Origin of the sequence: Citrobacter sp. RHBSTW-00570 (genome assembly GCF_013739755.1) — a bacterium.
GTDB classification, from domain to species: domain Bacteria; phylum Pseudomonadota; class Gammaproteobacteria; order Enterobacterales; family Enterobacteriaceae; genus Citrobacter; species Citrobacter braakii.
On record NZ_CP056399.1, the window covers coordinates 3,049,200 to 3,163,166 of the forward strand.

Annotated in this window: 116 protein-coding genes, 4 tRNA genes and 2 pseudogenes (2 of these 122 running past the window's edge); 47 read left to right on the forward strand and 75 right to left on the reverse strand. The window is 51.1% G+C overall.

Going from position 1 to position 113,967, the window contains the following annotated elements; genetic code table 11:
- From HV237_RS14515 to cspG, 6 genes are all read right to left on the reverse strand, one after another.
- Nucleotides 1–114 carry the 5' portion of a glucoamylase family protein gene (locus tag HV237_RS14515; RefSeq protein ID WP_181541565.1) on the reverse strand. The gene continues 8,469 nt to the left of window position 1, outside the view, so only the first 114 of its 8,583 coding nucleotides appear in the window; its start codon is at nt 112–114; its stop codon lies off the left edge, out of view.
- 156 nt (nt 115–270) lie between these two features.
- The gene (locus tag HV237_RS26055) at nt 271–435 is read right to left on the reverse strand and encodes a YnfU family zinc-binding protein (protein WP_175299807.1); all 165 of its coding nucleotides are present in this window, start codon (nt 433–435) and stop codon (nt 271–273) included.
- 696 nt (nt 436–1,131) lie between these two features.
- Complete coding sequence (locus HV237_RS14520; RefSeq protein ID WP_016152691.1) at nt 1,132–1,305, reverse strand: addiction module toxin, GnsA/GnsB family; 174 nt, start codon at nt 1,303–1,305, stop codon at nt 1,132–1,134.
- 206 nt (nt 1,306–1,511) lie between these two features.
- Nucleotides 1,512–1,742, reverse strand: a complete 231-nt coding sequence (locus HV237_RS14525; protein ID WP_019076503.1) for a hypothetical protein — start codon at nt 1,740–1,742, stop codon at nt 1,512–1,514.
- A 73-nt stretch (nt 1,743–1,815) separates the two neighbouring features.
- A complete protein-coding gene (locus tag HV237_RS14530) occupies nt 1,816–2,004 on the reverse strand; it encodes a cold-shock protein (protein WP_100250067.1) in 189 nt (62 codons plus the stop codon).
- 10 nt (nt 2,005–2,014) lie between these two features.
- Nucleotides 2,015–2,227, reverse strand: a complete 213-nt coding sequence (gene cspG / locus HV237_RS14535; RefSeq protein ID WP_047359315.1) for a cold shock protein CspG — start codon at nt 2,225–2,227, stop codon at nt 2,015–2,017.
- Between the two features lie 1,340 nt (nt 2,228–3,567).
- Between cspG and HV237_RS14540 the strand changes: the two genes are divergently transcribed.
- Nucleotides 3,568–4,653, forward strand: coding sequence for an FUSC family protein (locus tag HV237_RS14540; protein ID WP_047359316.1), 1,086 nt, complete (start codon nt 3,568–3,570; stop codon nt 4,651–4,653).
- Nucleotides 4,654–4,856: 203 nt separating this feature from the next.
- Here the strand turns inward: HV237_RS14540 and HV237_RS14545 are convergent, their stop codons facing one another.
- From HV237_RS14545 to HV237_RS14555, 3 genes are all read right to left on the reverse strand, one after another.
- Nucleotides 4,857–5,027, reverse strand: coding sequence for a hypothetical protein (locus HV237_RS14545; RefSeq protein WP_230852500.1), 171 nt, complete (start codon nt 5,025–5,027; stop codon nt 4,857–4,859).
- Nucleotides 5,028–5,369: 342 nt separating this feature from the next.
- A complete protein-coding gene (locus HV237_RS14550) occupies nt 5,370–5,558 on the reverse strand; it encodes a cold-shock protein (RefSeq protein WP_071600303.1) in 189 nt (62 codons plus the stop codon).
- A gap of 428 nt (nt 5,559–5,986) precedes the next feature.
- Nucleotides 5,987–6,199: a cold-shock protein gene (locus HV237_RS14555; RefSeq protein ID WP_005127641.1), complete on the reverse strand. Its 213-nt coding sequence runs from the start codon at nt 6,197–6,199 to the stop codon at nt 5,987–5,989.
- 552 nt (nt 6,200–6,751) lie between these two features.
- Between HV237_RS14555 and HV237_RS14560 the strand changes: the two genes are divergently transcribed.
- Nucleotides 6,752–6,964 (forward strand): KTSC domain-containing protein, encoded by a 213-nt coding sequence (locus HV237_RS14560; RefSeq protein WP_016152687.1) that lies wholly within the window; start codon nt 6,752–6,754, stop codon nt 6,962–6,964.
- A gap of 139 nt (nt 6,965–7,103) precedes the next feature.
- Here HV237_RS14560 and HV237_RS14565 read toward each other — a convergent pair.
- Nucleotides 7,104–7,211, reverse strand: a pseudogene (locus HV237_RS14565) (antitermination protein); the annotation flags it as partial.
- 239 nt (nt 7,212–7,450) lie between these two features.
- Here HV237_RS14565 and potC point away from each other — a divergent pair.
- Both potC and potD read left to right on the forward strand, forming a co-directional pair.
- Entirely contained in the window at nt 7,451–8,230 is a 780-nt protein-coding gene (gene potC / locus HV237_RS14570; RefSeq protein ID WP_003030794.1) for a spermidine/putrescine ABC transporter permease PotC, read from the forward strand.
- Nucleotides 8,231–8,257: 27 nt separating this feature from the next.
- On the forward strand, nt 8,258–9,304 hold the full coding sequence (potD, locus tag HV237_RS14575; RefSeq protein WP_046274797.1) for a spermidine/putrescine ABC transporter substrate-binding protein PotD: 1,047 nt from the start codon (nt 8,258–8,260) through the stop codon (nt 9,302–9,304).
- A 51-nt stretch (nt 9,305–9,355) separates the two neighbouring features.
- On the opposite strand, the gene cobB is transcribed toward potD, so the two are convergent.
- The 5 genes from cobB to lolC all read right to left on the reverse strand — a co-directional run bounded on the left by cobB (nt 9,356) and on the right by lolC (nt 14,383).
- On the reverse strand, nt 9,356–10,177 hold the full coding sequence (gene cobB, locus HV237_RS14580; RefSeq protein WP_047359319.1) for a Sir2 family NAD+-dependent deacetylase: 822 nt from the start codon (nt 10,175–10,177) through the stop codon (nt 9,356–9,358).
- Between the two features lie 15 nt (nt 10,178–10,192).
- Nucleotides 10,193–11,104 (reverse strand): N-acetylglucosamine kinase, encoded by a 912-nt coding sequence (gene nagK / locus HV237_RS14585; RefSeq protein WP_016152684.1) that lies wholly within the window; start codon nt 11,102–11,104, stop codon nt 10,193–10,195.
- A gap of 141 nt (nt 11,105–11,245) precedes the next feature.
- Nucleotides 11,246–12,490 (reverse strand): lipoprotein-releasing ABC transporter permease subunit LolE, encoded by a 1,245-nt coding sequence (lolE, locus tag HV237_RS14590; protein WP_016152683.1) that lies wholly within the window; start codon nt 12,488–12,490, stop codon nt 11,246–11,248.
- The gene (gene lolD, locus HV237_RS14595; RefSeq protein WP_003832278.1) at nt 12,490–13,191 is read right to left on the reverse strand and encodes a lipoprotein-releasing ABC transporter ATP-binding protein LolD; all 702 of its coding nucleotides are present in this window, start codon (nt 13,189–13,191) and stop codon (nt 12,490–12,492) included. Before lolD ends, lolE begins: the two co-directional genes overlap by 1 nt.
- Nucleotides 13,184–14,383 (reverse strand): lipoprotein-releasing ABC transporter permease subunit LolC, encoded by a 1,200-nt coding sequence (gene lolC / locus HV237_RS14600; RefSeq protein WP_003030806.1) that lies wholly within the window; start codon nt 14,381–14,383, stop codon nt 13,184–13,186. Before lolC ends, lolD begins: the two co-directional genes overlap by 8 nt.
- Nucleotides 14,384–14,644: 261 nt before the next feature.
- Here lolC and HV237_RS14605 point away from each other — a divergent pair, with 261 nt between their 5' ends.
- The 3 genes from HV237_RS14605 (at nt 14,645) to HV237_RS14615 (ending at nt 20,388) form a co-directional block, all read left to right on the forward strand.
- Nucleotides 14,645–15,709 carry an acyltransferase family protein gene (locus HV237_RS14605; RefSeq protein ID WP_047359320.1) on the forward strand — a complete coding sequence of 355 codons (1,065 nt, stop codon included), beginning with the start codon at nt 14,645–14,647 and terminating at the stop codon, nt 15,707–15,709.
- Nucleotides 15,710–15,827: 118 nt separating this feature from the next.
- A complete protein-coding gene (gene mfd / locus HV237_RS14610) occupies nt 15,828–19,274 on the forward strand; it encodes a transcription-repair coupling factor (protein WP_047359321.1) in 3,447 nt (1,148 codons plus the stop codon).
- 148 nt (nt 19,275–19,422) lie between these two features.
- On the forward strand, nt 19,423–20,388 hold the full coding sequence (locus HV237_RS14615) for a L,D-transpeptidase family protein (protein ID WP_047359322.1): 966 nt from the start codon (nt 19,423–19,425) through the stop codon (nt 20,386–20,388).
- 84 nt (nt 20,389–20,472) lie between these two features.
- On the opposite strand, the gene bhsA is transcribed toward HV237_RS14615, so the two are convergent.
- Nucleotides 20,473–20,730, reverse strand: a complete 258-nt coding sequence (gene bhsA, locus HV237_RS14620) for a multiple stress resistance protein BhsA (protein WP_029139491.1) — start codon at nt 20,728–20,730, stop codon at nt 20,473–20,475.
- A gap of 243 nt (nt 20,731–20,973) precedes the next feature.
- On the opposite strand from bhsA, the gene comR reads away from it, so the two are divergent.
- Together comR and HV237_RS14630 are read left to right on the forward strand one after the other, a co-directional pair.
- Nucleotides 20,974–21,609 (forward strand): TetR family copper-responsive transcriptional repressor ComR, encoded by a 636-nt coding sequence (gene comR / locus HV237_RS14625; RefSeq protein ID WP_016156207.1) that lies wholly within the window; start codon nt 20,974–20,976, stop codon nt 21,607–21,609.
- 254 nt (nt 21,610–21,863) lie between these two features.
- Nucleotides 21,864–24,043 (forward strand): annotated as a pseudogene (locus HV237_RS14630) (TonB-dependent siderophore receptor).
- 57 nt (nt 24,044–24,100) lie between these two features.
- On the opposite strand, the gene HV237_RS14635 reads toward HV237_RS14630, so the two are convergent.
- The 8 genes from HV237_RS14635 to hinT all read right to left on the reverse strand — a co-directional run bounded on the left by HV237_RS14635 (nt 24,101) and on the right by hinT (nt 30,145).
- On the reverse strand, nt 24,101–24,640 hold the full coding sequence (locus tag HV237_RS14635; protein WP_003030814.1) for a glycine zipper 2TM domain-containing protein: 540 nt from the start codon (nt 24,638–24,640) through the stop codon (nt 24,101–24,103).
- A gap of 167 nt (nt 24,641–24,807) precedes the next feature.
- A complete protein-coding gene (gene ndh / locus HV237_RS14640; protein ID WP_046274786.1) occupies nt 24,808–26,112 on the reverse strand; it encodes an NADH-quinone dehydrogenase in 1,305 nt (434 codons plus the stop codon).
- Between the two features lie 236 nt (nt 26,113–26,348).
- Complete coding sequence (gene ycfP / locus HV237_RS14645; protein WP_003030817.1) at nt 26,349–26,891, reverse strand: alpha/beta hydrolase YcfP; 543 nt, start codon at nt 26,889–26,891, stop codon at nt 26,349–26,351.
- A gap of 21 nt (nt 26,892–26,912) precedes the next feature.
- Entirely contained in the window at nt 26,913–27,938 is a 1,026-nt protein-coding gene (gene nagZ / locus HV237_RS14650; protein WP_047359323.1) for a beta-N-acetylhexosaminidase, read from the reverse strand.
- Between the two features lie 10 nt (nt 27,939–27,948).
- The gene (gene thiK, locus HV237_RS14655; RefSeq protein ID WP_047359324.1) at nt 27,949–28,773 is read right to left on the reverse strand and encodes a thiamine kinase; all 825 of its coding nucleotides are present in this window, start codon (nt 28,771–28,773) and stop codon (nt 27,949–27,951) included.
- Entirely contained in the window at nt 28,754–29,395 is a 642-nt protein-coding gene (lpoB, locus tag HV237_RS14660; RefSeq protein WP_016152673.1) for a penicillin-binding protein activator LpoB, read from the reverse strand. The genes thiK and lpoB overlap by 20 nt, the downstream gene beginning before the upstream one ends.
- Nucleotides 29,396–29,408: 13 nt before the next feature.
- On the reverse strand, nt 29,409–29,783 hold the full coding sequence (locus HV237_RS14665; RefSeq protein WP_019076489.1) for a YcfL family protein: 375 nt from the start codon (nt 29,781–29,783) through the stop codon (nt 29,409–29,411).
- A 2-nt stretch (nt 29,784–29,785) separates the two neighbouring features.
- The gene (hinT, locus tag HV237_RS14670; protein ID WP_016156204.1) at nt 29,786–30,145 is read right to left on the reverse strand and encodes a purine nucleoside phosphoramidase; all 360 of its coding nucleotides are present in this window, start codon (nt 30,143–30,145) and stop codon (nt 29,786–29,788) included.
- Between the two features lie 347 nt (nt 30,146–30,492).
- Here hinT and fhuE point away from each other — a divergent pair, with 347 nt between their 5' ends.
- Entirely contained in the window at nt 30,493–32,679 is a 2,187-nt protein-coding gene (fhuE, locus tag HV237_RS14675; protein ID WP_047359325.1) for a ferric-rhodotorulic acid/ferric-coprogen receptor FhuE, read from the forward strand.
- Nucleotides 32,680–32,777: 98 nt separating this feature from the next.
- Here fhuE and HV237_RS14680 read toward each other — a convergent pair.
- Nucleotides 32,778–32,853 (reverse strand) — tRNA-Asn (locus HV237_RS14680).
- A 160-nt stretch (nt 32,854–33,013) separates the two neighbouring features.
- Between HV237_RS14680 and HV237_RS14685 the strand changes: the two genes are divergently transcribed.
- Nucleotides 33,014–34,501, forward strand: a complete 1,488-nt coding sequence (locus HV237_RS14685) for an EmmdR/YeeO family multidrug/toxin efflux MATE transporter (RefSeq protein WP_049040618.1) — start codon at nt 33,014–33,016, stop codon at nt 34,499–34,501.
- Between the two features lie 99 nt (nt 34,502–34,600).
- Nucleotides 34,601–34,676, forward strand: a tRNA-Asn gene (locus tag HV237_RS14690).
- Nucleotides 34,677–34,718: 42 nt separating this feature from the next.
- On the opposite strand, the gene cbl is transcribed toward HV237_RS14690, so the two are convergent.
- Both cbl and nac read right to left on the reverse strand, forming a co-directional pair.
- Entirely contained in the window at nt 34,719–35,669 is a 951-nt protein-coding gene (cbl, locus tag HV237_RS14695) for an HTH-type transcriptional regulator Cbl (RefSeq protein ID WP_016152661.1), read from the reverse strand.
- Between the two features lie 101 nt (nt 35,670–35,770).
- Complete coding sequence (gene nac, locus HV237_RS14700; RefSeq protein ID WP_016156200.1) at nt 35,771–36,688, reverse strand: nitrogen assimilation transcriptional regulator NAC; 918 nt, start codon at nt 36,686–36,688, stop codon at nt 35,771–35,773.
- 60 nt (nt 36,689–36,748) lie between these two features.
- On the opposite strand from nac, the gene HV237_RS14705 reads away from it, so the two are divergent.
- The 5 genes from HV237_RS14705 (at nt 36,749) to HV237_RS14725 (ending at nt 41,982) form a co-directional block, all read left to right on the forward strand.
- Nucleotides 36,749–36,901 carry a hypothetical protein gene (locus tag HV237_RS14705; protein WP_165500029.1) on the forward strand — a complete coding sequence of 51 codons (153 nt, stop codon included), beginning with the start codon at nt 36,749–36,751 and terminating at the stop codon, nt 36,899–36,901.
- A gap of 113 nt (nt 36,902–37,014) precedes the next feature.
- Nucleotides 37,015–37,090: transfer RNA gene (locus HV237_RS14710), tRNA-Asn, on the forward strand.
- Between the two features lie 208 nt (nt 37,091–37,298).
- On the forward strand, nt 37,299–38,615 hold the full coding sequence (shiA, locus tag HV237_RS14715; protein WP_047359326.1) for a shikimate transporter: 1,317 nt from the start codon (nt 37,299–37,301) through the stop codon (nt 38,613–38,615).
- 118 nt (nt 38,616–38,733) lie between these two features.
- Nucleotides 38,734–40,188 (forward strand): AMP nucleosidase, encoded by a 1,455-nt coding sequence (locus tag HV237_RS14720; protein ID WP_016152657.1) that lies wholly within the window; start codon nt 38,734–38,736, stop codon nt 40,186–40,188.
- A 15-nt stretch (nt 40,189–40,203) separates the two neighbouring features.
- Entirely contained in the window at nt 40,204–41,982 is a 1,779-nt protein-coding gene (locus HV237_RS14725; protein WP_016156197.1) for an aminopeptidase P family protein, read from the forward strand.
- Between the two features lie 55 nt (nt 41,983–42,037).
- On the opposite strand, the gene ptsG is transcribed toward HV237_RS14725, so the two are convergent.
- The 6 genes from ptsG to pabC all read right to left on the reverse strand — a co-directional run bounded on the left by ptsG (nt 42,038) and on the right by pabC (nt 48,038).
- The gene (gene ptsG / locus HV237_RS14730; protein ID WP_016152655.1) at nt 42,038–43,471 is read right to left on the reverse strand and encodes a PTS glucose transporter subunit IIBC; all 1,434 of its coding nucleotides are present in this window, start codon (nt 43,469–43,471) and stop codon (nt 42,038–42,040) included.
- A 293-nt stretch (nt 43,472–43,764) separates the two neighbouring features.
- Nucleotides 43,765–44,562 (reverse strand): metal-dependent hydrolase, encoded by a 798-nt coding sequence (locus HV237_RS14735; protein ID WP_016156196.1) that lies wholly within the window; start codon nt 44,560–44,562, stop codon nt 43,765–43,767.
- A 10-nt stretch (nt 44,563–44,572) separates the two neighbouring features.
- Complete coding sequence (holB, locus tag HV237_RS14740) at nt 44,573–45,577, reverse strand: DNA polymerase III subunit delta' (RefSeq protein WP_047359327.1); 1,005 nt, start codon at nt 45,575–45,577, stop codon at nt 44,573–44,575.
- The gene (gene tmk / locus HV237_RS14745; RefSeq protein WP_016156195.1) at nt 45,574–46,215 is read right to left on the reverse strand and encodes a dTMP kinase; all 642 of its coding nucleotides are present in this window, start codon (nt 46,213–46,215) and stop codon (nt 45,574–45,576) included. Before tmk ends, holB begins: the two co-directional genes overlap by 4 nt.
- Complete coding sequence (gene yceG, locus HV237_RS14750) at nt 46,205–47,227, reverse strand: cell division protein YceG (RefSeq protein WP_046274793.1); 1,023 nt, start codon at nt 47,225–47,227, stop codon at nt 46,205–46,207. The genes tmk and yceG overlap by 11 nt, the downstream gene beginning before the upstream one ends.
- Before the next feature lies 1 nt (nt 47,228).
- Nucleotides 47,229–48,038 carry an aminodeoxychorismate lyase gene (gene pabC / locus HV237_RS14755; RefSeq protein ID WP_046274794.1) on the reverse strand — a complete coding sequence of 270 codons (810 nt, stop codon included), beginning with the start codon at nt 48,036–48,038 and terminating at the stop codon, nt 47,229–47,231.
- Nucleotides 48,039–48,382: 344 nt separating this feature from the next.
- Between pabC and HV237_RS14760 the strand changes: the two genes are divergently transcribed.
- From HV237_RS14760 to HV237_RS14785, 6 genes are all read left to right on the forward strand, one after another.
- Nucleotides 48,383–48,925, forward strand: coding sequence for a fimbrial protein (locus tag HV237_RS14760; protein ID WP_047359328.1), 543 nt, complete (start codon nt 48,383–48,385; stop codon nt 48,923–48,925).
- 77 nt (nt 48,926–49,002) lie between these two features.
- Nucleotides 49,003–49,674 carry a fimbria/pilus periplasmic chaperone gene (locus HV237_RS14765; RefSeq protein WP_046274796.1) on the forward strand — a complete coding sequence of 224 codons (672 nt, stop codon included), beginning with the start codon at nt 49,003–49,005 and terminating at the stop codon, nt 49,672–49,674.
- A gap of 40 nt (nt 49,675–49,714) precedes the next feature.
- Entirely contained in the window at nt 49,715–52,288 is a 2,574-nt protein-coding gene (locus HV237_RS14770; RefSeq protein ID WP_047359329.1) for a fimbria/pilus outer membrane usher protein, read from the forward strand.
- Between the two features lie 13 nt (nt 52,289–52,301).
- On the forward strand, nt 52,302–53,309 hold the full coding sequence (locus tag HV237_RS14775; RefSeq protein ID WP_047359330.1) for a fimbrial protein: 1,008 nt from the start codon (nt 52,302–52,304) through the stop codon (nt 53,307–53,309).
- A gap of 11 nt (nt 53,310–53,320) precedes the next feature.
- Nucleotides 53,321–53,851, forward strand: coding sequence for a fimbrial protein (locus HV237_RS14780; protein WP_047359331.1), 531 nt, complete (start codon nt 53,321–53,323; stop codon nt 53,849–53,851).
- Nucleotides 53,852–53,865: 14 nt separating this feature from the next.
- Entirely contained in the window at nt 53,866–54,387 is a 522-nt protein-coding gene (locus HV237_RS14785) for a fimbrial protein (protein WP_047359332.1), read from the forward strand.
- Nucleotides 54,388–54,443: 56 nt separating this feature from the next.
- Here the strand turns inward: HV237_RS14785 and fabF are convergent, their stop codons facing one another.
- From fabF to yceD, 8 genes are all read right to left on the reverse strand, one after another.
- Nucleotides 54,444–55,685, reverse strand: coding sequence for a beta-ketoacyl-ACP synthase II (gene fabF, locus HV237_RS14790; protein ID WP_016152642.1), 1,242 nt, complete (start codon nt 55,683–55,685; stop codon nt 54,444–54,446).
- An 85-nt stretch (nt 55,686–55,770) separates the two neighbouring features.
- Nucleotides 55,771–56,007, reverse strand: a complete 237-nt coding sequence (gene acpP / locus HV237_RS14795; RefSeq protein WP_000103754.1) for an acyl carrier protein — start codon at nt 56,005–56,007, stop codon at nt 55,771–55,773.
- 155 nt (nt 56,008–56,162) lie between these two features.
- Nucleotides 56,163–56,897 (reverse strand): 3-oxoacyl-ACP reductase FabG, encoded by a 735-nt coding sequence (gene fabG, locus HV237_RS14800; protein WP_016152641.1) that lies wholly within the window; start codon nt 56,895–56,897, stop codon nt 56,163–56,165.
- Between the two features lie 12 nt (nt 56,898–56,909).
- Nucleotides 56,910–57,839, reverse strand: a complete 930-nt coding sequence (gene fabD, locus HV237_RS14805; protein ID WP_046274754.1) for an ACP S-malonyltransferase — start codon at nt 57,837–57,839, stop codon at nt 56,910–56,912.
- A gap of 15 nt (nt 57,840–57,854) precedes the next feature.
- A complete protein-coding gene (gene fabH, locus HV237_RS14810) occupies nt 57,855–58,808 on the reverse strand; it encodes a beta-ketoacyl-ACP synthase III (RefSeq protein WP_016152639.1) in 954 nt (317 codons plus the stop codon).
- A 77-nt stretch (nt 58,809–58,885) separates the two neighbouring features.
- A complete protein-coding gene (plsX, locus tag HV237_RS14815; RefSeq protein WP_071601761.1) occupies nt 58,886–59,965 on the reverse strand; it encodes a phosphate acyltransferase PlsX in 1,080 nt (359 codons plus the stop codon).
- A gap of 122 nt (nt 59,966–60,087) precedes the next feature.
- Entirely contained in the window at nt 60,088–60,261 is a 174-nt protein-coding gene (gene rpmF / locus HV237_RS14820; protein WP_003036242.1) for a 50S ribosomal protein L32, read from the reverse strand.
- Between the two features lie 16 nt (nt 60,262–60,277).
- Entirely contained in the window at nt 60,278–60,799 is a 522-nt protein-coding gene (yceD, locus tag HV237_RS14825; RefSeq protein ID WP_003036239.1) for a 23S rRNA accumulation protein YceD, read from the reverse strand.
- Nucleotides 60,800–60,996: 197 nt separating this feature from the next.
- On the opposite strand from yceD, the gene HV237_RS14830 reads away from it, so the two are divergent.
- Complete coding sequence (locus tag HV237_RS14830; RefSeq protein WP_047359333.1) at nt 60,997–61,581, forward strand: nucleoside triphosphate pyrophosphatase; 585 nt, start codon at nt 60,997–60,999, stop codon at nt 61,579–61,581.
- Nucleotides 61,582–61,672: 91 nt separating this feature from the next.
- Here the strand turns inward: HV237_RS14830 and rluC are convergent, their stop codons facing one another.
- The gene (gene rluC, locus HV237_RS14835; RefSeq protein ID WP_049259723.1) at nt 61,673–62,626 is read right to left on the reverse strand and encodes a 23S rRNA pseudouridine(955/2504/2580) synthase RluC; all 954 of its coding nucleotides are present in this window, start codon (nt 62,624–62,626) and stop codon (nt 61,673–61,675) included.
- Between the two features lie 698 nt (nt 62,627–63,324).
- Here rluC and rne point away from each other — a divergent pair.
- Nucleotides 63,325–66,573: a ribonuclease E gene (gene rne, locus HV237_RS14840; protein WP_181541566.1), complete on the forward strand. Its 3,249-nt coding sequence runs from the start codon at nt 63,325–63,327 to the stop codon at nt 66,571–66,573.
- Between the two features lie 242 nt (nt 66,574–66,815).
- Here rne and flgL read toward each other — a convergent pair whose 3' ends face one another.
- The 11 genes from flgL to flgB form a co-directional block, all read right to left on the reverse strand.
- On the reverse strand, nt 66,816–67,769 hold the full coding sequence (gene flgL / locus HV237_RS14845; RefSeq protein ID WP_016152634.1) for a flagellar hook-associated protein FlgL: 954 nt from the start codon (nt 67,767–67,769) through the stop codon (nt 66,816–66,818).
- Between the two features lie 14 nt (nt 67,770–67,783).
- Complete coding sequence (gene flgK, locus HV237_RS14850) at nt 67,784–69,442, reverse strand: flagellar hook-associated protein FlgK (RefSeq protein ID WP_181541567.1); 1,659 nt, start codon at nt 69,440–69,442, stop codon at nt 67,784–67,786.
- Nucleotides 69,443–69,506: 64 nt separating this feature from the next.
- Nucleotides 69,507–70,457, reverse strand: coding sequence for a flagellar assembly peptidoglycan hydrolase FlgJ (flgJ, locus tag HV237_RS14855; RefSeq protein WP_016152632.1), 951 nt, complete (start codon nt 70,455–70,457; stop codon nt 69,507–69,509).
- Entirely contained in the window at nt 70,457–71,533 is a 1,077-nt protein-coding gene (locus tag HV237_RS14860; protein ID WP_019076467.1) for a flagellar basal body P-ring protein FlgI, read from the reverse strand. Before HV237_RS14860 ends, flgJ begins: the two co-directional genes overlap by 1 nt.
- A 33-nt stretch (nt 71,534–71,566) precedes the next feature.
- A complete protein-coding gene (locus tag HV237_RS14865; protein WP_046274759.1) occupies nt 71,567–72,265 on the reverse strand; it encodes a flagellar basal body L-ring protein FlgH in 699 nt (232 codons plus the stop codon).
- A gap of 57 nt (nt 72,266–72,322) precedes the next feature.
- Nucleotides 72,323–73,105 (reverse strand): flagellar basal-body rod protein FlgG, encoded by a 783-nt coding sequence (flgG, locus tag HV237_RS14870; RefSeq protein WP_003036202.1) that lies wholly within the window; start codon nt 73,103–73,105, stop codon nt 72,323–72,325.
- Nucleotides 73,106–73,118: 13 nt separating this feature from the next.
- Nucleotides 73,119–73,874: a flagellar basal body rod protein FlgF gene (locus HV237_RS14875; RefSeq protein WP_016156188.1), complete on the reverse strand. Its 756-nt coding sequence runs from the start codon at nt 73,872–73,874 to the stop codon at nt 73,119–73,121.
- A gap of 20 nt (nt 73,875–73,894) precedes the next feature.
- Nucleotides 73,895–75,187, reverse strand: a complete 1,293-nt coding sequence (gene flgE / locus HV237_RS14880) for a flagellar hook protein FlgE (protein WP_046274760.1) — start codon at nt 75,185–75,187, stop codon at nt 73,895–73,897.
- Nucleotides 75,188–75,213: 26 nt separating this feature from the next.
- Nucleotides 75,214–75,912: a flagellar hook assembly protein FlgD gene (gene flgD, locus HV237_RS14885; RefSeq protein WP_016152627.1), complete on the reverse strand. Its 699-nt coding sequence runs from the start codon at nt 75,910–75,912 to the stop codon at nt 75,214–75,216.
- A gap of 12 nt (nt 75,913–75,924) precedes the next feature.
- Entirely contained in the window at nt 75,925–76,329 is a 405-nt protein-coding gene (flgC, locus tag HV237_RS14890) for a flagellar basal body rod protein FlgC (RefSeq protein ID WP_006685091.1), read from the reverse strand.
- Between the two features lie 3 nt (nt 76,330–76,332).
- On the reverse strand, nt 76,333–76,749 hold the full coding sequence (flgB, locus tag HV237_RS14895; RefSeq protein ID WP_016152626.1) for a flagellar basal body rod protein FlgB: 417 nt from the start codon (nt 76,747–76,749) through the stop codon (nt 76,333–76,335).
- 157 nt (nt 76,750–76,906) lie between these two features.
- On the opposite strand from flgB, the gene flgA reads away from it, so the two are divergent.
- The 3 genes from flgA to flgN all read left to right on the forward strand — a co-directional run bounded on the left by flgA (nt 76,907) and on the right by flgN (nt 78,379).
- Nucleotides 76,907–77,566 carry a flagellar basal body P-ring formation chaperone FlgA gene (gene flgA / locus HV237_RS14900; protein ID WP_047359507.1) on the forward strand — a complete coding sequence of 220 codons (660 nt, stop codon included), beginning with the start codon at nt 76,907–76,909 and terminating at the stop codon, nt 77,564–77,566.
- Between the two features lie 93 nt (nt 77,567–77,659).
- Nucleotides 77,660–77,953, forward strand: a complete 294-nt coding sequence (gene flgM / locus HV237_RS14905; RefSeq protein ID WP_016152624.1) for a flagellar biosynthesis anti-sigma factor FlgM — start codon at nt 77,660–77,662, stop codon at nt 77,951–77,953.
- Nucleotides 77,954–77,956: 3 nt separating this feature from the next.
- Nucleotides 77,957–78,379 carry a flagella biosynthesis chaperone FlgN gene (gene flgN, locus HV237_RS14910; RefSeq protein WP_016152623.1) on the forward strand — a complete coding sequence of 141 codons (423 nt, stop codon included), beginning with the start codon at nt 77,957–77,959 and terminating at the stop codon, nt 78,377–78,379.
- An 85-nt stretch (nt 78,380–78,464) separates the two neighbouring features.
- Here the strand turns inward: flgN and murJ are convergent, their stop codons facing one another.
- The 4 genes from murJ to rimJ form a co-directional block, all read right to left on the reverse strand.
- A complete protein-coding gene (murJ, locus tag HV237_RS14915) occupies nt 78,465–80,000 on the reverse strand; it encodes a murein biosynthesis integral membrane protein MurJ (RefSeq protein ID WP_016152622.1) in 1,536 nt (511 codons plus the stop codon).
- A 223-nt stretch (nt 80,001–80,223) separates the two neighbouring features.
- On the reverse strand, nt 80,224–81,147 hold the full coding sequence (locus HV237_RS14920; RefSeq protein ID WP_047359335.1) for a Gfo/Idh/MocA family oxidoreductase: 924 nt from the start codon (nt 81,145–81,147) through the stop codon (nt 80,224–80,226).
- Nucleotide 81,148: 1 nt separating this feature from the next.
- A complete protein-coding gene (locus HV237_RS14925; protein WP_047359336.1) occupies nt 81,149–81,796 on the reverse strand; it encodes a YceH family protein in 648 nt (215 codons plus the stop codon).
- Nucleotides 81,797–81,830: 34 nt separating this feature from the next.
- A complete protein-coding gene (gene rimJ, locus HV237_RS14930) occupies nt 81,831–82,415 on the reverse strand; it encodes a ribosomal protein S5-alanine N-acetyltransferase (protein ID WP_006685101.1) in 585 nt (194 codons plus the stop codon).
- Between the two features lie 259 nt (nt 82,416–82,674).
- Here rimJ and mdtH point away from each other — a divergent pair, with 259 nt between their 5' ends.
- From mdtH to HV237_RS14975, 9 genes are all read left to right on the forward strand, one after another.
- Entirely contained in the window at nt 82,675–83,883 is a 1,209-nt protein-coding gene (gene mdtH / locus HV237_RS14935) for a multidrug efflux MFS transporter MdtH (protein ID WP_047359337.1), read from the forward strand.
- Between the two features lie 114 nt (nt 83,884–83,997).
- Nucleotides 83,998–84,558: a lipoprotein gene (locus tag HV237_RS14940; RefSeq protein ID WP_016152618.1), complete on the forward strand. Its 561-nt coding sequence runs from the start codon at nt 83,998–84,000 to the stop codon at nt 84,556–84,558.
- Nucleotides 84,559–84,663: 105 nt separating this feature from the next.
- Nucleotides 84,664–85,710 (forward strand): dihydroorotase, encoded by a 1,047-nt coding sequence (pyrC, locus tag HV237_RS14945; protein ID WP_047359338.1) that lies wholly within the window; start codon nt 84,664–84,666, stop codon nt 85,708–85,710.
- A gap of 65 nt (nt 85,711–85,775) precedes the next feature.
- Nucleotides 85,776–86,021, forward strand: coding sequence for a DNA damage-inducible protein I (gene dinI / locus HV237_RS14950; RefSeq protein ID WP_003036157.1), 246 nt, complete (start codon nt 85,776–85,778; stop codon nt 86,019–86,021).
- A gap of 339 nt (nt 86,022–86,360) precedes the next feature.
- Nucleotides 86,361–86,615: a biofilm formation regulator BssS gene (gene bssS, locus HV237_RS14955; RefSeq protein WP_003036154.1), complete on the forward strand. Its 255-nt coding sequence runs from the start codon at nt 86,361–86,363 to the stop codon at nt 86,613–86,615.
- A 114-nt stretch (nt 86,616–86,729) separates the two neighbouring features.
- Complete coding sequence (gene solA, locus HV237_RS14960) at nt 86,730–87,848, forward strand: N-methyl-L-tryptophan oxidase (RefSeq protein ID WP_047359339.1); 1,119 nt, start codon at nt 86,730–86,732, stop codon at nt 87,846–87,848.
- 52 nt (nt 87,849–87,900) lie between these two features.
- Nucleotides 87,901–88,014 carry a YceO family protein gene (locus HV237_RS14965; RefSeq protein ID WP_003036148.1) on the forward strand — a complete coding sequence of 38 codons (114 nt, stop codon included), beginning with the start codon at nt 87,901–87,903 and terminating at the stop codon, nt 88,012–88,014.
- A 261-nt stretch (nt 88,015–88,275) separates the two neighbouring features.
- Nucleotides 88,276–88,842, forward strand: coding sequence for a cytochrome b (locus HV237_RS14970; protein WP_016152615.1), 567 nt, complete (start codon nt 88,276–88,278; stop codon nt 88,840–88,842).
- A gap of 1 nt (nt 88,843) precedes the next feature.
- Nucleotides 88,844–89,419 carry a YceI family protein gene (locus HV237_RS14975; RefSeq protein WP_047359340.1) on the forward strand — a complete coding sequence of 192 codons (576 nt, stop codon included), beginning with the start codon at nt 88,844–88,846 and terminating at the stop codon, nt 89,417–89,419.
- A 46-nt stretch (nt 89,420–89,465) separates the two neighbouring features.
- Here the strand turns inward: HV237_RS14975 and HV237_RS14980 are convergent, their stop codons facing one another.
- Nucleotides 89,466–90,518 carry a rhodanese-related sulfurtransferase gene (locus tag HV237_RS14980; protein WP_016152613.1) on the reverse strand — a complete coding sequence of 351 codons (1,053 nt, stop codon included), beginning with the start codon at nt 90,516–90,518 and terminating at the stop codon, nt 89,466–89,468.
- Between the two features lie 220 nt (nt 90,519–90,738).
- On the opposite strand from HV237_RS14980, the gene HV237_RS14985 reads away from it, so the two are divergent.
- The 3 genes from HV237_RS14985 (at nt 90,739) to HV237_RS14995 (ending at nt 93,494) form a co-directional block, all read left to right on the forward strand.
- Nucleotides 90,739–91,659: a Kdo(2)-lipid IV(A) acyltransferase gene (locus tag HV237_RS14985; RefSeq protein WP_047359341.1), complete on the forward strand. Its 921-nt coding sequence runs from the start codon at nt 90,739–90,741 to the stop codon at nt 91,657–91,659.
- Nucleotides 91,660–91,814: 155 nt separating this feature from the next.
- Entirely contained in the window at nt 91,815–93,035 is a 1,221-nt protein-coding gene (mdtG, locus tag HV237_RS14990) for a multidrug efflux MFS transporter MdtG (protein WP_046274768.1), read from the forward strand.
- 81 nt (nt 93,036–93,116) lie between these two features.
- Nucleotides 93,117–93,494 carry a MysB family protein gene (locus HV237_RS14995; protein WP_016152610.1) on the forward strand — a complete coding sequence of 126 codons (378 nt, stop codon included), beginning with the start codon at nt 93,117–93,119 and terminating at the stop codon, nt 93,492–93,494.
- A 1-nt stretch (nt 93,495) separates the two neighbouring features.
- Here HV237_RS14995 and HV237_RS15000 read toward each other — a convergent pair whose 3' ends face one another.
- From HV237_RS15000 to mdoG, 3 genes are all read right to left on the reverse strand, one after another.
- Nucleotides 93,496–93,723, reverse strand: coding sequence for a YceK/YidQ family lipoprotein (locus HV237_RS15000; RefSeq protein WP_046274775.1), 228 nt, complete (start codon nt 93,721–93,723; stop codon nt 93,496–93,498).
- 75 nt (nt 93,724–93,798) lie between these two features.
- Nucleotides 93,799–96,327 (reverse strand): glucans biosynthesis glucosyltransferase MdoH, encoded by a 2,529-nt coding sequence (mdoH, locus tag HV237_RS15005; protein WP_019076449.1) that lies wholly within the window; start codon nt 96,325–96,327, stop codon nt 93,799–93,801.
- Nucleotides 96,320–97,855 carry a glucans biosynthesis protein MdoG gene (gene mdoG / locus HV237_RS15010; protein ID WP_085951042.1) on the reverse strand — a complete coding sequence of 512 codons (1,536 nt, stop codon included), beginning with the start codon at nt 97,853–97,855 and terminating at the stop codon, nt 96,320–96,322. The genes mdoH and mdoG overlap by 8 nt, the downstream gene beginning before the upstream one ends.
- A gap of 271 nt (nt 97,856–98,126) precedes the next feature.
- On the opposite strand from mdoG, the gene mdoC reads away from it, so the two are divergent.
- Nucleotides 98,127–99,287 carry a glucans biosynthesis protein MdoC gene (mdoC, locus tag HV237_RS15015; RefSeq protein WP_016152606.1) on the forward strand — a complete coding sequence of 387 codons (1,161 nt, stop codon included), beginning with the start codon at nt 98,127–98,129 and terminating at the stop codon, nt 99,285–99,287.
- A 24-nt stretch (nt 99,288–99,311) separates the two neighbouring features.
- Here the strand turns inward: mdoC and HV237_RS15020 are convergent, their stop codons facing one another.
- From HV237_RS15020 to csgB, 6 genes are all read right to left on the reverse strand, one after another.
- Nucleotides 99,312–100,751: a phospholipase D family protein gene (locus HV237_RS15020; RefSeq protein ID WP_276203200.1), complete on the reverse strand. Its 1,440-nt coding sequence runs from the start codon at nt 100,749–100,751 to the stop codon at nt 99,312–99,314.
- Complete coding sequence (gene ymdB, locus HV237_RS15025) at nt 100,735–101,277, reverse strand: O-acetyl-ADP-ribose deacetylase (protein WP_047359344.1); 543 nt, start codon at nt 101,275–101,277, stop codon at nt 100,735–100,737. The genes HV237_RS15020 and ymdB overlap by 17 nt, the downstream gene beginning before the upstream one ends.
- A 100-nt stretch (nt 101,278–101,377) precedes the next feature.
- Nucleotides 101,378–101,698 (reverse strand): type 1 fimbrial protein, encoded by a 321-nt coding sequence (locus HV237_RS15030; RefSeq protein ID WP_047359345.1) that lies wholly within the window; start codon nt 101,696–101,698, stop codon nt 101,378–101,380.
- A 151-nt stretch (nt 101,699–101,849) separates the two neighbouring features.
- On the reverse strand, nt 101,850–102,182 hold the full coding sequence (gene csgC / locus HV237_RS15035; protein ID WP_046274771.1) for a curli assembly chaperone CsgC: 333 nt from the start codon (nt 102,180–102,182) through the stop codon (nt 101,850–101,852).
- Between the two features lie 61 nt (nt 102,183–102,243).
- Nucleotides 102,244–102,693 carry a curli major subunit CsgA gene (gene csgA, locus HV237_RS15040; protein WP_006685125.1) on the reverse strand — a complete coding sequence of 150 codons (450 nt, stop codon included), beginning with the start codon at nt 102,691–102,693 and terminating at the stop codon, nt 102,244–102,246.
- Between the two features lie 40 nt (nt 102,694–102,733).
- Nucleotides 102,734–103,189, reverse strand: a complete 456-nt coding sequence (gene csgB, locus HV237_RS15045; RefSeq protein WP_019076446.1) for a curli minor subunit CsgB — start codon at nt 103,187–103,189, stop codon at nt 102,734–102,736.
- A 759-nt stretch (nt 103,190–103,948) separates the two neighbouring features.
- On the opposite strand from csgB, the gene csgD reads away from it, so the two are divergent.
- From csgD to csgG, 4 genes are read left to right on the forward strand one after another with little or no spacing between them, the layout of a single operon-like run.
- Nucleotides 103,949–104,599 carry a biofilm master transcriptional regulator CsgD gene (gene csgD / locus HV237_RS15050; RefSeq protein WP_003036091.1) on the forward strand — a complete coding sequence of 217 codons (651 nt, stop codon included), beginning with the start codon at nt 103,949–103,951 and terminating at the stop codon, nt 104,597–104,599.
- 4 nt (nt 104,600–104,603) lie between these two features.
- Nucleotides 104,604–104,996, forward strand: coding sequence for a curli production assembly/transport protein CsgE (csgE, locus tag HV237_RS15055; RefSeq protein WP_016152600.1), 393 nt, complete (start codon nt 104,604–104,606; stop codon nt 104,994–104,996).
- A 25-nt stretch (nt 104,997–105,021) separates the two neighbouring features.
- Nucleotides 105,022–105,435 carry a curli production assembly/transport protein CsgF gene (csgF, locus tag HV237_RS15060; RefSeq protein ID WP_016152599.1) on the forward strand — a complete coding sequence of 138 codons (414 nt, stop codon included), beginning with the start codon at nt 105,022–105,024 and terminating at the stop codon, nt 105,433–105,435.
- Between the two features lie 25 nt (nt 105,436–105,460).
- Entirely contained in the window at nt 105,461–106,294 is an 834-nt protein-coding gene (gene csgG / locus HV237_RS15065) for a curli production assembly/transport protein CsgG (protein WP_016152598.1), read from the forward strand.
- 47 nt (nt 106,295–106,341) lie between these two features.
- Here csgG and HV237_RS15070 read toward each other — a convergent pair whose 3' ends face one another.
- The 4 genes from HV237_RS15070 to ghrA form a co-directional block, all read right to left on the reverse strand.
- On the reverse strand, nt 106,342–106,824 hold the full coding sequence (locus HV237_RS15070) for a DUF1097 domain-containing protein (protein WP_019076445.1): 483 nt from the start codon (nt 106,822–106,824) through the stop codon (nt 106,342–106,344).
- 101 nt (nt 106,825–106,925) lie between these two features.
- The gene (locus tag HV237_RS15075; protein WP_016152596.1) at nt 106,926–107,480 is read right to left on the reverse strand and encodes a molecular chaperone; all 555 of its coding nucleotides are present in this window, start codon (nt 107,478–107,480) and stop codon (nt 106,926–106,928) included.
- Nucleotides 107,481–107,503: 23 nt separating this feature from the next.
- Nucleotides 107,504–108,241, reverse strand: a complete 738-nt coding sequence (locus tag HV237_RS15080) for a phosphatase (protein ID WP_016156173.1) — start codon at nt 108,239–108,241, stop codon at nt 107,504–107,506.
- Nucleotides 108,242–108,327: 86 nt separating this feature from the next.
- On the reverse strand, nt 108,328–109,266 hold the full coding sequence (ghrA, locus tag HV237_RS15085; RefSeq protein WP_047359346.1) for a glyoxylate/hydroxypyruvate reductase GhrA: 939 nt from the start codon (nt 109,264–109,266) through the stop codon (nt 108,328–108,330).
- A 235-nt stretch (nt 109,267–109,501) separates the two neighbouring features.
- On the opposite strand from ghrA, the gene HV237_RS15090 reads away from it, so the two are divergent.
- A tRNA-Ser gene (locus tag HV237_RS15090) sits at nt 109,502–109,589 on the forward strand.
- Between the two features lie 441 nt (nt 109,590–110,030).
- Nucleotides 110,031–110,399, forward strand: a complete 369-nt coding sequence (locus HV237_RS15095; protein WP_016152593.1) for a hypothetical protein — start codon at nt 110,031–110,033, stop codon at nt 110,397–110,399.
- 57 nt (nt 110,400–110,456) lie between these two features.
- Here HV237_RS15095 and phoH read toward each other — a convergent pair whose 3' ends face one another.
- The 4 genes from phoH to efeO form a co-directional block, all read right to left on the reverse strand.
- Nucleotides 110,457–111,245, reverse strand: a complete 789-nt coding sequence (gene phoH, locus HV237_RS15100) for a phosphate starvation-inducible protein PhoH (protein WP_016152592.1) — start codon at nt 111,243–111,245, stop codon at nt 110,457–110,459.
- Nucleotides 111,224–111,520: a hypothetical protein gene (locus HV237_RS15105; RefSeq protein WP_181541568.1), complete on the reverse strand. Its 297-nt coding sequence runs from the start codon at nt 111,518–111,520 to the stop codon at nt 111,224–111,226. Before HV237_RS15105 ends, phoH begins: the two co-directional genes overlap by 22 nt.
- A gap of 246 nt (nt 111,521–111,766) precedes the next feature.
- Complete coding sequence (gene efeB, locus HV237_RS15110; RefSeq protein WP_047359347.1) at nt 111,767–113,050, reverse strand: iron uptake transporter deferrochelatase/peroxidase subunit; 1,284 nt, start codon at nt 113,048–113,050, stop codon at nt 111,767–111,769.
- 5 nt (nt 113,051–113,055) lie between these two features.
- On the reverse strand, nt 113,056–113,967 hold the 3' portion of the coding sequence (efeO, locus tag HV237_RS15115; RefSeq protein ID WP_016152589.1) for an iron uptake system protein EfeO. Its footprint extends 216 nt past the window's final position; 912 of the gene's 1,128 nt are visible here — the last part of the coding sequence; its start codon lies beyond the right edge, outside the window; the stop codon is at nt 113,056–113,058.

Genomic DNA, 113,967 nt, shown 5'->3' on the forward strand with positions numbered 1-113,967 from the left:
TTCCGACTGCAGCGTGTTTTCACCGGCAGGATCGTTCGCCGAAAACGTTACGCTTTCGGTAGCATTCATCGGAATATGGGAGCGGTTAAACCACGCCCTGGGGTTCATTTTCATAGCATTGCTCTGATGCAGAGTTAGCATGCAGGAGCAGTTGCGAAATCAGTTCAGAAACGTTCTCTCAGGATGGGCGTAAGGCATCAGGGATTTAACAGCTGCCGAGATTTGACTTAAGTATAGAACACAGGGTTTAGGTGCAACTAAGTGTCAGGGTTATCGTGGTGAAACAAACAGTGTTTTACAGCCAGGGCACAGCATTGTCTGCTTAAGGCGAATTTTAGAAATAGATTGGGATGAACGTAAGCCGCAGGCCGGGCAGATGACAGTAGTCGTCGATACGCCGCCGAGGTACTTCATTGCGTAATCGATGAGAGACATGATGATTACCCTTTCGATGAATGAGATTCACTGTACCACGTCTGGATAAAATTTAACCATTTAATTTATCTTCCTATTTTTTATCCAAAAGGGGGATATCACAGGGTAGATGACGACGTTTGCCAAGATAGATATTTGCAGCCACAGGGGCCGTTGAGACCGTTGCTCCGCCACTCTTCGATACGGCTCTCTGCAGTCCGCTCTGGTATACAATGACCCGCTTCGATATTTCTTCCGGGAAATACTATGATATTTACCCTGAACTTTTCCTTTATGCCTTAGTCTAATAATCAAATCCATCTGAAATGAAGAAAATTTATGATTACCAGCCTTTCATTGGTATTTACCGTCATTACCGCTCTGTGCATTATGTTGTTTGCTGCGGTAAAAGTAGGAGTTGGGTTATCTAACAATCCCGACCGAAATGATAATTAACCCATTCGCAGGCTACTACGTCATCCCACTCCCCTCAATGTGATACCCACTGACCACGAAATTTCCGACAAGTGCATTCCCTGCCCTGAGCCAGCAGTAGCCCGATAGCGCGGGCTGGCATCGGACAGGCCCCATTAAAAAGTCAGGACTTGTCTCTATGATTAAAAATGAAGGTTTTGACAACATCCAAATTTTTTGACAGCAATAAAAAAGCATTACCTTTTAAGATAATGCTTTTCATTCAAGCTGGGTTTTTAACGATTAGATCAATGTAATTTTAATATCATAGCTTTCAAGCCCAGTCATTTTTTCACGAGCAGTAAACTGGATGTCGGAAACTTCTTTTCCTGTCTTTTTTTTGAGTTCAACAATTTTTTTTGTAATGAATTCAGAAATATCCGCTTCAGTTTTTGTTTTTAACTCTTCGACGTTCATTATTTACCTCTCTTGATCTCTAACGTATCAACGCCAAGTATGTAACATTCCCCGTGGAGCACTTATAACAGCGCTGACATGTTTAAAAGATAGAATGGAAAGACTCAATAATCAAGAGGTTGCAGTCCAATCTTCATACAAGAAAAGCGCAAAAAATCTGCAAACCACTGGACTACTATCTCGGTCGGTAAAGAAACAATCAGATGTCACTTCAAAAGCTTCGATGCTGCCTCGAGAATCTCTTCGGAACTGACATCGCGATCAGAGGCAACATAAACTATTTTATGGTCTCCTGTCAGAGATGGAAATCCTGCTGACATCACGGACAGGTGTGCTTTTTCCCCATTGGGAAACTCACGCATTATCGAAGTAATTCCCTTCATTACGGATACAACAACTGCCGGTTCTGAGTTAAAAAAAACGATTACTTTTTTCATAATGATACCGTGATGGTTCGTACAAAGATGAACGGTTTAGCATACAAAAAAGGCTCCATAAGGAACCTGAACTTTATTTTCTAAAATCTAACGAAGTCTGACCAGAACGAATGTATAGCGCAACATTGTCAAATGTAATCATTATCGATTTGCAAAAAATACATTTTGCTCCGAAAGGATTTTTTTCAGTAACATCAAAGCTCGACGTTCTGTACTGAGATCCGTGGCAACACGGGCATCTGAAGTGAATATGATGTGTAATAACAGTTACCTTATACAACCACGACATTAACTGCTGAGGGGCCTTTAGGTCCCTGTTCAACACTAAACTCAACTTCCTGATTCTCATTCAGCGTCTTGAAATCATTACTCTGGATAGCAGAAAAGTGTACAAACACATCTTTACTGCCATCTTCAGGGGTGATAAACCCAAAACCTTTTTCAGGATTGAACCATTTAACTAAGCCAGTCATTTTATTAGACATAATTATTACCTTTCTTGAGTAAGCCCTTGGGCAGAATGGTCCGAAAAAATCATCAGAGAGAAAAGCCAGCAAGGAAGTCTCAACAGGAACAAGAAATAAAATTATTACAGCACTTGCTTTAGATAAATTCGTTACAAACCAAGAATTCATTAACGCATGATTAACCAAACATAGCAAGATTTAGTTTTATAGGGAAATCACACATGATTCTTATCATAAAAATGAATTTAAATAGCTTAAATCGAAAATTATGTCATGCTGCTTAAGACCTTTATCTATCACCCTAAGTTTTCAGGGATTTTGACTCACGGAAGAGTCGTATTTCCTCCATCTCAGCATAATATTTAGCTTCTACTACGAAATTTCCGAGCATGTCAGAGAGGATTACAACGTCAGCTCCGGCTGTTTTGCTTTTGGCAGGAACGGCAAGATTTCCGGTGTGCTTTGCGGCATTCAGGCGGCGGGCAAGATTTGTGGTATCGGTGTGCGGCTGGCAAAGAGTAACAGACAGGATAGAAAAAGCCGCATATGGCTGCCTGGGTTATATTTATCAGTAGATTGATCGCGTCTTAATGCCCGGCTGACACTAAGCTCACCATAACAATGCAAAAATCCTATTGTTGGTGCAAACGCACCGTCATAGCGCATCACTGAAACAATATGAAACAATCAAACAATCAATGCCCATGCTTTTTTGTTTGTTGTTGACATTTAAATCTGCCATTAATTAGGAACCGAATCTGTGGAGGATATTTATGCTCAAACTTTTCCATTACCATTCTCAATACTGGATATTTCTCGCACTTGCACTTTCTGTTTACGTAGTTGCTTTTCGATAACACATGAATAGGTTGTGTACTGCTTCCATCTAATGTAGCCAGAACTTATATCTCATGAGCTTTGGTCCGGGCCTTAGCTCATCAAAGTGCATATGTTATAAATATAATGATACCGTTGCTGATATAAAGCCGTGCACAGAAACCATCTGATCTGTTTTGATTAGACTTATAACAACCTGTAAAAGAAAACGTTTTAAACATGCTAACCAGTATTTTGGAAGTCCACAACTTTTTAATATCTGTCAAAGTCAACATGTTGAATTTAAGTCAGGGGCCACTCAAGATGTGTAGAACCGCTTACCACCATAATGGCAAATCCAAAGATAATGTGGGTATTAAAAATTACTTCTTCTTTCGCTACTGCATTAGCAATTGATTAACAATAACCTATATCAGGCATCGCCCTCCTTTTTTATAAGTTAAAAAAGTAAGACGAGTTTATTTTTTCAGTGTATATCTGAACATTCTTTATAATTCTGTCTATGTTAAAGATTTTAACCAATGAAAAACAATATTTTTTCCATTGAACGGAATAAACCGATAAGTCCTTTAGAACTTAAGATTTACCGCAACTATCGCGTAGTTCATGGGATCCGTATTGCTTTAGCATTTGTTATAACTTTCTTACTGATAAGAATGTTGAATTTACCAGACCACTCCTGGCCCCTGATTACACTGGTTGTGGTCATGGGACCAATTAGTTACATGGGCAATGTGATACCCAGGGCACTTGAACGTATGGCGGGAACTGTAGGGGGTGCGATTTTGGGGATCATCGCATTACACATTGAAATGTACTCTCTCACTATGATGATGCTGTGGTGTGGATGCGCAGCTTTCCTTTGTGGTTTTCTGGCCATGAGTAAACGTCCCTATGCCGCATTATTGATTGGTATCACGCTGGCGGTTGTCAGCAGCGCTCCTGCAGGAGACTTACAAACAGCATTGTGGCGAAGCACCAACATTATTATAGGATGCATTCTGGCGATGTTGTTTACCAGCATTTTTCCCCAAAGAGCATTCATTAACTGGCGTATACAACTTGCTGACTTTCTTTCTGATTATCTAAAAATAACAACTGCGGGAGTCTCCCGAAACGTTCTTGCGCCTCCGAGAATGGCCAAACTTCAAACGCGAGCGCTGAATAATGTAGTAAAAATGCGCAGCCTTATTACACCAGTAAATAAAGAAACAAAGATTGCGAAGAGTCTACTTGAAGATATTCAATCGATAACCCGCGATATGATAGCGGCGCAAAAATTTCAGATAAATGCCCACTGGGCATCCCGTGGCAGTCGATTTCTCATTTTGAATACTCACACGCTGTCAGATATGGAACAAATGACCCGTAGCACCCTCAACACCCTCGCACATGCCTTGCATGAAGGAAACCCAACGCCGATAGCATCAAATAGCGAGCATCTTCTCGAAATTACTAAAGAGTTGCATTGTCTTTTACTCGCCAATGAGGGCGAGGAAATCATTGAAAGCGCCGTTCACGGATATGTCTGGTTGAGCATTCAACTTGCTATCCAACTTGAAGCACTATCAACCCTAATCACAAAAGCGCTTACAGAAAATAATTAATTTCAATGTCAATCGACAAATATGTAATCATTATTGCCTCACACCGTCCAGATATCACAACCTAGCTTTTAGTAATGAAAAAGGCCCATTCTATTGTGTGGGCCAGAAAAGAAGAGTTTTGCACTACCAGGCTGGATGCCTCTCAGTAGGTCTTTGATTGAGAAACCATAATCCGTGAGCACCGTAGGTGATTTATAACTCGTTTACAGAACAGATTTTTTCCTGATAAATATCAATATTTCTCTTATCTCATCGGCCTTTTGACCGTGCAAGGCATGACTTTTCCGTTCGAGCAAATCAATGATATTCCCTGTCGTAACCCTTTTGCCATTTTCAAGTAGCTGGATAACTGTTTCACCAATTTCCTGGGCCATAATATGGTTTTGTATGATTCTCAATGCGTTGCCCTTTATATGGTTATTAGTAATACCGTTACACATCAGACATGATGTTAATAGCAAAACAAAAAATACAATTCTTTGCCCAACTTACTTGTATGTTGCACAGATAACCCTGAAATGACAAAACCCCGTTAGAACGAGGTTTTTATTCATAGTGTAACCATAGAGGATCAAACCCTCGTCTCCTGCAAATTCAAAAGTCGCCCGCTCAATTCGATGAGGTAGTAGCAGACTGACGGCCCTTGTTGGACTTAAACCAGTGCCTGGCAATGATAATGAATCTTGCCGCCTTAACTGGAAGGTCAGAGCCAAATGTTACTTTCGCAACACCTGTTCATTTGATTTACTGGAAGTATATGGCGCATAGTTATCAGGTGTGATCATTGATGATTTACAAAAAATACACTTTGCACCAAAGGGATTTTTCTCAGTCACATCAAAATGGGAAGTTCTGTACTGTGACCCATGACAACAAGGGCACTTAAAATAAATATGGTCGGTCATGATGTTAGCCTTTATTTGCTACAACACTCACTACCGCAGTGATATCCAAAAGATCTATTTAACTATTAATTTCTCTTGGTTTTCAGTATCAGGTTACAACTCACTATTAAAAGCAATAAAAAATAAATATTTCTTATCAGTTCACATGAGGAATCTAAAATAATATAATTTTCTTTATATTATAGCACCAGCGATTTTTGGGATGTTGTTAGCTTTTACGAATGCACTTAAGCGTGCAAGAAAAACTACAGAGGTAAAACAACAAATGACATTTATAAAATAATCATTTCAACTGTTCTACCCAATAATTAGACTCAGACATCTGTTCAGCTTTATGTTGACAGATGTTGAGTTTCTGAAAAACCAATATATCTACTCAGGCATTCACCGTCTTCGCTATCGTATATTGGTTTACATCAGGAAAAATATCAGGCAGCTACAACGTTTTCAGCTGACGGCCCTTTTGCACCAGCAGTAATGCTGAACTCAACTTTTTGGCCTTCATTCAGCGTTTTGAAGCCACCACTCTGAATAGCAGAGAAGTGTACAAACACATCTTTACTACCATTGTCAGGGGTAATAAAACCAAAACCTTTAGACTCGTTAAACCATTTTACTAAACCAGTCATTTTATTAGACACAGGTAATTCCTTAAATTCTATGTAGCCTTACGGCGAAAAGGGCTTCGCACACAATCTAATTAGTAACGATAAGAAGGCTCAAAAGAAAGGATTATCTGTGGATAACGCTTGAGATGAGAACTGCTTTACTAAACCGCTTTAATGGGTCTGTGTACCTAACCAACCCCTCATTAATCACACACCCCACAAACAATAGCAAGTTATTTTTTCATTTAATTTTTCGCAAAATCTTAGAAATGGAAACTGAGACAGCATAATCAATGAGTTCTGTTCACCAGCAATAACATACAGCCGGTCGTCCCCTGGATAACGAAAAATAAAATAGAATATATTTATCAGTTACTTAAAGGAAAGCCCGTTTCAATCCCTAAAAATCCAGCAACGAATTTTCGTGCTATTTTTCGCAGTTCAGGAAATTAAAGCAACAAAGAAAATCATTTCATCCAACCAGTAAATTCTGAAACAGCCATAACATTTACAAAACTATGCTCCTTTTGTTTCATATCAGTGTATTATCAGAGAAGGAAAATTAAAAAAATTGAAGGAGAAAAAATGCAACGACAGGCAATGATTTCATCAAAAATAAAATTTATTGGTTACTACCCATTAGAAAAGATTCTGGAGATAGGGTTCGTAAATTCTTCAACTTTCCAGTATGTGGGCGTTCCAGAAAGCATCTATAACTCTTTTCTCACAGTGCAATCTAAAGGCCGTTTCTTTGACGGTGTCATTAAAGGTAAATTCTTGTGTCGTAAAACAGGGTGATTCAAGAAATTTACGCTGTAGATAGCGTAAAACACCGTTCTGGTGTTTTCTGTTTTTTGTTACCACCGGTCCAGGAAATTGATATCCCAAAAACCACTATTCCCGTCAATTTCGTTACCCTTCATTAAGCATGCTCCCAGCAGCGTTCACAGGTTTCAAACACTGGGACGCCATGCTCTTTCGTGGCTTTGCAGTCAAGTACCTCCTCTTTACCACCACAGCGGCAGCGTGCGCTAATTGTTCCCTGAACCGATTGCTATACCGCCACTCGCAGTCAGGAATGGGTAAAGCGGGTCATTTAAATGGCCTTTTTTTCCCGATCATCCTAAAAATTGTTGTAAAATTCGCGGCCTTAGTGATAGCTGCTTCTTTTTTGGCTATCTGTTTTGGCGGGAAGTTTTGGAGAGATTTTGGAGAAGAGAAAAAGTTGATTATTTTCAATACTCTGAAAACATCGCGCCTTCTGAACAAGAAGGTGAAACGCGAATGATCGGTCGGCTGCTCAGAGGCGGTTTTATGACCGCCATCTACGCGTATCTGTATATTCCAATCATTATTTTGATTGTGAACTCCTTTAACAGCTCGCGCTTTGGCATCAACTGGCAAGGTTTTACCACCAAATGGTACGGCCTGCTGATGAACAACGATAGCCTGCTACAGGCAGCGCAACACTCGCTGACGATGGCAGTGCTATCCGCCACGTTTGCCACGCTGATCGGCTCACTCACAGCGGTTGCACTGTACCGCTACCGTTTTCGCGGTAAACCGTTTGTCAGCGGCATGCTGTTCGTGGTGATGATGTCGCCGGATATCGTAATGGCGATTTCTTTGCTGGTGCTGTTTATGCTGATCGGCATTCAACTGGGTTTCTGGTCACTGCTGTTCTCGCATATCACTTTTTGTCTACCTTTTGTGGTGGTGACGGTTTACTCACGTCTGAAAGGTTTTGATGTACGAATGCTTGAAGCCGCCAAAGATCTTGGCGCCAGTGAAGTGACTATTCTGCGCAAGATTATACTGCCTCTGGCAATGCCTGCAGTGGCTGCCGGCTGGTTGCTGAGCTTTACGTTGTCGATGGATGATGTCGTCGTGTCGTCCTTCGTCACCGGGCCTGGTTATGAAATTTTGCCGTTAAAAATCTACTCAATGGTAAAAGTCGGCGTATCACCAGAGGTGAACGCGCTGGCGACCATTTTGTTGGTTCTGTCGCTGGTTATGGTGATTGCCAGCCAGCTTATTGCACGTGATAAAACCAAGGGCCGCTAAGGCCCTTAATTCAGGGGACGTTAAATGATGAAAAAATGGTCACGCCACCTGCTCGCGGCGGGTGCTCTGGCACTGGGCATGAGCGCCGCTCACGCTAATGACAACAACACGCTCTATTTCTATAACTGGACCGAATATGTCCCGCCTGGACTGCTGGAGCAGTTCACCAAAGAGACTGGCATTAAGGTTATCTATTCGACCTACGAGTCGAACGAAACCATGTACGCCAAGCTCAAAACCTATAAAGACGGCGCATACGATCTGGTGGTTCCGTCCACCTATTACGTCGATAAAATGCGCAAAGAAGGCATGATCCAGAAGATCGACAAGTCGACGTTGACCAACTTCCACAACCTCGATCCGGAAATGCTCAACAAGCCATTCGACCCCAACAATGACTACTCTATCCCGTATATCTGGGGTGCGACGGCCATTGGCATCAATAGCGATGCCATCGACCCGAAAACAGTAACCAGCTGGGCCGATCTGTGGAAACCGGAGTACAAAGGTAGCCTGCTGTTAACGGATGATGCGCGTGAAGTGTTCCAGATGGCGCTGCGCAAGCTGGGATACTCCGGCAATACCACCGATCCTAAAGAGATTGAAGCCGCCTATAACGAGTTGAAGAAGCTGATGCCTAACGTCGCGGCATTTAACTCTGACAACCCGGCCAACCCGTATATGGAAGGCGAAGTCAATCTGGGGATGGTGTGGAACGGCTCCGCGTATGTTGCGCGTCAGGCAGGTACTCCGCTGGAAGTGGTATGGCCGAAAGAAGGTGGGATTTTCTGGATGGACAGCCTGTCTATTCCAGCGAACGCAAAAAATAAAGAAGCTGCGCTGAAGCTGATTAACTTCCTGCTACGCCCGGACGTGGCGAAAGAAGTCGCGGAAACCATCGGTTATCCGACGCCAAACCTGGCAGCACGTAAGCTGTTAAGCCCTGAAGTCGCGAACGATAAAACCCTCTACCCTGATGCAGAAACCATCAACAAAGGGGAATGGCAGAACGATGTCGGTTCCGCCAGCGCTATCTATGAAGAGTATTATCAGAAGCTGAAAGCAGGACGTTAATTCAGCGTTGTAAGGAATGCCCGATAGCGCTGCGCGTATCGGGCAAAAAAATCACTGTCCTTTCAATAACTTCTCAACAAACTCAGGCACCACCTGGCTTGCCGGACCGTAATACTTCTCTTCAAACTCGCTTCCTACCTGGCTCGGTTCGAGATTTAGCTCTACCGTATGCGCCCCATGTAGTCGAGCTTCATGCACAAACCCCGCTGCCGGGTATACATGGCCCGATGTACCAATCGCAATGAACACATCGGCCATTGCCAGTGCCATATAAATTTCATCCATGCCCAGCGGCATTTCACCAAACCACACCACGTGCGGGCGCAGCGGCGCCGGAAACTGGCAACAATGGCATTTATCTTCCGCAGTCACATCGCCAGTCCACTCCAGAATCTGCCCGCTTTGCGAACAGCGAACCTTGAGCAGTTCGCCGTGCATATGGATTACGTTCTGGCTGCCCGCACGTTCATGCAGGTTATCAATGTTCTGCGTCACCAGTAAAAAACGGTCGCCCAGCTCGGCTTCGAGTTTTGCCAGCGCGATATGCGCCGCGTTAGGCTGGATTTCTGATTGTTGCAACTGATGACGACGGGCGTTATAAAACGACTGGACCAGTTGCGGATTACGACTAAATCCTTCCGGAGTCGCAACGTCCTCTACCCGATGTTCTTCCCAGAGACCATCCGCCGCGCGAAAGGTTCGAATTCCTGACTCAGCGGAGATTCCCGCTCCCGTCAGTACCAGCACTCTTGGTTTTTCCATCAATTCAGGCACCACTCTGTCTCTGAAAAAGATTCGTTGACGCAGGCGATCGCGCATATGGCGTTTATTTTTACGAAAGCGGCTTAACCGATGACCCCGGCGCGACAGCATAACAACCTCTTTGTATTAATCGGTAAGATGTAGGAAAGCGGCTCCGCGCATCCCGCCCGCATCACCGTGTCGCGCCTGCTCAATACGCGGCACCCGGGCAACCGGCAGCAGATGACGTGGCAGTCGGTCCGCCAGTTGCGTCGTAATAGCGGTAAAATTCGACAAGCCTCCGCCAATCACCACCAAATCAGGATCGACGATAGTCAGGATATTCCCAAGGCACACCGCCAGCAAATCCAGATAGCGTTCAACATGGGCACGTGCTTGTTCATCACCCTGCTCCCACAGCGCGATAATTTCACGGGCATCCAGCGATTGATGGTAGTAATGCTGATACAACCACGCAAATCCACCGCCGGAAAGATAGCTTTCGATGCATCCCAGTTGACCGCACCCGCAGCGGCGCAATGGGAAATCAAAGCCCATCAACGTCAGCGCATCGACTGGCAAACGAATATGACCAAACTCGCCGGTGATATAGCTGCGCCCGGTGATAGATTTCCCGTTAAGCACCAGACCGCCGCCAACACCGGTGCCGAGGATCAACCCCATAACGAGTGGGTATTGGGTGAACTCGTCATCCCAGGCTTCGGAGAGGGCAAAACAGTTAGCATCGTTATCCAGACGCACATCGCGGTCAAGGCGAGCGCTGAGATCGGCGCGGAGCGGCTTACCACTGGCAGCAGGAACGTTGGCCGCATACAGCGTGCCGTCTTCCGTTTCCGGCATGCCAGGAATGCCGATGCCTACCGAACCTTTAACGCCGAACCGCTGGTCCGCTTCCGTCACCAGATTGCAGACCGCATCAAGGAAAGCGTCATAGCTGTCGCGAGGCGTAGGGACGCGTGTTTCCCATTGCAAACGACGTTGCTTATCAAACACGCCAAGCGCAATTTTGGTCCCGCCGATGTCAAATCCGTAATACATCACCGCTCCTTGATACACGTCATCCTTCAAGATGCCTTGGGGTCGGCTGCGCCCTCACCCTCCAGTCACATCGTTATCTATGCTCGTGGAGATTTCGGTTTGCCGCCTTACCGCCGCATGAATGCTTTCGTGTATATATTGTTATTGGCCGCTAAGTACTCTCGCAGGATCAATATTGCTGGCGCGACGCGCCGGATACCAACTTGCCAAAAGACTCAGCACGAGTGCTGTCACCAGCACGTAAATCACATCCAGCCAGTGTAATTCCGATGGCAGGAAGTCAATGAAATAGATATCGCCGGACAGGAACTGATGGCCGATAAGAGCTTCAATCCCGTTAATGATCGGCGTCAGTTGCAGCGAGACAACCACCCCAATGACGACGCCTATCAGGCTACCGAACAGACCCGCCAGCAGGCCGTACCAGACAAAAATGGCACGTATAAGGCCATCTTTAGCCCCCAGGGTTCTTAATACCGCAATATCGCCGCTTTTGTCTTTTACCGCCATCACTAACGTGGAAACGATATTAAAACAGGCCACGCCAATCACCAGCACCATCGCCAGATACATAATGGCGCGGATCATCTGGATATCGCGATACATATAACCGTAAGTACCGATCCAGCTCTTAATGTACACATAGTTATTGGTGACTTCACCCGCGTCTCGCACCAGCTTATTAGCGTTAAACACGTCGTTCACTTTCAGCGCGATCCCGGAAACGCTGGATCCCATATCCAGGTATTGCTGCGCATCTTCCATTGGGATCATGGCAAAGCTGTGATCGAGCTGACCGCTCAGTTGCAGTATCCCCGTGACGTGCAAACGCACGCGTTTAGGCTGCTGTAACTTATGATCCGCACTGGCGTTAGGGATCATAATCGATACCCAGTCGCCCTGCTTCACCTTCAGCGCATCGGCAATTCCCTTACCAATAATGATTTGTTGCTCACCCGCTTTGAAATTATCCCATGCGTGGTTTTGCACAAACGAGGGTAGCGCGCTTAAACGCTGCTCCTGCTGCGGATCAACGCCCTTCACCTGCACTGCGCGTAGGTTCGCCCCACTCTCCACCAGCCCGGTAAAGTTAATATAAGGCGCCGCAGCAGCAATGCCTGGTACCTTCTGTACCTTGTCGAGCGCTTCCTGCCAGTTATTCCACGGCTGATTCACGGCTTCAATCTCACCGTGCGGCACCACGGCCAGAATACGGTTGTTAAGCTCACGCTCAAATCCGTTCATGGCGCTTAAGCCGACGATCAACACCGCGACGCCCAACGCAATGCCAACGGTGGAAATCACGGAAATCAGCGAGACCATGCCGCCGCGCCGCCGACCACGGCTAAAACGCAAACCAATCAATAACGATAAAGGCGAAGCCATTACTCAGCTCCCATCAGGCTCAGTTCAGCCGTCAGGCGACCATCGCGCATTTCAAGCTGGCGGCTCATGCGCTTCGCCAGTTGCAGATCGTGTGTCACCACCAAAAATGCCGTGCCCTGAGAGCGGTTCAGCTCACCCAGAAGCTCGAAAATGCTGTCCGCGTTACGCGCATCAAGGTTACCCGTTGGCTCATCCGCCAGTACCAGGCGCGGGTTATTCACCAGCGCACGAGCGATGGCCACGCGCTGGCGTTCACCGCCTGACAGTTCAGACGGACGATGGCTGGCACGATGGTCCAGCCCTACTGCTTTCAGCATATCCCGTGCGCGCTCGGTGATTTCAGCCGGTTTTTTCTTGCCGATCAGCAACGGCATCGCCACGTTTTCCAGCGCGGTAAAGTCCGGCAGCAGATGGTGGAACTGATAAATGAAGCCCAGCTTCTGATTGCGCAGTTCCGCTTTCGCCGCCGACGAGAGTTTGCTCATCGGCTGACCGCTAAAAATGACATCGCCGGAAGTTGGCGTATCCAGCCCGCCTAACAGATGCAGCAACGTACTCTTACCGGAACCGGAGCTGCCGACAATCGCCATCATCTCACCTTCACCGACGCAAAAACTGACATCGTGCAGTACATCGGTCTGCACTGTGCCTTCCTGATAGCGTTTGCACAGGTTGTCGCATTGCAGCAGGATCTTATTCATAACGTAAAGCCTCAGCGGGTTGAGTGGCGGCAGCGCGCCAGGAAGGATAAAGCGTAGACAGCAGCGCGATGGCCATCGCCACCAGCGCAATGACGATAACCTGCAGCGGCTCAATGGCGACCGGCAGCGCAGCCCCATCCAGAAGCACACCGATAATTGGCATCAGGTTGTTCAGTTGACTGGCGAGTAATGCGCCCAGCACCGCACCCAGCAGCGCGCCGATAATCCCGGCACTGGCCCCCTGCACCATAAACACCATCATTATCTGCCGCGGCGTCAGCCCCTGCGTTTGTAGAATCGCCACTTCCCCTTGCTTCTCCATTACCATCAGACCCAGCGAGGTAATAATATTAAATGCCGCCACCGCCACGATCAGGCTAAGCAGCAGCCCCATCATGTTTTTCTCCATACGCACGGCCTGGAACAATTCCCCTTTGCGCTCGCGCCAGTCCTGCCATTTGGTGCCTTGCGGCAGCGTTTGCTGGCTCAGCGTATCAACCTTTAACGGTTCGTTGAGCCACAGACGCCAGCCGGTAATATTGCCCACCGGGTAACGCATCAGACGTGACGCATCCTGGATGTTGGTCAGCATCTGGTAGCCGTCGACTTCGCTGTTGGCGGCGAAGGTGCCAATTACCGTAAACAGACGCTGGCTCGGCAGACGCCCCATGGGGGTAAACTGGCTGGCTGAGGGCACCATCACGCGAATTTGATCGCCACGATTAACACCCAGTTGCCCGGCAAGCTGCTCTCCGAGGATGACATTATACTTACCCGGCTGCAGATCTGTTTGCTTCACATTGACCAGATATGGCGTTAATGGATCTTTTTGCGCCGGGTCAATACCCAGCATCACGCCGACTGCCACGCTACGCGCACTTTGCAGTACCACATCCCCCGTGGTTATCGGTGCGACGCGGTTGACACCGTTCAACACCACCGCTTTTTCCGGTAGCTGTTGCGGGTTTAGAGAACCCTGTTCAGACGAGAGGACGGCCTGAGGCATCAGGCCAAGAATATTGTTTTGCAGCTCGCGCTCGAAACCGTTCATCACCGACAACACCGTAACCAGCGCCATTACCCCGAGAGTAATGCCAATGGTGGAGAGCCAGGAAACGAAGCGACCGAAGCGATCTGCTGCACGCCCACGCATATAACGCAGGCCGATGAATAGTGCGACAGGTTGGTACATGAAATCCGTCTGGTTGCTGTTAGCAAAGTCACGAGTATATAAGCGAAAGCGGAATGGGTAAATGACTGAACCGTAAGTGTTCGTCAGCACTATTCTTAAAAGTATAAATAAATCAAACCGCTAAAGTTGTCCCTCTCCCCTGCAACCCTAATCCCTGACCTTTATCCTAAAAAAACAAAATGCAGACAGTTACGCATTACAGCGCACGGCGGGTTGCGCAGGATGGCAGGCTATTGCAATCAATATGGATGCGCCGTCTCAATGAATAAAAAAGAACTATGGATTAATCAAATCAAGGGGTTATGCATTTGCCTGGTAGTGATTTACCACTCGGTGATCACATTTTACCCGCACCTCACCACTTTTCAGCATCCACTGTCAGAGGTGTTGAGCAAATGCTGGATTTACCTCAATTTGTACCTGGCACCGTTTCGCATGCCGGTGTTTTTCTTTATTTCGGGGTATCTGATTCGCCGCTACATCGATAACGTCCCGTGGACAACCTGCGTGGATAAACGGATCTGGAGTATCGCCTGGGTGCTGGTGCTTTGGGGAGTGGTGCAATGGTTGGCGTTGGTGACGCTCAATAACTGGCTCGCCCCGCAGCGCGATCTGACCCATGCCGCCAACGCCGCTTATGCGGATTCGATTGCGGGTTTTACCCACGGGATGCTGACCGCCAGCACCAGCCTGTGGTATCTGTACGCGCTGATTGTCTATTTTGTTCTGTGTAAAATTTTCAGCCGTTGGGCGATGCCGCTGTTAGCGTTATTTGTGGCGCTGAGCGTGGCGATCAATTTTTTCCCGACCCCGTGGTGGGGAATGAACAGCGTGATTCGCAATTTGCCCTGGTATAGCCTCGGCGCATGGTTTGGCGCAACGCTGATGGCGTGGATCAAGGAGGTGCCCCTGCGCCGTCATGCGGTCATTGTTCTGGGTTGCACAATCGTCGCCATCATCGCGTGGCTGGCAAATGTCTCGCTATTGCTTTCTCTCCTTTCCATTGTGCTGATCATGAAGCTGTTTTATCAGTTTGAGCTCCACTTTGGCATGCGCGCGTCCAGTCCGTTAAGCGTGATTGGCGCCAATACCATCGCCATCTACACCACACACCGTATTCTGGTTGAGCTGTTCAGCTTAACGCTTATCCCCAAAATCAATCATGCCGCCTGGCCTGCATACGCGGAGCTGGCCCTGCTACTGGTGTATCCGTTCGCCTGCCTGCTGCTGTGCACCCTGTTTGGCCTGCTGGTGCGTAAGATTTCACAAAAAACCGTGGCCGATCTGCTCTTTTCCCCGCCCTCTTTATCGCCCGCCTCGCGCTAACCCCTACGCGCTTTTTGCCCCCATTCGGGGGCGAATCAATTTGCTTATGAGAAACGATCACGGATAATAAAGAACATTGCTTATCAGATGTATATCTAAATGAGATCCTGACAACCGAATGCCTGAACAACATCGTTACACGCTCCCAACGGGCGCTTCCGATCAGCGCCAGTTGGGTGAGCTTACGGGTGCCGCCTGCGCAACGCTGGTCGCCGAAATCGCCGAACGTCACGCGGGTCCAGTGGTGCTGATCGCGCCGGACATGCAAAATGCTTTGCGTCTGCATGATGAAATTCGTCAGTTTACTGACCAGATGGTGATGAACCTGCCCGACTGGGAAACGCTTCCCTATGACAGCTTTTCTCCCCATCAGGAGATTATCTCCTCACGGCTCTCCACACTGTATCAACTGCCCGCCATGCAGCGCGGCGTGCTGATCGTTCCGGTAAATACGCTGATGCAGCGTGTCTGTCCGCACAGCTATCTGCACGGTCATGCGCTGGTCATGAAAAAAGGCCAGCGGCTTTCGCGCGACGCCCTGCGCGAACAACTGGACAGTGCTGGCTACCGCCATGTTGATCAGGTCATGGAACACGGCGAATACGCCACGCGTGGCGCATTGTTAGATCTGTTCCCGATGGGCAGCGAATTGCCTTATCGTCTGGATTTCTTTGATGACGAAATCGACAGCCTGCGTCTGTTTGATACTGACACTCAGCGCACGCTGGAAGAAGTCGATGCCATTAATTTGCTGCCCGCACACGAATTCCCGACTGACAAAACGGCCATCGAACTGTTCCGTAGTCAGTGGCGTGATACTTTTGAGGTGAAACGCGACGCCGAGCATATTTATCAACAGGTCAGCAAAGGCACATTACCTACGGGGATTGAATACTGGCAACCGCTGTTTTTCAGCGAGCCGCTGCCGCCGCTGTTCAGCTACTTCCCCGCCAATACGTTGTTGGTAAATACCGGCGATATCGAGACCAGCGCAGCACGCTTCCAGGCCGATACCCTGTCACGCTTTGAGAATCGCGGTGTTGATCCGATGCGCCCGCTTCTGCCACCGGAATCGCTGTGGCTGCGGGTTGATGAGCTGTTTTCTGAACTTAAACGCTGGCCGCGTGTTCAGCTGAAAACCGAGAGTCTGCCGAAGAAAGCGGCGAATACCAACCTCGGGTTCCAGAAGCTGCCGGATATCGCCGTTCAGGCACAGCAAAAAGCACCGTTAGATGCATTACGTAAATTCCTTGAAGGCTTTACCGGTCCGGTAATTTTCTCGGTGGAAAGTGAAGGACGCCGGGAAGCGCTAGGCGAACTACTCGCCCGCATCAAAGTCGCGCCGAAGCGGATATTGCGACTCGACGAAGCCGTAGACAACGGTCGTTATCTGATGATTGGCTCAGCCGAGCACGGCTTCATCGATAGCAAACGCAATCTGGCGCTGATTTGTGAAAGCGATCTGCTCGGTGAACGTGTGGCGCGTCGCCGCCAGGATTCTCGTCGCACCATCAACCCGGACACGTTAATTCGTAACCTCGCGGAGCTGCATCCCGGTCAGCCAGTGGTGCATCTGGAGCACGGCGTGGGTCGCTATGCCGGTATGACCACGCTGGAAGCAGGCGGCATTACCGGTGAATACCTGATGCTCACCTATGCCAACGACGCCAAACTGTATGTGCCGGTGTCGTCGCTGCATCTGATAAGCCGCTACGCCGGCGGCGCGGAAGAGAATGCGCCGCTGCATAAACTGGGCGGTGATGCCTGGTCACGCGCCCGACAGAAAGCCGCTGAGAAAGTCCGCGATGTCGCGGCAGAGCTGCTGGATATTTATGCCCAGCGCGCAGCGAAAGAAGGCTTTGCCTTTAAGCATGACCGTGAACAGTACCAGCTGTTTTGCGACAGCTTCCCGTTTGAAACCACGCCCGACCAGGCGCAGGCGATCAACGCGGTACTCAGCGATATGTGTCAACCACTGGCCATGGACCGCCTGGTGTGTGGCGATGTCGGCTTTGGTAAAACCGAAGTCGCGATGCGTGCCGCCTTTCTCGCCGTAGAGAATCACAAGCAGGTTGCCGTGTTGGTACCGACCACCCTGCTCGCTCAGCAGCACTTCGACAACTTCCGCGACCGCTTTGCCAACTGGCCGGTACGCATTGAGATGCTGTCCCGTTTCCGTAGCGCCAAAGAGCAAGCGCAGATTCTGGAGCAGGTTGCCGAAGGTAAAATCGATATTCTCATCGGCACTCACAAACTGCTGCAAGCGGATGTGAAGCTAAAAGATCTGGGGCTGCTGATTGTCGATGAAGAGCACCGTTTCGGCGTTCGCCACAAAGAGCGTATCAAGGCAATGCGCGCGGATGTAGATATTCTGACTCTGACAGCAACGCCAATTCCACGCACGCTCAACATGGCGATGAGCGGCATGCGCGATCTGTCGATCATCGCCACACCGCCCGCTCGTCGTCTGGCGGTCAAAACCTTCGTGCGCGAATATGACAACCTGGTGGTACGCGAGGCTATCCTGCGTGAAGTTATGCGCGGGGGACAAGTTTATTATCTCTTTAACGACGTCGAAAATATCCAGAAAACCGCTGACCGATTAGCGGAACTGGTGCCGGAAGCGCGCATTGGTATCGGCCACGGGCAAATGCGCGAGCGCGAACTGGAACGCGTGATGAACGATTTCCACCATCAGCGTTTTAACGTGCTGGTATGTACCACCATTATCGAAACCGGGATCGACATTCCCACTGCCAACACCATCATCATTGAACGAGCTGACCACTTCGGTTTAGCGCAATTGCATCAGCTACGGGGTCGTGTGGGACGCTCACACCATCAGGCATACGCCTGGCTGCTAACGCCGCATCCAAAAGCGATGACCACCGACGCACAAAAACGCCTGGAAGCCATCGCCTCGCTGGAAGATTTAGGTGCAGGTTTTGCGCTGGCGACCCACGACCTCGAAATTCGTGGCGCAGGGGAACTGCTGGGCGAAGATCAAAGTGGCTCCATGGAAAGTATCGGTTTCTCACTGTATATGGAGCTGCTGGAAAACGCTGTCGATGCGCTCAAAGAAGGGCGTGAACCGTCGCTGGAAGATCTCACCAGCCAGCAAACCGAAGTCGAACTGCGCATGCCATCGCTTCTGCCGGATAACTATATCCCGGATGTCAACACGCGACTGTCGTTCTACAAGCGCATTGCCAGTGCAAAAGGCGAAATCGAGCTGGAAGAAATTAAGGTCGAGCTGATAGACCGTTTTGGCCTGCTGCCCGACCCGGCCCGGACGTTGCTGGATATTGCCCGTTTACGCCAGCAGGCGCAGAAACTGGGGATCAGAAAGCTCGAAGGCAATGAAAAAGGCGGTACTATTGAGTTTGCCGAGAAAAACCACGTTAACCCGGTCTGGCTAATTGGTTTACTGCAAAAACAACCGCAGCACTTCCGTCTGGATGGTCCAACACGCCTGAAATTCATGCAGGAGTTGGGCGAGCGTAAAGCACGGATCGACTGGGTTCGCCAGTTTATGCGCCAGCTTGAAGAGAACGCCATAGCCTAGCGTCAAGCCGGGTGAGTCCTCCACTCACCCGGCCTGATGAATTTACAAACTCTTTGCACTTCCCTGCACTTCCCGACACTGCAAACCGCCATAATTCTTGTTTACTTTTACATAATAAAAACCACGTAAAAACAATGGATTTATGGTGATGTTAAACAATAAACGACTCTCTCGCTGGTTAACATTTTTTACGCTTGCCGCGACCTTCGCGTTAGCACTTCCGGCCCAGGCAAATACCTGGCCGCTGCCGCCACCGGGAAGCCGCGTGGTGGGTCAGAATGCCGTTCATGTTGTCGAAGACAATGGCGGTTCTCTGGAAGCGATTGCGAAAAAATACAATGTCGGCTTTCTGGCGCTGCTACAGGCCAACCCCGGCGTTGACCCTTACGTACCACGACCGGGCAGCGTGCTGACTATTCCGTTGCAAACCCTGCTGCCGGACGCGCCGCGCGAAGGCATTGTTATCAACCTCGCCGAACTGCGTCTTTATTATTACCAGCCAGGGACAAATTCGGTGACCGTGTATCCTATTGGTATTGGTCAGTTAGGCGGTGACACGCTGACGCCCACAATGGTAACCACCATCTCTGATAAACGTGCCAACCCGACCTGGACGCCTACGGCAAATATCCGCGCGCGATACAAAGCGAACGGGATCGACCTTCCTGCCGTGGTGCCTGCCGGGCCGGATAACCCGATGGGCCATCATGCCATTCGCTTAGCCGCATACGGCGGTGTGTACCTGCTGCACGGAACTAATGCTGACTTTGGCATCGGAATGCGCGTCAGTTCCGGCTGTATTCGTCTACGCGACGGTGATATCGAAACTCTGTTCCGTCAGGTGAAGCCAGGAACCAAGGTCAATATTATCAATACGCCAATCAAAGCATCTGTTGAACCTAACGGCGTGCGCCTGGTTGAAGTACACCAGCCGTTGTCCGAAAAAATCAATGACGACCCGCAATTGCTGCCGATCGTGCTGAACGCATCCATGCAGACGTTTAAGAATGCGGCGCAAACGGACTCTGCCGTCATGGAACATGCGATGGAGATTCGCTCAGGCATGCCGGTCGATGTCACCCGTCATCACGACGTTGCTCAACAACCGCTGTAATTCAGCGCATAAAAAACCCCCGCTGGATTTTATTCCTCGGGGGTTTTTTATTTAACTCGCAGTGGCATTGCGATGGGTTAAATCTTATTTGTAGATAACTGCAGTCCCGTGGAGGGTGTTAGGACCGGTAACAGAAGTAATACGGAAAGACTTCGCCCCCATCTCATCCGCTTTCTGTGCCAGTTGATCTTCCAGAGAACCTAAGTTAGTCCCCGCATTCGCAGAAATAGTACCGACTTTCTGTTGGCCCGCAGGTGTGGCCTGAACTTCAACGGCAGCAAAACTTGCAAATGAGAGTGAGCTAAGAACAGCAGCAACAAACAGAGTTTTTACGTTTTTCATGATAGTGACCTTTAGCAGATGAATGTGTGTCGTAAAGATTAACTTAACGATCGATAGGTAAATCATAGATGTGATCTAGGTCACACGTCAACATTTTTTTATAATGATCGTTATATAAAATACAAAGACCTTATTTTTCATATCAATAGCGTTAAATTATTTTTATCGCTAATCCGCTGGAGTGTGCAGTCGAATATTTTTATAATGGTTATTCAATAAACCCAACAAAGGTACATCGGCGCCATGACAACTGAAATGACAGGTTGTGCTAAAAAAAGCCGTGGCCGACCAAAAGTGTTCGACAGGGAAGCCGCGCTTGATAAGGCCATGACACTCTTCTGGCAGCACGGGTATGAAGCGACATCGCTCGCCGATCTCGTAGAAGCAACCGGCGCAAAAGCGCCCACGCTGTATGCGGAGTTCACCAATAAAGAGGGGTTGTTTCGTGCCGTACTGGACCGCTACATCACCCGCTTCGCAGCGAAGCATGAAGCCCAACTGTTTTGTGAAGAAAAAAGTCTTGAGTGCGCGCTGGAAGACTATTTCACCGCAATAGCGACCTGCTTTACCAGTAAAGACACCCCGGCGGGATGTTTCATGATTAACACATCCGCGACACTGGCGGCCTCTTCCCGGGATATTGCGCACACGGTGAAATCCCGCCATGCAATGCAGGAACAGACGCTTACCCAGTTCCTTCACCAGCGCCAGCAACGAGGCGAAATTCCGGCCCATTGCGACGTGCAAAAACTGGCCGAATACCTGAACTGTATTTTACAGGGTATGTCGATCAGCGCCCGTGAAGGCGCGACGTTTGAAAAACTGATGCAGATCGCACACACGACTCTGCGACTGTGGCCTGAACTTATCAAAGTTTAACCCTTTCCCGCTATTTCCCCGCAGTACTGACACCACCGGGAGCTGATTAAGCCCCCGGTTAGATTCCCGCGGATTACCCCTACATTATTCAGTGTTTTCATCATCTTATCCGATCATTTTTTGTAAAATGTATTGATAACAACAATTATTATCAGCAATATTCGCATTTGTTTTAACGCCTGTTTCACAATGTAACCATCGGTTTCTCTACCGCCATAACAAAAACAGATCGACTCTTTTTAAAAGGAATAGAAATGCATAAGCGTCTCTGGGTGCTCAATCCTCTCTTGTTGTCTTTAACTCTCCCAGCCATCGCGGCTGAGGAAGATAACCTCATCGTCAGTGCCAACCGTAGTCAACGCACCGTGGCAGAAATGGCGCAAACGACCTGGGTTATTGAAGGAAGCGAGATTGAACAGCAGGTTCAGGGGGGAAAGAGTTCAAAGATGTTCTTGCTCAGTTAATCCCAGGAATCGATGTCAGCAGCCAGGGGCGCACAAACTACGGCATGAATATGCGCGGTCGTGCCATCGTAGTACTGATAGACGGTGTTCGTCTGAACTCCTCGCGTACTGACAGTCGTCAACTTGATTCTATTGATCCGTTTAACATCGCACACATTGAAGTCATCTCAGGCGCTACCTCACTGTATGGCGGCGGCAGTACCGGTGGGTTAATCAACATTGTCACCAAAAAAGGCCAGCCGGAGCGTGAAGTAGAACTCGAACTGGGGAGTAAAAGCGGCTTCAATAACAGTAACGATCATGATGAACGCGTTGCCGCGGCGGTGAGCGGAGGAACCGATCGCGCTTCCGGGCGCATGTCCGTCGCGTATCAACGGTTTGGCGGCTGGTATGACGGCAATCACGATGCCCTGCTGCTGGATAACACCCAAACCGGCCTGCAGCACTCCGATCGTCTGGACGTGATGGGCACCGGAACGATTGAGCTTGACGACAACCGTCAGTTACAACTGGTTACGCAGTATTATAAGAGCCAGGGGGATGACGATTACGGACTGGATCTTGGCGAGAACATGTCCGCCGTGACGGGAAACGGTAAGGCTTATACCAGCAGCGGACTGAATTCCGATCGTATTCCCGGCACCGAGCGTCATCTGATCAGCCTGCAGTATTCAGACGCGGATTTCTTCGGCCAGAACCTGGTCAGCCAAATCTATTACCGTGACGAATCGCTAAAATTCTACCCCTTCCCTACGCTAAGCAAAGGCAAGGTCACCAGTTTCTCCGCATCGCAGCAGGACACAGACCAGTTTGGTGCCAAAATCACCCTCAACAGCCAGCTGATGGACAACTGGGAGCTGACGTGGGGTGTCGATGCCGATCACGAAACCTTCGATTCCAATCAGAAATTCTTCGATCTGGCCTGGTCCCTGCCCTCCGGCGGTATGGACAACCGAACCGCTTATACCACCGGGCGTTACCCCGGTTACAGCATCACCAACTTCGCGCCTTTCCTGCAGAACAGCTATGACATTAACGACATCTTTACCCTCAGCGGCGGTGTGCGCTATCAATGGACCGAAAACAGGGTGGATGATTTCGTGGGCTATGCCCAACAACAGGGAATTGCCACCGGTCTGGCAAACTCCGCCGATACCATTCCTGGCGGTAAAACCGATTACGATAATTTCCTGTTTAACGCCGGTATTCTCGCCCACCTGACCGACCGTCAGCAGACATGGTTTAACTTCTCTCAGGGCGTGGAGCTTCCGGACCCGGGGAAATATTACGGTAACGGCACCTATTCCCTGGTTGGCGATCATTACCAGCTCCAGCGCAGCGTCAATGTGGCGGACTCACGCCTGGAGGGGATTAAAGTTAACTCCTACGAACTGGGATGGCGCTACACTGGCGACAGTCTGCGCACGCAGCTGGCCGCTTACTACTCTACTTCGGATAAATCGATCGTTATCAACCGTAGCGATATGACCATTAACGTCCAGCCTGATGATCGCCGTATTTATGGCCTTGAAGGTGCGGTGGATTATTTCATTGCGGATACGGACTGGAGTCTGGGCGGCAACTTCAACGTCATTAAATCGGAAGTGAAGCAAAACGGTAAGTGGCAGAAATGGGATGTCACCCTGACTTCCCCGTCCAAAGCCACCGCGTGGGTCGGCTGGGCACCTGAACCGTGGACATTGCGTGTACAGAGCCAGCAAACATTTGATCTGACGGACGCCAGCGGCAATAAGCTGGACGGCTATAACACGATGGACTTTATCGGCAGCTATCAGCTCCCGTTGGGTAAACTGACCTTTAGCGTGGAAAACCTGCTGAATGAAGAGTACACCACGCTGTGGGGACAACGTGCGCCACTGCTGTACAGCCCCACCTACGGTAGCCCGTCACTGTATGAATACAAGGGCCGGGGCCGCACGTTTGGTCTGAACTACGCCTTAACCTTCTGATAAAAAAAGCCCCCCAGCCTGAGCGAATGGGGGGCTAATGTTCAGGATAATGCTATTTTACGCTTTGTTATTTAGTACCAACTGTCCGTTGTTATCCAACGGAATTTGCGCGCCGGGGTCCTTATCCATACGGATTTTCCCCTGCTGATCGCCAATTTTGTACGTCACGTCGTAGCCCAGCATTTTTTCAGATTTGTCATACACCGTTTTACAACGCTGCTGCGTAGTAGTGTACGTATCATTTTCTTGCATCGAACCCTGGATCTGGTTACCTGCATAACCGCCGCCTAAAGCACCGGCCACGGTAGCAATATCTTTACCGCGTCCGCCGCCAAACTGATGGCCGATAACGCCACCAGCAACCGCACCCAGCACGGAACCCGCGATACGGTTTTCATCTTGTACCGGCTTACGGTGCGTGACCGTCACGTTCCGACACTCCTGGCGCGGTGTTTTTACCGACTCTTTAATCGGTGTTGCAGAGACAACTTGTGCATACTGTGGGCCACGCTCGAAAACGTTAAGACTGGCCACCGCTGCAACACCCAGCGCAGCAGCTACGCCAATCCCTATACCCGCCAACATAGATTTATTCACGGGACTTCCTCCTTTTTTGCTATTAGCAACAACTTTGCAACAGAAGGTAAGGAATGCCAATCAGATTACGGATGAAAATAGCACGAGGAGGAGCGAAGGCAGGATGATTCGGAGAACTCTGAAGGAAGGCGCCGGATAAGTACAAACATCCGACGCCATAAGCCGTATTAATGCAGTTTCAGACGCGGGCGGATCACCCGGTTAATGCTGCCAACCAGCATCATCAGACCGGTTTTAAAGTAACCGTGCAGAGCAATCTGGTGCATGCGGTACAGTGAGATGTACACAAAGCGCGCAATACGCCCTTCTACCATCATCGAACCACGGGTCAAGTTACCCATCAGGCTACCCACGGTAGAGAAGTTAGAAAGTGAAACCAGAGAGCCGTGGTCTTTGTACTGATAGGCTTTCAGCGGCTTGCCGTTCATCTGCGCCAAAATGTTGTTCATTGCGCAGCTTGCCATCTGGTGCGCAGCCTGAGCGCGCGGCGGCACAAAACCACCTTCCGGGCGAGCGCAGGAAGCGCAGTCGCCAATCGCGTACACGTCGGGATCGCACGTGGTCTGCAGAGTCGGCTCAACCACCAGTTGGTTAATACGATTGGTTTCCAGACCGCCAATGTCTTTCATAAAGTCTGGCGCTTTGATCCCCGCAGCCCACACCATCAGATCGGCTTCAATGTACTCGCCATCCTTGGTATGCAGTCCGCCTTCATCAGCGCTGGTTACCATCGTCTGGGTCAGTACGCGTACGCCCAGTTTGGTTAACTCATTATGCGCAGCACTGGAAATACGCGGCGGCAACGCAGGCAGAATACGCTCACCGGCTTCTACCAGCGTAACGTTCAGCGCTTCGTTGGTCAGCCCTTTGTAACCATAGCTGTGCAGCTGTTTTACCGCATTGTGCAGCTCGGCTGAGAGTTCAACCCCCGTCGCACCGCCGCCGACAATGGCGATATTTACTTTGCCGTTAGCGCCCAGATTCGCGGAATACTTCAGGAACAGATTCAGCATCTCCTGGTGGAAACGACGCGCCTGATGCGGGTTATCCAGGAAAATGCAGTTTTCTTTGACGCCCGGCGTATTGAAATCGTTGGAGGTACTACCCAACGCCATCACCAGCGTGTCATACGGGACTTTGCGCTCAGGAACCAGCAGCTCGCCCTTCTCATCGCGCAGCTCGGCAAGAGTAATGGTTTTCGCTTCGCGATCGATATCCACCACCGAACCCAACTGAAACTGGAAACCGTGGTTACGGGCATGCGCCAGATAGCTCAGCGCATCCACGCCTTCGTCCAGGGAACCCGTCGCGACTTCATGCAGTAACGGTTTCCATAAATGGCTGTGGTTTCTGTCCACCAGCGTGATTTTGGCCTTTTTCTTGCGCCCCAGCTTTTTACCCAGCTGCGTCGCCATTTCCAGTCCGCCAGCACCGCCGCCGACAATCACGATTCTTTTTAATGGTGTAGTCAACGTGACCCCCTTAAATTTATTAACCAATTGTTAACTAAAAGTTATAGGCATAGCCTTTAATTAACAACAAGTTACGATAATGAAAATGTTCTTCGAGAGTGAGAATAACACGAACGGTGCATTGGTCATACCAAAATTGATGTGTATCAAGTTTTGATGCTGAAAAGATAGACAACACGAACTTTAAGAACAAAAAAACCAGCCCGAAGGCTGGTTTTTTAAACGTTCATTGAGGATTAACCTAACGTCTTGAACGCTTTGATGCGCTGCAAATGCGGGGAGATATTCTTAAACTTGTGCGTCTGCTCTTCGTCCCAGACTATCTCGTAAAAGTGATGCAGCTCTTCTGACGAACGCTGACTATTGAGCGCTTCATCATGACGTGACAGGATCACCAGGCAGCGATCGCGATTCTTTTCGCGGAAATTGGTCACGCATTTTGTCGCGATATCGGCATACTCTTCAGGCCTGTCGATTTTTCCTTCCATGTTCTCATACGGGAACAGGTTGGGATTAAACACTACCTGACGAATATCACACAGAAAACCAATCCGTTCAGCCCAATATCCCCCGAGCCCCACGCCACAAATCAGCGGACGGTCGTCCACATTAAGCTGCAGCATTTTGTCCACTTCTTTCAGTAGATGCTGCATGTCATGTTTAGGATGCCGTGTACTGTAGCTAATCAGCCTGACATCCGGGTCGATGAACTGCAGCTGCAACACCTTTTCGTGGTTGCCCGGGCTGTTAGAGTCAAAACCGTGTAAATAGATAATCATCGCATCCTCGCCAAACTTGCGTTAATGACCTGCTTTCTCTTCCTGCCAGCGCTCATGAAGCTGGTTGAGCTGGGCGCTTACCGTCTTCCAGCGTGCCGAGTCCATCAGTTCCTGACGTGAAAATGAACCTTTATGATACAAACGTGTAACACGTTCTGCATTGATCGGCGACAGATTATCTAACACACTGACCGCGCCTTTACGATTATTGCAGACCAGGATCATATCGCAACCCGCATCCAGCGATGCCTGACCACGCTCCGCATAACTTCCCATAATCGCCGCCCCTTCCATCGACAAATCATCGGAGAAAATGACGCCATCGAAACCAAGCTCCTGACGCAGCACCGTTTTCAGCCAGTGTGGCGAACCGCTCGCCGGACGCGGGTCCACGTCACTGTAGATGACATGCGCAGGCATAATGGCATCGAGTTTGTTTTCCGTAATCAACGTCTGGAACACGGACATATCTTTTGCACGAATTTCGGCTTCTGAACGTGGATCGGTTGGGGTTTCTTTATGCGAATCCGCCGTCACTGCCCCATGCCCGGGGAAATGTTTACCGGTAGTTTTCATGCCAGCAGCATGCATACCGTCAATGAAGCGGGTCGCCATAGCCAGCGCTTTCCGCGGATCGGCATGGTAAGAACGTTCGCCAATCGCCGCGCTGATATGCCCCACATCCAGCACCGGCGCAAAACTTATATCTATATCCATTGCGATCATTTCGCTGGCCATTAGCCATCCGGCGTCCTGAGCCAGATTGCCGCCTTCTTCCAGACCGTGCAGCGCCGCAAAGGATTGGGCCGCGGGCAGACGCGTAAATCCTTCGCGAAAACGCTGTACCCTGCCGCCTTCCTGATCTACCGCCACCACCAGATGATTGCGTGATGCCGCGCGAATCTGGCGCACTAATTCACGCAACTGTTCCGGGTCATGATAATTTCGGGTAAAGAGGATCAACCCACCTACCAGCGGATGCGCCAGAATCTCGCGCTCTTCAGCGTCCAGCTCATACCCTTCGACATCCAACATTACTGGGCCCACACTGCTCTCCTTATCCTTTCATTATTAGCTGCCGCCAGGTTTCATCGGCCAGCCTGATAAATTGTCGATCGCCGGTTTGTCGCCAGCGATACTCAAACCACCCCGCTTTCAGCATTATGACCCAGGGCCGCCATCGTCTTACCTGCCGCCACAGCGCGTTTTGTTCAATGTGCGCTCGTTGGGCGTAGGCGCTAACCAGCCGTTGGTGCTGAGATTCGTCGTTGACCCAAACCGCCGCCAGCTCCAGAGCGATATCACCGTCTCCGGCATATTCCCAGTCAATCAGCCGCAGCCCTGATGCTGTACGTACGATGTTGTCACCGTGGACATCCATATGCAGAGGCCCCAGACGCAAAGGTCGAGGCTCACCGCTTTTCCTGAGTCGCTTCAACGCTCGCAACCAGCATGGCGTGCGACGCGCCGGATCGCCACACTGCCAGTACTGTTCGAGTAGCGGCAGCAGACTGATTCGCCAGCCCAATTGGGGTTGTTGGTGCAGATGATACAATAAGCCAGCGAGTTCGTCGGCGTCCGGTAATCTGGATTCAACCTTACCGTGAAAAAAGTCGACCGCCATCCACCCACGTATATAAAAGCGGGGGCGCGGCGCAAGGCTTTCAGGCAGGTGCTTTAACGCGTGATAGTGGCGTAAGAAATGCGATTCCGGCGCGTCAGGGTCGTGATGAGAGCGCAACACTAAGCGGTGGGTATCGTGTTCGATGATGCAGCTCCCGCCGCTCAGGCCGCTCTGGTTGGCTACGACGGGATGATACTGCGGGAAATAGCGCGACAACACCTCGTCGCGCGTTAGCCGGTTATTGTTGCTGTACGGCACCTTTACCTGACCAGATTATCTCGCCAGTTTGTACCAGCATTAATTGCATTTGCAGGGCCGGCGAATTGACGTTGCCGGAGGCGCTGGAATAGAGCACATACTGTGCGCCAACGTTACGGGCGATACCAATCGCTTTGCTGCGCGTTCCCAGACTGTCGTTCGGCGACAGACCTAACTGCTGTTTGGCGACAGCCAACTGCTGGGCGGAAACCAGGGTAAACTTGCCGTTATTCGCCAACGCGTTCCTCAAGGTCTCGGTAGCTTCACCGGCATTCAACGAGCCGTTGGTCCGGTTATTCACGCTATCAACAAGCAGAACGCCTCCCGCTTTGACGCCGTCAGCCTGCAGCATTTTGCCGACCATCGGTTGCATAGCTCCGTTCCAGTCATAGTGACGTTGACGTGGCGTCGGCTGCGCCGTTTGGTCCTCGTGCTCAATCGGACCCGGCTGCTGCGGTATGCTTGGCACCGTTGGTACAACCGGCACCGGCTGTTGCGGCTGCGCGGGCTGTTCCGGCACTGGCTTCACTTCCTCTACTGGTGCGGGCTCACGTTGCGCCACACAGCCAGAGAGAAACATCGCCAGCGCGGCAATCAGTGCGTAGCGATTCATTTTGATCATCAAGATTCACCCCTTACAAATAAAGATAAAGTCTAACCTTGTGCGCCCCCAGAAAATTGGCGCTGCCGTACAGCGTCACCGACGAATGAGCCGGGATAGTCACGCTGCGTGGCGCTTCCAGAGGATGCATTTCCAGTCCTCTGGCGTCATACCAGTAAAACCGATAATGAACGGTAACGGGTTCTTGTCTTTCGTTATAAAGTCGCGAGGATGCTGAGGCCTGAATATCAGACGTGGTTAACGTCGGCTGTTCTGCTGTAATGCCCGACGCCAGAATCGTTGATTCCATCACCAGCGACTGTTCATCACTTACCGGAATTTCAGGATGTGCCCGACAGCCAGCCAGTAGCAGCAAGCTCAGTGAAAGTGCAATGCATCCTCTGGTCATGCTTACAGACCTTTATGCGCAAGCATTGGACCAAGCGCCCGCCCGCCCAGCAGGTGCATATGAATGTGATACACCTCCTGACCGCCGTGACGATTGGTATTCATAATTAAACGATACCCATCCGCAGCAATGCCTTCCTGCTCGGCGATTTTCGCCGCTACGGTGATCATGCGACCCAGCGCCTGCTCGTGTTCCGCCGTCACATCGTTGACGGTCGGGATCAGGACGTTAGGAATGATCAGAATGTGCGTAGGTGCCTGAGGGGAAATATCACGAAACGCAGTGACCAGTTCATCCTGGTACACGATATCTGACGGAATTTCACGACGGATAATTTTGCTGAATATAGTTTCTTCTGCCACGACGTTTTCCTTTTTCATTAACAGCCCAAGCGTTATGCCATGCTACGCCGGGTCACTCTGCGAGTATAGAGTATGAGCGAGTTACTCACGCTCTTTCAACTTTAACCCTCGATTTTTTAAGCAAAAAGCCCTGCCACTGCTGTTCTTATAACCATTTCCCGTCGCTATTGCTTAATCATAGTACTGAAACAACATTTCATTTATGCCGTAGCATCTGTTTACACATTGAATGTGAATGCGTATATTTCGCATTTGCATTCAATGCAAACTTAATAATTTACAACCAAAAAGTTCATCGCAACCTCAGTGATTCGAACTTAATATTAATAATTATCAAGGACTTTTCGATGTCTTTCACAACACTCAACGGGGATGACCAGCGCCAATCGGGGCTTGCCCCTTCTGTACTGGCAGCCTGCATCACGTTAGCACTATTGCCTTCCACCAGCCTCGCAGCCCCTGCTGAAGAGACGGTTATCGTTGAGGGCTCTGCTCCAGCCACATCCAGCGAGGAGCAGGATTACAGCGTTAAATCAACGACTGCTGGCACCAAAATGCAGATGACGCAGCGCGATATTCCGCAATCGGTCAGCATTATCAGTCAGCAGCGCATGGAAGATCAGCAACTGCAAACGCTGGGCGATGTGATGGACAACACGTTGGGGATAAGCAGAAGTCAGGCGGATTCAGATCGCAGTAGCTATTACTCTCGCGGATTTCAGATTGATAACTATATGGTCGATGGGATTCCGACCTATTTTGAATCCCGCTGGAATCTCGGTGATGCCCTTTCCGACACGGCCCTTTTTGAGCGTGTCGAAGTGGTCCGTGGCGCAAACGGGCTAATGACCGGGACGGGTAATCCCTCAGCGTCGATTAATATGATCCGTAAGCATGCCACCAGCCGCGAGTTCACCGGTAATGTTTCTGCGGAATATGGCAGTTGGAATAAACAACGATATGTGACCGACCTTCAAAGCCCGCTCACGGCAGACGGCAACGTGCGCGGGCGCATCGTGGCGGGCTACCAGAATAACGACGCCTGGCTTGATCGCTACAATAGCGAAAAAATGTTCTTCTCCGGGATTGTCGATGCCGATCTGGGCGACACCACCAGCCTGTCTGTGGGTTATGAATACCAGCGCATTGATATCAACAGCCCAACATGGGGTGGATTGCCGCGCTGGAATACCGACGGCAGCAAAAACAGCTATGACCGCTCGCGCAGCACTGCGCCGGACTGGGCGTACAACGATAAAGACTTCAACAAAGTGTTTGTCACCATCAAGCAACGTTTTGCCGATACCTGGCAGGCGACCATGAATGCCACCCACTCCGAGGTCAAGTTTGACAGTAAAATGATGTACGTCGATGCCTATGTCAATAAAGCCGATGGCACGCTGATTGGCCCGTATGGCAGCTATGGTCCGGGCTATGACTACGTCGGAGGTACCGGCTGGAACAGCGGCAAGCGTAAGGTGGATGCCGTCGATCTGTTCGCCGACGGCGGTTACGACCTGTTTGGTCGTCAGCATAATCTGATGCTGGGCGGCAGCTACAGTAAACAGAATAACCGTTACGAAAGCGCGTGGGCGAACGTATTCCCCAACGAAATCGGCAGCTTCTATACCTTCGATGGTAACTTCCCGGAAACCAACTGGAACCCGCAGTCATTGGCTCAGGACGATACCACGCACATGAAATCGCTCTACGCCGCAACACGTATTTCGCTGGCCGACCCACTGCATTTGATTGTCGGCGCGCGTTATACCAACTGGCGTATCGACACCCTCTCCTACAGCATGGAACAAAACCACACCACGCCGTATGCGGGCCTGGTGTATGACATTGACGATAACTGGTCTACGTACGCCAGCTATACCTCAATCTTTCAGCCGCAGAACAAGCGCGACAGTTCCGGTAAATACCTTTCCCCAATTACCGGCAATAACTATGAACTTGGCCTGAAGTCCGACTGGATGAACAGCCGTTTAACCACCACCCTCGCGGTGTTCCGCATTGAACAGGATAACGTGGGCCAATCAACCGGCGTACCAATTTCCGGTAGCAATGGCGACACGGCCTATAGAGCTATGGATGGAACGGTCAGCAAAGGGGTCGAATTCGAAGTTAACGGTGCGATCACCGATAACTGGCAGATGACGTTCGGCGCGACACGCTATGTTGCTGAAGACAACGAAGGCAATGCGGTAAACCCGAACCTACCGCGTACCACAGTAAAACTGTTTACCCGTTATCGCCTGCCAGCCATGCCGGAACTGACCGTGGGCGGTGGGGTTAACTGGCAGAATCGTGTTTATAGCGATACGGTCACGCCGTTTGGCACATTCCGTGCGGAACAGGGAAGCTACGCCCTGGTCGATTTATTCACTCGCTATCAGGTGACGAAAAATTTCTCTGTGCAGGGTTACCTCAATAACCTGTTCGATAAAACCTACGACACCAATGTCGACGGATCTATCGTCTATGGCGAGCCGCGCAACGTCAGCGTCACCGCCAGCTATCAGTTCTGATTCGAAACACATCACGCTCCACCTGCTCGTCAGGTGGATGCATTGGACTGAGAACACAAAAAGCCCACTTAAGTTTCCTTAAGCGAGCTTCTTAAATATGGCTCCTCTGACTGGACTCGAACCAGTGACATACGGATTAACAGTCCGCCGTTCTACCGACTGAACTACAGAGGAATCGTTGTGGAGGCTTATCTTAGCGGCGAAAAAATTTTTGTCAAACCCCATTTCCCCGAATAAGTTTCAATTGATGCTTCTCTCGACAGTTTGTTGCATTTCCAGACATTTTAAATGGAAAAAACTTTGCAGCTTTTTGGATTCTCCCTCATCATTTGAAATGAGGTTTCAACTTTCTTCTTTAAGGTCCACTTTGAACGTCTCCGCTGCCTTACGCCAGGTCGCTTCCCGCACGCCCTGGTATGCCAAACGCAAGAGTTATAAGGTTCTCTTTTGGCGCGAAATCACTCCGCTTGCGGTCCCCATTTTTCTGGAAAACACCTGTGTGCTGTTGATGGGCGTACTGAGTACCTTCCTTGTTAGCTGGTTGGGAAAAGAAGCAATGGCTGGCGTTGGTCTCGCCGACAGTTTCAACATGGTCATCATGGCGTTTTTTGCCGCCATCGATCTGGGAACCACGGTGGTGGTAGCATTTAGCCTAGGAAAACGAGATCGTCGACGGGCAAGGGCAGCAGCCAGACAATCGCTGGTGATCATGACGATTTTTGCTACCGTGCTGGCAGCGGTCATTCACTATTTTGGTGAACAGATTATTGACGTTGTCGCCGGTGAAGCCACCCCCGATGTTAAGGCTTTGGCACTCACCTATCTGGAACTAACGGTGCTCAGCTACCCGGCGGCAGCCATTGCTTTGATCGGTAGCGGCGCACTCCGCGGAGCCGGAAATACCAAAATTCCGCTGTTGATTAATGGCGGTATGAATATCCTAAATATCATCATCAGTAGCATCCTGATCTACGGGGTCTTTTCCTGGCAAGGGCTGGGATTTGTGGGGGCAGGACTCGGGCTGACCATTTCACGCTACATCGGTGCGTTCGCCATTATCTGGGTGCTGATGATTGGTTTTAATCCGGCACTGCGTATTCCCTTCAAAAGCTATTTTAAGCCGCTCAATCTCGCCATTATCTGGGAAGTTATGGGGATCGGTATTCCGGCAAGTATTGAGTCAGTGCTATTTAATGGCGGTAAACTGTTAACGCAGATGTTTGTCTCCGGCATGGGAACCAGCGTAATTGCCGGAAACTTCATTGCATTTTCCATCGCCGCGCTCATCAACCTGCCGGGGAATGCTTTAGGCTCCGCGTCGACAATCATTACCGGCAGGCGTCTGGGAAATGGTCAGATTGCCCAAGCGGAAATCCAGTTACGCCATATATTCTGGCTCTCAACAATCGGCTTAACCGCCATCGCCTGGCTAACCGCCCCTTTTGCCGGCGTTATGGCCTCATTTTATACCCACGATCAGGATGTAAAAGAGGTCATAGTCATCCTAATTTGGCTCAACGCAGCGTTTATGCCGATATGGGCAGCATCCTGGGTGCTACCATCAGGGTTTAAGGGCGCACGTGATGTGCGTTTTGCGATGTGGGTATCGATGTTGGGCATGTGGGGCTGTCGTGTTGTGGCGGGTTACACGTTGGGAATCGTATTAGGATGGGGCGTAGTCGGCGTTTGGTTAGGGATGTTCTTCGACTGGGCCGTGCGCGCCGCGTTATTTTACTGGCGTATGGTCACAGGCCGCTGGTTATGGAAATACCCTCGTCCCGAGCGTGAAAAGTGCATAAAACAACCGGTTGCGTCTGAATAAGCGGCGAAATGGGGAATATTTCAGCAAACGATCGCATTTATCTATTCAGGCTTTGACAACGCTGAGAGGCATCGCTAATATTCGCCTCGTTCACACGATTCCTCTGTAGTTCAGTCGGTAGAACGGCGGACTGTTAATCCGTATGTCACTGGTTCGAGTCCAGTCAGAGGAGCCATATTTAAGAAGCCTGCTTAGGAAACTAAGCAGGCTTTTTGCTTTATATCTGATAATCAATCACGGCTTCATCTGGCTCCATCGCCTGGCGCTTGATTTCATCGACGGATAACCCTGCGTTGCATAGCTCAATGAATCGCCAAACGTAGTTGCGCTGCAGTTGCCCGCGTTTCAGGCCCAACCAGACGGTATTTGCATCAAATAAGTGCCGGGTATCCAGACGGGTTAAGCTCCCCTCCTCCTGCTCTCCACTGGATTGTTCTGCCACCAGCCCGATTCCCAGCCCCAGCGACACATAGGTTTTAATCACATCCGAGTCCTGGGCGCTGAGGATAATATCCGGCACTAACCCTTTACGGGCAAATGCCTCATCGATACGGGAACGCCCCGTAATCCCCTGACGATACGTAATTAATGGCCAGTGGGCGATAGATTCCAGTGTGAGAGGAGACGTTTTCACCAAGGGATGATCGTGAGGAACAAGCAGGCTGTGGTGCCAACGGAACCAGGGAAAAGCTACCAACAGCGGATCGCTGCTAAGTCGCTCGCTGGCAATCCCGATGTCTGCCCCACCGTTTTGCAACAGTACGTCAATCTCCTGCGGTGTACCCTGGATCAGTTCCAGACGCACCTCAGGGAAGAGCTCACGAAAGGCTTTAATCACCGCGGGCAGGCTATAGCGTGCCTGTGTATGCGTGGTGGCAATCGTCAGTACACCGGACGTGTCATTGGTAAACAGATCCGCCAGTCTGCGAACGTTGCTGGCCTCATTCAGAATACGCTCGGCAATAACCAGCAAGGCTTTGCCCGGTTCGGTCATGCCCAGCAGGCGTTTACCGCGACGGATAAAAATCTCAATGCCAAGTTCATCTTCAAGTTCACGAATATGTCGGCTGACTCCCGACTGCGAGGTGTACAGTATATTCGCGACTTCCGTCAGGTTGTAATCCTGACGGGCCGCCTCGCGGATTATTTTAAGTTGCTGGAAATTCACTTTTTGCTCCGGGCGCATCAGACATTACGCTATTGTTAAAGTCTGATGCCCGGCATAACAAATAATAAAAACCCGCATCTTATTCCTGAAGGGAATAAGGTTTAGCTAACCAGCTGTAGTTCGCGGTTTTCCAGTGCCGGACGGCTTACCAGCGACAACAGGATCTCCTTCACGGCCTGTGCCTGCGGCGATAAGCTCCCTCTGGCTGAGACGTTCAGCGATAATGGCAGATTCATCGACGGGGTTGTTATCCGCGCCATCCAGCCGTTCGCGGCATTACATAATGAACGTGCCGCCGACTCAGGCAACACTGTGACGCCCATCCCACTGGCGATGGCAGCCGTTAAGGTGGCGATAGATTCAATTTCGCCAATCACTTTGGCCGTCAGGCGACGAAGCGAAAAAGCTTCATCTACACGCAGGCGAACTGCGCTGTAATCCCGTGGCAAAAACAGATTCATCTGCGCCACCGCGGCTAAATCGACGCTTTGCCCCGGGCAATCACGCGTCCCGACCAGGTACAGATCCTCTTTAAGCAACGGTTGACTGCTGATACCCGCCACGGGTGAGCGCTCGTAGAGCACCGCCATGTCTAAATGCCCGCTGAGCAGCTTGTCATTCAGCACCGCCCCACTGTTTTCATGCAAATAGACCAGCACATCGGGCAGCTCTGCTCGTACTGTCTGTAATAACGGCATAGTGATGGCTGACGCCGCCGTCCCCGGCGCCAGGCCAATAGAGACCTGTCCCCCCAGGGTCTGACCTACGTTATTGACCGCAAGTTGCGCCTGCTCGCACTGGCGTAAAATCGTCCGCGCATGGGCATACAACACTTTCCCCGCTTCCGTCGGTGTGACGCCGCGTTTGGTGCGAATCAGCAGTTGCTGATCCAGTTCGCCTTCCAGCGTAGCAACCTGCTGGCTCAGCGCGGGTTGCGCGATATGCAACACTTCCGCTGCCTGGGTCAGGCTACCTATATCGACGATTTTCACGAAATATTTCAGTCGTCTGAAGTTCATTTTGCCTCCTGTCGGAATACCAGAACCCGTGCTGGCAGTCATTAATTTCAGGATTGCAAGATGCTTGCCAGTTTAGTCAGCAGCCGTGTTTTACGGTTAAAACCGCGTAAAGTCAGGCTCAAAGGTGAAGAATGGACTTTTTGCACACCTGAACCTCTCATTCTGGCTGCCCTGGAAGAGGTAGACGCGCACCAGAATGGGGCAAAAGCATAAAAAGACGGAAAGATCGCCGCTTTGCTGATTTTGTCAGCAAACGAACGCACAAATGTATTTCCCCCTTTGACAAGCCTCATCGCCCTCGCTAATATGCGCCTCGTTCAAACGATTCCTCTGTAGTTCAGTCGGTAGAACGGCGGACTGTTAATCCGTATGTCACTGGTTCGAGTCCAGTCAGAGGAGCCAAATTTAGAGAAGCCCGATTTTAAGCGGGCTTTTTGCTTTTCTGTTTTTCATTCATCTTATTTTTCATGTAGCCCTCTGGTGAGGGAGATAATCGTTTTCTCTTCCCGTCTGTCGCGGTAATCTCATAACGGTCATTAATATATCGACTGCAATGTGTGTAGCCCAATTCAAATACTAATAACTAAAAGACAGTACAGACAGGATAACTATGGATTCCACTCTCACCTCCGCGGGTCCCCAAGAGGACGTCTCTTCGCTTCATCGTGCCCGACGCGCTGCGCTTGGTAGCTTCGCTGGCGCCGTGGTCGACTGGTATGATTTTCTGCTTTATGGCATCACCGCCGCACTGGTCTTTAATCGCGAGTTCTTCCCGCAGGTTAGCCCGGCAATGGGAACACTTGCCGCATTTGCCACCTTTGGCGTCGGATTTTTGTTCCGTCCGTTAGGCGGGGTTATCTTCGGCCACTTTGGCGATCGCCTTGGCCGTAAACGCATGCTGATGCTCACCGTCTGGATGATGGGGATTGCCACTGCGCTGATAGGGATTATTCCTTCTTTTGACACTATTGGCTGGTGGGCCCCTGTGCTGCTGGTGACGCTACGCGCCATTCAGGGATTCGCCGTTGGTGGTGAATGGGGCGGCGCGGCGTTGCTCTCGGTCGAAAGCGCGCCGAAAAATAAAAAAGCCTTCTACAGCAGTGGCGTTCAGGTCGGTTACGGCGTCGGACTGCTGCTTTCTACCGGTCTGGTCTCACTGATTAGCTCGCAAACTACCGATGAGCAGTTCCTGAGCTGGGGCTGGCGTATTCCGTTCCTGTTCAGCATCGTACTGGTTTTGGGCGCGTTGTGGATGCGTAACAGAATGGATGAATCAGCCGAATTCGAACAGCAACAGCAGGAACCGCAACCCGAGAAAAAGCGACTACCGGTGGTCGAGGCGTTAATCCGTCATCCGGGCGCATTCTTAAAAATTATCGGCTTGCGCTTATGTGAACTGCTGACGATGTATATCGTCACCGCGTTTGCCCTTAATTACTCTACGCAGAACCTGGGCCTACCCCGCGAGCTGTTTCTGAATATCGGTTTGTTAGTGGGAGGACTGAGCTGTCTGACCATCCCCTGCTTTGCCTGGTTTGCCGACCGCTTTGGTCGACGGCGCGTGTACATTACCGGTGCACTGGTCGGTACACTGAGCGCCTTCCCGTTCTTTATGGCGCTGGAAGCACAGTCTATTTTCTGGATCGTGTTCTTCGCGATTATGTTGGCCAATATTGCGCACGATATGGTGGTCTGCGTACAGCAGCCTATGTTTACCGGTTTGTTTGGCGCGAGTTATCGCTATAGCGGCGCAGGCGTTGGCTATCAGGTGGCAAGCGTGGTTGGCGGTGGTTTTACCCCCTTCATTGCTGCAGCACTGGTAACATTCTCGGGCGGAGACTGGCACAGCGTGGCCATTTATCTGATGGCCGGGTGTCTTATTTCCGCCGCCACTGCATTGCTGATGCGGGATAAGCAGCACAGTTAAGCCCTGATGCGAAGGTCATTCGGCCTTCGCACAATCTTCCTCAACGTCTGACTTTTGTTTCATATTCCTGTGACATACTATCGGGAGAGCAGTACATCTGTGGAACAAGGAGACAGACATGAACAATAAGGGCTCCAGCCTGACCCCAACTCAGGCTCTGGATAAACTGGACGCGCTGTACGAGCAGTCGGTTAAAGCACTGCGTAGCGCCATTGGTAAGTACATTGAAACAGGGACGCTCCCTGACATAATCGCCCGCCATAATGGTCTTTTTGTTTACCCATCGCTTTGTGTCACCTGGGATGGCAGCGCCACCAATCCCCCGAAAACCCGCGCTTATGGCCGTTTTACCCATGCGGGTAGCTATACCACTACGATCACCCGTCCGTCGCTTTTTCGTCCCTATCTTGAAGAACAACTCACGCTGCTGTATCAGGATTATGATGCGCATATCTCCGTCGAACCGTCGCAGCATGAAATCCCTTATCCCTATGTGATTGACGGTTCTGAGCTGACGCTCGACCGCTCAATGAGCGCCGGATTAACGCGCCATTTCCCCACTACCGAGTTGTCACAAATTGGAGATGAAACAGCCGATGGTACCTATCATCCGGCGGAATTCTCCCCGCTGTCGCACTTCGACGCCCGACGAGTAGATTTTTCGCTCGCACGACTGCGTCACTACACGGGAACGCCGGTTGAACATTTCCAGCCATTTGTGCTGTTCACCAACTACACCCGCTATGTCGATGAGTTCGTGCGCTGGGGCTGCAGCCAGATCCTCGATCCGAACAGCCCCTATATCGCGCTGTCATGCGCGGGCGGGATCTGGATCACCGCTGAAACGGAAGCTCCAGAAGAGGCCATCTCCGATCTCGCCTGGAAGAAACATCAGATGCCCGCCTGGCATCTAATCACCGCCGACGGTCAGGGGATCACGCTGGTCAATATCGGCGTTGGCCCGTCTAACGCTAAAACCATTTGTGATCATCTGGCCGTACTGCGCCCTGACGTCTGGCTGATGATTGGACACTGTGGCGGCCTGCGTGAAAGCCAGGCGATTGGCGACTATGTTCTGGCCCACGCTTATCTGCGTGACGACCACGTGCTGGATGCCGTCCTGCCGCCGGATATTCCGATTCCGAGCATTGCGGAAGTACAACGTGCACTGTATGACGCCACCAAAGAAGTCAGCGGCATGCCCGGCGAAGAAGTTAAACAGCGCCTGCGTACCGGTACCGTCGTCACCACCGACGATCGCAACTGGGAGTTACGCTATTCCGCTTCTGCGCTGCGTTTTAACCTCAGTCGCGCGGTGGCCATTGATATGGAAAGCGCCACCATCGCCGCCCAGGGTTACCGCTTCCGTGTCCCTTACGGCACGCTGCTGTGCGTTTCCGATAAACCGCTGCACGGCGAGATCAAACTGCCTGGTCAGGCCAACCGTTTTTATGAAGGTGCCATTTCCGAGCACCTGCAAATAGGTATCCGGGCAATCGATCGTCTGCGTGCTGAAGGCGATCGACTGCACTCCCGTAAATTACGTACGTTCAACGAACCGCCGTTCCGTTAAGGCCTGAAGGTAACTATGCACAACTCAACTCCTCTTTCCGCTCTGCGCAACCTGCTGTTAGCGCAAGGGCTGGATGGCATGATTGTTCCGCGCGCCGACGCTCACCAAAGCGAAGATTGTACACCGCATGACAATAAGCTGGCCTGGCTGACCGGTTTTAGCGGCTCCGCTGGTCTCGCGTTGGTCCTGCGCGACCGCGCATTAATGTTTGTCGATGGACGCTATCAGGTCCAGGTGCGCAATGAAGTCTCGCTGGATGATTTTGAAATTCACCATTTACATGACGAACCGCTGGCCGACTATTTGCAGTCTCACGTTGCTGCGGGCGCGCGTATCGGTTTTGAACCGTTGCTGATGGTCAACAGCCAGTTTGAAGCACTGTCGGCGACCCATTGCGAGCTGGCGCCTCTTGAGCAAGATCCTTTCGACCAGGTATGGCTTGACCGCCCGGCTGCACCCTGCGGCATCATTCGTGAAATGCCCATTGAAATCAGCGGGGAAAGCAGCACACAAAAACGTGCCCGCGTCGTGGATCTGCTCACGCAACAACAGGCCGACGTTCTGGCGATCACGCTACCGGATAACATTGCCTGGCTGCTGAATGTGCGCGGTTCCGATCTGCCCATGGTGCCAGTGCCGTTTTCGTTCGCCCTGCTCCATCGCAGCGGCGAGCTGGAATGGTTTGTGGATAGCAACAAAACCCAGCAGCTCCCTGCTGCACTGCTGAATACGCTCACGCTGGCCCCACAAGAGAGTTTTCTTGCCCGCTGCCAGCAGTTAGCCAAAGGGAAACGCTTTTTGGTCGATAAAGACTACGCCCCGGTCGCGCTGCGTTTTGCCATTGTAGAACACGGTGGCGAGGTCTTATGGGCACCCGATCCCATCACCTTGATGAAAGCGCACAAGAATGACGTTGAACTGGCGGGCTATCGGGAATGCCATGAACAAGATGGCGCGGCCTGGGTTAACTTTCTGGCATGGCTTACGCATGAAGTTCCCTTGCGCGAAGCGGCAGGCAATCCGGTCACTGAGCTGGAAGCGCAGGCCAGGCAACTGGAATTTCGCCAGCAGCAGCCGGGATTTATCGAGCAAAGCTTCAACACGATTTCGGCCTCAGCCAGCAATGCCGCAATGTGCCATTACCATTCCAGCGAAAAAACCAATACGCCCATTACCTCTCAGGCCATGTATCTGAATGATTCCGGCGGCCAGTACCATAATGGTACGACGGATACAACGCGCACCCTCGCGTTTGGTCCACAGGATCCGCAGCGTCGTCTGCATTACACCGCTGTGTTGAAAGGCTTTTTGTCGCTTATCTCGCTGCAATTTCCCAGCGGCACTCAGGGTCATCAACTGGATGCCTTTAGCCGTCGGGCGCTGTGGGATCTGGGTCTGGATTTTGATCACGGTACGGGACACGGCGTAGGCCATCAGCTCCTGATCCATGAGCAGCCCCATCGCATTGCCAAAAAAGTAAACCCCTGGCCTCTGGTCGCGGGCAATATCATTACCATCGAGCCGGGTTATTATCTGGCCGGAGAATATGGGATCCGTATTGAGAATCAGGTGGAGATTATCAACAGTCGTCCTGGCTTCTGTCGCTTCTCAACGCTGACGCTGGTGCCAATTGATTTAAGTCTGGTTGAACTGCATCTGCTAAGTGAGGCTGAAAAGCAGTGGATTGATGATTACCACCAGCAGGTCAGAGAGACGTTATCCCCACGCGTGAACGCAGAGGCTCGTCCGTGGTTGTTCGCCGCCACTGCGCCGATTCGCGTTCAGGCCAATTAATGCATTAAAAAAGGCAGCCCGCAGGCTGCCTTAATTCTCCCCAACTTTTTACTGCTTAGCTGTGACGGATGTACTCATCCATTTCAGTTTTCAGGTTATCGGACTTAGTACCGAAGATAGCCTGAACACCGGAACCCGCCACTACAACGCCCGCCGCACCCAGTTTCTTCAGGCCAGCCTGATCCACTTTGGCAACGTCAGCGACGCTGACACGCAGACGAGTGATGCACGCATCGAGGTTAGTGATGTTTTCTTTACCGCCGAATGCCGCAACCAGGGCCGGAGCCATTTCGCCGGACGCACCCGCTTTGGTATCTTCGGTAGCATCTTCACGACCCGGAGTTTTCAGGTCCAGCGCTTTGATCAGCACACGGAAGATGGTGTAGTAAACAATCGCATAACCGATACCAACAATCGGGAACAGCCACAGTTTGCTGCTGTTACCGGACAGAACGATAAAGTCGATCAGACCGTGGGAGAACGACGTACCGTCACGCATACCCAGCAGGATACAGATCGGGAATGCCAGACCAGCCAGAATTGCGTGGATGATGTACAGGATCGGTGCCACGAACATGAACGAGAACTCGATCGGTTCGGTAATACCGGTCAGGAACGAGGTCAGCGCCGCGGAGATCATGATACCGCCCACTTTCGCGCGGTTTTCTGGTTTAGCAGAGTGCCAGATAGCGATAGCGGCAGCCGGCAGACCGTACATTTTGAACAGGAAGCCACCAGACAGTTTGCCCGCAGTCGGGTCACCCGCCATATAGCGAGGGATATCGCCGTGGAATACCTGGCCCGCAGCATTGGTGTATTCACCGATCTGCATCTGGAATGGAACGTTCCAGATATGGTGCAGACCAAACGGCACCAGGCAGCGTTCAATGAAGCCATAGATACCGAACGCTACGACCGGGTTCTGGTATGCAGCCCACTGGGAAAACGTCTGAATAGCAGTCCCGATCGGCGGCCAAATGAAGGACAGAACCACACCCGTGAAGATAGCGGCCAGACCAGAAATGATAGGAACGAAGCGCTTACCCGCAAAGAAGCCAAGATACTCAGGCAATTTGATACGGTAGAAACGGTTGAACATATACGCTGCAATCGCACCGGAGATAATCCCCCCGAGAACACCCGTATCAGCAAGGTGTTTAGCTGCGATCTCTTCAGCAGGTAAATGCAGAACCAGCGGCGCAACAACAGCCATGGTCTTAACCATAATGCCGTAGGCAACAACGGATGCCAGTGCAGATACGCCGTCGTTATTGGTGAAGCCTAACGCGACACCGATGGCAAAAATCAGCGGCATGTTTGCAAAAACAGAACCGCCTGCTTCTGCCATTACGTGCGATACAACGGCTGGCAGCCAGCTGAAGTTAGCGGAACCGACACCCAGCAGGATACCTGCAATCGGGAGTACGGATACCGGCAGCATCAGCGATTTACCGACCTTTTGCAGGTTAGCAAATGCATTCTTAAACATAATTGAGAGTGCTCCTGAGTATTTGTGCTTTTCTACGTTCTCACGCATTAGCGAGGGGGGAGAACCTCGCCGTGTACAGGGCATCTAAGTACCCTTTATTTATTACACAGAGTAAAATAATTCAGTTTGTTTTTGTTTGACGGCTATCACAATTCAGTCGTGGATGGCCGTAAAATCCGCACATTCCGATAAAATGCGTTTCTGAATGTGTCAAACCGGTTATTCACCGCCCATTTTGAGGCGGTGAACTTTACTCGCTTTGCTTATTAATTACGAGCTTTAAAAAAAGTCAGTTAACGAACGGATTGCAGGCGAGAAGCGTCGATGTGAAACAGGCGGGCAAAGTTATCAGTGGTTGCCTGCGCCAGTTCTTCAACGGCAACACCTTTCACTACGGCCATATACTCCGCAACGTCACGGGTCATGGCGGGCTGGTTCTCTTTTCCACGATGCGGTACAGGCGCAAGGTAGGGAGAATCCGTCTCAACCAGCAACCGATCCAGAGGAACATAGCGGGCGGCATCACGGAGCTGATCTGCGTTACGGAACGTGACGATGCCGGAAAACGAGATATAAAATCCGAGGTCCAGCAATTTGCCCGCCGTTTCTCTGTCTTCTGTAAAACAGTGTAGTACGCCACCACAATCCGTCACTTTTTCTTCGCGCAGAATAGACAGCGTATCGGCCCGCGCATCGCGGGTATGCACGATAACTGGCTTTTGTAACTCACGGCCAATCTGAATATGATGGATAAAAGATTCCTGCTGGCGCACCTTTGTTTCCGGCGTATAGAAATAGTCCAGCCCGGTTTCCCCCATCGCCACAACGCCCTCTTCGGCGGCAAAACGGCGCAGGTCTTCAACATCATAGGCTTCATCCTGATTTAACGGATGCACGCCGCAGGAGAACACCACATTGTCACGTTCACCGACCAGTTCGCGCATACTGCGGTATCCTGGCAGAGTGGTCGCGACGGCAAGACAGAATTTCACATCGCGTGCGGCTGCTTTCGCCAGCACGTCATCCACGTCCTTATGCAGAGATTGATAATCCAGGCCATCAAGATGGCAGTGTGAGTCGACTAAAAACATAATGTCTCTCTCAAAGATGGGGAACAGGCAATACGGTGCCTGGTTGCAGGTAATGCTCAATACGCAGGATAAGATCGGTTAACACCAGCTCACGGTTTACGCCTGTTACGTTCAGCAACTGCTGACGACAATGACAAACGTCACCGAGTATCGCCTGTATCCGGGCGACGGATAACCGTTCTGCGATAGAAGATATCAGGTCCAGCGCGTCAGGATTGGTTAAATGGGAAACCCCATACGGACGCTTCAAGGCATCCGTCAACAACGTTGCCAGCCAGTGTAAACGGGCGGCGGCCTGATCGTGGTTTAACACCGCGAGCAGGATATACCAGTCACCTGCGTTTAATGTGTTTGCCAGTGCCGCACAAAAATCTGTGCGATGCGCCCAGCTTTCAGCCTGTAACAACGAGAGTGCCGCACCAGGCGAACCCGCGCTCAGGCGTAATGCGCTCAACAGCGCTTCTGGAGATGCGGTCACTTCACGGGCGAGCCATGAGATAGCGTACGACTCAGCCGGCGGCGCAAGATGGTGTAACCGGCAGCGGCTGCGCAATGTCGCCAGCAATCGCGCAGGCTCTGTGCTGGCGAGGAAAAACCAGGTTTGTGCCGGCGGTTCTTCCAGCGTTTTTAGCAGAGCATTGGCAGCAGCATCAGTTAACTGGGCAGCATCAGGGATCCACACCACTTTCGCACCGCCAAGGCGTGAATGCTCGTACAGCTTTTCACTCACTTCACGTACCGCATCAACCCCCAGCGTGCTTTTGCCTTTTTCCGGCAGCAGCGAATAGTAATCAGGATGCGTCCCCGCCTGCATCAATTGACAGCCCCGGCAGTGTCCGCAGCTTTTATGCCCTTCCGGCTGCTGGCACATTAAATAGCGACTGAGCGCGTAAATCAGCGCGTCGTCACCCATTCCGGGTAACGCCTGAATCAGTAACGCATGGTGACCACGACCGGCCTGGTAGCTGGCTACCAGTTTTTCAAAATCTGGCCGTAACCATGGGTACCATTTCATGCGCCCTGCTCCTGCACCCACTGGGTGATGGTATTGCGGATATCAGCCATCACAGCTTCCAGCGGCTGCGTAGCGTCGATGGTACGAATGCTGGCATCTTTGGCAGCCAGTTCAAGATAGCGCGCGCGGGTGCGATTAAAGAAATCGAAAGATTCCTGCTCAATACGATCCAGCTCGCCGCGCGCACGGGCACGCTTCAATCCGACTTCTGGAGTCACGTCCAGATAGAGCGTCAGGTCCGGGCGAAAATCACCGAGCACAGCATCGCGCAGGGTTGCCAGCATGTTTTGATCGATGCCGCGTCCGCCCCCCTGATACGCCTGGGTCGACAAATCGTGACGGTCGCCAATTACCCATGCGCCTTTTGCCAGCGCAGGTTTAATAACGGTTTCGACCAGCTGTACGCGCGCGGCGTAAAACATCAGAACTTCAGCTTTGTCAGTGATGACCTCGTCACCCACCGACTTAATGTCCAGCACCAGACTTCTTAGTTTCTCCGCGAGCTGCGTTCCCCCCGGTTCGCGGGTAAAAACCATGTCACGAATACCGAGTTGCTCAAGTGTCTCTACCACCACGTTACGCGCGGTGGTTTTTCCGGCGCCTTCCAGGCCCTCGATGACGATATAGTTACTGCCCATTTTTTTCCTTAAGCACTTTCAGGTAATCCTGCACGGACCGGTTGTGGCTGGCAAGATTGGTGTTAAACGTGTGACCGCCTTTACCGTCAGCCACGAAATAGAGGTACGGCGTTTTTGCCGGATGCGCCGCGGCCTGCAATGAGGCCTCTCCCGGCATGGCAATCGGGCCAGGCGGCAACCCCGTAATGGTATAGGTGTTATAGGCGGTCGGGGTATCTAAATCCACACGCGACAACTTGCCATTATACCGTGACCCCATCCCGTAAATCACCGTCGGATCGGTCTGTAAACGCATGCCAATCCGTAAGCGGTTAATAAAGACGGAAGCCACCTGGTCACGCTCGCTGGCAACCGCAGTCTCTTTTTCGATAATAGAGGCCATGGTTACCAGCTGATTTTTGTCCTGATAAGGCAGGCCTTCAGCGCGCCCTTCCCAGACCGAGTCTACCGCTTTAACCATTTTCTGATGCGCGCGTTTTAGCAACGCCACGTCGGTTGTATTGGCGGTATACATCCAGGTATCTGGCCAGAACCAGCCTTCTACCCATTGCGGGTTCTCCAGCTTCAGCGCCTGAGCAACGGTCTCGTAATTATCATCGCTCAGCGTATGTTTGATGTACGGGGCGTCACGAAGCTGTTTGAGGTAGTCGCTCAAACGCATCCCTTCAACCAGACGTAACGGGAACTGCGCCTCTTTACCGCTTTCCAGCAGTTGCAACATATCCCGGACTGTCATGTCGGGCGTAAAACGGTAGGTTCCGGCTTTAAAATGCGACAGTTCGGGTTCCACACGCAGCAGCCACTGGAACACACGCGGACGATTGATGATTTTTTCGCGATAAAGTTGCTCGCCCAGCACCAGACGCCCGGTGCCTGCCTTCAGGGAAAAAATAGCCTCTTCTTTGATGAGTAGCGTACTGTTCGCCAGTTGGCGAACTTTCCACGCGCCGAACCCGGCAGCGATACCCATCACTACCAGCAACAATAATAAAACGCCTAACAATTTCTTCATGCTAATCAGACAACTCACACAGTGGGGCTAAATATTGGTAAAGTTCGCGCGACGGCCAGCGTTGGCCCTCAAATTTTTGCACCGGAACAATCGGCATCAGTGCATTGCAGATAAAAACTTCGTCCGCATCGACCAGCGTCTCAAGGCGAGCGGCAACTTCAGCCACCCGATATGGCGAAGCGGCGAGCTGCCTGATAATGTGCTGGCGCATAATACCGTTAACGCCCGCCTGATCAAGACACGGGGTAAACACATCCATTCCCCGGCGCCAGAATAAATTCGCGGCACAGCATTCCGTAAGCCACCCTTCGCTGTCAAGGACCAGCGCCTCATCGGCGTTTGTCTGCTCAAGATGAGCGCGGATCAGCACCTGTTCAAGGCGATTCAAATGTTTGAGACCCGCGAGATAAGGATTACGTCCCAGCGGAACCGGGCTAAGCGCAAGGGTTGCGCCCTCGGCTTTCCAGCGGGCGTAATGCGTGGGGTATGAGGAGGTGCTGATTATTCGCGTGGGCTGCACGCAACCTACTGTGCTATAGCCACGCGTACCGACCCCACGAGTAATAATGACTTTAAGCACGCCGTCTTGCTGTGTGCGCGCAACAAGACGCATTTCCTCCGCTAACGTAGCCCAGTCGAGAAATGGGATCGCGAGCCGCGCACAGGCTTTTTCGAGACGAGCTAAATGGGAAAAAAACAACGTAATATTTCCATGAATAATACGTGCCGTTGTAAAACAACCATCCCCAAAGAGCAGTCCACGATCGTTTACCGCCACGCGCTCAATCGGCTCACCATTGATAAGATACATTCACCCTCCGAATTTTATATCTCAGATTGTCAGGTGAAGGCAGGGTTCGCAAGCATTTTATCGGCATCATTTATGTTTTCCGGAACGAACACCAACAGAACAATCTATATCATATCAACGTCATCGAGACGAAATACCCCAATAAAAAAAAGACATACGTAAACAGGTTAAATACAAAAAACAAATACAATACTAAATTTTAATGTATTTAGAAAAAATGAAATCAATCTTAAGATATTATTTGTGTTAATACCTATTACATTACGGCATACTTCCAGCGTATATTTACGTTAAGGTAAATATATATCAATTAATTTTTACATCAATTCAAAGGGATTTTTATAATGAAAGGAAAATTGGCTGCTGTCGCGTTTTTGGGTTTTATGGGTGTCGCATCTTCTGCAATGGCCCAGGATGGTCAAGTAAACTTCACCGGTAAAATTATTGAAGCAGGTTGCCAGATTAACGGCTCCGTTACCAGCACCCAGAACGTTAAACTGGGCGAAGTAGCTAAAACTGCATTTACCAACGCCGGCGATACGGCTGCGACAACTAAATTCTCTATGGTACTGTCCGCCTGTCCGGCAGATCTGCTAGGTAAACCCGTCGCTGTAAAATATGACGGTACTCCTGATATAACCGATAACGATTATCTTCAGTTGACCAACTATGGTAACACAGGCGTAGCGGATGGCGTAGCTATCCAGTTACTGAACACTGATGGCACCCCATTAGCGCTGGGGACTGCTTCTAATGCAGTCACTATCAATGCTGATGCAGCAGCAGAAACTGAACTCGACTTCTTTGCCCGTTATATTTCAACAAAATCAGCTGTCACCGCTGGTGATGCAAACGGTACGGTCAACTTTACTCTGACTTACAACTAATTGCGCTGAAATTAATCCCCATCATTAGTAATTAACTAAGCCGGGTTGCTCCGGCTTTATTCTTCGAGGTAGAACACATGAAGAAATCTATTCCTTTTACTGTCGCGGCGCTGCTACTAGTAATGAGTTCCGCGCAGGCCGGGATTATTGTCGGTGGAACACGAATTATTTACAAAGGCGATAAAAAGGAGACCTCGATTAGCGTTAAAAACCCGGATAAAACCTCTTATTTAATCCAGTCCTGGAGCGACACGGGGGAAAAAAACGGTGATAAAACGCAGTTTATGATTACCCCACCACTTTTTCGCTTAGGCCCGGAGCAGGAAAACACGCTGCGTATTATTCGCGCTGGTGGCAACCTTCCTGAAGATAGAGAATCATTGTACTGGATGAATATCAAATCCATCCCAGCGACCGAAAAAAATGACAGCGCGAACACGCTGCAAATTGCCGTAAAAACACGCATTAAATTGATCTATCGGCCGCAATCGCTGACTGAACAGCCTGAAAAATTCACCGACAAACTGACCTGGCAGCGCAGCGGCAATTCAGTCACCGTTACCAACCCAACACCGTACTACATGAACTTTAGCTCCGTCAAAGTGGGTGGCAGCACGGTGAAAGACGCCAGCTATGTCGCACCAATGAGTCGCGCCACTTTTACCCTTCCAGCAGGTGCCAGTGGTGATATCAGTTGGGTCATTATCAATGACTTCGGTTCCGCAGGAGCGGAACACCGCTCGCGTTAATTCTGGCGCAAGGTGATTACTCCGCCGAAAGGACATCGGAATGAATGCAAATAGTATTAAAAAAAACATGAAATTTAGCCGATTAGCGTGGTTTATTGCGCTACAGTGTATGCTGCCAATTTCTCACTCCGCGATGGCTCGCGATTATTTTAACCCTGCACTGTTAGGGATTGATGGGCCAGGAAAAGAGTTAACGGACCTCTCAGCCTTTGAAGAAGGCATCGGTCAGTTACCCGGTACTTATCGTGTTGACGTGATAGTCAACAAAACCTCAGTAGGTGTGCGTAATATTGACTTTGTGACACACAAAAATGCACAGGGTGAATCCACCTTGCAGCCTTGTTTGAGTATCGATATGCTGCGCGAGTTTGGTATCCGTACTGAGGCATTCCCACGATTAGCCGCCAACGGCGACTGCGCTAACCTCTCTGCAATTCCCCAGGCCAGCGCAGAATTTGCATTTGAGCGCCAGCAATTGCTGTTTTCTATTCCTCAAGCCGCCATCGATAACCTCGCACGAGGCTACATCGCCCCAGAGCGGTTCGACGCAGGGATTAATGCTCTACTGCTCAACTACAACTTTACCGGTGCGGATACCCAAGCGCGCACTAACGACATGAGCGATTACGAAAGTTATTATTTGAGTCTCCAGCCTGGGTTAAATATCGGGTCCTGGCGCATTCGCAACTACAGTACCTGGAATCGTGACGTCAATGACGGCAACGCTCAGGAAAGCTGGGATTCACTCTATACCTATGCCCAGCACGACGTTATTTCGCTTAAAGGCCAGTTAACTCTGGGCGACAGCACCGCGCCTTCAGATATGTTCGACAGCGTGCCATTTCGCGGTATACAGTTAGCTTCAGATGATGACATGTTACCCGACAGTCTTCGCGGATATGCGCCCGTGGTAAGAGGCATTGCGCGAACAAATGCCCAGGTCGTTATCAAACAGAATGGCTACACCATTTACCAAAGTTATGTCTCCCCCGGTGCATTTGAAATTACCGACATGTACCCAACCGGCAGCAGCGGTGACCTTGATGTCACCATCAAAGAAGCTGACGGCAGCGAACAGCATCAGACTGTGGCATTCGCCTCCCTCCCCGTTCTACAGCGTGAAGGTCGTCTGAAATACAACCTGACCAGCGGACAATATCGCCCGTATGACAGCGATATTGATAAAGAGATGTTTACTCAGGCATCGGTCATTTATGGCCTTCCGGATGGATTTACGGTCTATGGTGGTGGGCAGTTCTCGCAACACTACCAGTCACTGCTCTCCGGGTTTGGTAAGAACTTCGGTACGTTAGGTGCAGTTTCCCTTGATGGAACCCAGGCTTGGTCAACACAGAAAGATCAGGATAAAGAAGGAGGTCAGTCCTGGCGTATTCGTTACAGCAAAAACATCCTCGCAACCGGTACGAATATTTCCATTTCAGGCTATCGCTATTCGACCTCAGGCTACTACACCCTACAGGAAGTTCTCGACACCTGGCGTGATGATGAATGGCGAACCAATAATCATCGCCGCCGTAATCGGGCCGAATTTCAGCTCAACCAGAATATAGGTGAAAGCCTGGGTTCGCTGTCATTGAATGCGATAAGTGAAGATTACTGGAACAGCGATCGTCAGATGCAATCCATTGGCGTGGGTTACAGCAACAACTGGGCTGGCATCTCCTGGAACCTCAACTATAGCTATAACCGTAATACCACCGATAACAGTAGTAGCAGTCGTAACTATGAGCATGAAAAGATATACAACGAAGATCAGGTGTTCTCGCTCAGCATGAATATCCCTCTTGATCGTTGGTTAAGCAACAGCTACGCAAACTATGGTTTCAATACCAGCAAAAAAGGCGATACCAGCCATACGGTCGGCTTGAGCGGCTCAGCGCTGGAAGAACGTAACCTGAACTGGAATGTGCAGGAAAGCGAAACTAATCATGGTGAAGGCAGCGGTGGTTACGCTAGCCTGGATTATCAGGGAACCTACGCACGCCTTAACTCTGCCTACAGCTACGATCATGACCAAAAACGCGTGAGCTACGGTATTGAAGGCGGAATGGTGGCCCATGCCCACGGTATCACACTGAGTCAGGCGCTCGGTGAAACCGCTGTACTGGTAGAAGCGCCGGGAACGGAAGGGGTAGCGATAAACAATCAGAACGGTGTTAAAACCGATTTTCGGGGTTATACCGTCGTTCCGTATGTTTCGCCTTACCGCGAAAGCACAATCTCGTTGAACACTGAAACACTCCCCGAAGACGCAGATATTGAACTGACGACCCAAACAATCACCCCTACCCGTGGTGCAATAGTTCGAGCGCATTTTGATACTCGAATTGGCAAACGCGTGCTGATGACTTTAGTTCGTAGCAACGGAGAGAACGTTCCATTCGGTGCAATGGTTACGGACAGCAGTACACCAAATACATCTGGTTCCATTGTGGGTGATGGCGGTATTGTCTACCTCACGGGGATGAAAGACGCGGGTACAGTCACAGCAAAATGGGGACGTGGAACGAATGAGCAGTGCCAGGCGCAATGGCAATTACCGAACAGTGCACCGACTAGTAATATCATTGTAGTCAAAGCAAACTGCCGATAACAGGAAATAATATATGAAGAAGCTATTAACCATTGTGACCCTGACTGCGAGTTGCTTATTGAATATTACACCGGCATTGGCAGATTATGTCTCCAGAGTCGACTGGGGTACCATGAATTATGCGCTTGCTCCTTTGCATATCCCTGCTGCGGTTGGTGGTGTAAGCGGCTGGACTGACAGAGGCTCAATTTTAATGTATACCCTCCCTTATAGTAATCGGGATGCCTATATAGACCTGACAGTTAATGGCACTCTGCTAGGTGATGGCGTTACTTGGGCTACGAATAATCCTGGTATCGGGGTGCAATATCTTGTTGCTGCTCCCAGCACATTAGGGAATGTCTTAAATTCTTTGGAAAGCATAACCGCACCTAACTATCCCCTGTATCTAACGAAGACTAGCGGTTCGGGAACATACAGTGTCGGCGGTTACTACCACCTCAAGTATCGCTTGGTCAGATTACTTGAAAAAGTACCTGCGGGAAAAGTAACCACTCTGCCAAATGTAACGCTAAACATCCATAATGGGTCTGCGACTGAAATAGCGTCACTCCCGAAAAGCTCCGGACTTATTCTGTCAGGTATATATTCAAACATTCCGATTGATGCATGTATTATTGCTGCGCCAAGCGAAATTAATCTTCCGAACTTATATGGCAATCAATTGCAAAATGGTGCACAAAACGTTATTCAAGCACCAAAAATTTCTTTAAATTCTTGCCCTGGCGCTGTTGATGGTATTTCTTATCGTTTCACTGCTGTTTATGGAACCCATAATGCAGCAAATGGTGTGTTAAACACCATGACTGGGCAAGGCTATGCAAGCAATGTTTATATACAACTGCAAAATACGGATGGAACACCGCATCCGGCGAATAGCGCTATTGCAATCAATAATTATGACGGTTCCGGTAATTATGACATCCCTGATTTTAAAGTGGGATATTTTATTGATAATACCGAAACTGTCACTGCCGGTATTGTAAAAACAGCTATTGAGCTTCAAGTAACCTATAATTAAAAGGACTGCGTATGAAAATTATCAATGGAAAAACAGCGACAATATTTATTCTGGCCTGCAGTGGATTATTTTCTGCCACCAGCCAGGCGGGCCAGGCTGTGAATATTGACATTACCGGGCAGGTTATCGCATCACCGTGTGTGGTTAACAGTAGTAATACTTCTCTTGCCGTCGATTTAGGTACGTCCATTCAAGCTAACGACCTCGCGACCGCCGGCAGTGCAACAGCATGGAAAGACGTTATCTTAAAATTAACCAACTGCCCGGCATCAACCAGCTCTTTCACTGTGTCGTTTGCTGGAACCGCAGACACAGACCCGGATTTCTACCAAAACACGGGCACAGCGACCAACCTCAAACTTGAACTCACCGATAATGTCGGTAACGCTGTATACAAAAATGGTGCTTCTCTTGCCAACGTCACGATTCCCAGTGCTACCCACGCCTATGACCTGGAAATGCGCGCCCGTGCAGTATCCAAAGGTAACGTGATGCCAGGTACTATCGTCGGCCAAGTACAAGCTACCTTTACCTACCAGTAATTCAGGATGGGAAAATGGTGCAACAGATAAACAAAGTGCTGCCTGTTTTGGCCTGTTTGTGGGCAGTAAGCGGCATACAATCCGTACAAGCTACGGACATCAATCTGAGTGGTACTGTCGTCGCTTCCGCCTGTACAGTGGATACTAACACGGTCGATCAGACGGTTAATTTCGAACAGGCGCGCGCCGTTGATTACCCTAATATCGGTGATACCAGTGAATGGCAGGACTTTGAGCTAACGCTTTCTGCCTGCCCTGCATCAACAACAAAAGTAACCGCCCTTTTCAGTGGCGAAGTAGACAATGACGATGCCACCAAGTTTGCGAATACTCAGGGTGATGCAAGCGGAATGGCATTGCAAATAATGACGCGAGATCATCTCACCGAGATCTCACCAGGAGCTGTTTATCAGGTTAGCATTGATAGCAGCCATAACGTCGTGTTTCCACTTTCAGCAAGAATGTACACGCCAACCGGCCAGGTAACAGCGGGTGAGTTTCGTACTACCGTACAGCTCACCTTCACCTATCAGTAAACACAAGAAAAAAAAGCGGAGCGCCTGGGCGCTCCGCTTTTTTGCAGTGTAAATAACTAAACGCGTTTAAAGATCAACGAACCGTTAGTCCCGCCAAAGCCGAAGGAGTTACACAGTGCGTACTCCAGACCACTAACCTGACGCGCTTCGTGAGGTACGAAGTCCAGGTCACAACCTTCATCCGGGTTATCCAGGTTGATGGTTGGCGGAATAGCCTGATCGCGCAGCGCCAGGATAGAGAAAATAGACTCTACCGCGCCCGCCGCACCCAACAGGTGTCCGGTCATGGATTTAGTGGAGCTTACCATCACACGACTTGCCGCATCGCCAAAGACAGATTTCACTGCCTGGGTTTCGGCTTTATCGCCAGCAGGAGTAGACGTGCCATGCGCGTTGACATAGCCGATCTGACCCGCTTCGATAGCCGCATCGCGTAGTGCGTTGACCATTGCCAGCGCAGCGCCCGCACCATTTTCCGGTGGTGACGTCATGTGGTAAGCATCGCTGCTCATGCCAAAACCAACGACTTCAGCATAGATTTTTGCACCACGCGCTTTCGCATGTTCGTACTCTTCCAGTACCACCATGCCTGCGCCGTCGCCCAGCACAAAGCCATCACGCTCTTTATCCCACGGACGGCTTGCCGCTTGCGGGTTATCATTACGTGTAGACAGCGCACGTGCCGCGCCAAAACCACCCACACCCAGCGGGGTACTGGCTTTTTCTGCACCACCCGCAACCATCGCGTCTGCATCGCCGTATGCAATGATACGTGCTGCATGACCAATGTTATGCACACCTGAAGTACAGGCGGTCGCAATGGAGATGCTTGGCCCTTGCAGGCCGTACATGATGGTCAGGTGACCTGCCACCATGTTAACAATCGTTGACGGAACGAAGAACGGGCTGATCTTACGTGGACCGCCATTCACCAAAGAGGTGTGGTTTTCTTCGATCAATCCGAGACCGCCAATACCAGAGCCGATAGCGGCGCCAATACGGTGAGCGTTCTCTTCCGTAATTTCGAGACCAGAATCCTGCATGGCCTGAACGCCAGCGACAATTCCATATTGAATGAAAGCATCCATCTTGCGCTGTTCTTTGCGCGAGATAATGTCTTCACAGTTAAAATCCTTTACTAAGCCAGCAAATTTCGTTGCATAGGCGCTAGTATCGAAATGGTCGATCAGGCTGATGCCACTCTGACCGGCAAGGAGAGCTTTCCAGGTAGACTCTACGGTATTGCCGACAGGAGACAACATGCCCAGTCCGGTCACAACTACACGACGCTTAGACACGGTTGTCCTCCAGGGAGGGAAAATAATTCAAGTGGGATAAAAAGATAAAACTCAGGCGGTCGAATGACCGCCTGGAGATGTTCACTTACGCCTGGTGGCCGTTGATGTAATCAATGGCAGCCTGAACGGTAGTGATTTTCTCAGCTTCTTCGTCCGGAATCTCAGTATCAAACTCTTCTTCCAGAGCCATTACCAGCTCAACGGTGTCAAGAGAATCTGCGCCCAGGTCTTCAACGAAGGAAGCATTGTTGGTTACTTCTTCCTGCTTAACGCCCAGCTGTTCGCCGATAATTTTCTTAACGCGTTCTTCGATAGTGCTCATACTCTTAAATTTCCTATCAAAACTCGCTTTCGCGATGGTTTTCGTAGTGTATAAAATGTTGAAAAATTTGCAACTAAATCCCGGCAGGTCTTACCACGATTTTACGTTATTTTGAGGGCATTCACCCTAATAACGCAAATTTTTTTATCTCGTGGTTAAACCATGTACATCCCGCCGTTGACGTGCAAAGTCTCACCTGTGATGTAACTTGCTTCGTCAGAAGCTAAAAATGCAACCGCACTGGCGATTTCCTGAGCGCCGCCAAGGCGACCCGCAGGAACCTGCGCCAGAATACCCGCACGCTGATCATCAGACAGCGCACGCGTCATGTCCGTTTCAATAAAGCCCGGAGCAACAACGTTTACAGTAATGCCACGAGACGCAACTTCGCGCGCCAGTGATTTACTGAAGCCGATCAGACCCGCTTTCGCCGCAGCGTAGTTTGCCTGACCCGCATTTCCCATGGTACCAACCACAGAACCGATAGTGATAATACGCCCATGACGCTTTTTCATCATAGCTCGCATTACCGCTTTTGACAGACGGAAAACAGATGACAGGTTGGTTTCGATGATATCGTTCCACTCGTCATCTTTCATGCGCATTAACAGGTTATCACGAGTAATCCCGGCATTATTGACCAGGATATCGACTTCACCAAATTCTGCGCGAATATTTCCCAGAACAGATTCGATAGATGCCGGATCGGTCACATTCAACATCAGACCTTTACCATTTGCACCTAAGTAATCGCTAATGGCCTGCGCACCGCTTTCGCTGGTTGCAGTACCGATAACTTTCGCGCCACGGGCAACGAGTGTTTCAGCAATTGCGCGGCCAATGCCACGGCTTGCACCGGTAACCAGCGCGACTTTTCCTTCAAAACTCATGGTCTTCCTCTTTTATTGCTCTAGCGCCGCAGATAATGCCGCCGGCTCATTCATTGCCGAAGCAGTCAGGGTGTCAACAATACGTTTCGTCAAACCGGTCAGAACTTTGCCCGGACCAACTTCATACAGGTGCTCTACGCCCTGGGACGCCATGAATTCAACGGTTTTAGTCCATTGAACCGGGCTGTACAGCTGGCGAACCAGCGCATCGCGAATAGCGTCTGCGTCTGTTTCGCACTTCACGTCGACGTTGTTCACAACCGGAACAGTCGGCGCGTTAAAAGTGATTTTTTGCAGTTCAACAGCCAGTTTCTCAGCAGCAGGCTTCATCAGCGCGCAGTGAGAAGGAACGCTGACCGGCAGTGGCAGAGCACGCTTAGCGCCAGCCGCTTTACAGGCTGCACCGGCACGTTCTACGGCTTCTTTATGCCCGGCAATAACCACCTGACCCGGTGAGTTAAAGTTTACCGGTGAAACCACCTGACCTTCGGCAGACTCTTCACACGCTTTAGCGATAGCAGCGTCGTCCAGACCGATAATAGCAGACATGCCGCCAGTGCCTTCCGGTACCGCTTCCTGCATGAATTTGCCACGCAGTTCAACCAGACGTACGGCATCGGCAAAACCGATAACACCCGCACACACCAGCGCAGAGTATTCGCCCAGGCTGTGACCAGCCATCAGCGCAGGTGTTTTACCACCCTGCTGCTGCCATACGCGATAAAGCGCAACAGAGGCAGTCAACAGTGCTGGCTGCGTCTGCCAGGTTTTATTCAGCTCTTCGGCCGGTCCCTGCTGAGTCAACGCCCACAGATCATAGCCCAGCGCAGCTGATGCTTCAGCAAAAGTTTCTTCAACAATTGGGTAGTTTGCTGCCATTTCAGACAACATCCCAACGGTCTGGGAACCCTGCCCCGGGAACACAAATGCAAATTGCGTCATGTTTAAATCCTTATACTAGAAACGAATCAGCGCAGAGCCCCAGGTGAATCCACCCCCAAAGGCTTCAAGCAATATCAACTGCCCAGCTTTAATACGCCCGTCGCGGACGGCTTCGTCCAGCGCGCACGGTACGGAGGCCGCGGAGGTATTGCCATGTCTGTCGAGCGTCACGACAACATTATCCATCGACATACCCAGCTTTTTCGCGGTTGCGCTAATAATGCGGAGGTTTGCTTGATGCGGTACCAGCCAGTCCAGTGCAGAACGATCGAGATTATTTGCTTCCAGCGTTTCATCAACGATGTGTGCAAGCTCGGTCACCGCGACTTTAAATACTTCGTTACCCGCCATCGTCAGGTGGATCGGGTTTTCCGGGTTCACGCGATCGGCATTAGGCAGCGTCAACAGTTCGCCATAGCGACCATCAGCGTGCAGATGCGTAGAGAGAATGCCGGGCTCTTCTGATGCGCTCAGTACAACCGCACCTGCGCCATCGCCGAAAATAATGATCGTCCCGCGATCGGTTGGATCACAGGTACGAGCGAGGACATCTGAGCCAACCACCAGAGCATGCTTCACTGCGCCAGACTTAACGTACTGGTCGGCAACGCTCAGGGCGTAGGTGAAACCGGCACAAGCGGCTGCAACGTCAAACGCCGGACAGCCTTTGATCCCCAGCATACTTTGGATCTGGCATGCCGCACTTGGAAATGCGTGTGTGGATGATGTGGTGGCAACCACAATCAGACCAATTTGTTCTTTGTCGATGCCCGCCATTTCAATTGCACGGTTTGCGGCGGCAAAGCCCATCGTCGCAACTGTTTCATTTGGCGCTGCAATATGGCGTTCACGGATACCTGTGCGAGTGACGATCCACTCATCAGATGTCTCAACCATTTTTTCCAAATCGGCGTTAGTACGCACTTGTTCAGGCAGATAGCTGCCAGTACCAATAATCTTCGTATACATGTACGCTCAGTCACTTTTTGGTTATATACCGCCACGAGCAAATCGCTGATACGTTGGCAGCATTCACAAACGCACGGTTATCTGTGTGCTCGCGAGTTTGCGTTTTCGCCACCGTCCAGCAGTTCGAATCCAGCTGGGTATACAGATTCCAGGCGAGCGGCAATTCGCTGAGGAACTTGTCGCTGCACCGCCTGCACTGCCTGTTCAATCGCGACTTCAAATGCTCGCTGATTGGCCGCACCATGACTCTTAATCACCGTGCCGCGCAATCCTAACAGACAGGCGCCATTATACTGGTCGGGGTTGAGGTGACTAAATCGCCTTGTCAGGCTTTTTTGTAACCAACGTTTTAATAACAGCAGCCACCACGACCGTTTTTTGCCCTCACCCTGAGACTTCAGCAGTGAAAGGAACATTCTGACAACACCTTCCATCGTCTTTAATGTGACATTACCTGTAAAGCCGTCACAGACCAACACATCAGTTTTGCCAGTCAGTAACTCATTGGCTTCAAGATAGCCGATATAATTGATAGAAGGGATTGTTTTTAGCACTGCAGAAGCATCCCGAATACTGTCGAGACCCTTGGTTTCTTCTTCACCGATATTGAGCAACGCAACACGGGGATTGGCAATTCCAACCACCTCTTCTGCCAGCACGGAACCCATGACGGCAAATTGCACCAACATCGTGCTATCACAATCCACGTTGGCACCCAAATCCAGCACCACCGTTTTGCCCTTTTGCTGATGGGGTAAAACCGTCACCAGCGCAGGACGCTCAATCCCCTCAAGGGGTTTGAGCAATAACTTCGCAAGTCCCATTAGCGCACCTGTATTACCGGCGCTCACACAGGCTTCCGCTCGACCTTCTTTCACGAGCTCCAGGGCAACGCGCATTGAGCTTCCACGACTGGCGCGAATAGCTTGCGAGGGCCGGGCATCACTGGCAATAACTGACTGAGCAGGGATAATCTGCAGACGTGAACGTTGTTCGAAGTCAGCTTTGGCAAGTAATGGCGTGATTGTATCGGGATCCCCGACTAAAAGAAGTGTGAGTTGCGAATTAGAATTCAGTGCCTGCAATGCTGCAGGCACTGTCACGGTAGGGCCAAAATCTCCCCCCATGACATCTAACGCCAGGGTTAGACGTGTCAAGGTATCGTCGCTGCCCGGTTAGGTGTTTCCCCAGTTACCCGGGGAAAGCCTCACTAAGCTTCATCACGCGTGTACTCTTTGTCTTTCTCACCGTAGTAGGAAAGTCATTGAGTCATGCGTGATTACTTAGCGATTACCTTACGGCCACGGTAAAAACCGTCGGCAGTGATGTGGTGACGCAGGTGTTGTTCACCAGAAGTTTTGTCTACAGACAGGCTGGTGACTGCGGTCAGAGCGTCATGAGAACGACGCATGCCACGTTTGGAACGGGTTGGTTTATTCTGTTGTACGGCCATGGACCTTACTCCTCAATTACTTACGCTTTAAGCTGGCTAATACGGCAAATGGGTTTGGTTTTTGCGCTTCATCAGGCAATTCGCCAAAGACCATGTCCGCCTCGGACACTTCACAGTGTTCAGAATCATGCACCGGAACTACCGGCAAGGAGAGGATAATCTCATCTTCAACCATTGCAAGCAGATCGATTTCACCGAATTCGTTAACCTCAATCGGCTCATACGCTTCCGGGAGTGCTTCAGCCTGCTCGTCAGAACGGACAGGACTAAAACAATATGTTGTGTGAACATGAAGTGGGAACGGTTTCCCGCAACGCTGACATTCGAGCGTAACCGACACCTTTGCATCACCGGTTATAACGGCAAGGCGCTGGTTATCGATAGCGAACGACATGGAGCATTCCACATCACTGTCCACACTGACTACAGAATCGGCGACACGCTCAACCAGATCAGAAGTATAGATACCTTCATAATCGAGGCGTTTCTGAGCCGTACGAACCGGATCAAGAGTCAGGGGTAATTTTACCTTTTGCATAGGGCGCGCATATTAACTTTGTAACGTCATATAGTCAAAGAAAAAGGCAGCCTGTGGTTGCCTTTTGCCAATAATTCGCACACATTGCGGGTCATCGACTTAAAATCGCTCAACACAAGCCATTACAGCCAGCTTGTAGGACGAAGTCCATAGTTTAAAATGGCTCTCATCAATACGCTATATGCGAGGGAAAAAATATGCCTCAACTTATTCTTGCTTCTACCTCTCCCTGGCGTCGCGCTTTACTAGAAAAACTGGCAATCCCGTTCGAATGCGCAGCACCAGAGGTTGATGAAACGCCGTTACCAGGCGAAGCCCCCCGGCACTTAGTCTTGCGACTGGCGCAGAATAAAGCGCAATCTCTCGCCCACCGTTATCCATCGCACCTTATTATTGGTTCCGATCAAATTTGTGTTCTCGATGGTGAAATAACCGGCAAACCGTTAACAGAAGAAAATGCACGCCAGCAGTTACTCAAAGCCCGTGGCAATATTGTGACGTTTTATACCGGACTGGCGCTGTATAATTCTGCGACCGGACATTTACAAACTGAAGTTGAACCGTTCGACGTCCATTTTCGTCACTTAAGCGAAACGGAAATTGAAGATTACGTGCGCAAAGAGCGCCCGCTGCATTGTGCCGGTAGTTTTAAAAGCGAAGGATTGGGCATTGCACTTTTTGAGCGCCTGGAAGGCCGCGACCCAAATACCTTAATCGGTTTGCCGCTAATCGCACTGTGTCAAATGCTGCGACGAGAAGATATGAACCCGTTAAAAGCCTGACGGGTTGACGGCTGTTTAGGCCTAATCCTGTAGGCCTGATAGGCACAACGCCATCAGGTCTACAGGTAATGCGCGATAATATCAATGCGCATCAGCCTTTACTGCGTAACACCTCGAGGCAGCGCTTCAATTGCTTATCCATTGGTGCTTCAATACGCATTACTTCACCCGTCCCCGGATGAGTAAATTTCAACGCTGCGGCGTGCAAAAAGAGCCTGCTCAGCCCGGTATCCGCCAGTTGCTTATCGAACTCACGATCGCCATAGCGGTCGTCAAAGGCAATCGGATGTCCGGCATATTGCGTATGCACGCGAATCTGGTGCGTGCGTCCGGTCACGGGACTGCAGCGCACAAGCGTAGCAAACGCGTAACGCTCTTCCACTTTAAAGCGTGTTTCCGATGGTTTGCCTTCCTGATTCACCCGCACGATACGCTCGCCGCTTTGCAGAATATTCTTTAACAGCGGGGCCTGCACGGTTTTGACATGGGACTGCCACTGGCCGCGTACCAACGCGAGGTAGTCTTTCTGCATGCCTTTTTCACGCAGTTGTTCATGCAACGAACGCAAGGCAGATCGTTTTTTGGCCACCAGCAGCACGCCGGAGGTATCCCGGTCGAGGCGATGCACCAGCTCAAGGAAACGCGCTTCCGGGCGCAGCGCACGTAAGCCTTCAATGACGCCAAAGCTTAATCCGCTTCCACCATGCACGGCCGTACCTGAAGGCTTGTTAAGCACCAGAATGTGGTCATCTTCATATAAAATGACATCGGTCAGCGCCGCGACCTTCTGCAAATTCGGTGAAATGGCCTCTTCTTCACGTTCAGCGACACGTACAGGTGGAATACGCACAATGTCCCCGTCTTCGAGTTTGTACTCGGGTTTAATGCGTTTTTTGTTCACCCGCACTTCGCCTTTACGCAAAATGCGATAAATCATACTTTTCGGCACACCCTTGAGCTGGGTGCGCAAAAAGTTGTCGATGCGTTGCCCTGCTTCGTCGGCAGTAATGGCAACTGTTTTTACGGCTGGAGTCTCTGTTTTCATGGGGGCCGATTTTAAATAGCCATCAAGATTCGCGCCACACATTTTTCTATGCTTATATTAACTGCTATACCTTATTACTTAAGTTTGACATAGCCGATTTGGTGGTTATTAAAGCAATCACTACGCGGAAGTGAAAAAACTGTGAGTAACCGGGTGATAAATGGCAAAAGTCATCTTGCTATAACAAGGTTAGCAGTGGAATAATGAGGTTGTTTCCGTGTTGAATCTTGTTAAAACAAGACCTTTTCCGGAATGACCCAATTTTGCCCGACCGATCATCAACGCAGCAATGGCGTAAGACGTATTGATCTTTCAGGCAGTTAGCGGGCTGCGGGTTGCAGTCCTTACCGGTAAGTGCTCTATAGATTTCGCGTTGTAGGAAGGCGGCAAGTCTGGGAACCCCAGGTGCTTACTCCTGTAAGTGGTTGGGGTAAGAAGATGAAGCCAACGCACCCACAGCGTGAAAGACGATAAGCACAATGGAAGCTTCTCTGGAGAGTAACACCCAGACTGTTCCCCTGATAATTGCGCTGTGTTTCCGTATGAAATACAGGCAACCGACACTCTGCGCCTCTTTGAGCTGACGATAACCGTGAGGTTGGCGACGCGAATAGACACGAGGCCATCGGTTCACACCCGGAAAGGCATTACTCTGCCCGCAGCTTAGTCGTCAATGTAAGAATAATGAGTAAGTTACGATGAAAAGAATGTTAATTAACGCGACTCAGCAGGAAGAGTTGCGTGTCGCCCTTGTAGATGGGCAGCGTCTGTACGATCTGGATATCGAAAGTCCTGGACACGAACAGAAAAAAGCCAACATCTATAAAGGCAAAATTACCCGTATTGAACCGAGTCTGGAAGCTGCTTTTGTTGATTACGGCGCTGAACGTCACGGTTTCCTTCCGTTAAAAGAAATTGCCCGCGAATACTTCCCCGCTAGCTACAACTCCCATGGTCGTCCCAACATTAAAGACGTGTTGCGCGAAGGTCAGGAAGTCATTGTTCAGATCGATAAAGAAGAACGCGGCAATAAAGGCGCTGCGCTGACCACCTTTATCAGCCTGGCAGGTAGTTATCTGGTTCTGATGCCGAACAACCCGCGCGCGGGCGGTATCTCCCGTCGCATTGAAGGCGACGACCGTACCGAATTAAAAGAAGCGCTGGCAAGCCTGGAACTGCCTGACGGCATGGGGCTTATCGTGCGTACCGCAGGTGTCGGCAAATCTGCCGAAGCGTTGCAGTGGGACCTGAGTTTCCGCCTGAAGCACTGGGAAGCGATTCAAAAAGCCGCTGACAGCCGCCCTGCTCCGTTCCTGATCCATCAGGAAAGCAACGTTATCGTTCGCGCATTCCGTGACTATTTACGTCAGGACATCGGCGAAATCCTCATCGACAACCCGAAAGTTATGGAGATGGCGCGTCAGCACATCGCCGCGCTGGGTCGTCCGGATTTCAGCAGCAAAATCAAACTGTACACCGGTGAAATCCCGCTGTTCAGCCACTATCAAATCGAATCTCAGATTGAGTCCGCGTTCCAGCGCGAAGTGCGTCTGCCGTCCGGCGGCTCAATCGTTATCGACAGCACAGAAGCGCTGACCGCTATCGATATCAACTCCGCACGCGCGACCCGCGGCGGCGACATCGAAGAAACTGCGTTCAACACCAACCTTGAAGCAGCCGATGAAATTGCTCGTCAGCTGCGTCTGCGCGACCTCGGCGGCCTGATTGTAATCGACTTCATTGATATGACGCCGGTTCGTCACCAGCGTGCGGTTGAAAACCGTCTGCGTGAAGCCGTGCGTCAGGACAGAGCGCGTATTCAAATCAGCCATATTTCTCGCTTCGGCCTGCTGGAGATGTCCCGCCAGCGTCTGAGCCCGTCGCTGGGTGAATCCAGCCATCACGTATGCCCACGCTGCTCCGGCACGGGTACCGTACGTGATAACGAATCACTGTCGCTGTCTATTCTGCGTCTGATCGAAGAAGAAGCGCTGAAAGAAAATACGCAGGAAGTTCACGCTATTGTTCCTGTGCCGATCGCATCCTACCTGCTCAACGAAAAACGTACCGCGGTAAATGCCATCGAGACGCGTCAGAATGGCGTGCGCTGTGTGATTGTGCCAAACGATCAGATGGAAACTCCGCATTACTCCGTGCTGCGCGTACGCAAAGGGGAAGAAACACCAACCCTGAGCTACCTGCTGCCGAAACTGCATGAAGAAGCGATGGCATTGCCGACGGAAGAAGAGTTCGTCGAGCGTAAACAGCCAGAGCAGCCGGCATTGGCCACCTTTGCTATGCCAGAGGTGCCGCCAGCCCCTGCTTTGCAGGAACCTACTGCGAAGGCCGCCGCGCCTAAAGCCGCAGCAGCGACCGCGGCCGTCGCCGCACAGCCAGGTTTGATTAGCCGTTTCTTCAGCGCACTGAAGTCCATCTTCAGCGGTAGCGAAGAAGTGAAACCGGTTGAACAACCTGCGCCGAAAGCTGAAGAGAAAACCGATCGCCAGCAGGATCGTCGTAAACCGCGTCAGAACAATCGTCGCGACCGTAACGATCGTCGTGATAATCGCGACAACCGTGGCGAGCGTGATAACCGTAACGAGCGTTCAGAAAGCGGCGAAAACCGTGAAGACAACCGCCGTAACCGCCGTCAGTCGCAGCAGCAAAATGCGGAAGCGCGCGATAACCGCCAGCAGTCTACTGAGGTCGCCGACAAAGCGAAATCCGGTGATGACCAGCAGGCTCCGCGTCGCGAGCGCAACCGCCGTCGCAACGATGATAAGCGTCAGGCGCAGCAGGAAGTTAAAGAGCTGAACCTGGCAGAACAACCTGCGCAGGATACCGAGCAGGAAGAGCGCGTTCGTCAGCCTCAGACTCGCCGTAAACAGCGTCAGCTGACTCAGAAAGTTCGTTACACAGACAGCCCGGCTGTTGAAGCCGAAGTCGCGACTGCCGAGGTGGTCACTGAAACGGCTGTCGCTCAACCAACTGAACAGTCCGTACCGGCACAGCGTACTGAACTGGCGAAAGTTGATCTGCCTGCCGTCGTTGCGACTGAGCAGGAAGACAACAGCGAAGCGCGTGACTCTAATGGTATGCCGCGTCGTTCCCGTCGCTCACCTCGCCATCTGCGCGTCAGTGGACAACGCCGTCGTCGCTATCGTGACGAGCGTTACCCGGTTCAGTCGCCGATGCCGTTAACGGTTGCCTGCGCATCTCCAGAATTAGCGTCCGGTAAAGTCTGGATCCGCTACCCTGTTGCTCGTCCTCAGGATCAGCAGGTTGCAGAGCAGCACGAGCAGGAAACGGTTCAGGGGCAAACAGCACCTGTCGCCGTAGAGCCTCAGGTTGCTGCAGCTGTCGTTGAGCATATTGTGAACGCCCCTGCTTCGGTTGAAACCGTACAGCCAGAGGTGGTCATTGCTGAACCTCAGGCTACCGTCGTTGAAACCACGCATCCGGAAGTCATCGCTACTCCGGTCGAGGAACAACCGCAAATTATCGCTGAATCTGACGCGCCTGTTGCTGAGGATACCGCGGCGAAAGCCGAACCTGTCGCTGAAATCGTGGCTGCGCCGGTTGTCGAAGAATCTGCGGAGGTTGTTATTTCTCAGCCTGAAGTGGCTGAAGAGATTGCCGAGGTTGTGGAAACAGCGCCAGTGGATGAAGAAGTTGCCGCGCCGCAAGAGGTTGTTGCCGCACCTGTCGTCGAAGACGCAGTCGTTAAGGCTGAAGTTGTCGCAACCCGCGTTGACGCAGAACATCTTCACAGCCACGCGGCCGCCCCGATGACCCGTGCTCCTGCACCAGAATATGTGCCTGAAGCGCCGCGTCATAGTGACAGGCAACGCCCGGAATTCACCTTTGAAGGTAAAGGTGCCGCAGGTGGACACAGCGCCACGCACCAGGCGACTGCGCCAGCAACGCGCCCGCAGCCCGTTGAGTAAGTCATAAGCAACATCAAAGCCGACCTTCGGGTCGGCTTTTTTTTATCTCTGCTCTACGCACTGGCAAACTGAGAAGGCGTGGTTACGCTGGCAATCTTTAGCGGTGCAATTGCGCGGGTAATAAGACTAACGGGGAATCTGTCGCTGAGAAAATAACAGTGGCCTAAAAAAATGCCCGCTCCGGGGTGTTAAAGGAGCGGGCAGACAAACATATCCAGTTTCATGATATGTTCAAAAAGGTGTTATCGGTTCAGTTGAAATAGCGACATTCCCTGCATATCGGTAAACGTTTTGTACGATGCCTGCAGTGCGGCCTGCTGCATCACGTAGGACGAAATCGCTGCGTTCCAGTCAACATCCACCAGATTGCTCATCTGCTGAGTCTGGCCCAATGCGCGATCGGCGCCCAGTGAATCCAGTGAACTTAACTCGCTGAGCTGAGTCCCTAATTCTGCACGAACAGAAAGCACGTTATTCAATGAATTTTTCAGGCCACGACTGGTTTTATCAATGGCTGCAGAGGCAGTAGCTTTTGCCGCGTCATTGCCCTCAATCGGGGTTTTGAGCGCATCAATAGCGGTATCCAGCATTTTGAACAGGTTCTTTTCCTGAGTACCGCCGCCAGGTTCCGGTACGGCATTGCTGGTCAGATTAACAAATACTTTATCGCCAGTATGGCCAATCACCATGGTACGGGAGGCATCGACCTGCTGGGTCACATTTGTTGTACCGCCACTGTAAGCGCCATCTGCCTGAGCAAATGGTGCAGATTCTGTTTTATATCCGCCAAAAATATAGCGTCCATTACCGTCGGTGCTGTTCGCCAGGTTCATCAGTTGATCGCGGATCCCCTGCAGGTCGGTGGCCAGCGATGCACGGTCGTCATCGCTTAACGTGCCATTCGCAGCATAGACAATTTTTTCCTGCGCGGTCTGAATTGCCGTCGTTACCTGACTCAGTACGTTCTCTTCCAGCGATACTTTTTGCGTCGCAAATGAACGCGCCAGCGTATATTGGCTGTTCTGCGCCTGTGCTTGAGAAAGCACCACGGCCTGCGAGGCGGCGATCGGATCGTCAGATGGGTTGATCACACGTTTGCCCGTTGACATCTGCTCGCCGAACTTCATCCATTCAGCCTGAGAGTTAGTGATGCCACGCATATTCTGCTGGTACATCATCTGGGTGCTGATACGCATTGTGTCCCTCTCCCTTAGCGAATATTAATCAGTGCATCAAACAGCGCATTTGCAGTTTGCAGCACTTGCGCGTTAGCCAGGTAATACTGTTGGTAGCGCTGTAAGTTACCGTATTCTTCGTCGAGGTTGACGCCGGAAATAGACTGCTGCTGCTTATAAAGCTGCGTTACCACGTTGTTCTGGGTAATGGCGCTGGTTTTCAGCGTCGCGGTTTTGTTCCCGACATCGCTTACCAGCGTGGCATAGGCATCGTTGAAGGTCTTATTACCCACGGTAGCTTTGGTCTGCAGATCCAGCAGTTTCTGACCGTTACGGTTATCGCTTTTTCCCTTATCAATATCCGGGTCCGGATCATTTTTTGAGACCTGGGCCATGGCGATTTTCGACTCATCGGTCACCATGACTTTCATATCAACAACGGCGTTACTGACAGGTTTCACTGTGAAGCTGTCATTTGCTTTTGCGCCAGCATTTACGGTGATTTCCATCCCGTCAAAGGACATCTTCCCACTGGTAACGGTAGCTTTGAAGCTGGTATTATCCGCCAGGCGAGTTACCTGCCAGTCCGTCCCGTCATAAACGATTTTATAATCGGTCGCCTGTACAGCAGAGCTGTCGGTAATCTTCGCGCTTAACGATCCTGTTCCTGTATTTTTAGCGTTGTTGAATACTGCCGGGCTACCGATAGCAAAGAAATCCTTACCCTGATCGCCGTTCGCGTCAAAACCCTCTTTATGCTGGGTGTTAAACGCATCGGCAAACGCCAACGCCAGTTGGCCCAGCGTATTACGCGTCTGGTCAAGCTCTTGAGAACGGAAGGTCAACAGTCCGCCCAGTGAACCGGTATTCAACAGTTTTTCGGGAATTTCAACCTCGCCGGCAACCCCGTCGACGTAGGCCACTGTGGTTCGATTGGGATCGTCACTGGAGGGCACAGCCGCCAGCTGGCGTGCATTGCTGCCCTGCACCAGTGAATAGCCGTTCGCCATGGTTATGTTGTAAGTCCCGCCGTCCTGAACGCTGACTTCAACACCGACAATCTGGTTCAGTTCACTGACCAGTTGGTCGCGCTGGTCGAGTAAATCGTTAGGCGATGCGCCCGCGCCGACGCCGGTCAGACGGGAAATCTGATCGTTGAGGCTGGCAATCTGTTTTGAATAGTTGTTGATCTGGTCAACGCTGGCCTTGATCGCAGTATTAACCTGCTTGTCTTGATCACGCAGATACTGGTCGGTTGTTCTGAACTGGTTGACTAAACCATCAGCTTTACCGATCAGCGCCTGGCGCGCCGCCGGGTCTTCTGCGTTACTGACAAGCGTTTGCAGGCTGGTAAAAAAGTCCTGCATTGAGGTCGAAATGGAACTGGTTTTGCTGGAGAGCAGATTGTCGATTTTCGACATTTGTTCATAGCGCGTTGTCAGGCCGCTGCTTTGGTTCTGTGCGGCACGTAACTGATTCGTGATAAAGGAGTCATACTCGCGCTGTACGCCAGAAACATAGACGCCATTGCCAACCCAGCCCCCCGCACCCAGCGTGCTGTTCGCTTGCGCCATAATTGTCGTTTGACGGGTGTATCCGGCAACGTTATAGCTGGAGATGTTATTACTGGCAGAATTCAACGCGGCCTGCGCTGCGGCGAGTCCACTCATCGCGTTATTAATCAAGCTGGACATGGAGGTTCCTTGTAATCCTTCAATACTCGTTATTATCGGCAGCAGGTTGGTAGACTTGAGCTATTTAAAAGAGATTATCGATATTCGTACTGTAGGTTTTGCTCACTTTTTCGCTCATCGATTTCAACTGCTGGATCATGCTGGTTAATTTACGCGCATAGTTAGGGTCAGTCGCGTAACCGGCATTCTGCAAAGCCTGTGCCCCCTGCTCGGCGGTAGCAGCGGCGGTTACCGCCGCATAGCGCGGGTTACGCGATATCAGACCGACATAATCCGACAGTGCCTCAAGATAAGAGCTATAGACGCGGAATCGGGCTTTCACCTTTTTCGCCTCGCCGTTTTCATATTCGGTGGTGGTGATTTCGGTGGTTGGGCCTTTCCAGCTTCCCGAAGCCTTCACGCCAAAAATGTTAAAGCTCGGTTCACCGTTCTCACGGCGGATTTGTCGCTGGCCCCATCCGGACTCCAGCGCCGCCTGCGCCAGAATCAGATGATGCGGAACCCCGCTTTGCTGACTTGCCAGCTTAGCCGGCAGCGATAGCTGGGCGAGGAAGTCTTTGCTGTCACCTGACAGCGGCTCATCATTGCTTTCCGTCGCCCGGGGAATGGCTTTACGGACCAGTTGCGTCAGCGCCTGGTTTTGATAGCTGGTCACCGTTTCCAGAGAGAACTTCATTGGCACCTGCGGCGCATCGTCTGCAGGTTGTGCCTGCCCTTCGGTCATCTGCTTAACCATCATTTCAGCCAGTCCCAGACCTTTGCCTGCGGTCATCTGCTGCGCAATTTGTTGGTCATACATGCTGGTATACAAACGTGTCGAATCACTGCTAAAAACACCATCTTTCGGCAGTGCTTCACGCATACTTTTCAGCATCATTTGTACGAACATCCCTTCAACCTGACGGGCAACCGGGCGGATATTCGCCGCCGGGTCCTGACCCGCTTTCGCTTTCAGTTCGTTCAGTGATTGCGCATCCCAGGCGGCACTGGTCAGCAGTTTGCTGTCACCAATCATTAGATGATTTCCAGTTTGGCGCGTAAGCATCCCGCGCTCTGCATCGATTGCAGAATGGACATCAGATCCATCGGCGTTGCCCCTAGCGCATTAAGCGCACGCACAACATTGTTCAGGTTGGCGCTGGAACGCACGCTTTGCAGCGAACCGCCGCTCTGGCGCAGATCGATCTGGGTTTGAGGTGTCACCACGGTCTGTCCACCGCCAAACGGTGTATCCGGCTGGCTGACGTTCGCCTGGCGGTTTACCGTTATCGACAAGTTGCCTTGCGCGACGGCACAGCTATCCAGCGTGACTTCACGGTTCATGACAACGGATCCGGTGCGCGAGTTGATAATCACTTTCGCATCCTGCGGCGTGACATTCACCTCCATATTCTGGATGTCAGCAAGGAAACGCACCTGCGAACTGTTGCCGCTTGGCACGCGTACCTGAATCGTCCGGGCGTCCAGCGCAGTGGCGCTACCAAAGCCGCGCGAACGGTTAATGGTGTCGGTTATCTGCTGCGCCATAGTGAAATCTTCATTATTGAGCTGCAGATTAATGGTGTTACCGCCGCCGAACTGGCTGGGTAATTCACGTTCGATGGTCGCGCCGTTGGTAATACGTCCGCCATTGAGCTGGTTTACCTGCACGCTGCTGCCACCCGCAGCCGCGCCTGCACCGCCTACCAGAATATTCCCCTGCGCCAGCGCATATACCTGGCTATCGACCCCTTTCAGCGGGGTCATCAGCAACGTTCCGCCGCGCAGGCTTTTGGCGTTCCCCATGGAAGAGACCACCACGTCAATGGTTTGCCCCTGACGACCAAAGGCCGGGAATTGCGCGGTCACCATCACCGCCGCCACGTTTTTCAGTTGCATATTGGTGCCGGTTGGCACGGTAATTCCCAACTGCGAAAGCATGTTGTTGAGCGTTTGCGTAGTAAACGGCGTCTGGGTAGTCTGGTCACCCGTGCCATCCAAACCGACCACCAGCCCATAACCGATCAACGAGTTTTCCCGCACGCCCTGAACGCTGGTCAGGTCACGAATACGGTCGGCATGCGCAAAGGTGGTTATCAGCACCAGTACCATTCCAACTAAAGATTTAAACACTGGCTACCTCGCTTACATCGGCGACAAGTTAAGGAAGAAACGCTGCAACCAGCCCATATTCTGCGCTTCATTGATGTAGCCGTTGCCGACATACTCAATACGTGCGTCCGCAACCTGAGTTGACGGTACGGAGTTGCTGCCACTGATGGTGCGCGGGTTAACGACCCCGGAGAAGCGAATGAATTCAGTGCCCTGATTAATGGCGATCTGTTTTTCACCCACAACATGTAAGTTGCCATTCACCAGTACCTGATCGACCGTTACGGTCAGGGTACCGCTGAAGGTATTTCTGGCGTTCGCGCCGCCTTTACCGTTAAAGGAGTTACCGCCTGAAGCTTCTACGTCAGCACGCTCATTGCCAAACAGTCCTTGCAAATAACGCGGTACGGTATCAAAACCAAAGTTGGTCTTGCCGTCACGGCTTGCATTAGCCGAAGAACTTTTGCTCGCGCTGACGTTTTCCTGCAATACGATGGTCAACGTATCGCCAATATTGCGCGGACGGCGGTCTTCGAATAGCGGCTGATAACCGTAGTTAATCGGTTGGGCCGACTGGAAGATTGATCCATTCGCCACTGGCGTCGGGCCAGGAACAGGCTGGGCAGACGTTGCGCCCTGCACGAGGGGCGTGGCCGGGATCCAGGCGCATCCTGTCAGTGAAACTACCAACAGGGCTAAAATTGGGTATGGGTGAAGCGCGTATTTTCGCATTGCGGTCATCTTCAAAATCAGTGTGCCGGTGAGGCTTTCACCCCACCGGGCCACACTTTAGAGTTGCGTCAGTTTTTGCAGCATCTGATCGGTGGTCGATACCGCTTTACTGTTGATTTCGTAAGCGCGCTGAACCTGGATCATGTTAACCAGCTCTTCCGCCACGTTGACGTTAGAGGTTTCAACATAACCCTGGTACAGCAGACCCGCGCCGTTCAGCCCCGGAGTGCTCTCATTCGGCGCACCGGATGACTGCGTTTCGGTGTACAGATTCTCACCAATGCTTTCCAGACCGGTATCGTTCATAAAAGTAGTCAGGTTAAGCTGCCCAACCTGAACCGGTGCTGCCTGGCCCTGCTGGGTTACGCTGACGATACCGTCGCGTCCAATGGTGATACTAAGCGAGTTAGCCGGGATGGTGATAGCCGGCTGAACCTGAAAACCACCCGCAGTCACCAGTTGACCGTTCTGATCCACCTGGAAAGAACCGTCACGGGTGTAGGCGGACGTGCCATCAGGCAGCATGACCTGGAAAAAGCCCTGCCCTTTAATCGCCACATCTTTACTGTTGTTGGTCTGCGACAGATTCCCCTGGCTGTGTAAACGCTCGGTCGCGACCGGGCGCACACCAGTACCAATCTGCAAACCAGACGGTAGTGTGGTTTGTTCAGAAGACTGGGCGCCAGGCTGGCGAATCGTCTGGTACAACAGATCTTCAAAAACGGCACGTTGACGCTTAAATCCGTTGGTGCTGACGTTTGCCAGGTTGTTGGCAATCACATCCATGTTGGTTTGCTGCGCATCCAGGCCGGTTTTGGCGATCCACAATGAACTGATCATAAAATGTCCTGTATTAACTCATCGACAGCAGTTGGTTGGCGCGACCCGCGTTATCATCCACGCTACTGATAATCTTCATTTGCATTTCGAAACGACGGGCGTTGGCGATCATGTCACTCATCGCGGCTACCGGCTTAACGTTACTGCCTTCCAGTACACCCGACATAACGCGAATGCTGGGGTCGGCCTGTAACGTAGCGCCACGGGTAGCCTGCGCGGCCTGAGTCAGACGGAACATACCGTCATCGCCACGTTGCACTTCACTCCCCGTGGCCTTCACCAGTTTCAGTCGCCCAACTGGCGCAACGGTGTTAGCCGGATCGCCAGGGTTGAGCGCCGAGATCGTGCCGTCTGCCGCAATGGTGACTTCTGAACCTTCCGGTACGGCTATTGGTCCGGCTTCGCCAATCACCGGGTGTCCCTGAATGGTCAGTTCCCCCGTAGGGCTTACCTGAATGGCGCCATTTCGGGTATATCCTTCGCTACCGTCCGCGGTCTGCACAGCCAACCAGCCATCCTGTTGCAGCGCCACGTCCAGCGGACGTGAGGTATAGTCCATCTGACCCGGCGTCATATCGGCCCCCGGCGTGGAGGCCACCACCAGCGTACGCGTCGGTAAAGACAATCCTTCAACGGGAACCGCGCGCAGCGCATTGAGCTGCGCACGAAAACCCGGCGTTGAGGCGTTTGCCAGGTTGCTGGCCGTCACCGCTTGTTGATTCAGCGTCTGACTGGCCGCGCCCATGGCGGTATAAATTGCGTGATCCATTAAGCCATCCCGTCAGGCGCTTAGCGCAGGTTGACCAGCGTGTTGAGGATCTGGTCCTGGGTTTTGATGGTCTGCGCGTTCGACTGATAGTTGCGCTGGGCGACGATCATATTCACCAGTTCTTTACTCAAATCCACGTTTGATGCTTCCAGCGCGCCGTTGGTCAGTTTGCCGAAGTTACCCTCGCCTGCAGTACCCAGCAGCGCCACGCCGGAAGACTGCGTGGCTGCCCAGACGTTGTCACCCTGAGAAGCCAGACCTTCGTTGTTGGCAAAGTTTGCCAGCACGATCTGCCCCAGAACCTGTTGCTGTTCGTTGGAGTAGTTACCGACCACAGTACCGTCATTGTTAATCTGGTAGCTCACCAGGTCGCCCGGCTTATAGCCGTTCTGATTCGTGGCAACGATGTTGTTGGCGCCAGTGTTCTGCTGCATGGAATTGAGGAAGCTCAGGGAGAAGTTCGCCGGAACTGCGCCATTGATCGTACCGGTCGTTATCTGAATTTGCGGTTGGGCATTAGCTGGGCCTTCAACGGGGATTTTTGGTCCAGTCGGATCTGCTGGATCTACTGGCACAGTCCCTGGAACATAATTGTTCACTGAGGTCAGCGTACCGTTAGCACTAAAGTTCATCACCGCATTCTTGTTGGCAACTGAACCCGCAACGCTGGAGTCCTGGGTGTAGACATCCCATTTGTTCGGGCCTGTTTTGACATAAAAAATATTCATGTCGTGGGCGTTACCCTGGCTATCGAAAACGGTAACTGAGCCTTTTTTGTTGTAGGAATCCGCATCGCTGGGATTAAACGGGGTCTTCGTTGGCACCTTGTCAGTGGAGTTCAGGTTGATCTGCATTGACGCAGTCGTGGTGGTTTTAGCCGCCATCAGCGTATTCGGGATAGTGATCGGCGCCGGGTTAGCACCTTGCTGTATCGTTGGCGGTGTACCGGTAGCCGGATAGCCCGTCAGTTGTAGCCCCTGCATGTTGACGATATTGCGGTTTTCATCGAGCTTGAACTGACCGTTACGGCTGTAGAAAACGGAACCGTTGCTGTCTACCATGCGGAAAAAACCGTTCTGGCTGATAGCGACATCCAGCCCGCGACCAGTGTTGGTCGTGGTACCGTCGGTAAAGTCCTGGGTAATGCCCGCAACTTTAACGCCCAGACCCACTTTAGAACCGGCGAACATATCGGCAAAAGAGGCCGTACCGGATTTAAAACCGTAGGTGGCGGAGTTGGCGATGTTGTTACCAATGACATCGAGGTTGGTCGCTGCAGCGTTCAGACCGCTGACCGCTTGTGAAAAGGCCATGACTTACTCCTGATAAGTGTGAAGGCTTAAATGATCTGCCGTACTTCGTCGAGGGTGGTGGTTCCATAGGTGCCCAGATCCAGCGTATTACCGCCGTTGCTGCGAATAACGCCCTGCACCAGCGCAAACTGAAGCGGCTGAGCCACCAGTTGTGTTCCGCCATTACTGGCAGCAATTGACACGTTGTAAGAACCGCTTGGCGCATCCGTGCCATCGGTCATGGTGCCGTCCCAGGTAAAGGTATGAACGCCCGCTTTCAACCCACCAATATCAATGGTGCGTACCACCTTGCCGTCTTTATCGGTAATGGTTGCGGTAACCTTATCTGCCGGTTGCTGCAGTTCAACGCCAAACGGCGTGGTGGTGGTTTTTGCGCCCTCTTCCGTACCTTTACCGGTCAGGATGGTGGTGCCTGGGATCATGACACCGTGGCCAATCAGCGTACTGGCCTGCAGCGACTGACTGTTGTCGATCTGCCCGGAGATCGATCCCAGCGTGGTGTTCAGTTTCTCAATTCCGCTCACGGTACTGATTTGCGCCAACTGGGTGGTCAGTTCGTTGTTTTGCAGCGGGTTGGTTGGATCCTGGTTTTTCAGCTGTGCCACCAGCAGCGTAAGGAAGCTGCTTTGCAGGTCCGCGGCGTTGCTGCCCGTCAGCGAACTCTTCCCCGTTGCGTCATTCACACCCGTCGTGCTCGGGTCATTCATTTTTACAGCAATAGACATGTGCGCCTCCTTTTACTGGCCTAGCGTCAGCGTTTTGAGCATCAAGCTTTTCACCGTATTGAGCACTTCGACGTTTGCCTGGTAGCTACGCGAGGCTGACATGGTGTTGACCATTTCGCCGACGACGTCCACATTCGGCATTTTTACGTAACCATTCGCATCGGCCAGCGGATTACCGGGTTCATAAACCAGCTTATCTGGCGCCTGGCTTTCAATGACGTCAGCGACTTTTACGCCACCGGTTGCCGCACCTGGCGCGGCATCAACCTGAAAAACAACCTGCTTCGCGCGATAGGGCTGACCGTCAGGTCCGGTGACGCTATCCGCATTCGCCATGTTGCTGGCCGCCACGTTCAGGCGCTTAGACTGAGCCGTCAGCGCAGAGCCTGCGATATCAAAAATATTTAACAGCGCCACGAATTAGTTCCCTCCTTGCAGCACGTTCATCATGCCTTTGATTTGTCCACCCAACGCGGTCAGCCCCATTTGATACTTGAGGCTGTTGTCTGCAAATTGCGTACGCTCCCGGTCCATATCTACCGTGTTGCCATCGAGAGACGGCTGATCAGGAATGCGGTAGAGCAGTTCCGTAGAAGGAGCGGAAACGGTCTGGGCCGGAATGTGTTGTGCAGAGGTCAGCGTCAACGAGACACCGCCGGTTTCTTCCCGTCCTCGCACCATGACTTTTTTTAATTCACTGGCGAAATCCAGGTCGCGCGCCTGATACCCCGGCGTGTCGGCATTGGCTATGTTGGCCGCCAATACTTCCTGGCGTTGGGCGCGCAAATTCAGCGCTTCCTGTTGAAAACGTAAGGCGGCGTCGAGCTTATCGAGCATATCTCCTCCGCAAATGACAAAATTCAGCCGACAGCTTAAATCCCATTACGCGCGCGTTATCGCTGGAATAAACGCAAAATGCGTCGCTATTTGTTGCGTTGATGACTGCGTCACACAGGTAGAATCCTGTCACTACCTGAAAAAGCGCGAGGTTTTGATGCAAACGTTTAAACGTGGAGTCGTCGTGGCAGCACTGCTGTTCAGTCCTATGACGCTGGCGCAAGACCTGAATTCACAGTTGACGGCATGGTTCTCCCAGCGTCTGGCCGGATTTAGCGATGAGGTCGTCGTTACTATCCGAACGTCGCCAAACTTATTGCCGAGCTGCGAACAACCAGCATTAAGCGTGTCCGGGAGTGCAAAATTGTGGGGTAATGTGAACGTGCTGGCGCGCTGCGCCAACGAGAAACGTTATCTGCAGGTGAGCGTGCAGGCCACAGGAAACTACGTTGTTGCCGCCGCGCCCGTCGCTCGGGGTAGCGCCCTGACTTCGGCCAGCGTAACGCTAAAACGAGGTCGACTGGACCAACTCCCTCCGCGCGCCGTGCTGGATATGAATCAGGTGCAGGATGCCGTAAGCCTGCGCGATCTGGTCCCTGGTCAGCCGATACAGCTTTCCATGTTGCGCCAGGCATGGCGAATCAAGGCCGGTCAGCGCGTCCTGGTTATCGCCAACGGAGATGGCTTTCGGGTGAATGCCGAAGGTAAGGCGCTGAACAATGCCGCCGTCGCCCAGAATGCCCGAGTACGGATGATTTCAGGCCAGGTGGTGAGCGGTGTCGTCGATTCTGATGGGAATATTCTTATTAACCTATAATAGGTTAAAGATTTTTTAGCGTGTGCCGATAGATAAACAACCAATGATTACAGCGGGCCGCTATAGCGTAACCCCTCGATGAGGATAAACAAAATGAGCATTGATCGTACCTCACCATTGAAGCCAGTAAGTACCGTTCAGCCACGTGAAACCAGCGATGCGCCGGTACAAAAAACGCGGAAGGAAAAAACCACCGCCACCACCAGCACCAGCGTCATGCTGAGCGACGCCCAGGCTAAACTGATGCAGCCCGGCACCAATGACATCAATATGGAACGCGTGGAAGCACTCAAAACCGCAATCCGTAATGGAGAGCTGAAAATGGACACCGGAAAAATTGCCGACTCGCTGATCCGCGAGGCGCAGAGCTACTTACAGAGTAAATAAAGTATGACTCGTTTGTCAGAAATACTTGACCAGATGACGACCGTCCTCAATGACCTGAAAACGGTAATGGATGCTGAACAGCAGCAGCTTTCCGCAGGATATATTAACGGCAGCCAGCTACAGCGTATTACAGAAGAAAAAAGCTCTTTGCTGGCAACCCTTGATTATCTGGAGCAGCAGCGCCGTCTGGAGCATGACGCCACGCGCAGCGCCAATGATGAAATTGCCGAGCGTTGGCAGACCATTACCCGAAAAACACAGGACCTACGCGAACTCAACCAGCACAACGGTTGGCTGCTGGAAGGGCAGATCGAGCGCAATCAACAAGCGATTCAAGTGCTGAAACCGCACCAGGAACCGGCGCTGTATGGCGCAAACGGTCAAACCTCTGCTGCGCACCGCGGCGGGAAAAAATTCTCTATCTGATGCTAGCCTGATAACGTTTTGCTTATCAGGCCTACGCGTTTTGTAGGCCGGATACGGCGTCATGCCGCCATCCGGCATTAATCTGTTACGCCGTCCGGCGCACAAACTCTTTCACTTTAAAGCCCAGCACCGCGAGCGCAGCGAAGTAAGCAGCAATACCGGCCACCACAACGGCCATCAGACGCAGCAGACGCCATAACATCGTTCCCTGCGACCAGTCCGGCATGATGTATAGCATCCCAACCAGCGCCGCCGACATCACCAGCACAGAAATCACCAGTCGCGCCAGGAACCAGGCCCAACCCGGTTGTGGGGTAAAAATTTTCTGTTTACGCAGTTGCCAGTACAGCAGTGAAGCGTTCAGACACGCCGCCAGACCAATCGACAGCGACAGCCCGGCATGTTTCAGCGGCCCAATAAATGCCAGGTTCATTACCTGGGTCATAATCAGCGTGACAATGGCAATCTTGACTGGCGTTTTAATATCCTGGCGCGAATAAAAACCAGGGGCCAACACTTTCACCACGATCAAGCCAATCAAACCTACCGAGTATGCCACCAGCGCGCGCTGCGTCATCGCTGCGTCAAAGGCGGTAAATTTACCGTACTGGAACAGAGAAACCGTCAGCGGTTTGGCCAGAATCCCCAACGCCACGGCGCTCGGTAATGCCAACAGAAAACACAAACGCAGGCCCCAGTCCATCAGACGGCAATACTCATCATGATTACCGCTGGAAAAACTTTTGGACAGCGAGGGCAGCAGGATAGTCCCCAACGCGACGCCAAGTACGCCAGACGGAAACTCCATCAGACGGTCAGCATAATACATCCATGACACTGAGCCAGAGGCCAGAAACGAAGCGAAAATCGTATTGATGATCAGTGAAATCTGGCTGACAGATACCCCAAGGATCGCCGGGCCCATTTGCTTGACGACGCGCATCGCCCCCGCATCACGGAAGTTCACGCGCGGCAGCACCAGCATGCCAATTTTCTTCAGGTGCGGAAGCTGATAAATCAGCTGTAGCACGCCGCCAACGGTAACGGCCCACGCCAGCGCCAGCACCGGAGGGTGAAAATAAGGAGCAGCAAACAGCGCGAAACCGATCATGCTGATATTCAGAAAGGTCGGCGCAAACGCCGGAATGGAAAAGCGATTCCAGGTATTCAGGATCGCACCCACCAGCGAAGCCAGTGAGATCAGCAGAATATACGGAAAGGTGATCCGTAGCAGTTGAGTGGTCAGCGCAAATTTGTCCGCTGTGTCGGCAAACCCAGGCGCGGTGACTAAAATCACCCACGGGGCAGCCAGCATTCCGGCGACCGTCACCACGGCCAGCGCCAGAGTCAACAGCCCGGAAACGTAAGAGACAAAGACGCGGGTCGCATCCTCCCCCTGCTTACTTTTATATTCGGCAAGAATAGGCACAAACGCCTGCGAAAAAGCACCCTCAGCAAAGATTCGGCGCAGCAGGTTAGGAAGTTTGAATGCCACAAAAAAGGCATCAGTCGCCATCCCTGCGCCAAAGATTCTGGCGACAATCGCATCACGCGCAAAACCCAGCACACGTGAAAACATCGTCATCGAGCTGACGGCTGCCAGCGACTTTAATAAATTCATCTATGTTGTATTCCAGACTCTGAGGCAAAACCCCGACAAACCTGCCCGTAGGTCGGATAAGGCATGATCGCCGCCATCCGGCACTTTTGCTGTGCCTGATGGCGACGCCGTAGCGTCTTATCAGGCCGACAAACCAGCCTATGGTTGAAAAGAGGTGTTATTTTTGAGTTGGCATATAGTACCTGGATTACAATGAATTACTACCGCCAGATGTTACAGGGGGTTATTCAGCCATTGCCTCCCGCCACAGCTTTTCGACAACGCGCTGGGCCAGGAGCGCCTGCTCACCTGCCGTCTGGGGAACCGTCTGATTTTGCACGCACTCAATGAAATGACGTGCGCATCCGGCAAAACCACGCTGTTCCAGGGTAGTTTGCCAGCCTGCTACCGGCTTGTGCACCACTCCTTGCCCGCGCTCTTCCCGCCATTCCCGCATATCCGTGACGTCAATCAGGCCACCATCCGTCACCGCCTGCACGCTCTCGCGCTGGCTACCGGCGCGGCGGTGCATACTGGTCGTTACCTGCATTTGCCCGGCAGAAAAATGGTGCTCCGCATAGAGCATCGCGCCGGATTCATTGGTTAACAGCGTACCGTGATTTAACTGCGCTTTCTCTCCCGCCAGCCACAATGCGGTATCGACTACGTGCAGATAGTCGTCCAGTAGAGTGAAGCGCAGATCGTGCGGCCCGACGCTGTCCGTCCGGTGCTTATCCATGCGTACGGACGCCGCATTGCCCAACTGGGATTTGAGATCCTGATACAGCGGCGCAAATCGACGGTTAAACCCCACCATCAGCGTCAGCTTTTTCCTCTCGGCCAGGTCCACCAATTGTTCAGCCTCGTGCAGGTTTTCCGCCAGCGGTTTATCCACGCACACGTGAACCCCGGCATTCAGCAGTTCGCTGACCACCGCATAGTGCGTTGCGGTACTGGAATGGACGAAAACCGCATCGCAGGTTTGCGCCAGATTAACCAGTGAATCAACGTAGGGTATCCGCCAGGTATCACAGATACGCTGCGCTTTTTCCCGCGAAGGTGAAAATGCCCCTTCCAGTGTCCAGTCTGCACTAGCGCCCAGCACGGGCAGCCAGGCCTTTTGCGCAATCCCGCCGAGCCCGACAACGCCGATACGTAATTTATTCACATTAGTCTCCCAGGTGCGCCAGCAAGGAATCAAGCCGCTGCTTAAGCTCCGCGACGTCTGTTTCCAGCGCGTCAACGCGCGCCTGTAGATCGCCCGAAGCTGCCGGAAGTTCATCTGTGGTGGCCATCGCTTCATCAACGTCACCGCAAAACAGGTGCATATAACGGCTTTCACGTTTGCCCGGCTCACGCGCCAGGCGAACGACATAAGGACCATCTTCCCGGGTTGCAAGTTTCTCCAGTGTCGACTCTACTTCGGCCATGTCGCTGAATTCGTACATCCGGGAAGCGCGGCTACGTAGCTCACCTGGTGTTTGAGCGCCGCGCAGCAACAGCGTGGTAATGAGCGCGACTTCCCCCGCGCTGAGCTTAAGATTACCAAACTCAGAGTTGCAGAAACGCTGCTCATATTTCGTGACGCGATTACCAAAGCCACTCACCGTACGCAGGAAATGCCGTTTCACCAGGTTATCAAGCTGATCCTGCACGTCGGATTCCGACAGGTTCATCACGGGTTCACGATTCGTTTTTTGATTGCAGGCGGTTACGACTCCGTTAACGGAGAGCGGATACTGTTCAGGCGTAGTCACTTGTTTTTCTAATAAACAGCCAATCACCCGTGCTTCGGTGGCGGTTAATTCGTATTTCATCGTCTTCTCCATTAATCATGGCTGCATCTGAAACTTAGCGGCCGGGGGTCCATTCTGATGTGGTCAACGCCGTCAGCACGTGATCGCGCCACTGCCCGTCAATCAGCAGGTAGTCTTTGGCATACCCTTCTTTTTCAAAACCCAGTCGCGCCAGCAGGTCACCACTGCGTTTATTATGTGGCATGTAGTTAGCCATAATGCGGTGAATATGCTGCGTGCGCTGCATATAGCGGATGGCCGAGGTTAAGGCTTCATACATCAGCCCCTGCCCCTGCCACTTCTGTGCAATGGAGTAACCGAGATAACAGGCGTGGAAAGATCCCCGCACGACGTTCGAGAAGTTCGCGACGCCAATAATCTCTTTTTCTTCCGGATCGAGCAGCGCAAAGTAATAAGCGGTGCCCTGTTTATGAAACTCAGAGATCATGCTCAGACGCGCCTGCCAGCCTGACGGATAACAGTGGCTTTCATCGCGAATAGGTTCCCAGGGTTTTAAGAAATGACGATTTTCTGCGTAATAATCTGCCAGACGCCAGGCATCACGCTCATGCACTAAACGCACGACCAGGCGGTCCGTGGTTAAGCGCACTTTTGGCACGTTACTGCGATAGCCAAACATTCTATACCTACTCCTTCCCGTAACGTCTTCAATACGCTATTCGCATTACTATACCTGCGCAAATACGCCCTGTGAAAAGAGCAAAATGCCATTTTTTGAATTATTCACACATTTTGATGAAAACTCTCTATCAAGACGGACTTTTGATAAAAAAATATTGTCCCGCGAAGGGTGGGAAAAGCGATGACGACACCGCAGAATAGGAGGTGCTTATCTTTTAAACTCTATGCAGAGTGACGAGTTTTTCCCTGGAGGGGAAATGTCGCAAGTCTCGCAGGCAAGGAACCTGGGTAAATACTTCCTTCTTATCGATAACATGCTGGTCGTGCTGGGTTTCTTCGTCGTTTTCCCGCTGATCTCAATTCGTTTCGTCGATCAAATGGGCTGGGCCGCCGTGATGGTCGGTATCGCGCTTGGATTACGTCAATTTATCCAGCAAGGTTTAGGTATCTTCGGCGGTGCTATTGCTGACCGTTTCGGGGCAAAACCGATGATCGTCACCGGCATGCTGATGCGCGCTGCCGGATTCGCCACTATGGGCATTGCCCATGAACCGTGGCTGCTATGGTTTTCCTGCTTTCTTTCCGGGCTGGGCGGCACGCTGTTCGACCCTCCCCGCTCGGCGCTGGTGGTCAAACTGATCCGTCCGGAAAAGCGCGGGCGTTTTTTCTCTATTCTGATGATGCAGGATAGCGCCGGGGCAGTGGTTGGCGCGTTGCTCGGCAGTTGGTTATTGCAATACGATTTCCGTCTGGTGTGTGCCACCGGCGCAATTTTGTTCGTTCTGTGCGCGGCGTTTAACGCCTGGCTACTTCCGGCATGGAAACTGTCAACGGTGAAAATTCCGGTGCGCGAAGGAATGAGGCACGTGATGCATGACAAGCACTTTGTCACTTATGTGCTGACGCTGGCGGGCTATTACATGCTGGCGGTACAAGTGATGCTGATGCTGCCAATAATGGTAAACGACATCGCTGGCTCACCGGCCGCTGTGAAATGGATGTATGCCATCGAGGCGTGCCTCTCTTTAACGTTGCTCTACCCGATTGCCCGCTGGAGTGAAAAACGCTTTCGCCTTGAGCATCGCCTGATGGCCGGTCTGCTGGTGATGTCTTTAAGCATGATGCCCATCGGCCTGGTCGGGAATTTACAGCAGTTGTTCACCCTGATTTGCACGTTCTATATTGGCTCAATCATCGCCGAACCGGCGCGTGAAACCCTGAGCGCCTCGCTGGCGAATGCAAGGGCACGGGGAAGCTATATGGGTTTCAGTCGACTGGGACTCGCCATCGGCGGCGCCATTGGTTATATCGGCGGCGGCTGGCTGTTTGACATGGGTAAAGCCCTGGCACAACCGGAGCTGCCCTGGATGATGCTCGGTATTATCGGCTTCATCACTTTCCTGGCGCTGGGCTGGCAATTCAGTCTCAAACGCCCAACGCGTGGTATGCTGGAGCCTGACGCCTGATAGCCAATCTGGTGTACGCGCATTTTTCAGTTTTTTCTGCTGTTACCCGCAGCGCTGGTGCTCGATGATGCTTTGTGTCACGATTACACCACAAGCATCATGTTGAGGAACCCCATGAAAAAGTTTTTTTTTGCCGCTGCACTAATTGTCAGCGGCCTGTTGGTTGGTTGTAATCAACTCACGCAATACACGGTTAGCGAGCAAGAGATTAATCAGGCCCTGGCGAAGAATAATAACTTTTCTAAAGATATCGGTTTGCCTGGCGTCGCTGAAGCACATATCGTACTGAACAACCTCGCCAGCCAGATAGGCCGTGAAGAACCCAATAAAGTGACGCTGACCGGAGACGCCAACCTGGACATGAACTCCCTGTTTGGCAGTCAGAAAGCGACCATGAAGTTGAAGCTAAAAGCCTTACCGGTTTTCAATAAAGAAAAAGGCGCGATTTATCTGCAAGAAATGGAAGTCGTGGACGCTACCGTCACGCCGGAAAAAATGCAGTCGGTACTGCAAACGCTGATGCCTTATTTAAATCAGTCGCTGCGCAACTATTTCAACCAGCAGCCGGCATACATTCTGCGGGATGACAGCAGCCAGGGGGAAGCGCTGGCGAAAAAACTGGCGAAAGGCATTGAGGTGAAACCGGGAGAAATCATTATCCCGTTCACCGACTAATATGACAGAGGGCGCCGATGCGCCCTTTTTTTTCGTGCAAACGAAAACGTTTCCGCTTATCCTTTGTTTCCGGCAAAAAAGACTATCCTCAGCCGGAGCATATTGATGACTGCACCATCCCAGGTTTTAAAGATCCGCCGCCCAGACGACTGGCATCTTCACTTTCGCGATGGCGACATGTTAAAAACTGTCGTGCCCTATACCAGCGAAGTTTATGGCCGCGCCATTGTCATGCCGAACCTGGCTCCGCCCGTCACCACGGTGGACGCGGCTATCGCTTACCGCCAGCGAATTCTTGACGCGGTTCCTGCCGGACACGACTTCACGCCATTAATGACCTGCTACTTAACGGATACGCTGGATCCCAATGAGCTGGAACGTGGATTCAACGAAGGCGTGTTCACCGCCGCAAAACTCTATCCGGCCAATGCCACCACCAACTCGACGCATGGCGTAACCTCTATTGATGCCATCATGCCAGTGCTGGAACGGATGGAAAAATTGGGTATGCCTCTGCTGGTGCACGGCGAAGTGACGCATGCGGATATCGATATTTTCGATCGTGAGGCGCGCTTTATTGAGACGGTAATGGAACCACTGCGTCAGCGTTTAACTGCGCTGAAAGTGGTGTTCGAACATATCACGACTAAAGATGCTGCCGAATACGTGCGCGACGGCAACGACCTTCTGGCGGCGACCATTACGCCACAGCACCTGATGTTTAACCGCAACCACATGCTGGTCGGCGGGATTCGCCCTCATCTGTACTGCCTGCCGATCCTCAAACGTAACGTCCATCAACAGGCGCTGCGTGAGCTAGTCGCCAGCGGGTTTAACCGCGCCTTCCTCGGTACCGACTCAGCGCCGCATGCGCGTCATCGCAAAGAGTCAAGCTGTGGCTGTGCGGGCTGCTTTAATGCGCCGACCGCACTGGGCAGTTATGCCACCGTGTTTGAAGAGATGAATGCACTGGACCATTTTGAAGCCTTCTGCTCACTCAATGGCCCACAGTTCTACGGTTTGCCGGTAAATGAAACCTTTATTGAGCTGGAACGCGTGGAGCACAAAGTCCCGGAGAGCATTGCGCTGCAAGATGATACGCTGGTGCCTTTCCTGGGTGGCGAAACGGTACACTGGTCCGTGAAAAGCTAAAAAAAGTGTAGCCAACTGGCGAGAATAACTGTATAAATAAACAGTATATTCCACAGGGGGCTACTATGCGTATTGAAGTCACTATTGCCAAAACTTCACCTTTACCTGCTGGTGCAATTGACGCGCTGGCAGGTGAACTCTCCCGCCGTATTCAGCACCATTTTCCGGATAACGAAGGTAACGTTACCGTCCGTTATGCCGGCGCAAACAATCTGTCGGTTATTGGTGCCACCAAAGAGGATAAAGAACGCATCAGCGAGATCCTCCAGGAGACCTGGGAAAGCGCGGATGACTGGTTCATCAATGAATAAATAATGATATGCAGTGATGTTTGTTTGCCGGGTCGCCCCGGCTTTTTTATACACACCATCTTTTAATCAATAGTTCATTCCTTCTGGCAAACTGATATTTTAATAATAAATTCCTGTCTATCTTTTAACCACAACACCAAAATAATTGTGCAACATGCTTAAAAAAAATGAATAACATGTCGGTTTGTTAGTCAGATAACGCTGAAAACGAAAATTTTATGTGCTTACCTCTTTAAATTTTCAATGAATACCCTTATTTATTGATATACTGAAGTTGCTTCAGAAAAAACGCATTGAACCTCGAAAACCGTTGTCTAGTAACACGAATTAGGGGGCATGATGGAAAAGAATAATGAAGTCATTCAGACTCATCCGTTAGTAGGATGGGACATCAGCACTGTTGATAGCTACGATGCGCTGATGCTGCGTTTGCACTACCAGACCCCGAATCGTCCAGACCCGGATGGGACTGAAGTTGGTCAAACGCTCTGGTTAACCACTGATGTTGCCAGGCAATTTATTTCGATATTAGAAGCAGGAATCGCTAAAATTGAATCCGGCGATTACCAGGTAAATGAGTATCAGCGACATTAAATCTGATACATCCAACCATCAAAAGGCACCTTTCCGGTGCCTTTCTTATTTCCAGGTTGAATATTCCGGGTCACTTATTTACCCTGCTACTATCGCGATTGCAGAGAGAAGCGGATGAAATACGACTTAATCATAATTGGCAGCGGTTCCGTGGGCGCCGCAGCCGGATACTATGCCACTCGCGCCGGTCTGAAGGTTCTGATGATCGATGCGCATATGCCACCGCATCAGCAGGGAAGCCACCACGGCGACACTAGATTAATTCGTCATGCCTATGGCGAAGGTGAAAAATATGTTCCGCTGGTGCTGCGTGCGCAAACATTATGGGATGAATTATCCACCCAAAATGAAGAGCCGATTTTTGTGCGCTCTGGTGTCATCAACCTTGGTCCGGCAGATTCAACCTTCTTAGCGACCGCAGCGCAAAGCGCAAAACAGTGGCAACTCAATGTTGAACAACTGGATGCAGCAGCCATTATGGCGCGCTGGCCAGAGATTCGCGTACCTGAAAACTATATCGGTTTGTTTGAAGCGGAGTCTGGTTTTTTACGTAGTGAGTTAGCGATTAAAACCTGGATCCGTCTGGCGGAAGAAGCAGGCTGTGCGCAGCTATTTAAATGCCCGGTCAGCGCAATTCGTCATAGTGATGATGGCGTCACGGTAGAAACCGCCGATGGTGACTATCACGCACAAAAAGCGGTGATCAGCGCCGGAACCTGGGTACAGGCATTAGTCCCAGAACTACCGATACAACCGGTACGCAAAGTGTTCGCCTGGTATCAAGCCGATGGGCGTTACAGCGTTAAGAATAACTTCCCTGCCTTCACCGGAGAGCTACCAAATGGCGATCAATTCTACGGTTTCCCGGCAGAAAACGACGAGCTAAAAATTGGTAAACACAATGGCGGACAGGTAATTCATTCGGCAGAAGAGCGCAAGCCGTTTGCCGCTGTAGCCAGCGATGGTTCTGAAGCCTTCCCATTCCTGCGCACAATTCTGCCAGGCGTGGGCTGCTGTCTGCACGGTGCGTCCTGCACCTATGATAACTCACCAGATGAAGACTTTATTATTGATACTCTACCGGAGCATGACAACACGCTGATCATCACCGGGCTGAGCGGACATGGCTTTAAGTTTGCCTCCGTCCTCGGAGAGATTGCGGCAGACTTCGCCCAGGACAAATCGTCTGACTTTGACCTGACGCCCTTCAGGCTAAATCGTTTTAAGCGATAATAAATGAATGGCCTCGTTGGTGAGGCCATTTTTAATGACAGGAATAACGTTGATGCGCCGCATCTTTCACTATCTGGTTAATAATATTCGCGAGCATCTTATGCTCTACATTATTTTATGGTCGCTGCTGGCAATTATGGATGTGATATATATTATGTTTTTCTGAATCCGCAACACTGACACTAATTGACATAAACTGATATTAACTTAATTTTCATTGCAATTAACTGAACAAGAAAAAAACCTTAAACACCCACAAACCAAGGCTTCACATCATCCCCCCCACTAATTCCTTGATGATTACTTCATAATTCAATCAATTTTATTGAATCAGAAACAAATATCACCATTATTGTTATTTATTAGTTGCATTAATGTCTTTTACGCGCCATTTTCATTCACTTCTGAAATATCTAACGGTGCACTTATGCAATTCAATAATACTCCACAACGCTATGGCGTGGTGTCTGCCGCTTTGCACTGGCTGATTGCGATTGCTGTATATGGCATGTTTGCGCTGGGATTGTGGATGGTCACGCTCAGCTATTACGACGGCTGGTATCACCAGGCCCCTGAACTGCATAAAAGCATCGGCGTTGTGCTTATGATGGGGCTGGTTATCCGCGTCGTCTGGCGGTTGATCTCCCCTCCTCCTCCTGCGCTGGCAAGTTATTCCCGTTTCACCCGCATCGCGGCGGCACTGGGTCACCTCGCGCTATACACATTGCTCTTTTCTATTGTCATCAGCGGGTATTTGATTTCCACCGCTGATGGCAAAGCGATAAGCGTATTTGGTTGGTTCGACATTCCTGCCACCCTTGCCAATGCGGGCGCTCAGGCCGACCTCGCCGGTAGTCTGCACCTGTGGCTTGCGTGGACTGTGGTGGTTTTATCGCTTCTGCACGGACTGATGGCCCTGAAACATCACTTTATCGATAACGACGATACCCTGAATCGCATGTTGGGAAAATCGTCATCTGACTATGGAGCTTAAAATGAAAAAAAACCTGCTGGGACTTACACTCGCCTCTCTGTTATTCACCACCGGGTCAGCCGTGGCGGCAGATTACAAAATTGACAAAGAAGGACAGCATGCCTTTGTTAATTTCCGTATTCAGCACCTGGGTTACAGCTGGCTGTACGGCACATTTAAAGATTTCGACGGGACTTTTACCTTTGATGAGAAAAATCCCGCAGCCGATAAGGTTAACGTCACCATCAAAACCAACAGCGTTGACACCAATCACGCCGAACGCGACAAGCACCTGCGCAGCGCAGATTTCCTTAACGTGGCCAAATTCCCGCAGGCGACCTTTAGCTCTACCAGCGTGAAGAAAGAGGGGAACGACCTGGATATCACCGGTAATCTCACCCTGAACGGCGTCACCAAACCGGTTACGCTGGATGCGAAGCTGATCGGTCAGGGCGGCGATCCGTGGGGTGGCACGCGTGCGGGTTTTGAAGCAGAAGGTAAAATTAAGCTGAAGGACTTCAACATCACCACCGATCTCGGCCCGGCGTCTCAGGAAGTCGATCTGATCATCTCAGTGGAAGGCGTCCAACAGAAGTAACGTATGAGTTGCCGGATGGGGCTAAAGCCGCCATCCGGCATGATGACTATTGCGCAGGGTCCGGAATACCCAGTTTGGTATTCAGGCGACCGCGTGACTTATTAAAGATTTTGTTGCCATTTTCACGTCCGGCGCGAAGACGACGTTGCTCTTCTTCCGGCAACTTACTCTCTTCGCTACACAATTCGCTACAGCAGCCGTTATACTTCTGCGCGCAGGCCGGACACTGGATAAACAACAGATGGCAGCCATCATTTTTGCAATTAGTATGGCTGTCGCACGCCGTTCCGCACTGATGACAATGCGCAATAACATCTTCAGAAATCCTTTCGCCCATACGCTCATCAAAAACGAAGTTTTTACCGACAAAACGTACAGGAAGCCCCTGTTCACGTGCCTTGCGGGCATATTCAATAATACCGCCCTCAATGTGCCAGACTTTGCTAAATCCGTTGTGTTTCATCCAGGCGCTGGCTTTCTCACAACGGATCCCGCCCGTGCAATACATAACGATTTTTTTATCTTTATGCGCCTGCATCATTTCAACGGCTTTCGGTAACTGGTCGCGGAACGTGTCTGCCGGGATTTCTAGCGCATTCTCGAAATGGCCCACTTCATATTCATAGTGGTTGCGCATATCAATGAATACCGCGTCAGGATCGTCCAGCATGGCGTTTACTTCCGCCGCCTTCAGGTAATCACCTACGTTGCTGGCGTCAAATTGCGGATCATCAATGCCATCCGCCACGATGCGTTCACGCACTTTCATGCGCAGCACCCAGAACGATTTACCATCATCATCCAGCGCGATATTCAGACGTAACCCGGCGAATGCGGGATCAAACGCATAAAGCTGCTGGCGGAATGCCTCGACGTTGCTTTGCGGTACGCTGATTTGCGCATTGATTCCTTCATGGGCAAGATAAACGCGCCCGAAGACGTTCAATGCAGTGAACATCTGGTACAGCGCATCACGCGTGTGCTGAGGATTGGCGATGGTGAAATATTTATAGAATGAGATCGTCGTGCGCGGCTCGGTCTCAGCCAACATTTTGGCTTTGAGCGCATCGTTCGAAATGCGGTTGTGTAACACTGGCATGGTGTACGTATCCTGCAAATAGGGAGAAAATGAAAATCGGCGGCATAATAAAGCAAACACCGCCAATTTACATCCACACATTTTACGCTACATTTCTTACTCCAATATAAAAGTGCAACAACAATTGCTGGTTTAATCACCGTTCTCCCGTCACAAATTTTTGATATGCGCGAAAAAATGCGACAATACAGGCAATTGGTCGTTTGAAGACAGGATAGACATGACGAATTTACCCAAGTTTTCGGCTGCGTTACTGCATCCACGTTATTGGTTAACCTGGCTGGGCATTGGCATCCTTTGGTTAATCGTGCAGTTACCCTACCCGATTCTTTACAAGTTGGGCTGCGCATTAGGTCGTCTGGCATTACGTTTGATGAAACGTCGGGCAAAAATTGTTTCCCGTAATCTGGAACTGTGCTTCCCGCAAATGAGCGAGCAGGAACGCCAGCAGATGATCATCAAGAACTTCGAGTCCGTGGGCATGGGCGTGATGGAAACCGGAATGGCCTGGTTTTGGTCTGACAAGCGCATTTCACGCTGGACGGAAGTTATCGGGATGGAACATATCCGCGACGTTCAGGCGCAAAAACGGGGAATTTTGTTAGTGGGTCTGCACTTTCTGACCCTTGAACTGGGTGCGCGTCAGTTTGGTTTGCAGGAGCCGGGGATAGGCGTATATCGCCCTAACGACAACCCACTGCTCGACTGGCTACAAACCTGGGGTCGTATGCGCTCTAATAAATCCATGCTCGATCGTAAAGACCTGAAAGGAATGATTAAAGCGTTGAAAAAAGGCGAAGTGGTCTGGTATGCGCCGGATCATGACTATGGTCCCCGCGCCAGCGTATTTGTCCCGCTTTTTGCTGTTGAACAGGCCGCAACAACCTCCGGGACCTGGATGCTTTCACGCATGTCGAATGCCTGCCTGGTACCGTTTGTTCCCCGCCGCAAACCTGACGGTAAAGGTTATCAATTGATTATGCTGCCTCCGGAGTGTTCACCGCCGTTAGACAACGCGGAGACTACGGCATCGTGGATGAATAAGATTGTTGAGCAATGCATCATGATGGCCCCGGAGCAGTACATGTGGCTACACCGTCGTTTCAAGACGCGTCCTGAAGGTTCACCTTCCCTGTACTAAAGCACGGTTGCAGTCCTGCGGACTGCAACACCTTCCCTGCCCGCTTTAGGTTTAACTGCTATCCGCATTGCAGCAACTATCTACCAGGCGCATAATTAGCCTGCTTGCTTATATTCAATCGATAGCGCAAACAGCGCGCCACACTGCGGAACGCTATGTCACCCTCAGATGCTCCCATAAACTGGAAACGCAATCTCACCGTTGCCTGGTTGGGTTGTTTTTTAACCGGTGCAGCATTTAGCCTGGTTATGCCCTTTTTGCCCCTCTATGTCGAGAGCCTCGGCGTCACGGGTCATAGCGCCCTGAATATGTGGTCAGGTCTGGTCTTCAGCATCACTTTTCTCTTTTCCGCCATCGCCTCTCCTTTCTGGGGTGGCCTTGCCGATCGCAAAGGGCGAAAAATCATGCTGCTGCGTTCCGCATTGGGTATGGCGATTGTGATGCTGCTGATGGGGCTGGCGCAAAATATCTGGCAGTTCCTGGTCCTGCGCGCCCTGTTGGGTCTGCTCGGCGGTTTCATTCCCAACGCCAATGCGCTGATCGCCACCCAGGTTCCGCGCAATAAAAGCGGCTGGGCGCTGGGAACGCTTTCCACCGGCGGCGTCAGCGGCGCACTGCTCGGACCGTTGGCAGGCGGGCTGCTCGCGGATCAGTACGGACTACGCCCGGTATTTTTCATCACCGCCAGCGTACTGCTGGTCTGTTTTATCCTGACGCTATTTTTTATTCGCGAACGTTTCCAACCGGTGAGCAAGAAAGAGATGCTGCACATTCGCGAAGTCGTGGCCTCGTTAAAAAATCCCAAACTGGTGCTGAGCCTGTTTGTCACAACGCTGATAATCCAGGTGGCAACCGGGTCCATCGCGCCAATTCTGACGCTGTACGTTCGAGAGTTGGCTGGCAACGTCAGTAACATCGCCTTTATCAGCGGGATGATTGCTTCCGTACCGGGCGTGGCTGCGTTAATTAGCGCCCCGCGACTTGGCAAATTAGGTGACCGAATTGGCCCGGAGAAGATCCTGATTGTTGCTCTGGTCATCTCCGTGCTGCTGCTTATTCCAATGTCGTTTGTACAATCGCCCTGGCAACTTGCCGTTCTGCGCTTTTTATTGGGGGCCGCTGATGGGGCTCTGCTCCCGGCAGTACAAACGCTGCTGGTCTATAACTCAACCAATCAGATCGCCGGGCGTATTTTCAGTTATAACCAGTCATTTCGCGATATCGGTAACGTAACGGGACCGTTAATGGGGGCGGCAATTTCCGCCAACTACGGTTTTCGCGCCGTCTTCTGCGTGACCGCGGGCGTCGTACTGTTTAACGCTTTCTACTCGTGGAATAGTCTGCGCCGTCGCCGGAGCACTGAGGCTACGGGATGATTTTTGTGCATTCATACTTGCAATATCGGAGAATCAACTATTATTTCCCTGAATACTTCATTAAATCAAAGGGAGACTCTGATGACCATGTATGCCACGCTGGAAGAAGCCATTGATGCCGCTCGTGAAGAATTTCTGGCTGATAACCCTGACCTTGAGCCCGACGAAGCCAGCGTTCAACAGCTAAGCGTACAAAAATACGTGCTACAGGATGGTGACATTATGTGGCAGGCGGAATTCTTTGCTGATGAGGATGAGGGCGAGGGTGAATGCCTGCCAATGCTGAGTGGTGAAGCGGCCCAAAGCGTTTTTGATGGCGACTATGATGAAATTGAGATCCGTCAGGAGTGGCAGGAAGAAAACACGCTTCACGAATGGGATGAAGGTGAATTCCAGTTGGAACCTCCCCTGGATACCGAAGAGGGTCAGACCGCGGCCGATGAATGGGATGAGCGATAGCTTACTCGTAAGGTCCGTGGTGAATGTCGAGCGGGAGCAGCAAGGTATCAAACACCAGCGAAAATGGCAGGTCGAGGATGGTGACGAAGCGCCACGCGGAGTCCCGGACATCCCATTGCACGCCAGGATAGTATTGGTTTCCGTGCCCTTGCCCTGGGATAGTTCGGCTAATAATACTGCCGCATCCGCTCAGCAAGCACACCATGATTGCCACTGCCAATATTCGCACCTGATACCTCACGGCTCTTTTATTTAGTATAAAAAAATACCGGCACCAGGCCGGTATTTTCACGTTACATAACGCTTACTTTTTCCTGAGCGCCAGCGGATTCAGGGTCAGTCCCTGGTAGTAATTCACCCACGAAGAATACTTATCAGGTGAATTCCAGACGCGATAGTGCAAACGCGCCATCGTCACCGGATCGCTCAACAGCACCAGACGGCGGTCACGGTTTAGTTTCTCCGGCGTTTCGTTCAGCGCCTGCTCCACATGGCGGTCACGGGCAATCTCAAGCACGTTACTCGCGCGGTGGCGTGCAGTAGCCATTGCCGTTGCCAGTGCATTAAATGACGGGTTAAACACCGCATGCATAAAGCCGTCGTCCAGCGTACGATTGCGGTTCATCACCAGGTAGGTATCCGTATCCACCAGCACCTGCGGCGGAGAATACTCTTCCGGGATCAGGAACAGCTTCCAGCGCTTGGTACGTAACCCAACCGTGGAACGGCTGGAAATCACGGAAACAAACGGCGACAGGATCAGCGAGAAGACAATCGGCGCCAGCCAGAACAGGAAACGCAGATCCAGCCAGGCCATACCTACCGCCCACACCAGCCCCAGCAGTAACTGAGAACCGTGACGCATAAATGCTTCACCCCACGGGGTGGAATCGTCATCACGCTGCGGTGAATTCCACACCACTTCCCAACCGAGGAAGGCGCTCACGACGAAGACGGTATGGAACAGCATACGTACCGGCGCCAGCAGCACGGAGAACAGAACCTCCAGCAGCAGCGACAGCGTAACGCGGATAAACCCGCCGTACTCTTTCGTCCCTTTACACCAGATGAGCAAAATACTCAGCAGCTTCGGCAGGAACAGCAGCACCATCGTAGAAGCAAACAGCGCGATCGCCAGTTCAGGACGCCACTGCGGCCATACCGGAAACAGCTGGCGCGGTTGCAGGAAGTACTGTGGCTCCGTCAACGCATGCACCACCTGCAATGCGGTCGATAACGCGAGGAACATAAACCACAGCGGCGCGGAAAGATAGGACATAACGCCAGTCAGGAACACTGCACGGTGAACCGGGTGCATCCCCTTCACCAGGAACAGACGGAAGTTCATCAGGTTGCCATGACACCAGCGACGGTCACGCTTGAGTTCATCCAGCAGGTTCGGCGGTAGCTCTTCATAAGAGCCCGGCAGATCGTAAGCAATCCACACGCCCCAGCCGGCACGACGCATCAACGCCGCTTCGACGAAGTCATGGGAGAGAATCGAACCCGCAAACGAGCCTTCGCCCGGTAACGGCGCAAGCGCACAGTGTTCGATAAACGGCTTCACGCGAATAATCGCGTTATGGCCCCAGTAGTGCGATTCCCCCAATTGCCAGAAGTGAAGTCCAGCGGTAAACAACGGACCATAAACACGGGTCGCAAACTGCTGACAGCGCGCATACAGCGTATCCATACCGGAAGCCTTCGGTGAAGACTGGATAATCCCGGCATTTGGATTCGCTTCCATCAGGCGCACCAGCCCGCTCAGACAGTCACCGCTCATCACGGAGTCAGCGTCCAGCACCACCATGTAGCTGTACTGATTTCCCCAGCGACGGCAGAAGTCATCAATATTGCCGCTTTTACGCTTCACGCGACGACGACGACGACGGTAGAAAATCTGCCCTTCGCCTTGCACTTCGGCAATCAGCTCCATCCACGCTTTTTGTTCTGCTACGCAGATATCGGGGTTGTAGCTGTCGCTCAGGATGTAAACATCAAAATGCTCGGCGTTGCCCGTCGCTTTGACCGACTCCCACGTGGCGCGAAGTCCCGCGAATACGCGGTCAACGTCCTCGTTACAGATCGGCATAATCAACGCGGTCCGGTGCTCGGGATTTAACGGCTCGTCCCCAACCGTTGAGGCGGAGATACTGTACTTATCTCGCCCAATCAACAGTTGCAGGAAGCCCATCAGCGCGGTCCAGAATCCTGCTGAAACCCAACAGAAAAGCACGGCAAACAAAATGAGAATGCCGGTCTGGAGCATGTAGGGCAGCAGTTGCATAAAGGAGACCCATAAATCCTGCCCCATCATGTCAACAGGATTAATGAATGCCCAACCCTGATACGGAAGGATCGTCTTCATATACCAGGTTGCGACGACCGTTTGCGCCAGCGTTAAGATCAACAACGTATAGCGGCGGATGGTGCCAACCGTACGCCATTTTTGCTCGCTCTCCTGTTCTTCTTTCGTCAAACGCGAAAGATAACGCGGAGTCACATCGCGCCCGCGCAGGCGATCCCAAAAGCGGCCAACCGGGTTGGTACGCCAGGGATCGGGGAACATAGAGGTACGCGTTGCTTTTGGCATCGCCTGCAGTTGATCGCGCCCCTCATCGTCCTTAACCAACTGCTCTTTGGCCAGAGAATCAGGCCACGCCTGCTCCAGGCGAGCTTTCACCGAACCCTGCGGTGAATCATCTTCGCGCGAGTACGTACGATGCTCGGCATCCAGCGCCTGATGAACGGCGCGGATGTCAGTTTTCGGCAGTGCCGCTTTTTCGATATCCGAAAGCGGCATTGCGTCAATATACTCAGTTGTCTTATTCATTGGCAGGTAACTGGTAGCTCCAGGTTTCACTCAGCGTCTGATCGGCATTGACCAAGGCAGCACGCATTTCAGTGGTTTTCTTCACATCTTTCACTTTCACGCGCAATACCAAACGCCAACCTTTAGTTACCGGGTTGTAGCGCACAGTACTTTCAACGATCTCGCCGTTGTCGCCAATACTGGTTTGTGCGGTAACCGGGGTATCCTGCGGCAGCTTTTTCATATCCGTGCCGGTAAAGTCCACCACAAACGCGATGGTGCCATCAGGCTGACGAATGAGGTTAGACTGTTTTACATCACCGGTAGAACGACGAGTCTGCTGGACCCAGGCGCTATCAGGGGCATGAAGCTTGTCTTCGTCACGCGTGAACGTCAGGGTGTACTTGAAGTTCATCTCTTTACCGGCTTCAGGCAGTTGATCCGGCGTCCAGTACGCAACGATGTTATCGTTCGTTTCATCGTTAGTTGGGATTTCAACTAACTCAATCTTACCTTTACCCCAATCACCTTTTGGCGTGATCCAGGCGCTTGGGCGCAGATCGTAACGATCGTCGATATCTTCAAAACGCGAGAACTGACGGCCACGCTGCAGCAGGCCGAAACCTTGCGGATTTTCCATCGCAAAGCTGCTCACCGCCAGATGTTTCGGGTTATTCAGCGGACGCCAAATCCACTCGCCGTTGCCAGCGTGGATCGACAAACCGTTAGAGTCATGCAGTTCCGGACGATAGTTGGTCGCCGGAGAAGGCTGGTTTGGTCCGTACAGGAACATACTGGTTAACGGTGCCACGCCCAGCTTGCCCACTTTGTCGCGCAGATAAACTTTGGACTGAACATCGACTACCGTGTCACGACCCGGAATGATGACAAAGCGATACGCTCCGGTTGCGCGCGGAGAATCCAGCAAGGCATAAATGGTCAAACGTTTGTCAGTCGGTTTCGGACGCTCGATCCAAAACTCACGGAAGCGGGGAAATTCTTCGCCAGAAGGCAGAGCGGTATCAATCGCGAGACCGCGCGCAGACAGACCGTAGACCTGCCCTGCCCCCAGAACACGGAAATAGCTGGCACCGAGCATGCTGACGATTTCGTCGTTTTTATCTTTGCTGTTGATCGGATACAGCACTTTGAACCCGGCGAAACCGAGATCTTTTACCGTGTCTTTATCATGCTGAACATCGCCAAAATTAAAATAATCCGGGCTGTATTTGATTCTTTTCACCGCTGTAGCGGTAACTTCGTTGATTTTGACCGGCGTGTCGAAGTACATACCCTGGTGGTAGAACTCGAGCTTAAATGGGGTCTTGAGATTGCTCCAGTAGGCTTTATCGCGGTTAAACTGGATCTGCTGATAATCCGCATATTTCATGTCGCGGAAAACGGAGGGCAAGTTACTTTTTGGCGCCTCATAGCCTTTACCGGCTAAGGATTGAGCTTGTTTTGCAACATCATCGATGCTGAACGCCCAGCTCGATGATGTGTACAGCGTTAACATAACTGCTGCACCCAACCAACGCATTTTCATCATTTGTAGTTTATGTTTCATAATTAGTAAGCACTTCCCCCTTTGTGTGCTTATATTGATCCGATCCATTTTAATGGATAATCGGGTATTCCGACAACTGAATCCCTGTATTGTTCGCGCGCTGGCTCATGGTTTAATCAGGTTCAACTACCTGTTTTCACTTTGCGTGCTTATCCTGGAGACAGGTTGTTGGACTTCGTGTAGGGTTGCCCTCGAATGTAACCATTATTCGTCTTAGGGATAAGACGAAAAGTCTGAGAATACATAACTGTCTATGAGCTCTGTATCACCACCACGCGAATATTTTCTTGACTCCATCCGTGCCTGGCTAATGTTGTTAGGGATCCCATTCCATATTTCATTGATTTACTCGACCCACACCTGGCACGTGAACAGTGCTGAACCGTCGTGGTGGTTGACCCTGTTTAACGACTTTATCCATGCTTTTCGCATGCAAGTCTTCTTTGTCATTTCGGGTTATTTTTCCTACATGCTATTTTTGCGCTATCCGCTAAAGCGCTGGTGGAAGGTGCGTGTAGAACGCGTGGGGATCCCGATGCTGACCGCGATTCCATTACTTACGCTGCCGCAATTTATCATGCTGCAATACGTAAAGGGAAAAGCAGACAGTTGGCATACTCTCAGCGGCTACGATAAATACAATGCGCTGGCCTGGGAGCTGATTTCCCATCTGTGGTTTTTACTGGTTCTGGTCGTATTAACGACCGTGAGCATGTGGGTGTTCACCCAGATGAAAAACAGACTGACGCGTAGTGATGCCGCCAGCGCCCCGGCGGTGTCGATGACTAAATTATCGCTGATTTTCATCTTGTTAGGTGTCGGTTACGCTGCCGTCAGAAGGACAATTTTCATCCTCTACCCTTCGATTCTCAGCGATGGCATGTTCAATTTTATCGTTATGCAAACGCTGTTCTATGCGCCGTTCTTTATCCTCGGCGCACTGGCATTTATCAACCCGAATCTGAAAGCGCTGTTTACCACACCGTCACGCGGTTGCACGCTCGGTGCTGCATTCGCATTTGTGGCATACCTGCTCAATCAGCGTTATGGCAACGGCGATGCCTGGATGTATGAAACCGAATATGTCATTACCATGGTCATGGGACTGTGGATGGTGAACGTCGTCTTTTCGTTGGGTCACCGTTTGCTTAATTTCCAGTCTGCCCGCGTGACCTATTTTGTCAACGCGTCGCTGTTTATCTATCTGGTGCACCACCCGTTAACGCTGTTTTTTGGCGCTTACATCACACCGCATATCACGTCGAATCTGCTGGGTTTTCTCTGCGGTCTGCTGTTTGTGGTTGGGATTGCGGTAATACTGTACGAAATCCATTTACGCATACCGGTGCTGAAGTTTCTCTTTTCGGGTAAACCGCCCGTTAAGCAGGATAAAAACAAGGCCGTAGCCGGCTAGTTTTTCCCTCAATCATTGTGTGGTTCAAAGCAGCCATTCAATGGGTAACACGGACGCCAGCTTTACCAGAACCCGCTTCCAGAATCCTGTGGCGGGTTCTTTTTTCAGGACCTGTTCACTGCCAGAAAGTCGGTCGACCCAATTAATTCTCCCCCAACGGTCAAGGCGTAGCTGCCAGGCCATATCACGCTGGCTTTGCAAAAACCGTTTATGAATCAATTCGGCCAGCACTTCACTCTCAATCACAAATCCCATTTCCGTATTGAGCAGCGTCGAACGAGGATCAAAATTAAGCGAGCCGATAAACACTTTGCGATCATCAATACTGAACGTTTTCGCATGCAGGCTGGACCCTGAATTACCGGTTAATCCACGATCGTGAACGACCGAGACGCGATCGCGGGTCGGTTTAAGTTCGTATAATTCTACACCGTAGCGCAGCAGTTTTTTTCGCCAGCGCGCATAGCCCGCATGGACGATCGCCACATCATTCGCCGCCAGTGAATTGGTTAAAATGGCAATCTTGACGCCTTTTCTTACCAGTCTCAGGAGCTGCGCCACACCGGCACGCGTCGGCACAAAGTAGGCAGAAATAATATCAATACGTTCGGTCGGCGAGCCCATTACGTCAAACAAACGCTGCGGTAATAGCGAGTGGCGCGGCGCTTTCCCTTCTCCTTTTGCAGGATCATCGCTCAGCAAACGCGTTTTGGCCCAAATCAGCGGCAGCGATCTTTGATCGAGACTGGACATAAACTGGCTGGTTTCCAGCTTATGCAGATAGCGGCGGGTAATATCATCGTTATACCAGGATTCGGGTAGCTCAATACGCTGCACAGAATCTGGCTCAGACATCTCAAGCACATTTTGTAACGTTGAAACCGAGCGACAGTGCCAGTAACGCTCAAAATCATCTGCCACATCTTTGACAACCGGCCCGATAGCCATGACGTCCAGGTCGGAAAATAGCGGTTGCTCACCCGCGCCAAAATAGGCATCGCCAATATTACGCCCACCAACGAGAGTCACCACGCCGTCAGCGGTATAACTTTTATTGTGCATGCGCCGATTAAGCCGGGCAAAATCGGTTAAATAGCCCAGCGCGCGCAGGATGCGAAAGGAAAACGGATTGAAGAGGCGAACTTCTATATTGGGGTGCTTATCCAGCAGACGCAGCGTGTCGTCCAAACCCGGCGTGTTGTTATCATCCAGCAGCAAACGCACCCGTACGCCTCGCTTCGCTGCAGCCAGCAGTACGGAAAATAGCAATAACCCGGACATGTCGTTTTCCCAGATGTAATACTGCACATCCAGGGTACGTTCCGCCATTTCCGTTAACCGATAGCGAGCAGCAAACGCATCCAGGCTGTCATCCAACGCAAGAATGCCGCATTCTCCCGGGTGGTCTTCGCAAAGGGGCGTGATGGCACGCTCAAGTCGCGTCATATCAGTCCGTGTAATCATCACCTTGTTGTGTTAGCAATCTCTTATAAAGTTGAGCGTTTTCGTCATCAAAGCACACGAAGTATATCTGATCAGGAAGTGCGCGGCGGGTAATAAATTTCAGCACCGTTTTCACCGCTATTTCTGCCGCTGCGGCGCGTGGATAGCCATAAGCCCCGGTGCTAATCGCCGGAAAAGCAATGGAGTGATAACCATTGGCCAGGGCCAGTTGCAGGGTGTTTAAGTAAGCTTCTTCGAGGCGTTCGGCCTCATGATGACCTCCCCCTTGCCAGACGGGTCCTACGGTATGAATGACCGCTTTTGCCGCAAGCGCCCCCGCCAGAGTGATCACCGCATGCCCTGTCGGGCATTCTCCTTGTTGCTGGATAACCTGTTTGCAGGCCTCCAGCAATGCTGGTCCGGCAGCGCGATGGATTGCGCCATCGACGCCACCGCCTCCCAGTAGCGATGAATTCGCCGCATTGACAATCACATCAACAGCGACAGTCGTAATATCGCCATGTAACACATGAACACGTGATTGCATAAGTTCCCCCTGACAAAACACCATTCGTTAAGTGTACAGCAGGGTTTTCCCTTAAATCTCTCTTTTTAACCGTAAGTGTGCATATCTACGCCACAGCGAGTCATTTATATTCAATATTAAGAATCGCCATGTTTTTCTGTTCATTGAGGTAGTGCATTTTGACTGTGGCAATTTCCTGCACATTCTGAGGGGCTGTCGCGAGCTGTTGCGGGTTGTAAAGACTATTCTGGTTGGTGCCGTTGCGGATACATGACAATTCAATTTGCTGCTGCTGTCTGTTAACGTCGCAAGGTGATTCAACTATCGCTCCGCGAAAATGAATAACCCCGCCGGTTGTGATTTGCTGCGCAATTGCAGGGAGGGTTAAAAGAGAAAAAGCACATAAACTGGTACTTAAAACACGCTTTAATAATGTACACATAAGGGTTCCTCAATGATTAGCCATCTTTGAGGGATCGAAATGATCCTTCACCGCTACGATTAACGATCAAATACAAACGCTCACACGCTTCTATATTCATAGAACAGCAGCGCATTCCCAGCCACACCCTTAATGCAAATACAGCAAAAAATTATGGGTGACTGTTTGAGTCAGGCCATTGTTGCGACAGATGCAGAGACTGCCCATCTGAAACGGTAACGATAATTTTGACCGAATCCTCAGATGAAATATTAAAGCTCAGTTTGGTTAATTCAATCGGTCGATTAGCAGGGACCGAAAGGCTTATTTTCTGCTGCGACTGGCTTTGTCCCCCCTGCCCTTGACGTATGGCAAGGACTTGTACCTCACATACGCACGGTTGGGTTAACGTCACCTGAGGAATAATGGTGTACATATCACCTTGCTGAGTAGTATTGAATGTTATTTGATTTGCCAGCGCGGCAATGAGTAATAGCGTATGCATCATATTCTCCCGAAAAAAAAACAGGGCTCACGCCCTGTTTATTATCAGTCAGAAAACTGAATTAGTGTTGGTTAGCTGTAGCGTTGTTGCCAAAGCCAACTTGCTGAATCAGCACATTGGAGTCAGACGCGGTCTGATTAACCAACGCACCGTTACGGCCACCGAACTGGGTTACACTAATATCAGCATTTTTAGCATTCCACTGATCGATAGTGGCATTGTTCTGGAAGCCAGTCTGTTTCAGGCTAATGGTACTGTCATCAGCGCCTTGACCAACTACAGCCCCGTTACCACGCCCATGTTGTGTGATAGTGACATCTGATTTACGCGCATCACTTTGCAGAGCATTCGCAGCGTTGTTTGACCCATATTGGTAGATACTCAGTGAAGAGTCTGGGCCATAATTACTACCGCCACCATGATGATTGCCGCCCCATTGCGGAACAACACCAGCCAGAGCACTGCCAGAAACTACGATTGCTGCGAATGCTGCCACTTTTAAAAGTTTCATGGTAAACCCCCATCGGATTGATTTAATCGTCGTTAATGGATTAGCGTTGAGTAACGCGAATTGCCATTTGCGACTGTCTCTGCACCACAACTGCTGTTTTTTGTGTACCGTACTGAGTAATATTGGCTTTATTACCAGAACCTTTCTGGATAATTACCGCCGTATTACCGTATGAACCTTGTTTAATACTCGCGTCATTGGAACTACCCGTTTGATCAATATATGCAAAGTTATATGACCCCGTCTGGTCTGTTTTCGCTCGGTTACCAGAACCTTCTTGCGAAATAACCGACAATAACTTCGAGCCCCCCTGCCGAGTATTTGCACTGTTCGCAGTGCCAACCTGACCAATAATGGCTGCCTGATTAAATGAAGACTTACTTAATTCATTTACCGCAAAGTTATATTCTGAGTTAGCTAAATCATAACTTGTAGCGGATGCAATCCCAGGCACACCCAGCATTGTAAACATCATAAATAACAACTTGTTTTTCATGTTGTCACCCTGGACCTGGTCGTACATAAGGTTAAATTATTTACCACTCAAATTATTGTTAACGTGACTTACATTTGTTAACGCCACGTTACGATGAAGAGTATGTCCGTTGAAACATTTTAAATAACTCACCCACCAGTTGTATTTTTATATCCAGATTCACCCCAAAGTACTAATTAACCGCAATTAACACCGTTATAGCTCTGGATTTTATTTATTTTGTAACCCGATGAGTGAATTTCTATGCAGTAACAAAAAAACGCGTTTCCCGCGTTTTCTGGGCCTTGCAGACGGTAGTGGGATTGTCCTCGGTACAAGTCGTGACAAGTGTCATTTTTTTCTATCTAAAATTGTTCAACTTAAAGTGAGACAAAAAAATCAAAATTCATTAGAAATCTAAAACCATCTAATTATAATTTTATTTCTTAAAATTCAATAAGATATTATAATTTGTATGATTTTTTAAATCTATGCAATAACGATAAAATGTACAACTTTACTATCAAATCTAAACTCCACAAAAACGCAAAAATCACATTTTAATATATAAATTTACATTATGTAACATGTTTAACACTTGCTTTAAGATTTGTAATAGCTAGATTGAAATCAGTTGAAGTCCATTTGTTTTAATATTTTCACCCCGTTGGGTCGAAGTTTTATTTCTACACAGCAGTGCAACATCTGTCAGTACTTCTGGTGCCTCTATTTTAGTAGAGGCAACTGTCAGGTGTGCGACTAAAAAAGTGGAGTTTCATCATGTTTAATGAAGTCCATAGTATTCATGGTCATACATTATTGTTGATCACTAAACCATCCCTGCAGGCAACTGCGTTATTACAGCATTTAAAGCAATCGCTGGCGTTAACCGGAAAACTACATAATATTCAACGTTCTCTGGATGATATATCCTCCAGCTGCATTGTTTTACTGGATATGATGGAGGCAGATAAAAAACTGATCCATTACTGGCAAGATAATTTGAGCAGAAAAAACAACAATATAAAAACTTTATTGTTGAATACCCCAGATGATTATCCTTACCGGGATATTGAAAACTGGCCGCATATCAATGGCGTATTTTACGCAACTGAAGATGAGCAGCGTGTAGTCAGCGGTTTGCAGGGTGTGTTGCGGGGCGAATGCTACTTTTCGCAAAAGCTCGCCAGCTACCTGATCACGCATTCCGGGAACTACCGCTATAACAGCACGGAGTCGGCATTACTTACGCACCGTGAAAAAGAGATCCTTAATAAACTGCGTATCGGCGCCTCAAATATTGAAATCGCGCGTTCACTATTTATTAGTGAAAATACGGTGAAAACACATCTTTATAATCTTTTCAAAAAGATAGCTGTCAAAAATCGTACGCAGGCGGTCTCGTGGGCCAATGATAACCTCAGGCGATAAAGCCATGAAACGCTATTTGACCTGGATTGTGGCAGCAAATTTGTTCCTTGCTGCCGGGAATCTACACGCGGCTGTAGAGGTGGAGGTTCCCGGACTGTTAACTGACCACACTGTCTCTTCCATTGGCCATGATTTTTACCGGGCCTTTAGTGACAAGTGGGAAAGTAAGTACACAGGAAACTTAACCATTAATGAAAGACCCAGTGCACGTTGGGGAAGTTGGATCACCATAACGGTCAATCAGGACGTTATCTTCCAGACTTTTTTATTCCCGACGAAAAGAGACTTCGACAAAATTGTGGTCTTTGCATTGGCAGAAACAGAGGAAGCATTAAATCGTCGGCAAATAGATCAAACACTATTAAGCACGAGCGATTTAGCGCGCGATGAATTCTAAAACATGATTTTGTCCGGAGGCTTTCATGCGTGTCAAACATGCAGTGGTTTTGCTCATGCTGATTTCACCATTAAGTTGGGCCGGAAATATGACGTTCCAGTTCCGCAACCCTAACTTTGGTGGTAACCCAAATAACGGCTCTTTTTTACTGAACAGCGCCCAGGCGCAAAACTCGTATAAAGATCCGAGTGCCGGCGACTACGGGATTGAAACCCCAACAGCGCTGGATAACTTTACCCAGGCGATCCAGTCACAAATACTCGGTGGCTTACTTACCAATATCAATACCGGTAAGCCGGGAAGGATGGTAACCAGCGATTTTATCGTTGATATCGCCAACCGGGATGGACAACTGCAACTGAATGTCACGGACAGGAAAACGGGGAGAACGTCGACTATTGAAGTGTCGGGTTTACAAAATCAGTCGACCGATTTCTAAATTATAGCCACGAAAGGAAAAAATCATGCAGCGCTTACTTATCATGGTGGCAGTAATTTTACTCAGCGGATGTTTAACAGCCCCGCCGCAAGAAGCCGCTAAGCCGACATTAATGCCCCGAGCCCAAAGCTATAAAGACTTGACGCACCTGCCCATGCCTACAGGTAAGATTTTTGTCTCGGTATACAATATTCAGGATGAGACTGGCCAGTTTAAACCTTATCCGGCAAGTAACTTCTCAACCGCCGTCCCGCAAAGCGCCACGGCGATGCTTGTCACCGCATTGAAGGATTCTCGTTGGTTCGTTCCGCTGGAACGTCAGGGATTGCAGAACTTGCTTAACGAACGAAAAATCATTCGTGCGGCTCAGGAAAACGGCACAGTTGCCATTAATAACCGGATCCCTCTGCAGTCTCTGACCGCGGCAAACATCATGGTAGAAGGGTCAATTATTGGTTATGAAAGCAACGTTAAATCGGGTGGCGTTGGTGCGCGCTATTTCGGTATTGGCGCCGATACGCAGTACCAGCTCGACCAGATAGCGGTCAACCTGCGTGTGGTTAACGTTAGTACCGGTGAAATCCTCTCATCGGTGAATACCAGCAAAACTATCTTGTCTTATGAAGTGCAGGCTGGGGTATTCCGCTTCATTGACTACCAGCGACTGTTGGAAGGTGAAATTGGCTACACCTCTAACGAACCGGTTATGCTTTGTCTGATGTCAGCAATTGAAACCGGCGTTATCTTCCTGATTAATGACGGGATTGATCGCGGATTGTGGGATTTGCAGGATAAGAAACAAGTTGATAATGACATCCTGGTTAAATACCGCCATTTGTCGGTACCTCCGGAATCCTGAGTGGTCGATACAGCATAAAAAGCGTGAGGAAAACCCTCACGCTTTTTTTATTTACTGGTCAGCGTCGACGATAGCCGATTCTCACGACGAGATGCCAGCCACAATCCGCTGTTTTTCATCGCATAGCCGAATACCAGCCCCAGCGCCAGAGAAGGCACGACCAACTGCCAGTCACCCAGCCCTGCAAACGTTGCGCATGCGCCAATAAAGGTACCCGGCACAAATGAAAGCAACCATTGCTTTGCCTGAATACACATTAGAAACGCGACAATTCCCGTCATGACATAACCAATAATGTCCATATGCGGGGCAAGCGCGCTACCGTTAATAATCACCAACGCCCACACCACACCGCTTAGCAGCGTACACGCCGAGATCCACAGCCCTTTCAGCCCACCCTGTGGACAGGCAAAATAGGCCGTGCAGCCCAGAAAGCCAGCCCAACTGAGTAAACCAAGAGATACGGCCACCCATCCCCAAATCCCAGAGAGAATGCCCGTTGTGATTGCAATTGAGAGAAGTATGTTCATGCCGCGTATCTTAGCAGAAAAACGGCATGGGAATGAGATCGTGCACACAATTCATGCAATGATGTGATTTGAGTTGCAGTTTAATGAGATCTAAATCACATTTACTCTTCGGTATCTTCCTGCAATTCGTCCCACATCGCGCCAATGGCATCACGCGTTAACGGTGCCATGGTACGCCAGAACTGTGTGTTTGCGTGCGCTTCAACTTTGCCAAGGAATGTGCCACACCAGGGCAACAGGTATTCCACAAACAAGGTTTCGAGTGCTTCACTTTCATCTTCCGCAGACTGGTCTTCAAGCCATGAAGCCGCCAGCAACAGCGTGCCAATATGATCTGCAGGCGTATCTGCCAGCGGCATTCCGCGGGCAGAAAGAAAAGCACGAACATCGGATTCTTTCGCCCCTTCTACCCAGGCGCTACGATAAGGCGGCACCGCACACTCGTCGCCGACAAACAGCGCGTTGTAATCCGCAGCTAACTGAGGCATATCGCAGCTTTTCTGCAGACGAGTGAGCAGTTCGTCCTGTTCCAGCGGCCAGTTGGCAGACAGTTTACCTTCACTAATCAGGGTAAACAGAGGAACCAGTAAAGGGTCCTGCGGTTGGCGGTAAAACAGCGAGCCCAGTACACGACACAGGATAGAAAACTCGTTCATTGATATATTCCAGTTAGTAACAATTACAGTTCAGCAAATTCCGCGATCGGCTCCATGCCTCGCGATTCCAGAAACGCCAGCAGGCGTTTAGGGGTGACGTTTAAAATTCTGTCTTCCGGGAAATTTACATCATCCAGAATTTTACGGCATTCACCAAATTCACCCAGTGTGAAAGCGGTATGTGAATCCGACCCTAACGCCACCCAGCCTCCGGCATCACGCACCGCCGCAGCGACCGCGCGACAATTGTCCTCACTCCCCTTACGCGAATGCAAAAACGAGGAGTTATTGATTTCCAGCGCGACCTGGTATTTTGCTGCCGCCTGCGCAATCGCTGTGATATCCACGGGATATTTGGGATTCCCCGGATGGCTGATGATGTGCACGTGACCGCTGGCCATCGTGGCTATCATTGCCTGGGTATTGGTGTCTTTATCATGAGGTGCAAAAACCGGCTCATGGAAGCCCGCAATGATGAGATCCAGAGAAGTAAACATCGGACCTGAACAGTCGATTTCGCCTTCAATATTCTTAATATTCGCCTCGATACCGCGCAGGATCCCTACGCCATCGACGATACGAGGCCAAATGCGCATATTAATAAAGTGCCAGTGATGAGGCGCATCCGCCATGTCCGGTCCATGATCGGTTATGGCAAACAGCTTGATGCCTTTGCGATGGGCTTCAGCGATGTAATCACTTAAGGTGCTGTAGGCGTGGGTACTGGCGACGGTATGCATATGCAGGTCAACGGGATACATAACTCTCTCCTGTAGTCATTTTCCGTCAAGGATAGCAGGTATCGTCGCCATTTATTAGCTGAAACCCGGCACTTGCCGGGTTACCATCAATATCCCCGAACGCGATCGACCTGACCCGTTACGGATTTCCCACTTTCCAGGTCCAAAATCGTACGGGAGATGTAGTCCACCGCCTCTGCCGGGCGTGTTACCGCGGCGATATGCGGCGTCATTGCCACACGCGGATGTTTCCATAGCGGGCTGGTTTCCGGCAGCGGTTCACGGCTATAGACATCCAGCATGGCACCTTTTACTTTGCCACTGTCCAGCGATGCCAGAAGAGCGTCTTCATTGAGATGAACGCCGCGCGCCAGGTTGAGCACGTAAGCGCCATCCTGCAATTGGCTGAGTAAATCAGCGTTAATAATGCCTACGGTTTCTGCCGTATTAGGCAGGAGGTTGATCAGCACGCGAGTTTGACTCAAAAACGCGCCCAGTTCCTCGGTACCGGCGAAGCTTTCTACACCAGACCAGGATTTACGCGTACGGCTCCAGCAGCGTAGCGGGAACCCCCATGCTTGCAGACTTTCTGCAACTTTTGCGCCTAAAACACCAGCGCCCATGATCCCGACGCTAAACTCATCGCGGGTATATTCTGGCAACGGTTGCCATTTCGCCTGGTTTTTTAATGCCTGGTAGTCATCAAAGCGACGGAACCAGTGCAATACCTGACTAACCGCATATTCCTGCATTTGCAGGCCCATCCCCGTATCTTCCAGACGGAAAAGCGGGATCGACGCATCCAACATTTCCGGATGAGCGTTTAGTTTACTGAGAATAGAATCGACGCCCGCACCCAGCGCAAATACGGCTTTTAATTTTCGTCCGGCGAGCATTTCAACCGGAGGATGCCAGACCAGCGCGTAGTCAGCATGCGCATTATCACCTGCCTTCCACTCACGGACCCGCGCGCCAGGTATGGCCTTTGTCAGCGCATTAAGCCACCAGGTCGTATCGAATGTTGGGTGATAGAAAATTATATCCATAACGTCTCCTGAACATTGTTATGCGGAACGTACTCGCACTTATAATCATCATTTTTCGAGGGAACATCAGAGTAGCAAATTTTAGGGTGCTGGCAAAAAAAACAATTCCCGCTTATTTAAGCTGCATATTGATTGAAGTTTGTGTAAATGCACGTTTTTTTCAAAAAGTTGATTGACGCCGGAGCGGTATTTCCCTAAATTAGCGCCCGTTCCGGTAGCACAGGAACAACAATATGGTGAGGTGTCCGAGTGGCTGAAGGAGCACGCCTGGAAAGTGTGTATACGGCAACGTATCGGGGGTTCGAATCCCCCCCTCACCGCCATATTCGAGAAAGAGCTCGTACGCAAGTACGGGCTTTTTTTTCGCATGTTGCACGCCTGCGGGGGGATGAGAAGCCCCGACCGGGGGTCGACACAAAATTGCTGGGAGCAATTTTGAACAGCGCATGCGCTGGCCCCGTAGGGGCGAGGCCCAGGGATGGGCCGAGTAGCAGCGCAGCCAGTTGGACAGACTGAGAGCGCAGCGAACAGGCTGCCCGAAGGGCGAGCGAAGCGAGTCAATCCCCCCCTCACTGCCATATTCGAGAAAGAACTCGTACGCAAGTACGGGCTTTTTTTCGCATGTGACCCGTCCTGAATAGCGTTAACCTGTAGGTCTGATAAGCATCGCGCTATCAAGCATCATCCCCCGCCCCGTTGCACATTATCCAAACCACTCTTATGCTGTAACAACCGCTTTCTCAAGCAATCAGGAAAATAACGGCATGTTAAACATAGAAGGAACTTTGCTTGATGAGATCATGTCGCAGGCAGACGAAGCAGGATTTATTCCGTTGAAGGTTTTCTCGCGAAAAATCCTCAAACGTACACCGAATGAAATAAATACGTTTTTCGATCCTGACAGCCGATTCTACGAAGAGTATCAGCGAACGGTTATTTGCAACGTCAGGCATAACGTCACCATTAAAAAAACCTACACCAGCAATGGGATCTTACGAAAAGAAACTACGGAAGGTGGGATTTATAAGGATGACCTACTGACCTTTCTGGCACAAGCGCTAAAGAAAATAGACGAAAATAACCAGCTGTTTGACCAGGCCTGCGCCAACTACTGGAGCAGCAAAAGAAAGTAATCTGCTGACGTCAAATAACAAAGCCCGGTTTCCCGGGCCTTGAAGACGGAGTACTTATCAGTTGTAAGCATTGAGCGTCCGCTGACAGAGTGCCGAACGGACGCAATCGTCTTTATTGAAACGAACAATCCCAACCATATCATCTTCTTCGAAACGGGCCAGCGCATCGCTTAGCCCTGAGCGAACGTGGGCGGGTAGATCGCACTGGGTCACATCCCCGTTCACAATCACCGTCACATTCTCCCCGAGGCGAGTCAAAAACATCTTCATCTGTGCTGCAGTAACATTCTGAGCCTCGTCAAGAATGACCACTGCATTTTCAAATGTGCGTCCACGCATATAGGCGAATGGCGCGATTTCCACCTTACCAATCTCAGGCCGCAGGCAATATTGCATGAAGGAGGCGCCCAGACGTTTCACCAGCACGTCATACACTGGACGAAAATAAGGCGCAAACTTCTCGGAAACATCTCCAGGTAAGAAGCCGAGGTCTTCATCAGCTTGCAGAACTGGACGGGTTACAATGATCCTGTCCACGTCTTTGTGGATCAGGGCCTCTGCTGCTTTTGCCGCGCTGATCCAGGTTTTACCACACCCGGCTTCACCTGTAGCGAAGATCAGCTGTTTACTCTCGATAGCATTCAGGTACTGGGCCTGAGCTTCATTCCGCGCCGTGATTGGCGTGGCGTCGCGACTATCACGCGCCATACCAATCGCTTCTACGCCGCCCATCTGCACAAGCGAGGTGACCGATTCATCTTCACGTTGTTTATGGCTACGCGAATCCCGCCTCAGCACACGTTTTGCTTCACGACGAGCTTTGATCACTGCTTTTTGTCTTCCCATGGATAGCACCTTGAGTTGTAGGTATACATCACACGCGCCGTTGGCGGCACGATTATGCGCACGAACATCTGAGGGTTGGCTTCCTTGTAAGCCATTGCTTGCTTTCGGATAAGACGCCACACACGGCTACGCGCACCGTACAAGGTGTCAGTTACGAAGATAAGAAGTGAAAGGGTGAGAGATTTAGCGGTGACGAGGTGGCTACCGGAAGAGAAACGTCCGCGTAACGTACTGCAGCTACTGTGAAAAATGTGTCCAATACAGGACTTTTCCATCGCGATCTCCATAGTGAACGACTATCACCGCCGGGAACTACCGCTGTTTCTTATAATTACATCATAATCTTTCGTTAATGCAACAATATTTTTACTTGTCGTTAACTTAAATTCTATCTAATCACCAGAGACAGTCTCTTGCAGAGAGATGACAAAATTATTTCAGTCTCGTACCGATCATAAAAAATAATTTGTTCATTCATACAGATGTCAGGAAAAGCCCCGCTGTACAACGGGGCGTGATCATCAGGCTTCGAGTAGAGACTGTCCCAGATATTGATCTGCGGTTTTGACACCCGGCAAAGCAAAGAAGTAGCCCCCACCAATTGGTTTGACATACTCTTCCAGCGCTTCACCGTTGAGGCGTTTCTGCACAGTCAAAAAGCCTTTTTCCAGATCGTGTTGATAGCAGACAAACAACAGTCCCATATCCAGTTGACCGGATGGGGTCACACCGAGCGAATAGCTGTAGCCACGGCGCATCATCAGGCTGGACTCGGTCTCTTTCGTGCGCGGATTCGCCAGGCGGATATGACTGTCGAGCGCAATCACCTCACCTTCGGGATCGCTGGCATAGTCAGGCACATCATGCTCGTTCTGCATACCCAGCGGCGCGCCGGTGTGTTTATCTCGACCAAATATCGTTTGCTGCTCTTTCAGCGGCGTACGATCCCAGAACTCGACGCGAAACTGAATGAGCCTGACGGCCTGATAACTACCACCTTGCGCCCAGACAGGTTCGCCCTGTCCGTCCGTAACCCACACCACATCCTGCATCAACTTCGTATCCGTCGCGTCCGGATTCGCAGTGCCGTCCTTAAAGCCAAGCAAGTTGACCGGGGTCTCTTTGCCTTTGCTGCGCGCGGCATGGTCGGAAATAAACCCTTCACGTTTCCAGCGCACGCTAAGGAGATCGGGCGTATGTTTAATGATATCGCGCAGCGCATGGATAACGGTGTCCTGCGTGTTGGCACAAATCTGCAGCAGCAAATCACCATGGCACAGCGCCGCATCCAGCGAATCATTCGGGAAGCGGGTCATTTTTTGCAGCTTTTTCGGCATCTGCGATTTCAGGCCATAACGTTCATCGAATAGCGAGGCGCCGACTGACAACGTCATCGTCAGGTTGTCTGGCGCAATGTATGCGCCGAGGATACCGGAATCCATAGGGGGTAAACGCGGGTTCGGCGTATCCGGCGCCGGCCCGCCCGTGGTCAGAAACGCAAATCGGGCGGTCAGCAAGCGGAACAAGCGTTCCAGATCAGCCTTATCGCTGGCGAGAACATCGAACGCCACCAGCATCATCGATGCCTGCTGTGGCGTCAGGATCCCTGCCTGATGCTGACCATAAAACGGCTGCGCTTCACTACGCGCATCAGGGGACAGCGTTCCCGGCGCGCTTTGTGGTTTTTGCGCGTGGGCAACCGGACATCCACCCGCCAGCGCCAGCGCCCCACCCAGGGCGCCCATCCCTTTCAGTAAACGTCGGCGTGAAGGTTCGCTCACGCCGTTTTCATTATCTTGCTGCATTTTGCTTAATCCAGACCCAGAACACCGCGTAATTGCGACAAGTCTTCCGCCAGCGTCGTGATAGGCCCTTTCAGCGCATTGCGATCGGCGTCGGTCAGTTTGTCATAGGTTTCAAAACCGTCTTTGGTACGGTACTTGCTCAGAATGGTATCGACTTTTTTGAAGTTCGCATCCACCTTCGCCAACAGCTCAGCATTGGATTTTTGTAACTGAGGGCGCAGGAGATCGACGATTTTCTGCGCGCCATCGATATTGGCCTGGAAATCCCACAGATCGGTATGGCTGTAGCGATCCTCTTCTCCGCTGATTTTGCTGGCAGCGACTTCTTCAATCAGTCCTGCTGCCCCGCCAACCACTTTTGACGGTGGGAAGGCCAGTTCGCTAATACGCGTTTGCAGGTCAAGAACATCGCTGTTTAATTGGTCGGCATACTTGTCCATTCCTTTGGTGGTGTTGTCGCCGAACAACGCTTTCTCCAGGCGGTGGAAGCCGGTGAATTTAGGATCGGCGGCTTTTTGCTCATAATCATCTTCACGCGCATCGATGCTGCCGTCGAGATCGGAGAACAGTTCAGCAATCGGTTCAATACGCTCATAATGCTGACGGGTTGGCGCATACAGCGATTTCGCTTTTTCCAGATCGCCAGCTTTAATCGCATCGGTGAATGCTTTGGTGCCCGCAACCAGTTGTGCAGTTTCGGCTGTCACATAGGCTTTGTATTCAGTAATCGCGCCACTTAGGCTCAGCAGAGCATCGCCCTGCGCGGCATCCGCCGTTGCGCTACCTTTTACAATGAGTTTGCCTTTCGGGTTGGTCAACAGACCGCAGGTCATATCATATTCACCTGGCTGCAGGTTAGCTGTCATTTTCTGGCTAAAGCCCGGCGCAATGTTTTCACGTTCTTCAACCACCATAAC

What these genes read in the sequence shown, in the direction of transcription:
- flgM (WP_016152624.1), top strand. Translation starts at nt 77,660, where the DNA reads ATGAGCATTGATCGTACCTCACCATTGAAGCCAGTAAGTACCGTTCAG.
- HV237_RS14770 (WP_047359329.1), top strand. Translation starts at nt 49,715, where the DNA reads ATGAATGCAAATAGTATTAAAAAAAACATGAAATTTAGCCGATTAGCG.
- pyrC (WP_047359338.1), top strand. Translation starts at nt 84,664, where the DNA reads ATGACTGCACCATCCCAGGTTTTAAAGATCCGCCGCCCAGACGACTGG.
- mdoH (WP_019076449.1), bottom strand. Translation starts at nt 96,327, where the DNA reads ATGAATAAGACAACTGAGTATATTGACGCAATGCCGCTTTCGGATATC.
- cobB (WP_047359319.1), bottom strand. Translation starts at nt 10,177, where the DNA reads ATGCTGTCGCGCCGGGGTCATCGGTTAAGCCGCTTTCGTAAAAATAAA.
- csgF (WP_016152599.1), top strand. Translation starts at nt 105,022, where the DNA reads ATGCGTGTCAAACATGCAGTGGTTTTGCTCATGCTGATTTCACCATTA.
- HV237_RS14865 (WP_046274759.1), bottom strand. Translation starts at nt 72,265, where the DNA reads ATGCGAAAATACGCGCTTCACCCATACCCAATTTTAGCCCTGTTGGTA.
- flgA (WP_047359507.1), top strand. Translation starts at nt 76,907, where the DNA reads ATGCAAACGTTTAAACGTGGAGTCGTCGTGGCAGCACTGCTGTTCAGT.
- ptsG (WP_016152655.1), bottom strand. Translation starts at nt 43,471, where the DNA reads ATGTTTAAGAATGCATTTGCTAACCTGCAAAAGGTCGGTAAATCGCTG.
- HV237_RS14830 (WP_047359333.1), top strand. Translation starts at nt 60,997, where the DNA reads ATGCCTCAACTTATTCTTGCTTCTACCTCTCCCTGGCGTCGCGCTTTA.
- mdtG (WP_046274768.1), top strand. Translation starts at nt 91,815, where the DNA reads ATGTCACCCTCAGATGCTCCCATAAACTGGAAACGCAATCTCACCGTT.
- HV237_RS15070 (WP_019076445.1), bottom strand. Translation starts at nt 106,824, where the DNA reads ATGAACATACTTCTCTCAATTGCAATCACAACGGGCATTCTCTCTGGG.
- HV237_RS14605 (WP_047359320.1), top strand. Translation starts at nt 14,645, where the DNA reads ATGAATAAAAAAGAACTATGGATTAATCAAATCAAGGGGTTATGCATT.
- flgK (WP_181541567.1), bottom strand. Translation starts at nt 69,442, where the DNA reads ATGTCCAGCTTGATTAATAACGCGATGAGTGGACTCGCCGCAGCGCAG.
- shiA (WP_047359326.1), top strand. Translation starts at nt 37,299, where the DNA reads ATGGATTCCACTCTCACCTCCGCGGGTCCCCAAGAGGACGTCTCTTCG.
- HV237_RS14720 (WP_016152657.1), top strand. Translation starts at nt 38,734, where the DNA reads ATGAACAATAAGGGCTCCAGCCTGACCCCAACTCAGGCTCTGGATAAA.
- HV237_RS14560 (WP_016152687.1), top strand. Translation starts at nt 6,752, where the DNA reads ATGCAACGACAGGCAATGATTTCATCAAAAATAAAATTTATTGGTTAC.
- comR (WP_016156207.1), top strand. Translation starts at nt 20,974, where the DNA reads ATGACAACTGAAATGACAGGTTGTGCTAAAAAAAGCCGTGGCCGACCA.
- HV237_RS26055 (WP_175299807.1), bottom strand. Translation starts at nt 435, where the DNA reads ATGTCTCTCATCGATTACGCAATGAAGTACCTCGGCGGCGTATCGACG.
- bssS (WP_003036154.1), top strand. Translation starts at nt 86,361, where the DNA reads ATGGAAAAGAATAATGAAGTCATTCAGACTCATCCGTTAGTAGGATGG.
- lolE (WP_016152683.1), bottom strand. Translation starts at nt 12,490, where the DNA reads ATGGCTTCGCCTTTATCGTTATTGATTGGTTTGCGTTTTAGCCGTGGT.
- HV237_RS14785 (WP_047359332.1), top strand. Translation starts at nt 53,866, where the DNA reads ATGGTGCAACAGATAAACAAAGTGCTGCCTGTTTTGGCCTGTTTGTGG.
- HV237_RS15080 (WP_016156173.1), bottom strand. Translation starts at nt 108,241, where the DNA reads ATGTATCCCGTTGACCTGCATATGCATACCGTCGCCAGTACCCACGCC.
- rpmF (WP_003036242.1), bottom strand. Translation starts at nt 60,261, where the DNA reads ATGGCCGTACAACAGAATAAACCAACCCGTTCCAAACGTGGCATGCGT.
- mdtH (WP_047359337.1), top strand. Translation starts at nt 82,675, where the DNA reads ATGTCGCAAGTCTCGCAGGCAAGGAACCTGGGTAAATACTTCCTTCTT.
- flgD (WP_016152627.1), bottom strand. Translation starts at nt 75,912, where the DNA reads ATGTCTATTGCTGTAAAAATGAATGACCCGAGCACGACGGGTGTGAAT.
- HV237_RS14775 (WP_047359330.1), top strand. Translation starts at nt 52,302, where the DNA reads ATGAAGAAGCTATTAACCATTGTGACCCTGACTGCGAGTTGCTTATTG.
- HV237_RS14685 (WP_049040618.1), top strand. Translation starts at nt 33,014, where the DNA reads ATGAGGTTTCAACTTTCTTCTTTAAGGTCCACTTTGAACGTCTCCGCT.
- HV237_RS14925 (WP_047359336.1), bottom strand. Translation starts at nt 81,796, where the DNA reads ATGAAATACGAATTAACCGCCACCGAAGCACGGGTGATTGGCTGTTTA.
- HV237_RS14985 (WP_047359341.1), top strand. Translation starts at nt 90,739, where the DNA reads ATGACGAATTTACCCAAGTTTTCGGCTGCGTTACTGCATCCACGTTAT.
- csgG (WP_016152598.1), top strand. Translation starts at nt 105,461, where the DNA reads ATGCAGCGCTTACTTATCATGGTGGCAGTAATTTTACTCAGCGGATGT.
- ycfP (WP_003030817.1), bottom strand. Translation starts at nt 26,891, where the DNA reads ATGATTATCTATTTACACGGTTTTGACTCTAACAGCCCGGGCAACCAC.
- fabG (WP_016152641.1), bottom strand. Translation starts at nt 56,897, where the DNA reads ATGAGTTTTGAAGGAAAAGTCGCGCTGGTTACCGGTGCAAGCCGTGGC.
- cspG (WP_047359315.1), bottom strand. Translation starts at nt 2,227, where the DNA reads ATGTCTAATAAAATGACTGGCTTAGTTAAATGGTTCAATCCTGAAAAA.
- csgE (WP_016152600.1), top strand. Translation starts at nt 104,604, where the DNA reads ATGAAACGCTATTTGACCTGGATTGTGGCAGCAAATTTGTTCCTTGCT.
- lpoB (WP_016152673.1), bottom strand. Translation starts at nt 29,395, where the DNA reads ATGATCAAAATGAATCGCTACGCACTGATTGCCGCGCTGGCGATGTTT.
- HV237_RS14520 (WP_016152691.1), bottom strand. Translation starts at nt 1,305, where the DNA reads ATGAACGTCGAAGAGTTAAAAACAAAAACTGAAGCGGATATTTCTGAA.
- HV237_RS14545 (WP_230852500.1), bottom strand. Translation starts at nt 5,027, where the DNA reads ATGGCCCAGGAAATTGGTGAAACAGTTATCCAGCTACTTGAAAATGGC.
- HV237_RS14725 (WP_016156197.1), top strand. Translation starts at nt 40,204, where the DNA reads ATGCACAACTCAACTCCTCTTTCCGCTCTGCGCAACCTGCTGTTAGCG.
- lolC (WP_003030806.1), bottom strand. Translation starts at nt 14,383, where the DNA reads ATGTACCAACCTGTCGCACTATTCATCGGCCTGCGTTATATGCGTGGG.
- HV237_RS14875 (WP_016156188.1), bottom strand. Translation starts at nt 73,874, where the DNA reads ATGGATCACGCAATTTATACCGCCATGGGCGCGGCCAGTCAGACGCTG.
- HV237_RS14860 (WP_019076467.1), bottom strand. Translation starts at nt 71,533, where the DNA reads ATGGTACTGGTGCTGATAACCACCTTTGCGCATGCCGACCGTATTCGT.
- solA (WP_047359339.1), top strand. Translation starts at nt 86,730, where the DNA reads ATGAAATACGACTTAATCATAATTGGCAGCGGTTCCGTGGGCGCCGCA.
- yceG (WP_046274793.1), bottom strand. Translation starts at nt 47,227, where the DNA reads ATGAAGAAATTGTTAGGCGTTTTATTATTGTTGCTGGTAGTGATGGGT.
- HV237_RS14970 (WP_016152615.1), top strand. Translation starts at nt 88,276, where the DNA reads ATGCAATTCAATAATACTCCACAACGCTATGGCGTGGTGTCTGCCGCT.
- HV237_RS14540 (WP_047359316.1), top strand. Translation starts at nt 3,568, where the DNA reads ATGAAAAACAATATTTTTTCCATTGAACGGAATAAACCGATAAGTCCT.
- ymdB (WP_047359344.1), bottom strand. Translation starts at nt 101,277, where the DNA reads ATGCAATCACGTGTTCATGTGTTACATGGCGATATTACGACTGTCGCT.
- mdoG (WP_085951042.1), bottom strand. Translation starts at nt 97,855, where the DNA reads ATGATGAAAATGCGTTGGTTGGGTGCAGCAGTTATGTTAACGCTGTAC.
- HV237_RS15095 (WP_016152593.1), top strand. Translation starts at nt 110,031, where the DNA reads ATGTTAAACATAGAAGGAACTTTGCTTGATGAGATCATGTCGCAGGCA.
- flgB (WP_016152626.1), bottom strand. Translation starts at nt 76,749, where the DNA reads ATGCTCGATAAGCTCGACGCCGCCTTACGTTTTCAACAGGAAGCGCTG.
- dinI (WP_003036157.1), top strand. Translation starts at nt 85,776, where the DNA reads ATGCGTATTGAAGTCACTATTGCCAAAACTTCACCTTTACCTGCTGGT.
- mdoC (WP_016152606.1), top strand. Translation starts at nt 98,127, where the DNA reads ATGAGCTCTGTATCACCACCACGCGAATATTTTCTTGACTCCATCCGT.
- csgA (WP_006685125.1), bottom strand. Translation starts at nt 102,693, where the DNA reads ATGAAACTTTTAAAAGTGGCAGCATTCGCAGCAATCGTAGTTTCTGGC.
- potC (WP_003030794.1), top strand. Translation starts at nt 7,451, where the DNA reads ATGATCGGTCGGCTGCTCAGAGGCGGTTTTATGACCGCCATCTACGCG.
- flgE (WP_046274760.1), bottom strand. Translation starts at nt 75,187, where the DNA reads ATGGCCTTTTCACAAGCGGTCAGCGGTCTGAACGCTGCAGCGACCAAC.
- potD (WP_046274797.1), top strand. Translation starts at nt 8,258, where the DNA reads ATGAAAAAATGGTCACGCCACCTGCTCGCGGCGGGTGCTCTGGCACTG.
- yceD (WP_003036239.1), bottom strand. Translation starts at nt 60,799, where the DNA reads ATGCAAAAGGTAAAATTACCCCTGACTCTTGATCCGGTTCGTACGGCT.
- rne (WP_181541566.1), top strand. Translation starts at nt 63,325, where the DNA reads ATGAAAAGAATGTTAATTAACGCGACTCAGCAGGAAGAGTTGCGTGTC.
- HV237_RS14980 (WP_016152613.1), bottom strand. Translation starts at nt 90,518, where the DNA reads ATGCCAGTGTTACACAACCGCATTTCGAACGATGCGCTCAAAGCCAAA.
- lolD (WP_003832278.1), bottom strand. Translation starts at nt 13,191, where the DNA reads ATGAATAAGATCCTGCTGCAATGCGACAACCTGTGCAAACGCTATCAG.
- HV237_RS14965 (WP_003036148.1), top strand. Translation starts at nt 87,901, where the DNA reads ATGCGCCGCATCTTTCACTATCTGGTTAATAATATTCGCGAGCATCTT.
- HV237_RS14705 (WP_165500029.1), top strand. Translation starts at nt 36,749, where the DNA reads ATGCTTGCCAGTTTAGTCAGCAGCCGTGTTTTACGGTTAAAACCGCGT.
- csgC (WP_046274771.1), bottom strand. Translation starts at nt 102,182, where the DNA reads ATGCATACGCTATTACTCATTGCCGCGCTGGCAAATCAAATAACATTC.
- rluC (WP_049259723.1), bottom strand. Translation starts at nt 62,626, where the DNA reads ATGAAAACAGAGACTCCAGCCGTAAAAACAGTTGCCATTACTGCCGAC.
- flgL (WP_016152634.1), bottom strand. Translation starts at nt 67,769, where the DNA reads ATGCGTATCAGCACCCAGATGATGTACCAGCAGAATATGCGTGGCATC.
- bhsA (WP_029139491.1), bottom strand. Translation starts at nt 20,730, where the DNA reads ATGAAAAACGTAAAAACTCTGTTTGTTGCTGCTGTTCTTAGCTCACTC.
- murJ (WP_016152622.1), bottom strand. Translation starts at nt 80,000, where the DNA reads ATGAATTTATTAAAGTCGCTGGCAGCCGTCAGCTCGATGACGATGTTT.
- HV237_RS14525 (WP_019076503.1), bottom strand. Translation starts at nt 1,742, where the DNA reads ATGAAAAAAGTAATCGTTTTTTTTAACTCAGAACCGGCAGTTGTTGTA.
- HV237_RS14550 (WP_071600303.1), bottom strand. Translation starts at nt 5,558, where the DNA reads ATGACCGACCATATTTATTTTAAGTGCCCTTGTTGTCATGGGTCACAG.
- HV237_RS14995 (WP_016152610.1), top strand. Translation starts at nt 93,117, where the DNA reads ATGACCATGTATGCCACGCTGGAAGAAGCCATTGATGCCGCTCGTGAA.
- tmk (WP_016156195.1), bottom strand. Translation starts at nt 46,215, where the DNA reads ATGGGCAGTAACTATATCGTCATCGAGGGCCTGGAAGGCGCCGGAAAA.
- csgD (WP_003036091.1), top strand. Translation starts at nt 103,949, where the DNA reads ATGTTTAATGAAGTCCATAGTATTCATGGTCATACATTATTGTTGATC.
- HV237_RS14975 (WP_047359340.1), top strand. Translation starts at nt 88,844, where the DNA reads ATGAAAAAAAACCTGCTGGGACTTACACTCGCCTCTCTGTTATTCACC.
- HV237_RS14760 (WP_047359328.1), top strand. Translation starts at nt 48,383, where the DNA reads ATGAAAGGAAAATTGGCTGCTGTCGCGTTTTTGGGTTTTATGGGTGTC.
- HV237_RS15105 (WP_181541568.1), bottom strand. Translation starts at nt 111,520, where the DNA reads ATGGAAAAGTCCTGTATTGGACACATTTTTCACAGTAGCTGCAGTACG.
- HV237_RS14780 (WP_047359331.1), top strand. Translation starts at nt 53,321, where the DNA reads ATGAAAATTATCAATGGAAAAACAGCGACAATATTTATTCTGGCCTGC.
- efeB (WP_047359347.1), bottom strand. Translation starts at nt 113,050, where the DNA reads ATGCAGCAAGATAATGAAAACGGCGTGAGCGAACCTTCACGCCGACGT.
- holB (WP_047359327.1), bottom strand. Translation starts at nt 45,577, where the DNA reads ATGAAATGGTACCCATGGTTACGGCCAGATTTTGAAAAACTGGTAGCC.
- HV237_RS15075 (WP_016152596.1), bottom strand. Translation starts at nt 107,480, where the DNA reads ATGAACGAGTTTTCTATCCTGTGTCGTGTACTGGGCTCGCTGTTTTAC.
- HV237_RS14665 (WP_019076489.1), bottom strand. Translation starts at nt 29,783, where the DNA reads ATGACCAGAGGATGCATTGCACTTTCACTGAGCTTGCTGCTACTGGCT.
- fabD (WP_046274754.1), bottom strand. Translation starts at nt 57,839, where the DNA reads ATGACGCAATTTGCATTTGTGTTCCCGGGGCAGGGTTCCCAGACCGTT.
- pabC (WP_046274794.1), bottom strand. Translation starts at nt 48,038, where the DNA reads ATGTATCTTATCAATGGTGAGCCGATTGAGCGCGTGGCGGTAAACGAT.
- HV237_RS14735 (WP_016156196.1), bottom strand. Translation starts at nt 44,562, where the DNA reads ATGTTTTTAGTCGACTCACACTGCCATCTTGATGGCCTGGATTATCAA.
- HV237_RS14615 (WP_047359322.1), top strand. Translation starts at nt 19,423, where the DNA reads ATGTTAAACAATAAACGACTCTCTCGCTGGTTAACATTTTTTACGCTT.
- phoH (WP_016152592.1), bottom strand. Translation starts at nt 111,245, where the DNA reads ATGGGAAGACAAAAAGCAGTGATCAAAGCTCGTCGTGAAGCAAAACGT.
- rimJ (WP_006685101.1), bottom strand. Translation starts at nt 82,415, where the DNA reads ATGTTTGGCTATCGCAGTAACGTGCCAAAAGTGCGCTTAACCACGGAC.
- nagK (WP_016152684.1), bottom strand. Translation starts at nt 11,104, where the DNA reads ATGTATTACGGATTTGACATCGGCGGGACCAAAATTGCGCTTGGCGTG.
- mfd (WP_047359321.1), top strand. Translation starts at nt 15,828, where the DNA reads ATGCCTGAACAACATCGTTACACGCTCCCAACGGGCGCTTCCGATCAG.
- flgG (WP_003036202.1), bottom strand. Translation starts at nt 73,105, where the DNA reads ATGATCAGTTCATTGTGGATCGCCAAAACCGGCCTGGATGCGCAGCAA.
- acpP (WP_000103754.1), bottom strand. Translation starts at nt 56,007, where the DNA reads ATGAGCACTATCGAAGAACGCGTTAAGAAAATTATCGGCGAACAGCTG.
- HV237_RS14940 (WP_016152618.1), top strand. Translation starts at nt 83,998, where the DNA reads ATGAAAAAGTTTTTTTTTGCCGCTGCACTAATTGTCAGCGGCCTGTTG.
- ghrA (WP_047359346.1), bottom strand. Translation starts at nt 109,266, where the DNA reads ATGGATATAATTTTCTATCACCCAACATTCGATACGACCTGGTGGCTT.
- flgJ (WP_016152632.1), bottom strand. Translation starts at nt 70,457, where the DNA reads ATGATTGGTGACAGCAAACTGCTGACCAGTGCCGCCTGGGATGCGCAA.
- HV237_RS15030 (WP_047359345.1), bottom strand. Translation starts at nt 101,698, where the DNA reads ATGTGTACATTATTAAAGCGTGTTTTAAGTACCAGTTTATGTGCTTTT.
- csgB (WP_019076446.1), bottom strand. Translation starts at nt 103,189, where the DNA reads ATGAAAAACAAGTTGTTATTTATGATGTTTACAATGCTGGGTGTGCCT.
- HV237_RS15020 (WP_276203200.1), bottom strand. Translation starts at nt 100,751, where the DNA reads ATGATTACACGGACTGATATGACGCGACTTGAGCGTGCCATCACGCCC.
- fhuE (WP_047359325.1), top strand. Translation starts at nt 30,493, where the DNA reads ATGTCTTTCACAACACTCAACGGGGATGACCAGCGCCAATCGGGGCTT.
- flgN (WP_016152623.1), top strand. Translation starts at nt 77,957, where the DNA reads ATGACTCGTTTGTCAGAAATACTTGACCAGATGACGACCGTCCTCAAT.
- fabH (WP_016152639.1), bottom strand. Translation starts at nt 58,808, where the DNA reads ATGTATACGAAGATTATTGGTACTGGCAGCTATCTGCCTGAACAAGTG.
- HV237_RS14765 (WP_046274796.1), top strand. Translation starts at nt 49,003, where the DNA reads ATGAAGAAATCTATTCCTTTTACTGTCGCGGCGCTGCTACTAGTAATG.
- nac (WP_016156200.1), bottom strand. Translation starts at nt 36,688, where the DNA reads ATGAACTTCAGACGACTGAAATATTTCGTGAAAATCGTCGATATAGGT.